The 115,343-nt window shown below is 61.9% G+C and carries 106 protein-coding genes, 3 tRNA genes and 1 riboswitch (2 of these 110 running past the window's edge); of the genes, 61 read left to right on the top strand and 48 right to left on the bottom strand.

What is annotated here, in order from left to right; translation table 11 throughout:
• Both EWV35_RS10865 and EWV35_RS10860 read left to right on the top strand, forming a co-directional pair.
• On the top strand, positions 1–870 hold the 3' portion of the coding sequence (locus tag EWV35_RS10865; protein WP_129661768.1) for a GntP family permease. Its footprint begins 531 nt before the window's first position; only the last 870 of its 1,401 coding nucleotides appear in the window; its start codon lies off the left edge, out of view; its stop codon occupies positions 868–870.
• A 178-nt stretch (positions 871–1,048) separates the two neighbouring features.
• Complete coding sequence (locus EWV35_RS10860) at positions 1,049–2,761, top strand: dihydroxyacetone kinase family protein (protein WP_129661766.1); 1,713 nt, start codon at positions 1,049–1,051, stop codon at positions 2,759–2,761.
• Positions 2,762–2,844: 83 nt separating this feature from the next.
• Here the strand turns inward: EWV35_RS10860 and EWV35_RS10855 are convergent, their stop codons facing one another.
• From EWV35_RS10855 to EWV35_RS10830, 6 genes are all read right to left on the bottom strand, one after another.
• The gene (locus tag EWV35_RS10855; protein ID WP_129661764.1) at positions 2,845–3,534 is read right to left on the bottom strand and encodes a GntR family transcriptional regulator; all 690 of its coding nucleotides are present in this window, start codon (positions 3,532–3,534) and stop codon (positions 2,845–2,847) included.
• Positions 3,535–3,680: 146 nt separating this feature from the next.
• The gene (locus EWV35_RS10850) at positions 3,681–5,021 is read right to left on the bottom strand and encodes an MFS transporter (protein WP_129661762.1); all 1,341 of its coding nucleotides are present in this window, start codon (positions 5,019–5,021) and stop codon (positions 3,681–3,683) included.
• Between the two features lie 60 nt (positions 5,022–5,081).
• Positions 5,082–6,074, bottom strand: coding sequence for a 3-hydroxyacyl-CoA dehydrogenase family protein (locus EWV35_RS10845; RefSeq protein WP_202976086.1), 993 nt, complete (start codon positions 6,072–6,074; stop codon positions 5,082–5,084).
• A gap of 111 nt (positions 6,075–6,185) precedes the next feature.
• Positions 6,186–7,565 carry an MFS transporter gene (locus tag EWV35_RS10840; RefSeq protein ID WP_202976085.1) on the bottom strand — a complete coding sequence of 460 codons (1,380 nt, stop codon included), beginning with the start codon at positions 7,563–7,565 and terminating at the stop codon, positions 6,186–6,188.
• A gap of 34 nt (positions 7,566–7,599) precedes the next feature.
• Positions 7,600–8,373, bottom strand: a complete 774-nt coding sequence (locus EWV35_RS10835) for an SDR family NAD(P)-dependent oxidoreductase (protein ID WP_129661760.1) — start codon at positions 8,371–8,373, stop codon at positions 7,600–7,602.
• Positions 8,374–8,443: 70 nt separating this feature from the next.
• Positions 8,444–9,364 carry a sugar phosphate isomerase/epimerase family protein gene (locus EWV35_RS10830; RefSeq protein WP_129661759.1) on the bottom strand — a complete coding sequence of 307 codons (921 nt, stop codon included), beginning with the start codon at positions 9,362–9,364 and terminating at the stop codon, positions 8,444–8,446.
• Between the two features lie 277 nt (positions 9,365–9,641).
• On the opposite strand from EWV35_RS10830, the gene EWV35_RS10825 reads away from it, so the two are divergent.
• Positions 9,642–10,112 (top strand): ribose-5-phosphate isomerase, encoded by a 471-nt coding sequence (locus EWV35_RS10825; protein WP_129661757.1) that lies wholly within the window; start codon positions 9,642–9,644, stop codon positions 10,110–10,112.
• Between the two features lie 4 nt (positions 10,113–10,116).
• On the top strand, positions 10,117–10,923 hold the full coding sequence (locus EWV35_RS10820) for a triose-phosphate isomerase (RefSeq protein ID WP_342210834.1): 807 nt from the start codon (positions 10,117–10,119) through the stop codon (positions 10,921–10,923).
• Here the strand turns inward: EWV35_RS10820 and EWV35_RS10815 are convergent.
• The 4 genes from EWV35_RS10815 to nhaA form a co-directional block, all read right to left on the bottom strand.
• Positions 10,920–11,624, bottom strand: a complete 705-nt coding sequence (locus EWV35_RS10815; RefSeq protein ID WP_129661756.1) for a hypothetical protein — start codon at positions 11,622–11,624, stop codon at positions 10,920–10,922. The genes EWV35_RS10820 and EWV35_RS10815 overlap by 4 nt on opposite strands.
• Entirely contained in the window at positions 11,621–15,046 is a 3,426-nt protein-coding gene (gene lysX, locus EWV35_RS10810) for a bifunctional lysylphosphatidylglycerol synthetase/lysine--tRNA ligase LysX (RefSeq protein WP_129661754.1), read from the bottom strand. The genes EWV35_RS10815 and lysX overlap by 4 nt, the downstream gene beginning before the upstream one ends.
• 19 nt (positions 15,047–15,065) lie before the next feature.
• Positions 15,066–16,241: an alpha/beta hydrolase gene (locus EWV35_RS10805; RefSeq protein ID WP_129661752.1), complete on the bottom strand. Its 1,176-nt coding sequence runs from the start codon at positions 16,239–16,241 to the stop codon at positions 15,066–15,068.
• 63 nt (positions 16,242–16,304) lie between these two features.
• Complete coding sequence (nhaA, locus tag EWV35_RS10800) at positions 16,305–17,603, bottom strand: Na+/H+ antiporter NhaA (protein ID WP_129661751.1); 1,299 nt, start codon at positions 17,601–17,603, stop codon at positions 16,305–16,307.
• Positions 17,604–17,890: 287 nt separating this feature from the next.
• On the opposite strand from nhaA, the gene EWV35_RS10795 reads away from it, so the two are divergent.
• A complete protein-coding gene (locus tag EWV35_RS10795) occupies positions 17,891–18,412 on the top strand; it encodes a MarR family winged helix-turn-helix transcriptional regulator (protein WP_238654417.1) in 522 nt (173 codons plus the stop codon).
• Between the two features lie 55 nt (positions 18,413–18,467).
• Here EWV35_RS10795 and EWV35_RS10790 read toward each other — a convergent pair whose 3' ends face one another.
• The gene (locus tag EWV35_RS10790) at positions 18,468–19,226 is read right to left on the bottom strand and encodes a GntR family transcriptional regulator (protein ID WP_129661749.1); all 759 of its coding nucleotides are present in this window, start codon (positions 19,224–19,226) and stop codon (positions 18,468–18,470) included.
• Positions 19,227–19,386: 160 nt separating this feature from the next.
• Between EWV35_RS10790 and EWV35_RS10785 the strand changes: the two genes are divergently transcribed.
• The 5 genes from EWV35_RS10785 (at position 19,387) to EWV35_RS10765 (ending at position 23,237) form a co-directional block, all read left to right on the top strand.
• Positions 19,387–20,457 (top strand): ABC transporter ATP-binding protein, encoded by a 1,071-nt coding sequence (locus EWV35_RS10785; protein WP_129661748.1) that lies wholly within the window; start codon positions 19,387–19,389, stop codon positions 20,455–20,457.
• A complete protein-coding gene (locus EWV35_RS10780; protein WP_129661746.1) occupies positions 20,454–21,140 on the top strand; it encodes an ABC transporter permease in 687 nt (228 codons plus the stop codon). Before EWV35_RS10785 ends, EWV35_RS10780 begins: the two co-directional genes overlap by 4 nt.
• Complete coding sequence (locus EWV35_RS10775) at positions 21,137–21,808, top strand: ABC transporter permease (RefSeq protein ID WP_129661745.1); 672 nt, start codon at positions 21,137–21,139, stop codon at positions 21,806–21,808. Before EWV35_RS10780 ends, EWV35_RS10775 begins: the two co-directional genes overlap by 4 nt.
• Positions 21,805–22,734: an ABC transporter substrate-binding protein gene (locus EWV35_RS10770; protein ID WP_238654414.1), complete on the top strand. Its 930-nt coding sequence runs from the start codon at positions 21,805–21,807 to the stop codon at positions 22,732–22,734. The genes EWV35_RS10775 and EWV35_RS10770 overlap by 4 nt, the downstream gene beginning before the upstream one ends.
• 62 nt (positions 22,735–22,796) lie before the next feature.
• Positions 22,797–23,237 (top strand): DoxX family protein, encoded by a 441-nt coding sequence (locus tag EWV35_RS10765; RefSeq protein WP_129661742.1) that lies wholly within the window; start codon positions 22,797–22,799, stop codon positions 23,235–23,237.
• Positions 23,238–23,240: 3 nt separating this feature from the next.
• Here the strand turns inward: EWV35_RS10765 and EWV35_RS10760 are convergent, their stop codons facing one another.
• Both EWV35_RS10760 and EWV35_RS10755 read right to left on the bottom strand, forming a co-directional pair.
• Complete coding sequence (locus EWV35_RS10760) at positions 23,241–24,110, bottom strand: LysR family transcriptional regulator (RefSeq protein ID WP_129661740.1); 870 nt, start codon at positions 24,108–24,110, stop codon at positions 23,241–23,243.
• A 45-nt stretch (positions 24,111–24,155) separates the two neighbouring features.
• Entirely contained in the window at positions 24,156–24,716 is a 561-nt protein-coding gene (locus tag EWV35_RS10755; RefSeq protein WP_129661738.1) for a pyridoxine/pyridoxamine 5'-phosphate oxidase, read from the bottom strand.
• A gap of 948 nt (positions 24,717–25,664) precedes the next feature.
• Positions 25,665–25,757: riboswitch (TPP riboswitch) on the top strand.
• Here EWV35_RS10755 and thiM point away from each other — a divergent pair.
• The 4 genes from thiM (at position 25,748) to EWV35_RS10735 (ending at position 28,906) form a co-directional block, all read left to right on the top strand.
• Positions 25,748–26,587, top strand: a complete 840-nt coding sequence (gene thiM, locus EWV35_RS10750) for a hydroxyethylthiazole kinase (protein ID WP_129661736.1) — start codon at positions 25,748–25,750, stop codon at positions 26,585–26,587. Its footprint overlaps the riboswitch before it by 10 nt.
• A gap of 32 nt (positions 26,588–26,619) precedes the next feature.
• Positions 26,620–27,270: a thiamine phosphate synthase gene (gene thiE, locus EWV35_RS10745; RefSeq protein WP_165168525.1), complete on the top strand. Its 651-nt coding sequence runs from the start codon at positions 26,620–26,622 to the stop codon at positions 27,268–27,270.
• On the top strand, positions 27,270–28,187 hold the full coding sequence (gene thiD / locus EWV35_RS10740; RefSeq protein ID WP_129661925.1) for a bifunctional hydroxymethylpyrimidine kinase/phosphomethylpyrimidine kinase: 918 nt from the start codon (positions 27,270–27,272) through the stop codon (positions 28,185–28,187). Before thiE ends, thiD begins: the two co-directional genes overlap by 1 nt.
• 14 nt (positions 28,188–28,201) lie before the next feature.
• Positions 28,202–28,906, top strand: a complete 705-nt coding sequence (locus EWV35_RS10735; protein WP_129661722.1) for a TenA family protein — start codon at positions 28,202–28,204, stop codon at positions 28,904–28,906.
• Positions 28,907–28,963: 57 nt separating this feature from the next.
• On the opposite strand, the gene EWV35_RS10730 is transcribed toward EWV35_RS10735, so the two are convergent.
• Together EWV35_RS10730 and EWV35_RS10725 are read right to left on the bottom strand one after the other, a co-directional pair.
• On the bottom strand, positions 28,964–29,425 hold the full coding sequence (locus EWV35_RS10730) for a universal stress protein (protein ID WP_129661720.1): 462 nt from the start codon (positions 29,423–29,425) through the stop codon (positions 28,964–28,966).
• A gap of 33 nt (positions 29,426–29,458) precedes the next feature.
• Positions 29,459–30,946, bottom strand: coding sequence for a CitMHS family transporter (locus tag EWV35_RS10725; protein WP_129661718.1), 1,488 nt, complete (start codon positions 30,944–30,946; stop codon positions 29,459–29,461).
• A 298-nt stretch (positions 30,947–31,244) separates the two neighbouring features.
• Between EWV35_RS10725 and EWV35_RS10720 the strand changes: the two genes are divergently transcribed.
• A complete protein-coding gene (locus EWV35_RS10720; RefSeq protein ID WP_238654412.1) occupies positions 31,245–31,997 on the top strand; it encodes a FadR/GntR family transcriptional regulator in 753 nt (250 codons plus the stop codon).
• 89 nt (positions 31,998–32,086) lie between these two features.
• On the top strand, positions 32,087–33,016 hold the full coding sequence (locus EWV35_RS10715; protein WP_238654409.1) for a DUF4862 family protein: 930 nt from the start codon (positions 32,087–32,089) through the stop codon (positions 33,014–33,016).
• A gap of 248 nt (positions 33,017–33,264) precedes the next feature.
• On the opposite strand, the gene EWV35_RS10710 is transcribed toward EWV35_RS10715, so the two are convergent.
• From EWV35_RS10710 to EWV35_RS10700, 3 genes are read right to left on the bottom strand one after another with little or no spacing between them, the layout of a single operon-like run.
• Positions 33,265–33,930 carry a DUF6320 domain-containing protein gene (locus EWV35_RS10710; protein WP_129661716.1) on the bottom strand — a complete coding sequence of 222 codons (666 nt, stop codon included), beginning with the start codon at positions 33,928–33,930 and terminating at the stop codon, positions 33,265–33,267.
• Positions 33,927–35,381, bottom strand: a complete 1,455-nt coding sequence (locus EWV35_RS10705) for an alcohol acetyltransferase (protein ID WP_129661714.1) — start codon at positions 35,379–35,381, stop codon at positions 33,927–33,929. The genes EWV35_RS10710 and EWV35_RS10705 overlap by 4 nt, the downstream gene beginning before the upstream one ends.
• On the bottom strand, positions 35,378–36,343 hold the full coding sequence (locus tag EWV35_RS10700; RefSeq protein ID WP_129661712.1) for an alpha/beta hydrolase: 966 nt from the start codon (positions 36,341–36,343) through the stop codon (positions 35,378–35,380). Before EWV35_RS10700 ends, EWV35_RS10705 begins: the two co-directional genes overlap by 4 nt.
• Before the next feature lie 315 nt (positions 36,344–36,658).
• Here EWV35_RS10700 and EWV35_RS10695 point away from each other — a divergent pair, with 315 nt between their 5' ends.
• Entirely contained in the window at positions 36,659–38,329 is a 1,671-nt protein-coding gene (locus EWV35_RS10695; protein ID WP_129661710.1) for an ATP-binding protein, read from the top strand.
• On the top strand, positions 38,326–38,982 hold the full coding sequence (locus tag EWV35_RS10690) for a response regulator (RefSeq protein WP_129661708.1): 657 nt from the start codon (positions 38,326–38,328) through the stop codon (positions 38,980–38,982). Before EWV35_RS10695 ends, EWV35_RS10690 begins: the two co-directional genes overlap by 4 nt.
• A gap of 253 nt (positions 38,983–39,235) precedes the next feature.
• Here EWV35_RS10690 and EWV35_RS10685 read toward each other — a convergent pair whose 3' ends face one another.
• The 5 genes from EWV35_RS10685 to EWV35_RS10665 form a co-directional block, all read right to left on the bottom strand.
• Positions 39,236–40,051, bottom strand: a complete 816-nt coding sequence (locus EWV35_RS10685) for an IclR family transcriptional regulator (RefSeq protein ID WP_165168523.1) — start codon at positions 40,049–40,051, stop codon at positions 39,236–39,238.
• 108 nt (positions 40,052–40,159) lie between these two features.
• Positions 40,160–40,693, bottom strand: coding sequence for a YbhB/YbcL family Raf kinase inhibitor-like protein (locus EWV35_RS10680; protein ID WP_129661704.1), 534 nt, complete (start codon positions 40,691–40,693; stop codon positions 40,160–40,162).
• 35 nt (positions 40,694–40,728) lie between these two features.
• Positions 40,729–42,291, bottom strand: coding sequence for a GMC family oxidoreductase (locus EWV35_RS10675; RefSeq protein WP_129661702.1), 1,563 nt, complete (start codon positions 42,289–42,291; stop codon positions 40,729–40,731).
• Positions 42,288–42,875, bottom strand: a complete 588-nt coding sequence (locus tag EWV35_RS10670) for a hypothetical protein (protein ID WP_193554105.1) — start codon at positions 42,873–42,875, stop codon at positions 42,288–42,290. The genes EWV35_RS10675 and EWV35_RS10670 overlap by 4 nt, the downstream gene beginning before the upstream one ends.
• Before the next feature lie 30 nt (positions 42,876–42,905).
• The gene (locus EWV35_RS10665) at positions 42,906–43,934 is read right to left on the bottom strand and encodes an NAD(P)-dependent alcohol dehydrogenase (protein WP_129661700.1); all 1,029 of its coding nucleotides are present in this window, start codon (positions 43,932–43,934) and stop codon (positions 42,906–42,908) included.
• A gap of 549 nt (positions 43,935–44,483) precedes the next feature.
• Here EWV35_RS10665 and EWV35_RS10660 point away from each other — a divergent pair.
• The 3 genes from EWV35_RS10660 (at position 44,484) to EWV35_RS10650 (ending at position 47,278) form a co-directional block, all read left to right on the top strand.
• Positions 44,484–45,116, top strand: a complete 633-nt coding sequence (locus EWV35_RS10660; protein WP_129360271.1) for a superoxide dismutase — start codon at positions 44,484–44,486, stop codon at positions 45,114–45,116.
• A 166-nt stretch (positions 45,117–45,282) separates the two neighbouring features.
• On the top strand, positions 45,283–46,644 hold the full coding sequence (locus tag EWV35_RS10655; protein WP_129661698.1) for an NAD-dependent succinate-semialdehyde dehydrogenase: 1,362 nt from the start codon (positions 45,283–45,285) through the stop codon (positions 46,642–46,644).
• Between the two features lie 151 nt (positions 46,645–46,795).
• A complete protein-coding gene (locus EWV35_RS10650; protein WP_129661696.1) occupies positions 46,796–47,278 on the top strand; it encodes a pyridoxamine 5'-phosphate oxidase family protein in 483 nt (160 codons plus the stop codon).
• Between the two features lie 116 nt (positions 47,279–47,394).
• Here EWV35_RS10650 and EWV35_RS10645 read toward each other — a convergent pair whose 3' ends face one another.
• The 3 genes from EWV35_RS10645 to EWV35_RS10635 all read right to left on the bottom strand — a co-directional run bounded on the left by EWV35_RS10645 (position 47,395) and on the right by EWV35_RS10635 (position 49,578).
• Positions 47,395–48,240: an SDR family oxidoreductase gene (locus EWV35_RS10645; protein ID WP_129661694.1), complete on the bottom strand. Its 846-nt coding sequence runs from the start codon at positions 48,238–48,240 to the stop codon at positions 47,395–47,397.
• Positions 48,241–48,445: 205 nt separating this feature from the next.
• Entirely contained in the window at positions 48,446–49,162 is a 717-nt protein-coding gene (locus tag EWV35_RS10640) for an NUDIX hydrolase (protein WP_238654450.1), read from the bottom strand.
• A 92-nt stretch (positions 49,163–49,254) separates the two neighbouring features.
• Entirely contained in the window at positions 49,255–49,578 is a 324-nt protein-coding gene (locus EWV35_RS10635; protein WP_129661919.1) for a putative quinol monooxygenase, read from the bottom strand.
• A gap of 73 nt (positions 49,579–49,651) precedes the next feature.
• Here EWV35_RS10635 and EWV35_RS10630 point away from each other — a divergent pair, with 73 nt between their 5' ends.
• Together EWV35_RS10630 and EWV35_RS10625 are read left to right on the top strand one after the other, a co-directional pair.
• Positions 49,652–50,131: an SRPBCC family protein gene (locus tag EWV35_RS10630; protein WP_129661690.1), complete on the top strand. Its 480-nt coding sequence runs from the start codon at positions 49,652–49,654 to the stop codon at positions 50,129–50,131.
• 66 nt (positions 50,132–50,197) lie between these two features.
• Positions 50,198–51,148, top strand: coding sequence for a phosphoglycerate dehydrogenase (locus tag EWV35_RS10625; protein WP_129661688.1), 951 nt, complete (start codon positions 50,198–50,200; stop codon positions 51,146–51,148).
• Between the two features lie 104 nt (positions 51,149–51,252).
• Here the strand turns inward: EWV35_RS10625 and EWV35_RS10620 are convergent, their stop codons facing one another.
• The gene (locus EWV35_RS10620; RefSeq protein WP_202976084.1) at positions 51,253–52,464 is read right to left on the bottom strand and encodes an MFS transporter; all 1,212 of its coding nucleotides are present in this window, start codon (positions 52,462–52,464) and stop codon (positions 51,253–51,255) included.
• A 62-nt stretch (positions 52,465–52,526) separates the two neighbouring features.
• Positions 52,527–53,207, bottom strand: a complete 681-nt coding sequence (locus EWV35_RS10615) for a GntR family transcriptional regulator (protein ID WP_129661684.1) — start codon at positions 53,205–53,207, stop codon at positions 52,527–52,529.
• A 504-nt stretch (positions 53,208–53,711) separates the two neighbouring features.
• Between EWV35_RS10615 and EWV35_RS10610 the strand changes: the two genes are divergently transcribed.
• Together EWV35_RS10610 and crcB are read left to right on the top strand one after the other, a co-directional pair.
• Positions 53,712–54,206, top strand: a complete 495-nt coding sequence (locus EWV35_RS10610; RefSeq protein ID WP_238654407.1) for a fluoride efflux transporter FluC — start codon at positions 53,712–53,714, stop codon at positions 54,204–54,206.
• Complete coding sequence (gene crcB / locus EWV35_RS10605; protein WP_129661682.1) at positions 54,203–54,583, top strand: fluoride efflux transporter CrcB; 381 nt, start codon at positions 54,203–54,205, stop codon at positions 54,581–54,583. Before EWV35_RS10610 ends, crcB begins: the two co-directional genes overlap by 4 nt.
• Here crcB and EWV35_RS10600 read toward each other — a convergent pair.
• The 4 genes from EWV35_RS10600 to EWV35_RS10585 form a co-directional block, all read right to left on the bottom strand.
• The gene (locus EWV35_RS10600) at positions 54,580–55,500 is read right to left on the bottom strand and encodes an AEC family transporter (RefSeq protein ID WP_129661680.1); all 921 of its coding nucleotides are present in this window, start codon (positions 55,498–55,500) and stop codon (positions 54,580–54,582) included. The two genes, crcB and EWV35_RS10600, sit on opposite strands and share 4 nt — an antisense overlap.
• A 92-nt stretch (positions 55,501–55,592) precedes the next feature.
• The gene (locus EWV35_RS10595; protein ID WP_129661678.1) at positions 55,593–56,180 is read right to left on the bottom strand and encodes a phosphatase PAP2 family protein; all 588 of its coding nucleotides are present in this window, start codon (positions 56,178–56,180) and stop codon (positions 55,593–55,595) included.
• Between the two features lie 140 nt (positions 56,181–56,320).
• A complete protein-coding gene (locus tag EWV35_RS10590) occupies positions 56,321–57,964 on the bottom strand; it encodes a thiamine pyrophosphate-binding protein (RefSeq protein WP_129661676.1) in 1,644 nt (547 codons plus the stop codon).
• Between the two features lie 157 nt (positions 57,965–58,121).
• A complete protein-coding gene (locus EWV35_RS10585) occupies positions 58,122–59,555 on the bottom strand; it encodes a sodium:solute symporter (protein ID WP_238654448.1) in 1,434 nt (477 codons plus the stop codon).
• Positions 59,556–59,672: 117 nt separating this feature from the next.
• Between EWV35_RS10585 and EWV35_RS10580 the strand changes: the two genes are divergently transcribed.
• The gene (locus EWV35_RS10580; protein ID WP_129661674.1) at positions 59,673–60,239 is read left to right on the top strand and encodes a helix-turn-helix domain-containing protein; all 567 of its coding nucleotides are present in this window, start codon (positions 59,673–59,675) and stop codon (positions 60,237–60,239) included.
• 200 nt (positions 60,240–60,439) lie between these two features.
• On the opposite strand, the gene EWV35_RS10575 is transcribed toward EWV35_RS10580, so the two are convergent.
• Together EWV35_RS10575 and EWV35_RS10570 are read right to left on the bottom strand one after the other, a co-directional pair.
• Entirely contained in the window at positions 60,440–61,186 is a 747-nt protein-coding gene (locus EWV35_RS10575) for a S1 family peptidase (protein WP_129661672.1), read from the bottom strand.
• Between the two features lie 160 nt (positions 61,187–61,346).
• Positions 61,347–62,177 carry a glycerophosphodiester phosphodiesterase family protein gene (locus EWV35_RS10570; RefSeq protein WP_165168521.1) on the bottom strand — a complete coding sequence of 277 codons (831 nt, stop codon included), beginning with the start codon at positions 62,175–62,177 and terminating at the stop codon, positions 61,347–61,349.
• An 84-nt stretch (positions 62,178–62,261) separates the two neighbouring features.
• Between EWV35_RS10570 and EWV35_RS10565 the strand changes: the two genes are divergently transcribed.
• The 3 genes from EWV35_RS10565 to EWV35_RS10555 all read left to right on the top strand — a co-directional run bounded on the left by EWV35_RS10565 (position 62,262) and on the right by EWV35_RS10555 (position 65,605).
• Positions 62,262–63,017 (top strand): fructosamine kinase family protein, encoded by a 756-nt coding sequence (locus EWV35_RS10565; RefSeq protein ID WP_129661668.1) that lies wholly within the window; start codon positions 62,262–62,264, stop codon positions 63,015–63,017.
• Positions 63,018–63,125: 108 nt separating this feature from the next.
• The gene (gene speB / locus EWV35_RS10560; RefSeq protein ID WP_394342447.1) at positions 63,126–64,199 is read left to right on the top strand and encodes an agmatinase; all 1,074 of its coding nucleotides are present in this window, start codon (positions 63,126–63,128) and stop codon (positions 64,197–64,199) included.
• Between the two features lie 134 nt (positions 64,200–64,333).
• Positions 64,334–65,605 (top strand): aminotransferase-like domain-containing protein, encoded by a 1,272-nt coding sequence (locus EWV35_RS10555; protein WP_238654405.1) that lies wholly within the window; start codon positions 64,334–64,336, stop codon positions 65,603–65,605.
• Between the two features lie 62 nt (positions 65,606–65,667).
• Here the strand turns inward: EWV35_RS10555 and EWV35_RS10550 are convergent, their stop codons facing one another.
• From EWV35_RS10550 to EWV35_RS10540, 3 genes are all read right to left on the bottom strand, one after another.
• Positions 65,668–66,540 (bottom strand): sulfurtransferase, encoded by an 873-nt coding sequence (locus tag EWV35_RS10550; RefSeq protein WP_129661666.1) that lies wholly within the window; start codon positions 66,538–66,540, stop codon positions 65,668–65,670.
• Between the two features lie 73 nt (positions 66,541–66,613).
• On the bottom strand, positions 66,614–67,222 hold the full coding sequence (locus tag EWV35_RS10545) for a transglycosylase SLT domain-containing protein (RefSeq protein ID WP_129661664.1): 609 nt from the start codon (positions 67,220–67,222) through the stop codon (positions 66,614–66,616).
• An 86-nt stretch (positions 67,223–67,308) separates the two neighbouring features.
• Positions 67,309–68,904, bottom strand: coding sequence for a succinic semialdehyde dehydrogenase (locus EWV35_RS10540; RefSeq protein ID WP_129661662.1), 1,596 nt, complete (start codon positions 68,902–68,904; stop codon positions 67,309–67,311).
• Between the two features lie 66 nt (positions 68,905–68,970).
• On the opposite strand from EWV35_RS10540, the gene EWV35_RS10535 reads away from it, so the two are divergent.
• The 4 genes from EWV35_RS10535 (at position 68,971) to EWV35_RS10520 (ending at position 73,657) form a co-directional block, all read left to right on the top strand.
• Entirely contained in the window at positions 68,971–70,182 is a 1,212-nt protein-coding gene (locus EWV35_RS10535) for an alanine racemase (RefSeq protein WP_129661660.1), read from the top strand.
• Positions 70,170–71,510, top strand: coding sequence for a D-arabinono-1,4-lactone oxidase (locus EWV35_RS10530; RefSeq protein ID WP_238654403.1), 1,341 nt, complete (start codon positions 70,170–70,172; stop codon positions 71,508–71,510). Before EWV35_RS10535 ends, EWV35_RS10530 begins: the two co-directional genes overlap by 13 nt.
• A gap of 237 nt (positions 71,511–71,747) precedes the next feature.
• Entirely contained in the window at positions 71,748–72,236 is a 489-nt protein-coding gene (locus EWV35_RS10525; protein ID WP_129661658.1) for a hypothetical protein, read from the top strand.
• Between the two features lie 131 nt (positions 72,237–72,367).
• Positions 72,368–73,657 (top strand): glycosyltransferase family 87 protein, encoded by a 1,290-nt coding sequence (locus tag EWV35_RS10520; protein ID WP_129661656.1) that lies wholly within the window; start codon positions 72,368–72,370, stop codon positions 73,655–73,657.
• 128 nt (positions 73,658–73,785) lie between these two features.
• Here the strand turns inward: EWV35_RS10520 and EWV35_RS10515 are convergent, their stop codons facing one another.
• The 3 genes from EWV35_RS10515 to EWV35_RS10505 are packed head-to-tail and all read right to left on the bottom strand — an operon-like array spanning position 73,786 to position 77,500.
• Positions 73,786–74,547 carry a LamB/YcsF family protein gene (locus EWV35_RS10515; RefSeq protein WP_129661654.1) on the bottom strand — a complete coding sequence of 254 codons (762 nt, stop codon included), beginning with the start codon at positions 74,545–74,547 and terminating at the stop codon, positions 73,786–73,788.
• Positions 74,544–75,518, bottom strand: coding sequence for a ribokinase (locus EWV35_RS10510; protein WP_165168519.1), 975 nt, complete (start codon positions 75,516–75,518; stop codon positions 74,544–74,546). The genes EWV35_RS10515 and EWV35_RS10510 overlap by 4 nt, the downstream gene beginning before the upstream one ends.
• A complete protein-coding gene (locus tag EWV35_RS10505) occupies positions 75,482–77,500 on the bottom strand; it encodes a M13 family metallopeptidase (RefSeq protein ID WP_129661650.1) in 2,019 nt (672 codons plus the stop codon). Before EWV35_RS10505 ends, EWV35_RS10510 begins: the two co-directional genes overlap by 37 nt.
• A gap of 164 nt (positions 77,501–77,664) precedes the next feature.
• On the opposite strand from EWV35_RS10505, the gene EWV35_RS10500 reads away from it, so the two are divergent.
• The 11 genes from EWV35_RS10500 to EWV35_RS10450 all read left to right on the top strand — a co-directional run bounded on the left by EWV35_RS10500 (position 77,665) and on the right by EWV35_RS10450 (position 86,369).
• Entirely contained in the window at positions 77,665–79,071 is a 1,407-nt protein-coding gene (locus tag EWV35_RS10500) for an FAD-dependent oxidoreductase (protein ID WP_129661648.1), read from the top strand.
• A gap of 104 nt (positions 79,072–79,175) precedes the next feature.
• Positions 79,176–80,201, top strand: coding sequence for a universal stress protein (locus tag EWV35_RS10495; protein WP_129661646.1), 1,026 nt, complete (start codon positions 79,176–79,178; stop codon positions 80,199–80,201).
• Between the two features lie 177 nt (positions 80,202–80,378).
• A tRNA-Glu gene (locus tag EWV35_RS10490) sits at positions 80,379–80,451 on the top strand.
• Between the two features lie 69 nt (positions 80,452–80,520).
• Positions 80,521–80,594 (top strand) — tRNA-Asp (locus EWV35_RS10485).
• 73 nt (positions 80,595–80,667) lie between these two features.
• A tRNA-Phe gene (locus EWV35_RS10480) sits at positions 80,668–80,740 on the top strand.
• Between the two features lie 576 nt (positions 80,741–81,316).
• Entirely contained in the window at positions 81,317–81,898 is a 582-nt protein-coding gene (locus EWV35_RS10475) for a GNAT family N-acetyltransferase (RefSeq protein WP_129661644.1), read from the top strand.
• Between the two features lie 140 nt (positions 81,899–82,038).
• Positions 82,039–82,626 carry a helix-turn-helix domain-containing protein gene (locus tag EWV35_RS10470; RefSeq protein ID WP_129661642.1) on the top strand — a complete coding sequence of 196 codons (588 nt, stop codon included), beginning with the start codon at positions 82,039–82,041 and terminating at the stop codon, positions 82,624–82,626.
• The gene (locus EWV35_RS10465) at positions 82,626–83,849 is read left to right on the top strand and encodes an MFS transporter (RefSeq protein WP_129661640.1); all 1,224 of its coding nucleotides are present in this window, start codon (positions 82,626–82,628) and stop codon (positions 83,847–83,849) included. Before EWV35_RS10470 ends, EWV35_RS10465 begins: the two co-directional genes overlap by 1 nt.
• 253 nt (positions 83,850–84,102) lie before the next feature.
• Positions 84,103–84,984: a helix-turn-helix domain-containing protein gene (locus tag EWV35_RS10460; protein WP_129661638.1), complete on the top strand. Its 882-nt coding sequence runs from the start codon at positions 84,103–84,105 to the stop codon at positions 84,982–84,984.
• A gap of 95 nt (positions 84,985–85,079) precedes the next feature.
• Positions 85,080–85,508, top strand: coding sequence for a cupin domain-containing protein (locus tag EWV35_RS10455; protein ID WP_129661636.1), 429 nt, complete (start codon positions 85,080–85,082; stop codon positions 85,506–85,508).
• A gap of 3 nt (positions 85,509–85,511) precedes the next feature.
• Complete coding sequence (locus EWV35_RS10450) at positions 85,512–86,369, top strand: aldo/keto reductase (protein WP_129661634.1); 858 nt, start codon at positions 85,512–85,514, stop codon at positions 86,367–86,369.
• A 57-nt stretch (positions 86,370–86,426) separates the two neighbouring features.
• On the opposite strand, the gene EWV35_RS10445 is transcribed toward EWV35_RS10450, so the two are convergent.
• Complete coding sequence (locus EWV35_RS10445) at positions 86,427–87,194, bottom strand: class I SAM-dependent methyltransferase (protein WP_238654401.1); 768 nt, start codon at positions 87,192–87,194, stop codon at positions 86,427–86,429.
• A gap of 393 nt (positions 87,195–87,587) precedes the next feature.
• On the opposite strand from EWV35_RS10445, the gene EWV35_RS10440 reads away from it, so the two are divergent.
• Positions 87,588–88,217: a hypothetical protein gene (locus tag EWV35_RS10440; RefSeq protein ID WP_129661630.1), complete on the top strand. Its 630-nt coding sequence runs from the start codon at positions 87,588–87,590 to the stop codon at positions 88,215–88,217.
• Between the two features lie 114 nt (positions 88,218–88,331).
• Here EWV35_RS10440 and EWV35_RS10435 read toward each other — a convergent pair whose 3' ends face one another.
• The gene (locus EWV35_RS10435) at positions 88,332–89,138 is read right to left on the bottom strand and encodes an exodeoxyribonuclease III (protein WP_129661628.1); all 807 of its coding nucleotides are present in this window, start codon (positions 89,136–89,138) and stop codon (positions 88,332–88,334) included.
• A 347-nt stretch (positions 89,139–89,485) separates the two neighbouring features.
• Between EWV35_RS10435 and EWV35_RS10430 the strand changes: the two genes are divergently transcribed.
• The 5 genes from EWV35_RS10430 (at position 89,486) to EWV35_RS10410 (ending at position 94,914) form a co-directional block, all read left to right on the top strand.
• Positions 89,486–90,430: an SDR family oxidoreductase gene (locus EWV35_RS10430; RefSeq protein WP_129661626.1), complete on the top strand. Its 945-nt coding sequence runs from the start codon at positions 89,486–89,488 to the stop codon at positions 90,428–90,430.
• A gap of 124 nt (positions 90,431–90,554) precedes the next feature.
• Positions 90,555–92,066: a CoA-acylating methylmalonate-semialdehyde dehydrogenase gene (locus EWV35_RS10425; protein ID WP_129661624.1), complete on the top strand. Its 1,512-nt coding sequence runs from the start codon at positions 90,555–90,557 to the stop codon at positions 92,064–92,066.
• A gap of 45 nt (positions 92,067–92,111) precedes the next feature.
• On the top strand, positions 92,112–93,194 hold the full coding sequence (locus tag EWV35_RS10420; RefSeq protein ID WP_129661622.1) for an enoyl-CoA hydratase/isomerase family protein: 1,083 nt from the start codon (positions 92,112–92,114) through the stop codon (positions 93,192–93,194).
• 11 nt (positions 93,195–93,205) lie between these two features.
• A complete protein-coding gene (mmsB, locus tag EWV35_RS10415; protein ID WP_129661620.1) occupies positions 93,206–94,102 on the top strand; it encodes a 3-hydroxyisobutyrate dehydrogenase in 897 nt (298 codons plus the stop codon).
• Entirely contained in the window at positions 94,099–94,914 is an 816-nt protein-coding gene (locus EWV35_RS10410) for an enoyl-CoA hydratase (RefSeq protein ID WP_129661618.1), read from the top strand. Before mmsB ends, EWV35_RS10410 begins: the two co-directional genes overlap by 4 nt.
• A 140-nt stretch (positions 94,915–95,054) precedes the next feature.
• On the opposite strand, the gene EWV35_RS10405 is transcribed toward EWV35_RS10410, so the two are convergent.
• The 5 genes from EWV35_RS10405 to nadE all read right to left on the bottom strand — a co-directional run bounded on the left by EWV35_RS10405 (position 95,055) and on the right by nadE (position 101,391).
• Positions 95,055–96,089 (bottom strand): Gfo/Idh/MocA family protein, encoded by a 1,035-nt coding sequence (locus tag EWV35_RS10405; RefSeq protein WP_129661616.1) that lies wholly within the window; start codon positions 96,087–96,089, stop codon positions 95,055–95,057.
• Positions 96,090–96,184: 95 nt separating this feature from the next.
• Positions 96,185–97,666 carry a PepSY-associated TM helix domain-containing protein gene (locus EWV35_RS10400; protein ID WP_129661614.1) on the bottom strand — a complete coding sequence of 494 codons (1,482 nt, stop codon included), beginning with the start codon at positions 97,664–97,666 and terminating at the stop codon, positions 96,185–96,187.
• Positions 97,667–97,742: 76 nt separating this feature from the next.
• Positions 97,743–98,444: a hypothetical protein gene (locus EWV35_RS10395; protein ID WP_129661612.1), complete on the bottom strand. Its 702-nt coding sequence runs from the start codon at positions 98,442–98,444 to the stop codon at positions 97,743–97,745.
• A gap of 101 nt (positions 98,445–98,545) precedes the next feature.
• Positions 98,546–100,321 carry an AMP-binding protein gene (locus EWV35_RS10390; protein ID WP_129661610.1) on the bottom strand — a complete coding sequence of 592 codons (1,776 nt, stop codon included), beginning with the start codon at positions 100,319–100,321 and terminating at the stop codon, positions 98,546–98,548.
• 248 nt (positions 100,322–100,569) lie between these two features.
• Positions 100,570–101,391, bottom strand: coding sequence for an ammonia-dependent NAD(+) synthetase (gene nadE / locus EWV35_RS10385; protein WP_129661608.1), 822 nt, complete (start codon positions 101,389–101,391; stop codon positions 100,570–100,572).
• 151 nt (positions 101,392–101,542) lie between these two features.
• Here nadE and EWV35_RS10380 point away from each other — a divergent pair, with 151 nt between their 5' ends.
• The 5 genes from EWV35_RS10380 (at position 101,543) to EWV35_RS10360 (ending at position 107,705) form a co-directional block, all read left to right on the top strand.
• Positions 101,543–102,748, top strand: coding sequence for an acyl-CoA dehydrogenase family protein (locus EWV35_RS10380; RefSeq protein WP_129661606.1), 1,206 nt, complete (start codon positions 101,543–101,545; stop codon positions 102,746–102,748).
• Positions 102,749–102,807: 59 nt separating this feature from the next.
• Positions 102,808–103,572, top strand: a complete 765-nt coding sequence (locus EWV35_RS10375) for an SDR family NAD(P)-dependent oxidoreductase (RefSeq protein WP_129661604.1) — start codon at positions 102,808–102,810, stop codon at positions 103,570–103,572.
• 43 nt (positions 103,573–103,615) lie between these two features.
• Positions 103,616–104,770 carry an acetyl-CoA C-acetyltransferase gene (locus tag EWV35_RS10370; protein WP_129661602.1) on the top strand — a complete coding sequence of 385 codons (1,155 nt, stop codon included), beginning with the start codon at positions 103,616–103,618 and terminating at the stop codon, positions 104,768–104,770.
• Position 104,771: 1 nt separating this feature from the next.
• Positions 104,772–106,355, top strand: coding sequence for a fatty acyl-CoA synthetase (locus EWV35_RS10365; RefSeq protein ID WP_238654399.1), 1,584 nt, complete (start codon positions 104,772–104,774; stop codon positions 106,353–106,355).
• Positions 106,356–106,508: 153 nt separating this feature from the next.
• Positions 106,509–107,705 (top strand): acyl-CoA dehydrogenase family protein, encoded by a 1,197-nt coding sequence (locus EWV35_RS10360; protein WP_238654397.1) that lies wholly within the window; start codon positions 106,509–106,511, stop codon positions 107,703–107,705.
• A gap of 73 nt (positions 107,706–107,778) precedes the next feature.
• Here the strand turns inward: EWV35_RS10360 and EWV35_RS10355 are convergent, their stop codons facing one another.
• Positions 107,779–109,338: an FMN-binding glutamate synthase family protein gene (locus tag EWV35_RS10355; protein ID WP_129661600.1), complete on the bottom strand. Its 1,560-nt coding sequence runs from the start codon at positions 109,336–109,338 to the stop codon at positions 107,779–107,781.
• 83 nt (positions 109,339–109,421) lie between these two features.
• On the opposite strand from EWV35_RS10355, the gene EWV35_RS10350 reads away from it, so the two are divergent.
• From EWV35_RS10350 to fbaA, 6 genes are all read left to right on the top strand, one after another.
• The gene (locus EWV35_RS10350; RefSeq protein WP_165168517.1) at positions 109,422–110,969 is read left to right on the top strand and encodes an anthranilate synthase component I family protein; all 1,548 of its coding nucleotides are present in this window, start codon (positions 109,422–109,424) and stop codon (positions 110,967–110,969) included.
• Between the two features lie 45 nt (positions 110,970–111,014).
• Positions 111,015–111,599: an orotate phosphoribosyltransferase gene (gene pyrE / locus EWV35_RS10345; protein ID WP_129661596.1), complete on the top strand. Its 585-nt coding sequence runs from the start codon at positions 111,015–111,017 to the stop codon at positions 111,597–111,599.
• Positions 111,600–111,655: 56 nt separating this feature from the next.
• On the top strand, positions 111,656–112,315 hold the full coding sequence (locus EWV35_RS10340) for a TrmH family RNA methyltransferase (protein WP_129661594.1): 660 nt from the start codon (positions 111,656–111,658) through the stop codon (positions 112,313–112,315).
• Positions 112,316–112,555: 240 nt separating this feature from the next.
• Complete coding sequence (locus tag EWV35_RS10335; protein WP_129661592.1) at positions 112,556–113,533, top strand: hypothetical protein; 978 nt, start codon at positions 112,556–112,558, stop codon at positions 113,531–113,533.
• Positions 113,534–113,620: 87 nt separating this feature from the next.
• Positions 113,621–114,646, top strand: a complete 1,026-nt coding sequence (locus EWV35_RS10330) for a hypothetical protein (protein WP_129661590.1) — start codon at positions 113,621–113,623, stop codon at positions 114,644–114,646.
• Between the two features lie 264 nt (positions 114,647–114,910).
• Positions 114,911–115,343, top strand: partial view of a class II fructose-bisphosphate aldolase gene (gene fbaA / locus EWV35_RS10325; protein ID WP_129661588.1) — the start only. The gene runs 593 nt beyond the window's last position; only the first 433 of its 1,026 coding nucleotides appear in the window; the start codon lies at positions 114,911–114,913; the stop codon falls past the right edge of the window.

Genomic DNA, 115,343 nt, shown 5'->3' with positions numbered 1-115,343 from the left:
TCGTTCTTTCATGCGGATTTGGGAATACTTCTGCTCGTTGGTCTCGTCGTTGCGATCCCGACCTGGTATTTGTCCGCATATCTTTTCGGGAAGTTCGTCGGGAAACGCGTGGATCTACCCGTGCCTCAGACTATGGGAGTCGCGGAAAACCGGGACGTCGACGATCCGCCGCACTGGATGGCCGTCGTCGGAATACTTTTGCTTCCGATGATTCTGATCTTCGCCAATACGGGTCTTTCGGCGTTGGCCGACGCCGGAGCGCTCGGTCGAGGAGTCTCAGACCAGCCCTGGTACGAATTCGTGGTCATGCTGGGAGAAACGCCCGTCGCTCTCCTGGTGACGCTCATGGTTGCATTGGTCGTTTTCGGGTGGAGGAAAGGTTTGCGGAAGAAGCAGGCCCAGGACCTCCTGGAAGGGGCCCTGCCCAAGGTGTGTTCGGTCATCCTGATCACCGGCGCTGGCGGGATGTTCGGCGGTGTCCTGCAAGCCAGCGGGATCGGCGACGCCCTGGCCTCGTCCCTGTCCGGGCTCGGTATCCCCCTGATCCTGGCCGGGTTCATCATTTCGGCGACACTACGAGTTGTCCAAGGGTCCGCGACGGTTGCCCTGACGACCACTGCCGGGCTGATCTCCTCGGGTGTTGCGGCAGCCGGGTACAACGAATTCCAACTGGCCGCAATGGTCGTGGCCGTCGCGGCGGGATCCGTGGTTCTGTCCCATTTCAACGATTCCGGTTTCTGGCTCGTCGGGAATCTGCTCGACATGGACGAAATCACCACGCTCAAGGTCTGGACCGTGATGGAGACGTTGATCGGAGTCGTCGGTTTTGTATTGGCCCTGGGGGTCTTCGGATTGGGAAGCCTGGGGTGACGGTACGTTCCTGATCGTGGCCGCTCGTTGACTGACGTCTTTTCTATATGGAGAAAGTCACTGTGCGGGACGGGTATTTCATAAATCGTATTTCCTATAGGATTTATCCGAAGTGGGATCCAGCCCACATTAGACGATGTTTCAGGGACCCGAACCGACTACCGATGGAGGGCCGTCGATGACCTATCTCTTCGATCAACCGAGCGATTTCGCTGCCGATGCTCTGGCAGGTCTGACAGCTTCACATCCGAACCTGACCCAGGTCCACGGGGGTGTGGTGCGAACGAGCGCCACACCCGCGGGACAACCGGCGCTGGTGGTCGGCGGAGGGTCGGGTCACTATCCGGCATTTGCAGGGTTGGTAGGGCCGGGCATGGCGCATGGCGCTCCGTGCGGCAATGTATTCGCCTCTCCCTCAGCCAGCCAGGTCTATTCCGTCGCCCGGAATTCAGAAAACGGCGGGGGCGTCATCCTCGGGTTCGGAAACTATGCCGGGGACGTACTGCATTTTGGTCTGGCCGCCGAGAAGCTGCGTGCCGCGGGCATCGACGTGCGAATCGCGAAAGTCAGCGATGACATCGCATCCAACGACCGAGAAAACCATCAAGATCGCAGGGGAATAGCCGGTGACCTCCCGGTCTTCAAAATGGTGGGCTCCGCAATAGAGCAAGGCGCTGATCTGGACGAGGCCGATCGCATTGCGAACAAGGCCAATGGCGCCACCCGTTCCTTGGGCCTCGCCTTCGACGGCTGCACACTCCCCGGCGCGAATGAACCGTTGTTCCATGTGGATCACGGGAGAATGGCCGTTGGCCTCGGTATCCACGGCGAGCCCGGCGTGCGCGACGAGATGTTGGGCACCGCCTCCGAGGTCGCAGGCCTTCTGGTCGACGGTGTTATGTCCGAGGAACCGCCCCGGACCGAGGGCGGGTACAACGGCCGGGTCGCCGTGGTCCTCAATAGCCTCGGCAGAGTGAAGTACGAAGAGTTGTTCGTTGTTTACAACCACATCGCACGGCGACTCGAAGCGCGCGGTCTCGCCCCTGTTCACCCGGAGGTGGGTGAGTTCGTCACGAGTCTGGACATGGCGGGCCTCTCGCTGACGATCGTGTTCTTGGACGATGAGCTCGAAAAGCATTGGACCGCTCCTGCGGACACCCCGGCGTTCCATCGTGGCGCGATGCCTGCTGTCGAAAGGCCCACGCGCGAGGGAGCGTGGGAACCGGGGGTCGACCCGATCCCTGAGTCGAGCGAAGCCTCCCGGGACAGCGCACAGCGGATCGTCGAAATCATTGACCTCTTCGAAAGCGTTTGTGTACGCGAAGAAGCGGAGCTGGGTCGCATTGATGCCGTGGCCGGCGACGGCGATCACGGTCAGGGAATGATGTTCGGCTCCACAGGGGCGGCCTCCGCGGCTCGACAGGCTCTTTCGAAAGGCGCCGGTGCGCGCACTGTCTTGGTCCATGCAGGGGAAGCGTGGTCGGAGGCTGCGGGAGGAACCTCCGGCGCTCTCTGGGGTGCTGCACTGGTGTCGGCCGGAAGCGCAGTCAGCGACCAGGAGGGGGTGGATCAGGACCGGATTGTGGCCGCTCTCGAGGCGGGCGTCGGAACTATTGGCCGGTTGGGAGGTGCCCGGGAAGGCGACAAGACGATGATGGATGCGGCGCTGCCGTTCCGTAGAACCCTCGCCGAGACGTTCACAGGTGCGAATGCGGCGTCGGCGATCACCGCCGCGGCCACCGCAGCCAGGAGCGCCGCCGAGTCGACCGCAGTGATCACGGCAAGAAAAGGCCGTTCGCGTGTGCTGGGAGACAAATCGCGAGGCACCGTGGATCCCGGTGCCTGGTCCTTCGCCATCCTCGTAACTGAGCTGGGCAAGCATCTCGCCTGAGGCACGGCCGCGCAGATAGGCCCGAGTCACGAGTGCTCCGAGCGCGTCCATCGCCGAGTAACGCTACCCCTGCGGAGCCCGGGTCAGCTATCGGCCGAGGAGGCCTGCCCTCCTGAACGCCTCCGGACTCCTTCCAGATGACGACGCAGCGCGCGTTGGCCTCCGTCGTGGTTGTGCTCCTCGATCCGGGCGAGGATCTCAGCGTGCTCGGTGAGGGCCTCGGCGGAGTCGATCCGCTCAGGGCCTTCCGACCAGGTTTGACGCATGCGGTGACCATGGGCGTTCAGGACCCCGCGCATCGAGGTCAAATAGTGGTTGCCTGCGTGCCGAAAAAAGGCTTCGTGGAAGGCGTTGTCCGCCTCGAAATAGGCGTGGATGAGAGCATAATCTGGTTTGGGTTCCGCGGCGATCCGGTCTGCGATCGAAGTATGGGCGGCAAAGGCTTCATGCAGATCCTTGAGGAGCGCTTCCCAGTCACCGAAGGCGCGGGTAAACGCCGCAAGTTCCACCACCAAACGGGCGTCAATGAGCTCATCAATCTGTTCGGAGGTCAGCGGGGGCGCCACAACGAATCCCTTGAGGGGTTGGTATTTGATCAGCTCGGATCGTTCGAGAGCCGCAAGTGCCTCGCGCACCGGAGTTGGAGACACCTCGAGGTCCCTGGCGAGCCCGTCGATGCTCAGCCGCGATCCTGGGCGCCAGTTCCCCTGCATGAGTCGGTTCTGGATTTCCTCCTGCACATCCGCTCGCAGCGCCTGGCGCTTGCTGGTCATAGTGTCTCCTGTCCGGTTGAGTTGGCCGCCCTCCAGATACTAGAGGATGCGAAGGACGGTCCTCGCCGGTGATCCCGCAAGTCCGTGATGGCAGTTGACCATTCGACGCGATAAGCGGTCCGCGTGAGGCGGCTTCGGGGCGTTTCTCACCCTGCGTCAGCCCCAGCGGAACCCGAGGATGTGTCTGCGGGTGGTACCTGCACCGGGTTCTTGCCGGCCCAGGCTCGCATTCCGACTGTGGAGCCGATGGCACCCAGAATAAGGACGATGCCCAGGAAATACATTCCGTTCGCAGCCTGCCCGGTTGCATCCGAAACGGTTCCGACCACGTAAGGTCCCACGAATCCGCCGATGTTCCCGAAGGAATTGACGAAGGCGATACCGACCGCCGCGGTGGCCCCCGCCAAGTATCGGGTCGGGAGCGCCCAGAATATTCCGGCAACGGAATACAGGAAGAAGGCCGCCACCGACATTGCGGCCAGCTGCATCATGCCCGAGGGCGCGATAGCGGACAAGAGGATCCCGATAGCGCTTCCCAAGTAGGTGAGGATGAGCGGAACCCAGTTTTCCCGCAGCCTCGAGGCAAGACGTGAGGTAACAAAAATGCCGATCACTCCGAATACGTACGGGATCGCCGTGAGCCACCCCGTGTTCGTATCCGAACCGCTGAACGCGCTGACCACGGTGGGCATCCAGAAACTCAGCCCATAGATGCCCACGGTCGATGGAAAGAAAAGCAAGGCGAAGACCCAAACATATCTCGACCCCAACGCTTTCAGAGGATTGGCGTGAGACTGCTGTCCGAAGTGCACGCGGTCGCGCTCCAGCTGGTCCTCAAGCCAATCGGCCTCGTGAGCGGTCAACCAAGGGGCTTTGTGCGGGGTGTCGCGCAACCATTTCAAGGTCGGAATTGACGCGATCATGGCAGCGACCCCCGAGAAGATGAACAACCAGTGCCAGCCACGCAGTCCCAGCCAATCCAGGCCGAGGATCGTGCCAGCGATCGGGCTCATGACCAGAAAGGCGATCGGCGCCGCAAGCACGAAAGTTCCCGTGGCCTTGGTGCGGTGGCGCTGGGGGAACCAAAAGGTCAGGTAATACAAGACTCCCGGATAGAAACCGGCCTCGGCAACGCCGAGAAGAAAACGGAGAAGATAGAACGTCCCGGTCGAGGTTGTCAGTGCCGTCAGAGCAGTGATTAGGCCCCAGGTGAACAGAATCCGCGCGAACCAGATGCGCGGCCCCACCTTGGGCAGCAAGTAGTTCGAAGGCACCTCGAAGAGGAAGTAGGCCAGGAAGAACAGACCAGCCCCCAGGCCGAAGGCGGCGTCGCTCAGCCCGATGTCCGTCGACATCTGGAGCTTCGCGTAGCCGATGACCGAGCGGTCGATGTAGGCGATAATATACAGCACCATCACAAACGGAACGATCCGCCATGTGATCTTCTTGATCAGGGCATGTTCGTCAACCGTGGCGACCGGTTTCATGATGACTCCTCAAAGGTGAAAAGGTGGCGTGAGGGCTCCACGGGGCCTGTTGCTTCGGCTTCAGTCCTGGTCTCGTTTCGTGCCGCGAGGCGCTGGTCCGATCTCCCTCAAGACGTCGCGCATACGGGCGTAGGCCTTGTTGCGGTATGCGATGAGTGCAGCTTGGGCCTCGTCGTCATAGTCCTCGATGAGACCCCTGCCGTTCTTCAGTCCCTTGCGGTTGGCGGCTACGGCGTCCTTGAGTAGCTGCGGGGTCGCCAAGCGCTCTCCGTAGGACTCCTCGAAGGTTGCGAAGCTGTTGGCGTACACATCGAGGCCAGCCTGGTCGGCGATAGCGAACGGGCCGAAGAAGCCCAGGCGGAATCCGAAGGTCGTCCGCACAATCGTGTCAACGTCCTCCACACTCGCCACGCCTTCTTCCACCACCGACGTAGCTTCTTTCAACAGTGCGTACTGCAACCGGTTCAGCACCATGCCTGGGGTGTCCGCAACCTGGGCGCCTTCGCAATCAGCGCGTTCCAGGAGGTCCTTGATGGCATCGACCGCCCTCTGATCGGTGGCTTCGCCGGCCACCAATTCGACGCCGGGGATGAAGGGCATCGGGTTGGAGAAGTGGACAGTCAGGAATCGCTCCGGGTGAGCGACCGCGGGGGCAAGTACCCGTACAGGGATCGTCGAGGTATTGGTGCCGATGATCGCATCGGGTCGGGCAGTCGCCGAGATGCGGGTCAGAACCTCCTGCTTGACGTCGGGCAATTCAAAGACGGCCTCCTCGACGAAATCCGCCTCGGCGACTGCCTCCTCGATGGATTTTCCGGCCGAAAGGTGCGCTGCCACCGAGTCGGCGCTACCGGCGGGTACCAGCCCCTGTTTCTCGGAAGCTCGAGACTCATCGAGTATGCGGGCCAGGGCTGCATCGGCCGCTTCGACACTGATGTCAGCGATCTGGACGGGCAGGCCAGCCATAGCCAGGACTTGGGCGATACCGCCACCCATGTAGCCGGCGCCGACGACAGTAACGGTGCGTATGGTCGAAAAGGGGGTCATGGACATGAGTAGTGCCTTTCATTGTTTCGAGAGATAGGGGTGCTGTGCGGAAATCTGGGAGAGGCGGATGCGCACCGGTCGAGGGGCCCTCGTTCGGTCCGAGCCGTCCACGCGGGGTTAACTATTCGGACGGTATTCGGGCACGGGATGCCTGGCTAGGTCGCGGTGCTCGAACAACACGGTCCCGGCGACCAATACGGCTCCCAGGAAAGGAGCTATCGCGAGCATCACGAGTCCGGATGCCTCGTTTCCGAAGGAAATGACGACCCACGAGCGCAGATTCGGGGCGATGAATCCGCCCAAGTTTCCCAAGCCGTTGATCATTCCGACGCCGGCCGCCAGGGCGGCGCCCGAGAGATACCCGGTGGGAATGTTCCAGAAGATTGGTTGGGCAGATACGAACCCGATGGCGGCGAGACACAGAGCGATCATTGTCAGAAGAGGATCGCTGAGGAACGCGCTGGCCACGAGCCCAATACCGGACAGGACCAGCATGCCCGTGGCCGTCCGGCGGTAAGCAGCTTGCTTGTCGGAGTAGCGCCCGATGAAGGCGGCAGCGATGAGTGCGGCAAGCCATGGGATCGCAACTAGGAGACCGACCATGAAGCCGATCTGCTGCCCGGTAATGTGCGAAACCTGACGTGGCAGAAAGAACGTCAGCCCGTAGACGGCGATTTGGATCGTCAGATAGATCAGCGAAAAATACAGCACGCGACCATTCAGCAGCGCCTTCCACCACGGCATCTTCACGACCTGCTCTTTGCCCTCCGCCTCGGAAGCTAGGACGTTCTCCAAGCCCGTGCGTTCCGTTTCGGAGAGCCAACGGGCACGGGCCGGACGATCGGGGAGGCAGAGAAATGCGACCGCCCCGACAACCACCGCGAGCAATCCTTCGAGCAGGAACATCCACTGGAAACCGCGGAGGCCCAGCACCCCCTCGAGTTCTAACAAGGCTCCCGATAATGGAGAACCGACGACGTTGGCAATCGGCAGTCCCAGATAGAACAGTGCGGTGGCCTGTCCTCGCTTACGCCGAGGGAACCAGCAGGTCAGATAGAAGATCACCCCGGGGAAGAACCCGGCTTCGGCGACCCCGAGCAGGAGCCGAAGAACGTAGAACATCACCGGGCCGCTGGTGAACATGAAAAGCGAGGCGACGATGCCCCACGTCACCATGATCCGAGTCATCCACCATCGTGCCCCGACTTTGTACATGATGAGGTTCGAAGGGACTTCGAATACGGCGTAACCGATGAAGAACAACCCGGCACCGAGGGCATAAGCGGCGGCGGAGATGCCAGCGTGGGCCTCAAGGCCCTCCTCGGCAAAACCAATATTCGAGCGATCGATGAAAGCGACCACGAACATGAGCATCAGGAAGGGAAGCAGACGCAAGCTGGCCTTGCGAGTTGCCGATTCGACTTCCGGAGTGAGGGACTGGTGCTCGGTAACGGTTTTAGACGGTGGTTCGTTACCCGGGAATGACGTCATTGTCATGGGTTCGTTCTCCTTGATAGCGAGCAGGGGAGGATCAGACCATGTGCTTTCCGCCGTCGACGAAGATGGCATCGCCGTTGACGAAGCTGGAGTCCTCGCTGACCAGGAATTTGATCAGGCCCGCGACCTCTTGGGGTCGCCCCACCCGTTCCAGAGGGATGTCTGCAGACATTCCTCTCTTGCGCTCATTTGTGAGGGTTCCTCCCATGATGTCGGTGTCGATGGGGCCGGGCACGATGGAGTTGCAGGTGATCCCGTGTTTCCCGAGTTCGCGTGCGCCTCCGCGTGTGAGTCCCAGGACCGCAGCTTTGGCCGCCGCGTACCCGGTTTTTGAGAAGGTGCCGCCGCCGTCGTAGGCCGTGATGGAGGAGGTGTTGACGATTCGGCCACCGGTATCGGCCTCGATCATGCGGCTGGCTGCGGCCTGCATCATGAACAACGTGCCTTTGGCGTTGACGTCCATGATGCGTGTGAAGCTGTCCCCGTCCAGCTCGAAGAATTCTTGGGGTCCGGGGATCCCAGCGAGGTTCACTTCCGCCAGCACGGGCGGAAGCTCCGCATCGATCTTGGCAAAAGCGCGATCGACCGAGCCTTTGTCTGCAATGTCGACGTCGATGCCGATAACTGTGCGGCCCGATTCCTCTGAGAGGTCGGCGGCGAATTCACGGACCGCTGCGGAGTCAATATCGAGGGCCGCGACGTGCCATCCTTCCGAGGCGAGGATTCGGGCGACGTGTCGACCGATGCCACGTGGGGCTCCCGCGCCTGTGACGACCGCGGTGCGCTCTTGGGCGAATGCGACGGACATGAATGCTCCTTTGCATGGGGTGTTTTGGTATGGAGCGACGGGAACCGCTCGGGGAGGTGTCCGAAAGGATCTAGTTGAGGGCCGATGCCAGGACTTGACGGATGTACTGGATGTTTTCCGCGATCACACCCAGGGAGTCGGATCCATAATGCTCGCAGCAGAACGGACCGGTATAGCCGAATTCCAGGGCCCGGCGGATGACCTGGCGATAATTGATGTAGCCGTACTTGAGAGGCATCGGCGCGGAGGTGTATGCCCCCGTCTGGGGGTCGAAATCGCGCGTGTAGTTCTTGATGTGCCAGAAGTTCGAGCGCGGCAGAACTGTCTCGTACATCTCGTTCGGGTGGGGCATCGGGCGATGGAGGCGAACCAGGTTGCCGATGTCCGGGTTCAGTCCCACCGCGTCGTGGGCGACGTCGTCCAGAAAGGCCACTGCCGTCTCGGGGGTTCCAATGTACGTGTCCTCGTACATTTCAAGGCTCACCTCGAGGTCGAGAGCCCTTGCATGGTCCCCTAACTCGCGAATGCGTTCAATGGCCAGGTCGCGGAGAGCCGGGTCGTCGTGGTGACCGTCTTCGAGCCAGAACCAGATGGCTTCCGCCTGCTGACGCGTGAGGGCTTGCATGAATCCGACGTTGACCACACTCGCGCCGAGGGACGGTGCGAGGTCGAGCAGACGATGCGCCTCGGCGAGAAACTGTTCGCCGTTTTCGCGGTCCACGACTGAGCTGCGAGTCATCGAGATCGAAGGGATCGTGAGTCCCTCGTCGTCGAGTGCGCGGCGGAACTCCGCGACGCGGTTTTCGCTCAAGCGGCCGAGAGGGACCCACGCGTCCGTGGGATCGATCTGTGAGATGCCGAGGTCGCGCGCTTGACGCATCTGAGCGGCCCAAACGCTCGCAGGGGCGTCTTTGATATGTCCCCCGTCAGGGGCTCCGGCCCCGAACGACAACATGTTGGCGGCGATCGGCCAGGTCTCAGCAGTGAACATTCACGGTCTCCTTCGCTTTGAGTATTCCTATAGGATTTACGTGCAACGTGATCTGTGTCAACCTTTGAGGGAAAACTCGTTGTTCCACAAAAACCCAGTTTGGCTACGTAAAATCACCTCAGCATCGTGCGGTTGCGGGTAACCTTCGCCAGCAACCCTTCCTTGAACCGGGCATGTTCCTATAGGATTATTGGCAAGGTTTATATAAGCTGGCGTCTCGTAGGGTGACGGGCACCTGCCCCGGTGTGCGAGCCCAGGCACTATCGAAGGAGCCGGAATGGCCTGGAAAATCATCGTCGGCGGAGACAGCGCCGGTTACGGATACAAGCGGGAGCTCAAGAATCTTCTGGAAGCGGACGAGCGCGTAGAGTCCGTCACTGACGAGGGTGTCGAAAGCCGTGAGGACGGCACCTACTATCCCAACGTCGCGATTGCCGCCGCAGAGAAGGTCTCGGCCGGGGAAGCGGACCGAGCCTTGCTCATTTGCGGGACAGGTCTGGGAGTCGCCATAGCCGCGAACAAGGTTTCTGGGATTCGTGCGGTGACTGCGCACGACCTCTATTCGGTGCAACGGTCGGTGCTTTCGAATAACGCGCAAGTACTCTGCATGGGCGAACGAGTGGTGGGCCTGGAGCTTGCCAAAGAACTTGTGAAAGTTTGGCTCGATCTCGAATTTGACCCAGACTCGTCGTCGGCCGCCAAGGTGGACGCGATCTGCGCCTATGACGGTTCACTCGAGCAAGCCTGAACATATGAATGGCATGAGCGCCGGTGTCTCGTCCGTGGAACCACTGTGGGTCGGGACCAGCTGGAAGATGAACAAGACCCTAGGCCAGTCCCGGGAGTGGACCACCGCGCTCTCGGAGAACCTGTCGAGCAATATTCTCGACGGTGTACAGCCGTTCGTAGTCCCTTCCTTCACAGCTATCAGCGCGGTCGTCCAGCTCCTCGGTGAGCGCTCGCCTGTTCTCGTGGGAGCGCAAAACGCCCATTGGGAGGACTCGGGGGCGTGGACCGGTGAAGTGTCGGTCCTGCAGGTAAAGGACGCTGGCGCGCGTATAGTTGAGATCGGCCATTCCGAGCGCCGCGAACATTTCCACGAAACGACCGCGATTACCTGCCTGAAGGTTGCCGCAACGATACGGCACGGACTCACCCCGCTGTTGTGCATAGGAGAGCCTGCCGATATCAGGGAGGCGGGAGAATCCTCCGCCTACATCCTCGGGCAAGCGAGAGGTGCGCTTGACGGCCTGAATGAGGAACAGCTGAAAGACGTCGTCATCGCTTATGAACCGATGTGGGCCATCGGAGACAACGGCCGTTCGCCCACAACCGAGGAACTCGTCGGACCGTTTGATGCATTGGGCGCGGAATACTCGGGTCGCGTGAAAGCCTTGCTCTACGGCGGTTCTGTCAACCTGAACAATGCCGAACATCTGCTGAAGGTCGATCACGTCGGAGGGCTGTTCGTAGGCCGTACGGCGTGGGATATCGACGGTTACCTCCAACTGCTCGATATTGCTGCCGCGCACATGCGCTCCCGAGCTCAAGGTGCTTAGCCGATCAAGAAATGCCCCAGAACGAAGAAGCGGGCGGAATCGATCAAGAGCAACAGGCTCGCGGATGCGATTCCGATGGGAACCGCGATCCGAACCCACCTGCGCAATGAGCCCCACGCGCGCCCGATGACGCCGGAGACCCGTCGATGTTTGTTGAACAAAACGGCGACGCACAGCATGAACAGCGGAACCTGAGAAATGATCGCCCACATGATGAAGGCCGGGACCACCGCCCACAGCGGTTGGTGGGATGACAGCCCGATGGTGATGACGAAGGGCATGTCCGCGGTCACGAGGGCGACGAATCCCACAGCGACGAGCATCAGCCCGGCCCTACTGCGTGCCTTCTCCTCTTGAGGGGGGTCCGAGCGATGTGCCCACCGGTAACCCGCGAAGCACAGGCCCAGAACCGCGACGGCTAGTTCGATGCCGGCCGCCCACCCCCCTGCGCGCAACAGGCTATGCCACGGGACCCCCGCTAATCGTTCTCCGAGCAGTCGGGACAAACCGATGCCCCAGGCCGCGGTCCCGCCGATGAGGAGCAGCCCGAACCACAGGACATCGCGCCGAACGGTCCGGACGGCCTGAGTCGTCCCGCTAGCACGTGCGGCCATGAAGACGGCGGCGATCAAGGCCGGCGCCGGATCGAATCCCCCGATTCCCAGACCGGCTGCGGCCGCTGTGAACTGGAACGGGTTCATTCGACCGAAGCGGAGTCGGGCCCGCTGACACTCCGAGGAGCCGATTTGAGGCGGGGCGTCGCTCCTGGACGGACAAACGGGAATGCCAGCACTCCACGGATCGGTGCGCCGGTGAGCATCATGATGAGCCGGTCGATGCCGATCCCCAGCCCACCCGTGGGCGGCAAACCGGTTTCGAGCGCGTCGAGGAAATCCTCATCGATCTGCATGGCTTCCATGTCGCCCGCGGCCGCCTTGAGAGACTGCTCGGTCAACCGACGCCGTTGTTCGATCGCATCGGCCATCTCGGAGTATGCGGTTCCCATTTCGGTACCGTTGATCACGAGATCCCACCGTTCGGCCAAACGCGGATCCGCTCTGTGCGGCCCCGCGAGCGGCGACGTCTCCACGGGGAAGTCTTTGTAGAACGTCGGCCTGGAGGTCTTGGCCTCCACGAGCTCGCCGTAAAGTTCCTCGATGACGGCTCCGGGGCCCATGTCGTCCCTCACGTGAATCTCGTGTTCACGAGCCAGACCCATCAGGATTTCGAAGTCGGTGTCCAAAGTAATGGGTCGACCGACCGCTTCCGAGACGGCGTCGCAGACGCTGACAACGGGCCAAGGTCCGGAGACATCCGTCAGCACGGTGCTTTGACGAGGATCCTTGGGATCGTCGCCGAGTCGAAGCGGCAAGGACTCCTTCCCGAAGACTTCCCGAGCGGCGTCCTTGAGGATCCGTTCGGTCAACTGGCGCATGACGTTGTAGTCGGCGTACGGCTGATAGGCCTCGAGGACCGTGAATTCGGGGTTGTGCGTGGAATCCGCGCCTTCGTTGCGGAAATCCCGCCCCAACTCGTAGACGGGTCCCATGTCGCCGACGACAAGTCGCTTGAGATACAGCTCGGGAGCGATGCGCAGCGTCAGGTCCACGCCGTAAGCGTTGATGAAGGTTGTGAAGGGGCGCGCGCTGGCCCCGCCGTGGATCGTGTTGAGCATCGGCGTTTCGACCTCGAGGAATCCCTTCTCGTCAAGGGTTCGACGGATCGCGCGGATCGTGGCAGATCGGATCCGTAAACGATTCGACTCCTCGGGATTGATGATGAGGTCCATTGACCGACGTCGCAGACGAGCCTCGGGATCAGTGAAGGAATGGAACGGGATCGGGTGCAAACACTTGGAAATGACCTCCCAGGTTTCCACGATCAGCGACGGTGTGCCGTTGCGCGAGGCACCCATGCGCCCGCGGAGCAGCACGTAGTCTCCCGAGTCGATCCAACGCACTCGTTTCCGCATGTCGGGACCGCACACGGACTCGTCGAGCACCGCCTGGACCACGGTGCCGTGTTCGTAGAGGTCCAGGAAAGTGACTTTCCCGTGGCGCCTCTTCGACCGAACCCGGCCGTTGACGGACAGGGCAGCCGATGGTGTGGTTCCAGCGGTGTGAGTGCCGCCGGCCTGAAGGGAGGGTTCCTGCACGCCCGCATTCGTGAGAAGAGAAGCGAACTCTTTGACGGTGATGCCTTCCCCCGTTCCTTTGGGATATGGCTCGTAACCGGCCTCACGCATCTGCTCGAGGTGTTTGATGCGGTGCCTCGTTTGATCGGACCATTTCGGCGTGAGATCTTCCGCGCCGACGCGCCGGCGCTCGATCTCTGTCAGGCGCTCCAGCTCATTCCGGCCGAGACTTCCTTCCCGCGCGGGCTTGCCGCCCAGCCACGCCGGCAAGAAGCCCTCCGCGATGCCGCAGGCCACGCCAACATTGGGGATGGATACATACGAATCGACGCAGATGTACCGCGGGACCCAAGTGGGCCCGAACTTCTGGTTGAACTTATAGAGCCGTTCGAGTTGCAGGAATCGGTCGAGTACTCCCAGAACTGAAGAACCGAAACGGGTCAACGGATTGGCTCCGAGTTCTTCCGCTCGTGCGAAGGTCTCACGGAACATCGCAAAGTTCAGCGAAACCCTGGCGATGCCCATCGATTCGGCTTCTTCCATCATCTTGACGATCATGAATTCGGTTGTACCGTTGGGCGCATCGGGGGAGCGTCGCATGACATCCAAGGACAAGCCATTGGACCCCCACGGAACGAAGGACAAAAGCCCGACCGGTTGGCCTTCTGGCGTTTCGGCAACCATGAACATCGTCCGGGAATCCGCCGGGTCCCCCAAACGATTGAGCGCCATCGAGAAACCGCGTTCGACCTTGCCGTGACGCCACTCGTCCGCCAGGGCAACCAACTGCTCCAACTGGTCCTGGGTGAACTCGCTCTGCCTCTTGATCCTGTAGGAGAGCCGTTCCTTCTCGAGGCGTTGGACACTGTGGCGGACCTCGGTCAGGGAGGTGTTGTTCAGGGAGAACCGGTCCGGATAGAGAATTGCCTCGTCGCCCATTCCCAGCACAGACAGGCCGGCCCGGGTGTACGCGCGTGCCCCGTCTCGGCTGGCGCTGATCACGGCGGGAATCCAACCGTATTCGCGGGCCTCGGACTTCCACTTGAGAATCGCACCCTCCCAGGAAGCCCTCTCGCCCACGGGATCGCCCGAAGCCAGGGAGACGGATCCGAAGACCCGGTACGTCACGGCCGCACGACCGTCGGAGGAGAAGACTGTGGACTTCTCTCGGCGACTCGCGAAATAGGACAACGAGTCCTGATGACCGTACTCGTGGAGCAATTCGCGCAAATGGAGTTCGCGTTCGCCGGTCCACGAGTGCACGGGGCGGGCCGACCGCAGGAAGACCCAGATCGCTACGATCGCGCTCAGCCCGTAGATTGTCGAGACGGCCTGGACATGCCAACGATGCACGTTGGGCAGATGCGACATGATGGCCGGTGACGTCACTCCGGTCGCGCGAAGGAGAAATGCTCCGAGATCACCCCACGAATGGAACGAAAGGAATGCCCAAGCAGTCAGGACCGCGAGCAGGAAACCGGCCACGAGGACGAGCAACGCGGCTCCGTACGAAGCCCCGCGAATGCGGGCAGGGAACTCCCGACGAGCCCGGAACAGCAGGATCAGGAAAACGACCCCGACGCCGCCGCCGACGTAGTCCCAGACCGGATGCAGCAACGGATTGTTCGCAACGATTTGCGGCGGGATGTCGGAGGTCGGGAACGTGAGTGCGGTCACAACTCCCAGGGCAACGCCCGCGAGCTGGAAGAACATCGCGGCCCAGAGCCCAGCTCGTTTGCGCCGCAGAAGAGCCCAGAAGGTGACAGCGGCGACCACCAGGGTGATCAGGCTGCGCTCGACCGGGATGTTCAGGATCCCGAAGACGAATTCGACGAATCCGTGTCGAGACGGCCGAGTGATGAGCAGGGCGACATTCACGAGCGTCGCGAGAGCATAGGCCCACGTCGTGAACGCCGCGATTCGCCGCCCCGGCTGAGATCCTGGGAGGTACTGGGTGGCTTTTCGGCTAGCTCTGGTCTGGGTCTTCATGGATGGTCTCCCCTTGGCTTCAGGTCAGTGGGGCGAAAAACGGGCTGGTATGTCCGAGCCAATTCAGGCCTTTGGTCATACCCGGCACCCAGACCTCTTGGCGGTGCCCGCCGGATTTGATGGAATCCAAGGTCAGGGACGTGGGTCCGCCAACTTTGCCTTTGAAATCGTTCACCGAAGGCCAGGAGAGCGTGTCGTCTTGGCTCGAGAAATAGTAGAGATTGGTGTCGGGGCGCTTCTCCGAGGCCAATTTCTGTAGGTCGTACCGAGGGTCGTCCTGAGAATTCCACTGTTGGTTGGCCGAATAGAGCGGTTCGAAGTACCCGGCCTGGATCATTCCCGAGGAGAAGAGATCCGGATGCCGCATGCTCAGCATCGCCGAACACCAGCCGCCAGCGCTGTAACCCGTCAAAGCCCAAGCGCGGGGGTCGTCCGAAACTCGGAAATTCTGCTTGACCCACGGAACTACGTCCTGCGTGATGAAGGTTTCAACCCTGGGCGTGGTACCGCCGGACTGGGACTTCGTGCCATCCACGCATTCGCTGTCGTAGTCGCCGGGATAAACCGCTGGAACCACGAAGATGGATTCGCGAATTTTGCCACGGCTCACGGCGTCTTCGATCATGTGTCCGTAGTCGATGGATTTCGAATAGGTCTCGGGTGAGCCCGGGAAACCGTTGAAGCCCATGATCACCGGGTAGAAGCGCTCCGGATTCTCAAAATACGAGGCGGGCAACCACGCCATGACGTCGTAGCTCTGTCCGCTCACCTGACCCGGCAATTTTACGGAAAAATACGTGCTGTCCGATGAGCCGCTTTTGATCTTGCGTTGGAAGGCGGGGTTGGCGGCGGGGTCTTTCTGCTTGTCCGAGGCTTGTCCGGAAATGGGCAACGCGTGAACCGTTTTTGCCGCTTTTTGCCCGAAAGTCTGCCTGGGGCTCGCTGCGGCCGTGTCCGTTCCGTTGAAGACGTCGTCCCACGAGGTGTACCAATTGTTCTCTTTGTTGAGCCAGGCGGTGGCTGTGGTCAGAACCAGGGCAGAAACCACGACGAATGCTACGGCCTGCGCCACGTATTTGCCGGGGCCGGGAGCCGAAAGCCTCGGCAGCAGGAGCACACCCAGCACGAAAACGATGATGGTCACTGCGAGGATTCCGAACAAGAACCCCCACTCGGTGACATCGAAAAAACCCATACTTGCCTTCCAACAAGGGATGTTCCACACGGATGCGGTTTGGACAGTCTACTGAGGCTCTGCTCAGGATAGCGGCAGGTACAGGTCGGACTCACCCGGTTGTCCACAGGAATTCCCAGGGGCCCACCGTGGCTGGCGCGCATAGTGTCTGCTCCTGACGGCCAGGAACGAACCCCCGGAGACCGCTGCGAGTACGGATGCCGAAAGAACGGCAACCTTCGCGGCGTCGCCCAGCGGAGTGTCTCCGCCGAAACTCAGCTCTGCGATCAGCAAGGAAACCGTGAACCCGATCCCGGCCACGAGCGAGACGCCGAAAACGTCTGGCCAGCGGATGCTGGGATCCACATTGACTCGGCGAAAACGGGTGACCAGCCACGTCGCTCCCGTGACTCCGAGGCACTTGCCGGCCAGGAGACCGACGACGATCCCCACGGCGGCCGGGCTGCTGATGGATTCGGAGAATCCGCGGAAACCTCCGATGGCCACGCCGGCCGAGAAGAACGCGAATGCCGGTACGCACAGGCCGGCGGACAAGGGCCTGATGCGGTGCTCCATGACCTCCGCGAGACCTCCGGGGGCGGAGTCCGGAGTTCTGGAACCGCGTTTGACGGGGACGCAGAAGCCCAGGAGTACGCCAGCGATGGTTGCGTGGATACCCGAACCAAGGAAAAACGCCCATGTCAGAGCGCCCAGCGGTAAGAGCAGGAGCCACGCGGAGCCCGGCTTGAGATGGATCAGCCTCTCGCCCCGGTAGGCGATGAACGCATATGCGGCCAGGGGAATTAAGGCAAGCGCGAGGTACAGGTAATTGAGATCCGAGGTGTAAAAAACCGCGATGATCGTGATCGCAATGAGATCGTCGACCACGGCCAATGTCAGGAGAAAAGTTCGGAGAGCCCCCGGGAGGTGCCGGCCCACCACGGCGAGCACCGCGACCGCGAAGGCGATGTCCGTAGCCGTGGGGACAGCCCAACCGCTCAATGCTTCGCCGCCGGAGCTGATCGCGACGGCCGCAAAGATCAGGGCCGGAAGCGCGACTCCGCCCACCGCAGCGGCCATGGGAACTATGGACTTGCTCGGGTCGCGCAGCTCGCCCACGGCGAATTCCTTCTTGAGCTCCAAGCCCACGATGAAGAAGAACACCGCCAGCAATCCGTCGGCGGCCCAGTGGCCGATCGACATATCGAGATCGAGAGAACCGATGCTGAATCCGAGGTGGTGGTCGCGAACCGAAAAATACCAAGAAGAGGCACCGCTGTTGGCCAGAACCATGGCCAGGAGTGTCGCGACGAGGAGAAGCGCCCCGCCGGTGGACTCTTGATGCAGAGTCGCGGCGAAGCGGTGAGGGGCACGGTGTGACATGAGAGGTCTCCGGTGATGGGAAGGATCGGAAAATCTTTGTTTCGAATTTTGAAGCCGCGTTCCACGCTGGCTTGCCGACCAGACTTCCCGGCACACCTGAAATCCCCAGTATAGGCGAGACCGCTGACGGGTTCTGCGTTCCGCGTCACGAGGCGTGCACAAGTCCGCCCATGTCAGAAGGTGATGCCGGGCATTTCGAAGACCGAGGATCGGCAATCGATTGGGGCATAATGGCATGACCTGCTGATGGTGCAGGAGCAGAGATACGTCAAGTGGAAGGTTGTCCGGTGTCCCACGCGCCCCAAGCCCAGCGCGAGCCGCAGTGGCTGACGCAAGAAGAGCGTGAAGCCTGGTTGTGCCTCTCGGCGATCATGTTTCAGCTGCCCGGACAGCTGGAAAACCAGCTGCAGCGAGATTCCAACCTTGGATTCGTCGAATACATGGTCTTGGCCATGCTCTCCGAGGCCCCTGACCAGCATCTGACGATGACGGAGCTGTCCTCGCAGACAAATACTCGGCTCGCCCGACTTTCACGGGTCGTGAAACGGTTGGAGGAGGATGCTTACGTTACGAGGACAACCTCGGAGGTCGACCGGCGCGTCAGCATCTGCCATCTTCGCCCGGCCGGGCACGAAGCCGTCATCGAGGCGGCCCCGGGCCACGTGGCGCAAGTGCGTGCCGCCGTGTTCAACCGTCTGACCAAACGCCAGGTCACTCAGCTCGCCGGAATCGGCGAGGCATTGTTGGGTGGAAAACCGTCGTCGATCGTCGCGGCTCAATTGGCGCAAGGAGCCCGTCCCCGTGGATGAACGTCGGTAATGGCAGGTCCTGGCGCCGAGCCGATCGCGGTTCCGCGGTCTAGGCTCACCGTTGCGGCGATGCTCCGGTCGCGGTGAAGAAGATGTGAGCATCGGAGGACACGAAGATCGACTCCCCGTACAAAAAGGGGCCCCCGTCCGCCGAATACGCCGTGATCTGCAGCGACAGGCGTGGTTGACGATCCGAAATGCTTAACGTGCGGGCTTCGTCCCGCGAGGGAACCAGAAGGGAAACGCTCAAGTCCTGCTGGGCGATGCTCACCCCGTGTTCCCGTTCCAGATAACCGTAGAGCGACTGCTCCCGAAAATCTTCGTCTTCGATCCCCGGGAATTGTCCCGGAACGAACCACGTGCGCGACAACTGATGGACATTCCCATCAACGTATCGGCGTCGTGACATGTGGAAGACCTCGGAATGCGGGTCGACGCGCAGGGCTTTCGAAACGGCCATATTGGCCTGGACCGGCCCGAATTCCAGAACGTCGGAATGGACCCGATGCCCGAACCCGGTCAGTTGACCGAAAAATCCGGTGAAACGACTGTCGAAATGTTCGCCCTGGTCGACGTGGTTTTCCGAGGTCGTCGGCTCGGGGCGGTTGACCTTGGTGCCGTGCCCGCGGTGCCGGGTCACGAGGCCGTCGCGGGCGATTTCCTCGATCGCCCGTCGCATCGTAATTCGCGAGACTGAGTACTCTTGGCACATTTCGGTCTCGGTGGGCAGAAGAGCGCCGTCGTCGAGGCCGGCGATTCGGGCGCGCAATTGCCGTTCTACTGCGCGGTACTTCGGCATTGAAGCGGTGGACACGCGACCTCCTGCAGAGCTCCGGGTGGTTCCTGATGGTTCGTAAAGTATCTTTTTCGAGTCCTGAACCTAAAGTATGACGCAACTTCCTCGCATGGCAGGCCGCGATCCGCGACGGGTCTGACGTACCATCGATACAGCAGTCTTACTCAAAGGAACCTCCATGCCACTAGGAAAAACGGACGCGATTGAGTTCATCGGAGTCTCCAAGGAGTATGGCTCCACCGCCGCTGTGGACGAACTGAACCTGGCGATTCCGGATGGACTCATCACGGTTTTCGTCGGCCCCTCCGGATGCGGGAAGACGACGTCGTTGCGCATGATCAACCGAATGGTCGAGCCGACCCACGGACAAATACTGATCCAGGGGAAAGACAACCGGGAACAATCGGCCTATGAGCTGCGCCGTTCCATGGGGTACGTGATGCAACAGTCCGGCCTGATGCCGCACCGTACCGTGGCGGACAATATCTCGACCGTTCCCCGGCTGAATGGCGCCTCGAAGAGCGAGTGTCGCGCTCGGGCCCTCGACCTGATGGACACCGTCGGCCTGGATCGAGGGTTGGCCAAGCGGTACCCCGCCCAACTGTCCGGCGGCCAGGCTCAACGAGTGGGGGTTGCCCGCGCACTGGCCGCCGATTCCCCGATCCTCCTGATGGATGAGCCGTTTTCGGCCGTGGATCCGGTGGTTCGTGCCGATCTCCAGCGTGAGCTCATCAGGCTCCACGAGACGCTCGAGCGAACCATCGTCTTCGTGACTCACGACATCGACGAAGCCGTGACGCTGGGGCAGAGGGTCGCCGTCTTCGGGGAAGGCGGTCGAGTCGCCCAGTTCGGCAGCCCGGAAGAGATTCTGCGCGAACCGGCGGATGATTTCGTGGCGTCTTTCGTCGGTCACGACCGTGGCACGCGCCGGCTCACGTTCGCTTCCGGTGGGGAAGTCCCCATCCACCCGTTGGACTCAGAAACTCGGCCCTGGGGCGATTGGGACCTTGCGCTCGACGACGCCGGCCGTCCAGCGGGCTGGCTCATCGACGGACGCAATATCATCGGGGGAAGCCTCTTCCCCCGGGGCGGAAATCTGCGCGATGCGTTGGACTCGGTGCTTTCTTCCCCTTCAGGGTGGGGAGTCGCTGTGGACGAAGACGGAAAAGCCCTCGGTCTGCTGGCCTCCGACGACGTCATGGACGCGGCGGCGAGAGAGCGGCGCAGCCGTTACGGGGTAGGCCTATGAGCTGGCTCTTCCACAATCTCTCCTACGTGGGCGAGCTGACCGGGTTGCATCTGCTCCAGTCGGTTCTTCCGGTCATCATTGGGACCATCATCTCGATCCCGATCGCACGTTTTGCCGCTGTTCGTCGTGCCCGGGGCGCGGAAGGTTCCGGGCGGGCCGCCAGAGCCCGCGCGGGCAAAGCACGACGCGGCGTCGTGGTGAATGCGGCGGCATTGCTGTACACGATTCCTTCGTTGGCGCTCTTCGTGCTGTTGCCCCTGATCCTCGGCACCGCGATCACCTCCCTGACCAACGTGATCATCGCGCTGAGCCTGTACGTCATCGCGATGATGGTCCGTTCATGTGTGGACGCATTCGAGTCCGTCGACGGCGCCGTGCTCGACGCGGCCACGGCGGTAGGTTATCGATCAGCACGTCGCTTCTGGACGGTCGAGCTTCCGCTGTCGATTCCGGTGATGGCCGCCGGACTCCGTGTGGCCTTGGTATCCAACATTTCGATGGTTTCGGTCGGTGCCGTGATCGGGATCCAGTCGCTCGGTACGCTCTTCACGGATGGTCTCCGGCGCGACTTCACCACGGAAATCGTGGTGGGCATTGTGTTAATCGCGATTATCGCCATCGTGCTCGACCGCCTGGTTGCCTTGGCCGCGTCGGCCGCTACTCGTTGGCAGGTGAGGTCATGAACGTTGTCCAAGAGACGTGGAATTGGTTCACGGATCCGCAGTCATGGGGCGGTTCCGGCGGCATTTGGGTGCGGCTCGGCGAGCATCTCGAGTACACGGGACTCGTGCTCGGAATAGCAGTGGTCGTCGCGATCCCGGTGGGACTTTGGCTAGGGCACACGCGGCGGGGTGGAAACGTGGTGATCGGCTTGACCGGCGCGTTGCGCTCCCTGCCGACGCTGGGCCTGCTGACCCTGTTCGCCCTGTGGATCGGCATTGGCCTGACCGCGCCGGTTCTGGCGCTGGTGATTCTGGCCGTTGCCCCGCTGCTTGCCAACGCATACGCCGGGATCGCCGCGGTCGACCCGGCCGTCGTCGATGCCGCACGGGCCCAAGGAATGAAGGAATGGCAGATTCTGACGCAAGTGGAGATTCCCAATGCCGTGCCGATCCTCTTCGGCGGAATCCGTAATGCGACCCTTCAGATCGTCGCCACCGTCACGGTCATGGCCTATATCGATTTGGGCGGGTTGGGTCGTTTCCTGATCGACGGGCTGGCCGTCCGAGACTATTCCCGCATGGTTGCGTCGATGCTGCTCGCCGCTGTTCTGGCCCTCGTGCTGGATGGCATTTTGGCCTTGGTGCAGCGCGCGCTCACCTCACCCGGTCTGGTCAAGGAGGAATCGTGAATCGTACATCGGTGAACGCCTCGCGGCGCCAGGCGCTCGGCCTGGTTGCGGCCGCGTCAGTTCTGGGGCTGACCGGGTGCGGGCTGTCCGGGGAGAACGCGCTCGGCCCGTCCAAGGGCAAAGGCACCGTGGTCGTCGGTTCCGCGGATTTCGTGGAATCCCAGATCATCGCGGAAATCTACACTGCCGCGCTCAATAATGCCGGGCACAAGGCGGAAAGTCAGCCTGCGATCGGGGCCCGTGAAGCATATATCGGCGCAGTGCAACAGGGGAGCGTGAGCGTGGTCCCTGATTACTCGGGAAACCTTTTGCAGTATTTCGACGAGAAGGCGACCGCGAGTACTGCCGAGGACATCATGCAGGCCCTGCGGGCCGCGGTTCCGGAGGGGTTGCAGGTTTTGGACCCGTCTCCGGCAGAAGACAAGGATGCTCTCGTGGTGACCCAAGAAGTCGCACGGAAGTACAACCTGAAATCGCTGGAAGACTTGGGCAAAGTTTGTTCGAGCCTCAAATTGGCGGGACCGCCCGAGTTCCAAGAGCGGGCGTATGGGCTGCCGGGGCTGAAGGCCAAATACGGGTGCGTGCCGGCCAAGTTCTCTCCTATCAACGACTCCGGCGGCCCCTTGACCGTCAAAGCCCTGACCGATGACCAGGTGCAGGTTGCGGACATCTTCACGACGACGCCCGCGATCGAGAAGAACGACTTCGTGGTGCTTCAGGACCCCAAGAACAATTTCCTGGCGCAGCAGGCCATTCCGCTGGTCCGAAAAGATCAGGTTCCGGAAGCGGCCCAGGCGGTGCTCAACAAGGTCTCCAAGACGTTGACCACTGAGGACCTGATCCACCTCAACGACAGGGTCAGTGGAGACGAAAAAGCCTCAACCGTTCAGGCTGCCAAGGACTGGGTTTCGGAGAAGGGCCTCTGACGGAGTGCCCATCGTCACGGAAGACCCCCACCAAACTACTTTACCTGTAAAGTGAAAAAACTATGAGTTACCCACAGAATCCGACCTTGTCCGCGCCTCTGGGCCTCCTGCTTCTGCGTGTTGGCCTGGGCATAGTCTTCTTGATGCACGGTCTGCAAAAGTTCAACGAGTGGACCCTCGACGGAACCGCCGCGAACTTCCAGCAAATGGGAATTCCATCCCCTGAGCTCTCCGCTGCGGTGGCCGCCTATGCCGAGTTGATCGGCGGTATCGCCTTGATCGTCGGTGTGCTCTCTCGGCTTGCTGGGCTGGTTCTGGCTATCGATATGTTCGGGGCGATCTATTTCGTTCACGGTTCCCAGGGGTTTTTCGCCGCGGACGGCGGATACGAATCCGTTCTGGTGCTGGCCCTCGCTTCGCTCGCTGTTTTTCTCCTGGGTCCCGGTCGATTCGCGATCGCTGGCGCACTCGAGGGACGTCGTGGTTGGGGAGCTTTCGCCTAGAGCCTAGGCCCGATCCTCTGGGCGGCGGGGGAGAGTCGAGAGCGCGGCTTTCTTGAACTCCTGGATCGCGCGGGAGCTCGAGCCCATGCGCCACGCCAGGCAGAGGGGCACGGGTGGGGCTTCGTCGAGTGGGACGAATGCAACCCTCGAGTGCCCGTACGACGCCGCAGCCGAGGCCGGTGTTGCGCCCACACCCTTGCCTGCTGCGACCAGGGTGATCCATTCGTCGTAATTGGCGCATTCGATGATTGAAGCAGGCCTATGCCCGGGCTCCCAGAGGGCCGGCCGCGTATTGCCGCTCAGCGTATTGACCACCACGGGATGTCGGCCGAGTTCTTTCCAGGGGATCGATGTTCGCCGGGCCAATGGGCTCCCAGTGCTGACAGCGGCGACACGCGGTTCTCGGAAGAGTTCCAATGTTTCGATTTCTGTCCCCGTGAGGCTCTGCCGCGTGAGAGCAACGTCCACGGCGTGGTTCAGCAATGAGGAGCGTACGTCATCATGCCTGGTCAGATGCGTGCTGATGCCGCTGGAACGCTCGAAGGCTGCCAAGGTCCGGGAAATCCACGGGTCGGGGAGGGCCCATGGGAAACCAATGCGAAGCTCCTCCGACTCATGAACCTCGGCGATGGCGTCCTCGATATCCCGGAGGATGACCCTGACTCGTTCGAATAACCTTTGCCCCTGAGGAGTCAGGTCTACGGAACGGGAAGACCGGTCCAGCAGAGTAACCCCGCCGAGGCGAGCCTCCAACTGTTGGATGGTTCGGCTCAAGGCCGGTTGGGTGATGTGCAGGCTGCGGGCGGCGGCCGTGAACGACTTCTTCCGGCCGACCGCCTCGAACGCACGGAGATGCCGCAATTCCAGGTCCATGACTACTCAGAATAGACCGCAGGAACCCGGGCCGTTGGCCCGAATCTAGCCCGCTGGCGTCGTGACCCGGTGATTTTCCCACCCGGAACCATCCCGGGTGTATTCCACGCGGGAGTGATTCCGGTCCTCGCGAGCCTGCATGAATTCGTACTCCGTGGGAGCGAGGGAATAGAGCCGCCAGTCCGGATTGGGCTCGCCGGTATAGCTGGGTCGTTGCTCCCAATCGCGCTGGGACTCCTCGTCGCTCAGGGCAACGACGTTGCCCGTGACCCTGACCTGCCGGCCCGACTCGCGCCAGAAGAAGATCATTGATGCGCGGGGGTTCTGATCGATGTGTTGCCCCTTGCGCGAGGTCTGATGCGTTGAGAACTGGAATCCTCGATCGTCGATGTCTTTGACGATGAGCGTGCGTCCGACTGGGGTGTCTCCGTTCTTGATGGTCGTGAACGTCATCGCGTGTGGTTGACGGTTTCCCGCCCCGATCGCCTCGTTGAACCACTCCAGGAAAAGGTCCATCGGATCTTCGGGAACCCGTTCCGGGTCGAGGACTGGGAGGTCCTGAGGGAAAGAAGGCAGGCTGCGTAGATGGTCGCTCAATGTGCTCATGCCTCGATCGTAGGTGCTGCAACGGGTCTCGGGGCAGGGACATGTGCGAAGGGAATGCGGCTATGCGCGAAGGGCCTGGACCGAACTGTCTTCGGGGCGCGAACGGGGGCAAAAAGCTCTCTCGATTCGGGGCGATTCCACACAGGCGGTGGAGAAAGTTATCCACAGGTGTGCACAACGATGTGTACAACTCGAACATCTGTCCTAAAAGTACGTTGGGGAGAATAAAACACGACGCTTCTCCCTAGGTCCCGGGATCGAATATCGCAGAAAAGGCTGCTCGAACTACAGAAGTGTAAGTTGTCCACGGCTGGGGACATGTGTGTGGATAAAGTGTTGACGGCCAGTGTGCGGTCGGGGTGGGTTCCGCATGTTCATGCGGATCGGGCGAGGAGGGAGGAGCGAGCCGCCAGACATTCCGGGGGCCTATGATGCCGCGGAACGCAAGGAGAAATCGCGTTACAACGCTCTCACCCCGGACCGAATGCGAGGTTTCCCCGGACCATGATCGCGTCAACAACGTCATGCGGAAGTTGTCCACAGATATCCATAACCTTCCACAGGGAAGTGACCTCAGCGGCCGATTTCTCCACCTGCTGTGTGAAAAGTTATCCACAGGTGGGGATAAAAATCTGTGTTTGAGGTTCGTGAGGCGTCTGTGGGCGACGCCAGGGGCCCAGATTGCGGCGTGGCTATGGAAAAATACCCGCACGTACACACTGCAATGACAAGGTTTGCGCCGTGGGACGCGTCCGCGAACCCACCGGTTGGGAATCGACGTGGGTTTCGTGGAGTCACATTTGTGTAAGTTCTCCACACTGTGGATAGTTCTTGTGGATAAACCCTCCGGGCCGTGGGAAAACGTGCTGGCGGCGTTGCGTGACCTTTCAGGGACGGTTTTCATCCGCGGGACACGAGCTAAAGTGATGGGAGGCGCAATGGCGCGCCGACAGTGACAAGGGGTGCCCCGTTCGGCTGAGATAAGACCCTTTGAACCTGATCTAGCCAGCACTAGCGAAGGGATCGTCACCATGACTGATTCACCGGAAAATCACCGCGCCTCCCGCGGCATCGTCGGCCCGGCCGAGGCCGTTCGAGGGTCATCGCCCCTGGCCCATTGCTTGACCAACGCGGTTGTCAAAGAAATCACGGCCAACGTTCTGCTCGCCGTCGGGGCTTCGCCCGCAATGGTCGAACACCCCGAGGAAGCGCGCATCTTCGCTGGGATGGCCGACGGGGTGCTCGTGAACGTCGGGACGGTCTCGGAAGATCAGATCGCGGCAATTCGGGCCGCAGTCGAAACCGCGGGATCTGCGGGTGTGCCCTGGGTTCTGGATCCGGTGGCGGTCGGCGGCCTTCCCCTGCGCACCGAATTCGCCCGGGATCTCGTTGCCCAGCGTCCGACTGCGATTCGCGGCAACGCCAGCGAAATCGTCGCCCTGGCCGGACAGGGAGGTGGCGGCCGCGGGGTCGAGTCGACCGATGCCGTGGAAATTGCCCTCGATGCCGCGCGCTCCCTCGCAGACACCACCGGCGGCGTCGTCGCGATTTCCGGGGAGCGCGATGTGATCGTCTCCGCGAACCGGACCACGTGGCTGACCAGCGGTCACGAATTCATGCCGCTGGTCATCGGGACGGGGTGCTCGCTCGGGGCCACGGTCGCGGCGTATCTCGGAGCCGCCCGTGCGGCTGGTTTGGCCGACCATGACGCTGTTTTGGCGGCCCATGCCCATGCGGGCGCCGCAGGCTCCTTGGCAGGTCGAATCGCCGACGGTCCCGGGTCCTTCCACGTGCGGTGGATCGATTCGCTCTACGAGCTCTCCCCGGCCGGGATTGGCCGCCTTGTCGAGGTTCACGAGGAAGCCCAGTGATACCTCCCGCGACTGATTTCTCACTGTATTTTGTGACGGATACGAAGCTGTGTGGTGGTCTCGACCGCGTACCGCACGTCGTGTACGAGGCCGTGATGGGCGGCGTCGGTGTAGTGCAGGTCCGCGACAAAGAGCTATCGGATGGTCGCTTCGCCGATCTGGCGCGCGCTTGCGACCATCAGATGCGTCGGGCCGAGCAGGACTCGGGCAGGTCCGCCCAGCTGTTCGTCAACGATCGACTGAGTGTGGCCGCAGATCTGGGGCTCAACGTCCACGTCGGACAATCCGACGCCGCCGCGGCTGATGCGCGTGCGGCGCTCGGCCCCGACCTCATGGTTGGGCTGTCGGTTTCGACGCCGGATGAGGTCCGTGCCGCGGTGGCTGAACGTCACGCGGACCTTCTGGGCATCGGCCCGGCCTGGACCACTCCCACCAAAACCGACGCCGCCCCGGCCCTGGGGCCCGATGGGGTATCCGAATGCGCGGAGATAGCCCGGACGGGAGGGCTCGTGAGCGTAGCCATAGGAGGAATCAATCCCTCAACTGCCACTGAATTGGCAGGCGCGCCCATTGACGGCCTGTGCGTCGTCTCCGCAATCTCTGCCGCCCAAGATCCCAGAAAGGCGGCGGCCGAATTGCTGAGCCTCGCCACCATGACACTCAACAGAGGACGTGATTCGTGATGCGCCCGCCCGTCGCCATGACCATTGCCGGTTCGGACCCTTCGGGTGGGGCCGGAATCCAGGCCGACCTCAAGACCTTCAGTGCCCTCGGGGCTTATGGGTGCGCTTGTATGACGTCGTTGACCAGCCAAAACACGGTTGGGGTCCGAGGGGTACACAACGTTCCGGAAGACTTCGTGGTCTCTCAGATCGAGGCGGTCATCGATGACGTGCCGGTGGATTCCACCAAGATCGGGATGCTCGGAACCGGGGAAGTGGTTCGTTCGCTCGCAGGCCTCATGAGCGAGCGGCGTGACAGCTTCGGGACCGTGATTCTCGACCCGGTCATGGTGGCCACGAGCGGAGACACCCTCCTGAGCCAGGACGCCGACGCAGCGATCCGCGCCGAGCTTTTGCCTCTCGCGGACCTCATCACCCCGAACCTCCCGGAAAGTGCTCGGTTGTTGGGACATCCCGACCGTGTTGCCGACTCGCTCGAGGACATGCGGTCCCAGGCCGCAGAGCTTCTCGAGTTGGGGCCCCGTGCAGTCCTCCTCAAGGGAGGGCACCTACGAGACGGGGAAGCCGTGGATGTTCTCGCGATATCTCCGAGGCAGTCTCCCGGTGACGGCGTGCCGGGAGCTCCGGCGGGCGAACCGACCGTTATCGAATTGACTGCGCCCCGCGTGGAAACACGGAACACTCACGGAACCGGGTGCACCCTCTCCTCGGCGATCGCGGCTTTTTCCGCGCGGTGGGCCGTGCACCAGGCCGATCCGGGGGACCGAACGATCGACGATGCTGCTCTGACGGCTGCGAGCAGAGATGGCAAGAACTTCTTGACCCGGGCACTAGTGGACGGCGCGTGCTGGGAACTCTCACGGTTGCCGGAGCAAGGTCATGGCCCCGTCAACCACTTGGCCCAGATCCTCCGATGAAGGAAAGCGATCCGATGAATCAATCAGCGACGAATCATGACGTGTGGGCCACGGGAGAATTCACGAGGCAACTGTGGGAAGATGCTTCCGGGATTTTGGGGCGAGTGAATGACCTGGAGTTCCTGCGTCAACTGGGCGAGGGCACTCTGGCCCCGGAGATCTTCGTGGAATACATCTGCCAGGACGCATTCTACCTGAGCAACTATTCGCGGGCCCTGGCCGTGTTGGCCTCGAAGGCGCCGACCGCGGAAGCTGCCGGGTTCTGGGCAGGCTGCGCCAACACCGCGGTCGCCGAGGAGAAAGTGCTGCATTCCCAACTCATGAACGATCCTCTCCTCGCCGGTTGCCCTCGAGCGGAATCACCCTCGCCGACCACGCGCGGGTACATGTACACGTTGCTCGCAGCTTGTGCTTACGAACCCTACGAGGTTGGCGCCGCCGCCGTGTTGCCATGCTTCTGGATCTACGCGGACGTGGGGCGGCGACTGTCGGATCATTCGGCCGCGGTGAAGGATCATCCCTATGGCCGGTGGGTAGAGGAATACGGCGATCCTGCTTTTGCGGAGGCCACCCAAAAGGCCATCGGCCTGGTGGAGGAGGCAGCGGCCTCGGGCACCGACGCCGTCCGGAAACGCATGCGAGAGGTTTTCCTGGACGCCTCCCGCTTCGAGGAAATGTTCTGGGAATCGGCCTATCGCGGGGAGAAGTGGAGTCTGTGACGCCCACCGCGTGCCAAACGGTCTTTCAATTCTCCCCGGGCCAGGCCCTGCGCTACTCTATTTGACCGTCAGCACAGGACACTCCGCCTCAAGGATCACCCGTTGGGCGCTCGAGCCGAGAAATAGTTTCATGACTGGGGACCGGCGTCGAGTTGCCAGGACAATCAGCTTGGCATGGTGCTCTACGGCCAGATCGAGGAGCTGATCCGCGACGTCGTCCCCCGGGCGCTGAATTTCGAACTCCAGCCCTGCTTCGATGATCTGCAGGGACACTTCCTTGACGACTTCGATGCGGCTCGCAGAGGGGCTTGTGGTGCTGTCCGTGGCGTACACGACCACGCGAAGCGCCGCCTTTTCGCGGTCGGCCGCGGCGATCGCTTCCCGCAAGACCCTCGGGCTCGCATCCGTGCGGTACCCCACGACGACGGTGCGTGGGGCGCGGTCGATCCCGTCCGAGGACGAGACTCTCAGCGAGGGCTCCGGCATCGAGCGGGAAGGTTTCGAATAGAAATCCGTCATGATGTGCTCCTTCTGGGGTGGACCGAGTATCGACTAGGCGCTGCCGATCGCGACGACGCCGACCAGCACGCCCACGGCCAGCATGACCAGCGAGACGACCAGCGCTCGCCACAGCACTTTCTTGTGGTGGTCGCCGAGTTCCACCCCGGAGAGCGAAACAAGCAGCAGGATGGCCGGAACGAGGGGTGACTGGAGGTGAACCGGTTGTCCGGTGATCGAGGCACGGGCCATATCGGTGGCAGGGATTCCGTAGTGAGACGCGGTTTCGGTGAGAACCGGAAGGATTCCGAAGTAGAAAGCGTCATTGCTCATGAAGAACGTCATGGGAATCGACAGGATGCCGGTGATGACGGCCAGGTACGGGCCCATCGAGGAGGGAATGACGTCTACGAGCCATGCCGCCATGCCGTCGACCATGCCGGTACCGCTCATCACGCCGGTCAGGACACCGGCGGCCATGACCATGGCCACGACCGAAATGATCGAGGTCGCATGGGATGCGAGTTCTTTCTGTTGTTCCTTGACGCCACGGAAGTTGACCAACAGGGCCACCACGGTACCGATCATGAACAGATAGGGCAGGGGGAGAACGTCCATGATGAGTAGGACCATGATCGCAACCGTCAGAACCAGGTTGAACCAGAACAGACGCGGGCGGAGGGTCGAACGGTTCGGGTCCAAGGCGGTGTCGGTCAGCGTCGAGGCGGCCTGTCCTTCGCCGTCGAATTGGTTGATCACCAGGGCCTGGGTTGCAGGCCCTCCCGAAGAGGTCTGGGTGGCCGAACCTTCTCCGTCTCCGGGCGCCGAGTGGGAGCCGATCGGGCCCGAACCATGACGCGCTGCGGAAGAGTCGGATCCTGTGGTCTCGACGTCGTGCGTTGCGCCTTCGACCCAAGCCACGCCCTTCTTCTGAAGGCGACGGCGCTCCGAGCGGCCCAGCAGGAATGAGAAGGCGAAAGCTACGATGAGGCCGACGACGAGCGAGGGCACCATGGGTGCAAAGATCGCGTTCGCATCCAAGTGCAGGGCCGAGGCGGCGCGAGCCGTCGGCCCGCCCCACGGAACGATGTTCAACGTTCCATTGATCAGTCCCGCGGTACAGGTCAGAATCACCGGAGACATCTGGAGGCGCTGATAAATCGGCAGCATCGCGGCCGTGACCACGATGAACGTCGTCGAGCCGTCACCGTCCAATGACACCGCCCCGGTCAGTACGGCGGTGCCCAGCACCACCTTGACCGGATCGTGGCCGCAGAAGCGCAAGATGAATTCGACGAGTTTGTCGAATAGCCCGACGTCGATCATGATGCCGAAGTAGATGATCGCGAAGAGCAGCAGCGCGGCCGTCGAGGACATGGACTCAATGGCATCCATGACCATGTCGCCGATGCCCAGCCCAGCCCCGGCGAAGAGTCCGAAGATGGTCGGGATGAGAATGAGTGCCAGAACTGGCGAAAGTTTCTTGGTCATGATGAGGGCCATGAAGACCAGAATCATGACGAATCCGAGAAGGACGATCACGGGCTTCTCCTTCGAAGTGTGTTGTGATGCGGAATACACCTTAGGGAAACCTGGGAAGGTGGTGCGCGCTTGTGCTCACTGATCGCTTTCTGCTCATTGAGCACCTTGTGCGCATTGTGCTCACACACGCACCGCGTGAGATGTTTGTTCCCCTGCGGTGACCGACCGAAAAGCTCGATGTCGGTCGGTGCCCAGCCTGAAATCGTTGAAGTCACCGGCACGTCGGATAGTCCAGCGCGCATTGTCTGACGTCTGATGTTGGGTAAAGTGGAAGGCGAACCCGAAACTCGAGGAGGCCATGATGTCGACGGCTCCACCACGGAGATTTACGACGCTCATCTCCGAGGCGTCGCTTGCTCCAGGCGACGCACGGAAGGCAACGGCAGCGGACCGGATCAAGGACTTCATCCTGGCCGAAGGTCTTCAGCCAGGGGATCTTCTGCCCACAGAAAATGAGTTGTGCGAGTACCTCGGGGTCTCTCGCTCCAGCGTGCGGGAGGCCATTCGCACGCTGTCGACTCTGGACATCGTCGTCATCAGACGCGGCCATGGCACCTACGTCGGGGAGATGTCTCTGGATGCTCTCGTGGAGACCCTCGTTTTCCGCGGTGTACTGAGTCCGGGAGACGACCTGCGTGCCCTGAGGGACGTCGTGGAGGTTCGACAAGCCCTCGACCGTGGTTTGGCCGAGCAGATTGTGGCCAGCCTGGCCGGCACATCCAATCCGGAGCTGCATTCCCTGGTCGATGAGATGGTGGCGTTGGCGGCCAAAGGGCGAGCTTTTCCGCAACATGATCGAGCGTTCCATACAGGCCTATTGGAACGGCTTGAAAACCCACTTGTCGGGCAGCTGGTGACGGCCTTCTGGGACGTGCACACATCGGTGGTCCCCAAGCTGGGTCTGTCTGTGGCGGCGGATCTGGAGCAAACGGCTCGGGCGCATGGGTTGATGCTCGAAGCCGCCCAGGACGGTGACGTCGAGGCCTTCCGTGCCGCGATCGTCTCCCATTATGATCCGATCGAGCGTGCACTCGACGCCAAGGCGGCATGATGGGGGAACAATGCGCCAATCGCACTCCAGATGCATCTCCGACCCGTCAAAAAGGCGCCACACAGCCATCTTCTGAGCCTCAGGTGGATGTGCGGACGTCTCGGCCTGCCGTTCTTGTCGGTGCCTATGCTTGCCTTCCTGCTTCGCCGCGAGACCAGGAGACGTTCTACGCAGACCTTGCCGGTCGGAAACTCGCCGATGGCCTGGAGATACCTTTCCGCGACGAGCTCGTTGACGATCCACAGTGGCTCGCCGATCAAATGCGCGGTCGCTTCACGCAGTCGGTTCTGACTTTGATTCCCGGCACCATGATCAACGTGGGCGCCTACGCCAAGTTTGGGCTCGCGTCGCCGGATCCGGACGGCCGTCGGGCCGCACTGGATCATTTCCGGCGCGCTCGTTGTGCCGCGGAAGAACTGAATCAACTCACGGGTGAACAATCCGTTGATGCCCTCCATATTCACACTGCTCCCTCGAAGCTATCCGCCCCGGAAATGTTCGCTCGTTCGCTCGAGGAGGTCCTCTCGAGCTCGCCTGCCGATGGCTCGTGGTCCACAAGAGTCATTGTGGAGCATTGTGACGCATACAGCCCCGGGATCGCGGGGGAGAAACGTTTCCTGTCCCTGGAAGAGGAAATGTCCCTCGCCCTGGAGGCGGGAGTCGGCATGACGATCAATTGGGGTCGTTCGGTCATCGAGGCGCACGACCCTGACCGGGCGCTCAGCCAGATCCGGGCTCTCGTCGAGGCCGGGCTGCTCGAGGGAATCATGTTTTCGGGTGCCGGCCCGTCGGCGAATCAGTACGGTGATGCGTGGGCTGACGCGCACCTGCCGCTGGCCGAGGACGAGCCCACGTCCCTTCTGGACTCCGGCGAAGTAAGACGCTGTCTCCTAGCGGCAGGAAGTCACCTCAGCTATGCAGGAGCCAAGATTCAGGCCCCCGGTGACGCGACCGTCGAGAAGCGACTCGACATGGTGGGTCGCATCACCCGGATCGTGCGCGAGGAGAAATGCCGCTAGGCCTCGCCCGGGTACCCCATGGGTCCGAGTGAGCCCGTTGAGAAGCGTGTGCATATTTTGCGCATGTCAGTCCGAGGCGGAGGCGGGTGTTTCGGTGCCCCGTAACGCGGGGTGCCGCGGGGACGGGGGCGGCGCAGCATCCCAGGTCCTCTCGGCGTCGCCGGCGTCAGCGGCACGGGGCGGCGATGTATTTCTGGACTTTCACGTCATGGTGATCCGACCCGACCCACTCGTCGTTGGGTCAAGGTCTAAAGGTGCAATCGTCTGACGAGTTCGCGGCGCACCTCAGCGCCCCTGGCAAGTTGCAACACCACCAGAGTGATGACGCTGAGAGCGCCGCAAATAGCTGACGCCAGTGGGTTCGTCACCCAGCCGAAAGCGAGGAACCCAATGGGTGCCAGGCCCAGAAGTACCGTCAAACCGCTGTAGAGGATGTGCTCCGCCACCTCGAGGTGCATTACCCAGACCGTGATGAGCAAGGCAACAATGGAAGAAGCGCAGACGATCGGCACCGCGTACGTCAGTGACCATGCGCGCCAGCCGGTGAGGTAGTCCCAGTACACGCAGACCAGGCCGATCAGGACAACGAGGTAGACGGTGCCCTTGGCGACGTTGCGTCGTTTGCGTATTGCCATGAGCACCACAAGCCACATAGCGGTCACCCCCAACCAGGAAGAGCGCAGAACTCCGAAGCCCTCGGGCCCCCGGCCCAGCAGGAGCTGGGCGGCCAAGGACGCCGCGATGACCGCGATTGAGGTCAGGAACAACACCTTCAGCACCCGTCGCCGTGAGAAGGTGAGCGGCACCGTCGGCATCGGACTCGGAACCGTCTCGCCCGCGACAGGGGTTCCGCACAAGGGGCACAGGGTCCACGTGCCCTCGATATCGACGGCGCACTCGGTGCAGCGTCTCATGATTCTCCTTCGGCGATTTCCGCCTCGGTCACGCGTTCCGCGGCGACCGTCACATCGATATCGTTGGCGGTGAGCATCCGGGCGAATTCCTTGACGTGGTCGGTCTCCGTGAACGGTGAAGTGAAGCTGATGGTGAGCAACCCGGCGTGGGACGTCGCGCAGAACTGAGGGCGGACCGCGGAGACCTGGAACAACATCCGACCCACATGTGATTCGGCCGGCTCGGGCAGGCTCATGCGCCCCAAATTCGAGACCGCGACGCTCAGGCTGCGGTTGCTTCCCCTGTTGATCAGCCCCAGGAACACGTCTTTGAGCGGGCGCGGTATGATCCTCAACCCGGGCATCCGCTCGGCCCGGATGAACCATCTCAGTTTCTTCTCCAGCGCTTCCTTGGTGGCCTGGGGGAGGAATTGGCTCTCAAGTTGTTTGCAGATTGAGCCGAGATCGTCGTCGCCTTCACCGTAGGTATGTTCCACACGGACGGTCGCAAAGAAATTTCGCGCTGACGTCGAGGGAAAGAATTGGCGCAGATTCACCGGTACTGACGCCGCTAGAGTTCGGTTCTTGCCCAGACCGTCCGAGGACAGACGAATGGACTCGAAGAACAACGCAGTCAGATACATCGTGATCGAGACGCCCTCGGCGCGCGCAAGGTCGAGCACCTCCGCCGCGGACATGGTGAGCTCGACGGCGCGCGTGCGGTTGTCAGGGGTACGGGTTCCCTTGACTCGGTGCACTTTCTTCGAGGGGCGGCGTGGCCGGCCGCCCGCCCGATGAGCACCTGATGGCTGGGCATTGTCATCGATGGCGAGCGCAGGCGGCACGGCGGCACGACTGAAAGTGGATCCAGAAGCGGGTGACTTGCGCCGGCGGAGGAAGTAGTGCTCGAAACTGTCGGTGGGCAGGCCACCTGCCGGTTCGGCCGAATCGTCAGACGCGCCATCGTCGACCTGGAAACCGGAATCGCTCCGACCGGGCTCGGCTCGTGATGCGTTGGCTTCGAGGGCGCCCTCGATCGGAGGACCCTGGTTGGGGTACCGCCGCCGGATGTACGCGTTCACCAAGTCGGAGAGGAACCATGACGCGCCGGTGCCGTCGGACAGGGCGTGGAATACTTCGAGGATGATCCGTCGGTGATGGTAGACCACACGGAACAGCAGAGTGCGCCGACCCGCCTGGTAGATGGGGGCGCAAATGTGTTGTTTGTCCTCGGCGACGACCGGGCGCAGGTCGCTGTCCTGCAGGTAGTACCAGAACAGACCGCTCTGCAGCACCGCATGGTAAAGCCGGTACCGGTCGTAGGTTTCGTCCAGGGCCTCCTGCAATAGTTGCGGGTCCACGTCGTGGTCCACCTCGGCGCTCAAGCGGAACACTTTGGGGTCGGAAGCGCTTCGGGCGGCGAGGAAAATGTTGGAGGCGTTGTCGAGCCGTACCCAGTCCCGGTGGGTCACGCGGGCTCCTGCGGATCGGGCTGTTCCTCGGCGACGGGAGCGTTGCTGAGGAATTCGTTGATCACCTCGTAGGCTTCTTGGACCGACCGGGAGAACCGGGGCAGCGAGATGAAACCGTGCAACGCCCCGCCCACCCGGTGTATTCGCACTGCGTTCCCGGCGTCGGCCAGGGCCCGGCCGTATGCCTCACCCTCATCGCGCAACAAATCCAGCTCCGCCGTGATCACCAGGGTTGTCGGTTGCTTGGAGAGGTCCGTCGCCATCAGCGGAGCGACAAGCGCGCCGCGACGCCGGTCCCGGTCAGGGACGTAGAGGTCGAAGTAGTCCTCGACCTCGGTGTTGGTGAGCCGGTAGTCCCCGCCGTGATAGCGCACCGAGGCGAACGGGGAGGTCTCCGGATCGTGGGCCCAGTGGGTCACCGGGTAGATCAGGATCTGTCGACTCGGGCCGCGATGACCGCGTTCTCGCAGCAGGGATGAGATGACGGCAGCAAAGTTTCCCCCGGCGGAGTCACCCACCAAGACGATCTGACTGGCATCCGCGGCGCCCACTCGTTCCGGCTCCTCGAGGAGCAGCCGGGCGACGTCGTAGCAGTCCTCCAGTCCCGCCGGGAACGGGTACTCGGGGGCGAGCCTGTAGTCGACGGAGGCCACGGTACAGCAGGTGAGGTCCGCCATCCTGCTGCACGTCGGAGTGTACGTCTCGCTGTCCCCGGTGACCCAGCCGCCTCCGTGGAAGAAGACGAGGACATCGTCGCGCCGCTGTTCTTTCGGCCGGAAAATCCGGACCTGGGCATGGAGTCTCTTGTCATCGGGCATGGGCTGCCAGCGTGGGGTTCGAGACGGTGGCATCAGCAGCGAGGCCAGCCGACGTTGCAGCCGCCGGACCTTCTCATAGTCCTCACGGACGTTGAGCCGGGGCGCGGCGAATAAGCGCAGTACAGCCCGAGTCAGCCGGTTCACGGGTGGACAACGGTTCCGGGAGCGGATGGTTCCATGGACCCAGCCTAGCCTCAATCCATCGAAGCGGGTGGGGCGGGAACCTGGAAGGATATCGGTCGCACTTGCGGTTTTCGGGCAGCGGAGACCGCTTGGAACCAAAGTCCCGCGCGTTTCACTGGAAGTTGTCTTCTGCGCAGCTGACACCTCCACGAACCAGTGACAACACGGTCCCCGCCCGATGCGGCGCTACGGAGGAGCCGATTCCGGACATGATCCCTTTCTCTCGCTGGTTCCCGCCCTCAGCGCCCCTTGGGATCGATCATCTAAGCTGGGCGCATGCCGCGACCTTCCGATTCCTTCTCGCGCCGCGTGCTGACGAGCCAACTGGCCGTCATCATCGTGGTGCTGACGCTCGCGGCCGCAACATTCGCGTGGCTGGGGGCCCGCACGGTCACCGACACCACCGAGACGCAAGCCCTTTCCATAGCGCGGACCTTGGCCGCGGAATCGCAGGTCAGGAGCGGGGCTACCCGTGCGTCTGCCCAGAAGGGCGCCGATCCGGACGCCCTCCGATCAAGCAACGTGCAGGCACTCGCGATGGATATTCGGTCCCGCAACAATGTTGATTTCGTGGTGGTGACGGACAACCGTGGACTACGACTCGCGCACCCGGACGCATCGCTGCTGGGCAAGAAAGTCTCCACATCGCCCGACGTCGCATTATCCGGCAAGGAAGAAACCACCCACGATGAAGGCACCTTGGGAGAGACCGTCCGGGCAAAGGTTCCGATCTATTCCGCGACCGATGACGGCACCGTGGTCGGGGAGGTCTCCGTCGGAGTACGTACCTCCGCCGTCGGGGCGGAAGTACGTCGAAAGCTGTGGGTCATCGGGGCGCTCGCAGCGGTGGCGTTGGTCGTCGGCATCGTGGCTTCGCTGGCGCTGGGGCGGCGTCTCAAGCGCCAGACTTTGGGGATCGGACCCGAAGAACTGGCCGAAATGGCGCGTCACCAGGAGGCAGTTCTACGCGGGCTGGACGACGGTGTCCTCGGATTCTCCCCGGACGGGCGGCTGACCTTGAGCAATGAAACCGCCCGGGACCTGCTGGGATATTCGGAATACCCGACCGATGAGGTGCGCATACCCGAAGAGATCCGGGAGATGGTCGGAGAAGTCCTGGGTGAACACGATTCCGGGAGCTCCGAGTTGCGGCGGCGTATCTCGGTCGGAGACCGAATCCTCCTTGCGACGGCGGTTCAGGTGCGACGCGGGGACATCTCGGTCGGCGGCGTCGTGACCCTGCGTGACGAGACCCAGATCCTGACGATGTCTCGTCAACTCGAATCCGTCACCACCATGGCCGATGCTTTGCGGGCGCAAAGACATGAGTTCGCGAATCGGCTTCACACGGTTATGGGACTCGTGACCACGGGCGCGCACCACGAGGCGGAGAGCTATCTGGCCGAGATCCTGCGGACCGGCCCGATCGGGGCCCCCGTGAAGGGGATCGAACATGTCGACGACCCGTATCTTCGAGCTCTTGCGGAGGCCAAGAGCACCACGAGCTCCGAAGTCGGCGTGGAGCTGCGCATCTCGGAGGATTCCTTGGTCCTTGGCCGGGTCCGGGAACCGGAAGATGTCACGCTGATCTTGGGCAACCTCATTGACAACGCGGTTCGTGCGGCGGTCCAAGGGGAAAGGCCCTCCAAAGCGGTCGAGCTTCAGCTGCTGAGCGACGGCGAGGCACTTCACGCTGTCGTCACGGACACGGGCGCCGGGATCGATTCTCCGGAAGAAGGCGAGCGCGCATTCCAGGAAGGTGTCACCGGCGGCGGGACCTCGGTCGATGACGCCCACGGCCTGGGCATTGGTCTGGCTTTGTGTCGCCGGGTGGCCAGGCGACAAGGCGGGCGCGTGTGGTTGGTCGAAGGGAAGGATCCGCGAATGGGCGGTGCGAGTTTCGGTTTGGAACTGCCGCGTGTCTTGGAAGAGAAGATGGAGTCATGACGAATGTTTTGGTGGTCGACGACGACCTTTACGTCGGCCAATTGCACTGTGAATACGTCAACCAGACAGCGGGGTTCGAGGCCCTTGACCCCGTCCGTGACACGCGGGCGGCGCGCGAGGTCCTGGGATGCGGCGAGGTCGACCTTCTCTTGGCCGATTACGTGCTTCCGGACGGAAACGGGGTGGAACTCTTGCGGGGATTCGAGGTCGATGCCGCGATCCTCTCGGCAGTTTCGGACGCCTCGGTGGTCCGCTCGGCCTTGCGGGCCGGCGCCTTGACCTACATCTTCAAGCCGTTCGACGCCGCGCATCTCCAAGGTTTCCTCCGCCGGTATTCCCGGTATCGTCGATTGCTGGATCGGGACCGTTTGGACCAGTCGAGTTTGGACCGTGCCCTTCGCTCGTTGACCGAGAGCGGAGGGTCGAGCGCCAACGCACCCGTGCCGGGGTCCTCGACGTCGGGAAGGGTCTTGGATGTTTTGCGGGCTGCCCGCGGGCTCATGTCGGCAGCCGAGGTTGCTGAAGCGGTGGGAATTTCCCGCGCCACCGCGCAGCGCCACCTGGTTAAACTCGCCGAATCCCGATCCGTGACAGTGACCCTCCACTACGGCTCGACCGGCCGCCCTGAGCATCTGTACGGCCCGGAACGATAGCGGTCTGGCGGGCGGAACCGCTCACGGCCGAGACGGACGAAAAGTCCGCAGTCTGAATGAACGGGCGCTGAAGAGTTCCAAAATCACTGAAACGTAAATGCTGGGACTCATTTATTGCCAACTATCGCTCGTCGGCGACCTCGACTTTGAACCCGGCCAAATTCTCGAGCCAGCCCGCATTGACTCCTTCTTTGGGACGCGAGGGAGACAGAAACCAGTCTATGCTCACCTCGAAAAGGTACCGGCACCTGAACTACGCGATGGGTGCTTGCGTCGTGCGGTAGTAACGGCTGATTCGGTTCGCGGTGTCCCGAAGGCGCCGTTCAAGTTCTCTTTCTCGGACAGGATCCGTGTCCTGGGAGGGGGTGCTGATGGCTACGGAGCCCACGACCATGCCTGCACCATTGCGAACACCGATCGCCGCGCAGGTCATGCCAGGGATGAATTCTTCCTTCTCCCAGGCGATGCCCCGATTCGCGACTTCGGCAAGATGCTCTTCCAGTTTGCCCCGATCCGTGATGGTCGTTGGAGTCAGGTCCGAGGTTCCGTGGGCCTCGAGGTACTGATCGAGCTGGGCCTTCGACATTCCGGACAGCATGATCTTGCCGAAGGCCGTTGCGTGGGCCGCTTCGTGAAATCCGAATCGAAGGGGTCGAAGTCGTGGGTACCGGGGACTGTCCACGACGTAAGCGAGCACCACGCCGGATCCTCGGTATATGGCGAAATACGCCGCAGCTTTGGCGTAGTCGTGCAGGATCTGGATCTCCGAGCGGACCATCGTTGGGACGCCGACTTGGCGGTGCAACGAGGCTCCGAGCCGATCGAGCTTGAATCCCAATTCGAACCGATGCTCCGAACGCAGATGAGTGAGATAGTCGGCCTGCACGAGCGCTTGTATCAGCCGATAAACGGTCGGGAGGGGATATTCGAGCGCGTCCGAAATTTCTCGAGCCGTCGCGCCACCGCGTTCGGAGATGAGCTCGAGGATAGCGAGAGTTCGCTCAATGGTCTGAACGCTCGAATCACGAGGCGATGACGGCTTCGCGGAGGTCCTTTTCTCGACGGTCACGTTCACTCCTCTTCCGTACATTTCAGTCACTGCGAATAAGACATGGGTCGGAAGCCCGACGCCCGCCCGCCCCTCTTCTGGACAGGGCGGGCGGTTCGGTCGGCGGCCCTATTCGGCCTCGAACGTACCGGTCAGCACGCCCCGGGCAATGGTGTGCCCGGACATGTTGAACCCGAGGAACGCCGGCGTGGCATCGGATCCGATGTCGAGGGTCTCGACGTCGAGGGCATGAACCGCGATGTAGTACGTATGGGAACCATGACCTGCTGGCGGCGCTGCACCGAGGTAGCGGGAGAGGCTCGCGTCATTGCGCAGTTGGATGGCTCCGTCGGGCAGGCCCTGACCCTCGTCTCCGCCGGCGCCACTCGGCACCGACGTCGTCGAGGCGGGAACATCGGTGACGGCCCAGTGCCAGAAACCGCTACCGGTTGGGGCCGCGGGATCGTACACGGTGATGGCGAAGCTCTTCGTCTCGGAGGGGAAACCGCTCCAGGACAGCTGTGGGCTGATATCTTTTCCGCCAGCGCCGAAAATTCCGCTGACTTGGGCGGCGGGCAAGGTTCCGCCATCGGAGAAGTCGGTGCTCGTTACCTCGAACGAGGCAACTTCTGCGATCTGATCGTACGGGGATGTATTGGTCATGGTCTCTCCTCATATATTGGTGAAGTTCTGGTGTCTTAGACGCCGTCGGTTTTCAGCTGGTTGACGATGTACTCGGCCTGGCGGATAGCCAGCGCGACGATGGTCAGCGTCGGATTCGCCGCGGCCCCGGTGGTGAAGACCGAACCGTCGCTGATGAACAGATTGGGGATGTCGTGAGCGCGTCCCCACTGGTCGACCACGCCGTCTTCGGGACGAGCGCTCATCCGCGAGGTCCCGAGGTTGTGCGTTGACGGGTAAGGCGGCGCACGGTGGGAACCGAGGGCACCGACGGCGTCGTAGAGCTTTTCGGCTTGCTGATACCCGTGGTCCCGCATCGCGACGTCGTTCGCGTGATCGTCGAAATGAACGTTCGGGACAGGCAGACCGTTTTTGTCGGTGACCGCCGAATTCAGCGTGATCCGGTTCGATTCCTGCGGCATGTCTTCGCCGATGACCCACAGACCGGCCGTATTGAGATAGGAATCCATGATTTCGGCGAAGTCCGCGCCCCAGGCACCCGGATCGGCGAAACTGGCCAAGAACGCGGGGCCGAGCGAGATCGTCTCGAGGTAGTAGCCTCCAACGAATCCACGGTCAGGGTTATGAATGGATTCGTCGGCGATGACGCCCGCCATCGTCTCGCCCCTGTACATGCGCACCGGCTTGTCGAACCGTGAGTACACGGAGCCGGTCGTGTGCCGCATGTAGTTGCGCCCGACCTGGCCCGACGAATTCGCGAGCCCATCAGGGAACATGGGCGTTGCCGACATCAGGAGCAACCGCGGGGTCTCGATGGAATTGCCTGCGACTGCCACGAGCTTCGCAGCCTGCCGGTGCAGGTTCCCCTCTTCGTCGAGGTAGAGCACGGAATCGGCTCGTCCTGAGGCATCGTGGGTGATCTGGACGACCTGACAGTCGGAGCGCAGGTCCAACAGGCCAGAGTCCTCGGCCCGCGGGATTTCACGAACCAGGGTCGACCACTTCGATTTGTTCTTGTCGCCTTGGAAATTGAAACCGTCCTGGATGGATGCGGGCCGGCCGTCGTATTCCTCGGCGTTGGTTGCGTAGGGACCGGTCGCGTAATGCTTGTAACCGATACGCTCAGCACCGTTCGCGAAAACCTTGTAGTTGTTGTTCGCGGGCAATGGCTTGCGCCCGTGGGTGTGAGTCGATCCCATCGCGATCTCGGCACGGTCGTAATACGGGTCCAGGTCCTCCTTGGTGATCGGCCAATCGAGAAGGTTCGCTCCCTCCACGCGGCCGTATGTGCTCCGGGCCTTGAACTCGTGCTCTTTGAAGCGCGGAGTCGCACCCGACCAGTGCGTGGTGGTACCGCCCACTGCTTTCACGATCCAGGTGGGAAGGTTCGGGAAATCGGTCGTTATGCGCCATGATCCGCTTGTTGTCCGTGGATCGAGCCACGCCATCTGGTTGAAAGCTTCCCACTCGTTGTTCACATAGTCTTCATTGCGCAAATACGGTCCGGCCTCGAGCATGACGACGGGTATGCCTTGTTTGGTCAGCTCGTAGGCGAGGGTGCCCCCGCCCGCACCTGAGCCCACGATGACGACGGCTTCTTCATTCCGGTCGATGTTCACTTCGAAACCTTTCTCATCACGGTTTCCTGGGACCCTGGCTGGTTGCTGGTATCGGTTTGTTGGCCGCCAGTCGGTGATTTGCCGGTGGCCGCGAGCACCGCATTCGGTGCGATGTCCGGCAGGGGCTCTCCGTCGTAGGTTTCGATCCGGGGCTCGGGCAGCCAGTCGAGATCGTTGAAACCGCGGTTGATGTAACCGCCTTTGTCGAAGCTCGGCCCCTCATAACCGAGCACTTCCCAGACCTCGGGGTCGTCGTAGAGGTTGAGCACGGTCGTGCGCCGGATGAACCCGAAGAACGCCGTCGCTTCGATGCGGCGCAGCACGCTCGTCGCGGCGTCGTCGTCGAGATTCCTGAAATCTCCGCCCGCCAACTGGCTCAGTGTGAGAAGCCCTTGGGTCAGGGCGACACGGAACCAGGTCGATTCCTTGGCCTCGACGAGGATCTTGGCTGCGGTCCGCTCGTACGGACCATCCGGAAACGTCGGATGGGGAAAAGCCACACGGAGCACTCGGATGAGCACGTCATGGGCGTCGTCCGTCAGTTCCATCTCATTGAGTTGTGGGTATTTTGCTGGGAACGTCATTGTTCAGCTCCTATTGGTCGTCTCTTCAGTTCAAGGCACGAGGATTCCGCGTCCGACCAGTCGGCCGGCGTCGAGGTCATGGAAGGCATCCAGGGCGGCATCGAGGGGGTAGACGGAGGTGTGGAGTTCGACCCTCCCTTGGGCCGTGAGCGTCATCAGCTCGACCAGGTCGTTGTACGTGCCGACCAGGTTGCCGATCACGTTGATTTCCCGGCTGATGATCTCGATCGTCGGCAGCTTCACTTGACCGCCGTACCCGATGACGTAGTGCGACCCGCGATTGCGCATGAGCCGGGGCGCCAATAGCTCAACTCCCTGCTCGCCGACGAAATCGAAGACGATGTGAGCGCCACCGCCGGTGATGTCGAGGACTTCCGATGCGACGGCTTCGTCGTCGCCGGCGCGGACCGTGTGATGCGCTCCGAGCTGCTTCGCGAGCTGAAGAGCTTCTTCGTTCCGGTCCACCACGGTGATCTCGGCGCTCGTGATGGCTGCAAGGGTCTGGATACCGATGTGGCCCAGCCCGCCCGCGCCGATGACGACGGCGTGGGTTCCCGGGAACAGTACGTCCGCCGCCTTCCGAACCGCGTGATAGGCAGTCAGCCCGGCATCAGCCAGGGCAGCCACGTCCTTGGGATCCAACCCGTTGTCGAGTTTGACGACTGCCCTGGCGTTGGTGAGCAGTTGCTCGGCCATTCCTCCGTCCACGCTGACACCGGGAAAAGTCGAATTCTCGCAATGTGAGTCCTGGCCGAGTCGGCAGGGCGGGCACAAACCGCAACTGGTCAAGGGGTGCATGATCACGGTGTCACCCGGGCTGACGTTGTTCACCGCGCTGCCCACCTCACGGACTCGCCCCGCGTTTTCGTGGCCGAGAATGTAGGGAAGCCGAGGGTGCTGGAGCGGCTCCCATTGGCCTTCGACAATGTGCAGATCGGTCCTGCAGAGGCCCGCAGCCCCGACGTCGACGATGACGCCCCACGGGTCGGTGATGGCCGGTTCGTCGACCTCTTCGAGCACAGGATCCTTCCCGTATTGGTGGAGACGGATAGCCTTCACGATGACTCCTCTATTGAGTGTAACTTTATGTGGTCTGGAACACAGTTTCTCCTTGTCGCTTGCGCACTGAGAAGTTCGGTTATCGCAGAGTGAGAAATGGGTTGACCGCCTTGTCGACGGCGATGGCCGAGCCATGATTGAGGACGTCGCACCGGGTGGGGTTGTGGTTGTATGCATGCATCCGGCGAACCACAGGCACGCCGGAAGTAACGACGAGCCACGAAAATTCTTCGTCCACTGGCGCCTCTGACCTCCCATCCGGTGTCCGTTTGCGCGGCGACCGTGGGACGTGCCGTTCCAGGAGTTGATTGCTTCGCTGATCGTCCCGGTCGTGTGCGCGCTTTACCTCGACTCCGCGGGCCGGCTGATGGGGCGCCGAGAACAGGCGTCCTCGGCAACCCTCGCGCGGCGTGCAACGTCGACCCGGCCTCGTCGTGTTCAGCCGATCTTCGCTGGCGGCGGAAGATGTGACGTTTCCCTAGAGGGCAACCATCGCGGGTGTTAAAGTCGACAGTGGATCTATTAGCTGGATCACTGAAAGGATTGGTTATGGCTGACCAGTACGTACTTCCGGATCTTCCGTACGACTACGCGGCTCTCGAGCCCAATATTTCGGCTCGCATCATGGAGCTGCACCACGACAAGCACCACGCGACCTACGTCAAGGGCGCGAATACTGCTCTGGAAAAGCTGGAAGAGGCCCGTTCGAGCAACGACCTCACCTACGTGAACCAGCTCGAGAAGGATCTCGCCTTCAACTTGGGCGGGCACACCAACCACTCGATTTTCTGGAACAACCTGTCTCCGGACGGAGGCGACAAGCCTACCGGTGAACTCGCCGCAGCAATCGACGACTTCTTCGGTTCCTTCGATGCATTCAAGGCGCAGTTCACCGCAACCGCGACCGGCATCCAGGGCTCCGGTTGGGCCGTTCTTGCTTGGGACGCCATTGGCGAGCGTCTGAACCTGTTCCAGCTCTACGATCAGCAGGCTGGCAACATTCCGTTGGCTCAGACCCCGATTCTGCAGCTGGATATGTGGGAGCACGCCTTCTACCTCGATTACCAGAACGTCAAGCCGGACTACGTCAAGGCTTTCTGGAACATCGCTAACTGGGCCGACGCCCAGGAGCGTTTCGATCGCGCGCGTTCGCAGACCAAGGGACTCATCATTCCCCAGTAAGGAACGTGTGACCCTGGCTCAAAGCCTCGCACCCATTAGGGTGCGGGGCTTTTTGCATGAGAGACAGCGCCGGTTTTGCCTCATCTCTCATGATGGTCGTGCCTGGAAAGTCTTCTGCAAACCGGGAAGAGTCATGGACACAACCGTCGCAACGTCGAGGAGCTGTATGTACGCCATCATCAACCCCACCACTGGCGAAACCGTCCAGGAATTCGAGAACGCCACAAGCGATGACATCGAATTCGCCGTGGAGACCCTTCACAACGGGTACCGCGCCAACCGGCAAGCTACCCCGTCCGAGAGGTCGAGTGCTCTGCTCAAAGCGGCCGAGCTTTTCCGTGACCAGTCCGATGAGCTCGCGGGCGTCATCACCCGCGAGATGGGGAAACGGCACCAAGACGCCCGTGATGAGATTGAAATAGTTTCCCAGATTTTCGAGTTCTATGGTTCCAAGGGGCCGGAGATGCTCGAAGAGGGCCGTATCGAGGACTCCACGCAGGATGACTACGTGCAGTACCGCCCGACCGGCGTCGTGCTCGGTGTGATGCCCTGGAACTACCCGATGTACCAGCTCGCTCGGTTGGCCGCGCCGAACCTGGTCCTGGGCAATACTGTTCTCATCAAGCCGGCTTCCTCGACTCCGGGGTCGGCATTGGCCTTTGCCGATGTTCTGGCCGAGGCGGGTCTCGGACCGGATGTCTACCAGTCGCTGTTGATCGCGTCGAAGGACATCGAAGCTGTCATCCGCGATCGTCGGATCGTCGGAGTTTCCTTGACGGGCAGTGAAGCCGCAGGTGCCTCGGTCGCTTCGATCGCCGGCGAAGAATTGAAGAAGGTCGTGCTCGAACTTGGTGGTTCGGATCCGTTGATCGTCCTCGACGAAGAAAATATAGAGGAGATCGCGGCGCTCGCCGTGGAAACTCGACTCGAAAATATGGGGCAGGCCTGCAATTCCCCCAAGCGCTTCATCGTGATGGAAGAGGCATATGCCCCGTTCGTGGCGGCCGTCAAAAGGATTCTCGAAAAGAGCTACACACCGGGTGACCCGCAAAGCCTTTCGACGACGCTCGGGCCCCTTTCTTCGGAAAGCGCGGTCGACTCTATTGCGCAGCAGGTCGATCGGGCCGTATCCCAGGGAGCCACCCTGGTCACCGGCGGTAAGCGACTGGATCGTGCCGGTTTCTACTACGCGCCGACTCTGCTGACCGGCATCACCCCGGATATGGACGCCTACTATGAGGAGCTGTTCGGTCCCGTCGTCGTCGTGTATTCGGTCAACAGCGACGAAGACGCGATTGAAATGGCCAACGACTCTCCATTCGGGCTCGGAGGCGCCGTATTCGGAGGCGACCCCGAGCGCGCCGAAGCAGTGGGAGAAGGCCTTGAGGTCGGGATGGTATCCGTGAACATGCCTGGTGGTAGTGCGGCGGAACTTCCGTTCGGAGGGGTCAAGCGATCAGGCAACGGACGGGAGCTCGGCCGCCTGGGGATTGTGGAATTCGCGAATCAGCGGTTGTTCCGTCGGTAAACGCGGCGCGGGGGCCGAACTCAAGGCAGGGGAGGCGGAAGGGGTTCCACTGTGAGCAAAAGGATTGGACGGCTCTGGCCAGACGGGGTCGGGACGGACGATGATAGGGGCAGAGCCAACGCGCCGCATTTCACGATTGAAAGGAACCGCAATGTCTGACCTAACTCAGGAAAAGATCGTCGAGATCATGCGCAGCGAGCGTTTCGTCATGCTGACCTCCGTCTCCAAGGATGACGGCAAACTCCACTCCCACCCGATGACTCCGCAGGAAGTCACCGACGATGCCGAGGCCTGGTTCTTCATCGGCCTCCACGGCGACTTGGCCGACGACCTCATGAAGACCTCCGAGGTAAACCTCGCCTTCGCCGAGGTCGGATCCTGGCTTTCGGTTTCCGGGCACGTCGAGTTCGAGAACGCCAACAAGGAAAAGATCGACCAGCTTTGGAATGACGGTGCCGCTGCTTGGTTCGAGGGCGGCAAGGAAGACCCGAACTTGGGTCTGATGCGCTTCGTGGGCGAATCCGCTCAGTTCTGGGGACAGCCCGGCGGCAAGGTCGCCTCTCTGGCTCAGATCGTGAAGTCGAAGTTCACCGGTGACCGACCCGCGGGCGGAAGCGATACCGTCGAGCTCTAAGGGGCGCCGGCGGCCCTGTGGCCCGCTTCTCCGATCGCCACAACGGCCCCGATTGACACTGGTCAATCGGGGCCGTTGTTGACGGCCCGCAGTCCGGAGACCGGAGTTGCCAGTCCTTAGCTGAATTGGATACCGCCATCCACCAGCATCGTCTGCCCGGTTATGTAGTCAGAGTCCTCTCCAGCGAGGTATGAGACGAGGCGGGCGATGTCGTCGGGAACGGAAACGCGGCCCAACTGGATCGATTGGGCGTTTTCGGCCAGGGCTTCACCTCGCTGCTGACCGTGTTTGGCCGCGAGTTTCTCATCGATCAAGTCCCACATGGCCGTCCCGACGATGCCCGGACCATACGCATTGACCGTGATTCCGTGTTCGGCCCACTCCATTGCTGCGGCTTGAGTGAGACCACGAACAGCCCATTTGGTCAGCGAATACGGTCCCAAGTACGCAAACGGTCGGAAAGCCACGATCGAGGCTGCGCCGATGATCTTGCCTCCGTGTCCCTGGTCCACCATCTGGCGCGCGGCCTGGCGGTACGAGTTGAAAACCCCTTTGATATTGACGTCCAGAATTTTTTGGAAGTCCGCGGCGTCGTATTCCAGCAGTTCCTGCACCTGGGCGATCCCGGCGTTCGCGACGAAGACATCCAGATGCCCTCCCGCCTTGACCGCGGTGGAAACGAGATTCGCGACCGAGTCTTCGTCGGAAACATCGACGGTCGTGCCCGTCGCGGTGCCGCCGGCCGAGTTGATCGACTCGACCGTCGAATCGATGCCCTCCTGCATGGAAGGCAGGTCGGCCACGACGACGTGCAGTCCGTCCCGCCCCAGCCTCTGGGCTATGCTCTCCCCGATTCCTCGCGCAGATCCCGTAACGATGGCGACTCGCTGTCCTTCGGGCGCATGGCGGTGAGCGGCCTCGACGGTTGAGAGATCCCCTGACGCGGTGTCCTGTGTGCTCATGACTTCTCCTCATTGAGTATCGATATGAGACCTATGGTGTGGGTCACATTCGAAGTCAATCAGGAAGGGTGTTCGAGGCGGAATACGCCTTATCGAGGAGTGGGAATCGGCTTTTCGGCTTCGGCGGAGAAAGGGGCGCCGTCACCCATCCATGCGCTGCGCGTCCGCGGGCTACGGGCCACAGCGTGAAACTCGGAGGGCACCCTCAAGGATTCTCATCCTGACGCATCGCGGCGTCGTACGCGGCCGCGCGGTACATGCCGAGGGGCCCCTGATCCGCAAAAGCCTGAGTGTGGTCGTAGCGGAACAGGCGCGGCGGTCGGTGCCTGGTCCCTTCGACCCGTTTGCCCGTGTCGATGATGGATTTCGACGCCGCAATCTGGCGTCTGAAATTCGCCGGATCCAGCGGGCGCCGCAGGATGGCTTCATATACCTCGCGCAACTCGGCCAAAGTGAATTCCTCGCCGAGGAACGAGTGGGCGATCCGTGAGTACTCGACCTTATTCTTCAGCCGGTACAAGGCGTAATCAACGATCTCGTTGTGATCGAAAGCCAAGCGGGGCAGGTCGTCGGCTCGCATCCACTGAATATTCTCGTGGACCCGGGAGTGGGCAACCTCGTTGGTGGGGATCGACGCCCAGTACACAACCGAAACCACGCGCTCGCTGGGCGGCTCGACGTCGTCGTAGTCCTCCTCCGGGCCGGGCAGCCGATGGACGCGCCCGAAGGCGTACAGCTGTTCGAGGTAGCCGGGCACCAAACCGGTCGCTCTCTTGAGAGTCGACGCCGCCGACATCTCCAGTGACAGGTCCGGGGACAGCGGACCACCGGGAAGAGCGAATCTGCCTTTGAAAGGCTCCCGCAGACGCCGGACCAGCGGTAACCACAACGAGTGGGGTTCGTCTTTCGCCTCGCGTCGCATCGCGAGAATCACGGTCGAGACGGCGAGCTGGACCGAGCCGTGCGCATATCCGGCGTCTTGCGGAAGGTCATCTGTCTGCGAACGGGCGTCGTTCACTGGTCGATCTGCAATTCGCCCATGCGGTCCCACCCATCTCCTTCGACCTGGCGGGAAAGAATCTTCGGCGTCTCCACGAGGTGAGGGCGCATGGACTCCAAACCTTTCTTGAAGTGGTCGCTGTTGACGTGATCCGAAGCGGCATCGTCGTCGAACGCTTCGAGCAGCACGTACTCGTTCGGATTCTCGACGCTTCGGGACCACTCGAACCACTTGTTGCCGGGCTCGGCCCGAGTCGCCTCGGTGAATTCGCGTGTGATGTCAGTGAATGAGTCTGCGGATTCCGGCTTGACCTGGAATTTGACGATGATGGAAATCAACGGGGCACCTCCACGGTAAGTGTTGCTTGCACTACCCATGGTGACACACCCCGGTGATGCGAGAATGGGCTGCATGAGCAATTCCCTCGTGCGTTTCCTGGACAGCCCTGCAGAAGTCATCGCGGCAGAGACCGTTCTGACCGAGACGTCTCCCGAATCCGTCTATGCGCTCGTTTCGGATCCATTCCGTCACTGTGAGCTCGATGGATCAGGAACGGTTCAGCGGCAGGTTTCGGGGCCGGAGCGTCCCGGCACGGGGGACCGCGTCACCCAGTTCATGCGCCTGTACGGAATTCCGTATCGCATTAGCCTGACGGTGACCCGCGCCGAGCCCAACCGGGCCTTCGCCTGGAGGATGCCGACCGGCCACACCTGGACCTGGGAAATGGAACCCATCGCCGAGGGCACACTGGTTCGGGAAACCTTCGATGCAAGTCCCGCGAGGTTCCTGGGTGTACCTCTGGCAGGGATATTCAGGCTGAACGGCTCCTTCGCGCGCAACCGGCGAGGTATCGCTACCTCGCTCGCCCGCCTCCATCGGACGTTGGGTTAAGCTCCATGTGAGAACCGTGGCCCGTGTCTCGTAAGCTGGGAGCACCGTACCGCCGAAGGAGAAACCGTGAAGATTCTGCTGCCCACCTCGGTCGAGATCGACCAGGGCAAATTGCCTTTGGGGGAGGACGACGACGTCGCCGTCTACGATCCCACATCGCCCATTCCGGAAGAACACGTCGACGCCGAGGTCATGGTGGTCTGGTCCAATACGGACGACCAACTCGCCGATTCCGCGCGACGCATGACGAATCTCCGTTTGATTCAGGCGCTCCTGGCGGGTCCGGAGAAGGTCAAGAAAGCAGGCTTCCCGGAGGATGTGGTGATCTGCTCCGGCATCGGGCTGCATGACAAGACGGTATCCGAGCACGCGTTGGCCTTGACCCTCGCGCTGGTGAGGTCCTTGCCCACGCTCGGCGAGCATCATCGGGATCATCACTGGGCCTCGGAGTTGGGTGGCCCGCAGCCGCTCCACCCCGAAGGTCCCATCACGACACTTCTCGGCGCTCAGGTCACGATCTGGGGCTTCGGGTCGATCGGTTCGACCCTGGCCCCTTTGTACTCGGCCCTGGGCGCCAAAGTCTCGGGCATTGCGCGTTCGACCGGTCAGCGCGAGGGTTACAACGTCGTCGCGACGGAAGAGAAGGACGAACTCCTGGCCCGGACGGATGTGCTCGTGATGATCCTCCCGAATGCGGAAGCAACCAATCACGCTCTCGACGCCGCGGTTCTGCGGACGCTGCCGGACAGCGCATTCGTGATCAACGTCGGCCGTGGCTCAACGGTCGACGAAGACGCGCTCATCGGCGCTCTGCGTGACGGACAGATTGCCGGAGCGGCCATTGACGTGGCGTCACAAGAGCCGCTCGGTTCGGACAGCCCACTGTGGGACGCCCCGAACCTCATGATCACCCCTCACTCGGCGGGCGGCCGACCGGTTGATCCCGAGGATCTCATCGGTCATAACCTCGAGGCCTTGCGTGGTGCCGGGGAGTATCGCAATGCGATGAACGCGTAGCTCGTCTCGTACGCACATCGCCGCGTGCACCCGAACGATTCGTGAGTCGTCGGGTACACGCGGCGATGTGCGTCCCGGGCCGTGGGATCGTCGTCGGAGCGGCATCAAGCAGTATGGGGAAGATGCTTGCGATAGAACGTCGCCACCAGGGCCAGACACAGCAGCGCGATTGCGCCGCCGCCGACGAACATGACCTGGTAGGTGATCCAGGAATTGAGAATTGCCAATGCGGCCGGGACGAAGAATCCGAGGTAGGTCAGCGAGTAATAGACCGCGGTGAGTCCGGCGAGATCCTTGGGGCCCGCGATGCGCTGGACCTCTTGAAGACCGGAGACCAGTAGCAGTCCGTACGAGCTGCCGAGCAGGGCCGCTGCCAACGTCGCGAGCCAAGGGCTGACGGTGTGCGAGGCCCAGGCGGCGCACACCATCGCCGGAACCGTGACCCCGAGGGCTATGACGATGGCCCGAGCCGACCCGACGTCGTCGAATCGCTTGCCGAGTTGCTGCAATGCGAGGCCGCACCCCAAACCGATCATGCACAGAAGGCCCGAGAAGCCGATGTCGAACCCCTGGGTCCGTGTCCCCAACACGCTGGGCAGGACCGCGTACGCGCTGCCCGCACATCCGAAGACCCAAGGCGCCATGGGAACCACAACCCACAGGAACCGACGGTGCTTCGCGGTGGGTATGCGCAGATCATCGATGAGCCGGGCCGGTTCGAGCTGCCGGCTGTGGGTTTCAGGGGCGCGCATCACGGCAACGAGGCCGGCTACGGCCACTGCCATGTGCACGATATACGGCAGCTCGGCCGGCATGGGGCCGAACTGTGCGAGGGCCGCGGCCACAGCGGCTCCCAAACCGAACCCTGCCGTCAGGGACATCGAGGCTCGGCGTGCGCCGGCCGCATGGTCCGCTGCGGAATCATAGGGCGCAACCGACAGCTCCTTGATCCACGACCCGCCGACCACCATGCCCAAGCCCAGCCCGAGTCCAGAGAAGATCCGTCCGATGAAAAGGACCGTCGGGGAGGCAGAACCAACCGCCAACAGGATCGAGGCGATCAGGGCGAACGCGGGAGCCGGGATCATGAGCGGGCGTCGCCCGTACCGGTCCGAAAGCGGCCCACCAATGAGAAGGGCAGGGATGATGCCGAGAACATACGCCCCGAGAAGGACATCAACTGCACCCGTGGTCAGGCCGTCGAGGTCCTTGTACATCACGAGCAGAGGAGTGAACTGATTTCCTCCCCACGCGACGGCGAAGAGAGATACTGCGGCGAGTAACCACGGTGGGACGAGGCGCTTCTGAGGAAGCAAGAGGTTCCTTTCGGGATGAATCCGAACGTCGGACGGCGCGCGGGAAGTGATGGTGGTGGAATTCAGGACAAGAAGCGCTCGTGGATCTCATGGAGATGGGCTCCGAGGCGTTGCCGGAAAAGGGCGGACTCACCCTGGGCAATGAGTTCGACGAGCTCGCGATGGTGAGCCAGAACGGCTTCGGCCTGCTCATTCGACTTCCAGATCGCCCGGGTGGACATGCGGCGCTGGCGGTCCTTGAGGTTCTCGAAAAAGTCGATGAAAAGGCTGTTGCCTGCCCGAGCCACGATGCACTGATGGAAGTCCGCGTCGATTTTTGCGAAGTCCTCGTCGTTGTGGGCCGCCAGGGCCTCGCTCTGGTAGCCGATGAGTTCGCTCAATTCGGCCGCAACTTCCCCACCGCGGTCTGAAGCTGCTATGGACTCGACCGCATGGGACTCGACCACGATCCTTGCCTCGATCACGTCCCGTACTTCGTTCGGTCCTGCCTGACGGATGAGCGCACCACGTTTGGGGTACAACGTCATCCAACCCTCGGCTTGGAGGCGCACAAAGCCTTCCCGCACCGGTGTGCGGCTGACCTTTAGGTCTGTTGCGATCTCTCCTTCGCTGATGAGGGCCCCTCCCTCCAGGCGATGGTCGAGAATGCGGGCCTTGACCTCTTGATACACGAGATCGCTGGCGGGTGTGGCCGACGCCGGACTTGCCTTTTCGGGGCGGCGTTGCGAGGCATTCTGTGCCAAATTCGGTTCCTTCGGTTACCATGCCGGATCAACATGAGTGCAACATAGATACAAGTTGTACGGTAGACGTGTCTGGCGGCTCGCGCAAGGGGAAAGCTCCTGCATTGACATGTCATGGGGACCGGAATATTTTGAAAACCACTGGACGGACAGGTTCCGTCACGGCGGTGGGGCTCGCCGTTGCCCAACCTCGCTGTCCTTCGAATCGGGTGCACTCGGACTCGAAGGCGCGACAACAGTCCCTACCTGAGTCCATTCGGCATGTCTGCCGATGACATGCCGCAGCTGAAAGGTAGGTGCCCCATGAATTCTCGAACGACCCCACCGACAAACGGGCCGATGCCAAAACAGCCGGTGGTGAGACGCGATGAGTCTGCACAGCTGCGTGATCGGCGTCGGCATCGATCCGGGGCAGCTCGATCCGATCGTGGATAGAGGACAGGATTCTTCGACCGTGCAGAGAGAAAGCATGGTCCGTCACGAACAACGTCGAGGTGCATCAACGTGTCACAGAGTAACCATGTCATCGCCAGCGGGCCCGGGAAAGAATCCCGGCCGGTGCACCTCCAGCCTGTCTTCCTGAGCCTCGCGTTCCTGGGAGGAGCCATCGGGACGAGCCTCCGGTATGCGCTGACACTGATCTTTCCGGGGTCCGGAAGCGCCCTCGGAACCATCCTCGCGATCAACGTCGTCGGAGCGTTGTTCCTCGGATATGTGTTGGAGGCCCTTGCTCGTCGAGGAGATGACGGCGGGAGGCGGCGCATCGCGCGGGTCCTGATAGGAACCGGAATCCTCGGGGGCTTCACGACGTACAGCACGTTGGCCACGAACGTGACGGGGCTCCTCGGTTCCGGTCACATTTGGGCCGGAATCGGCTACGCCGTGCTCAGTGTGGTCGCCGGCGTCATCGCATCCGGAGCCGGGATCCTTATGGCGGCCCGGACCGTCGGGCCAGCCGCCGCGGCAGCGGAGCTTGACGAGGAGGAGACCCCGGCGTGATCGACTGGTTGTTCCTGGGCGTGGCGCTCGCGGGCGGAGCGGGCGCGGCAGTCCGGATGTTTCTCGACGGAGTGCTCAAATCGGTGTTCGGCAACACCATGCCGTGGGCGACGAACCTCATCAACCTCTCGGGCTCGCTTCTGCTCGGATTCCTTGCGGGATTGCTCATGGCCCACGGGATCTCCTCGGAAGTCCAGACCACGGTCGGCGCCGGATTCATGGGCGGTTATACGACGTTCTCCACCGCGAGCGTCGAAACCTTTCGGCTTATCCAGGAACGCCGCTGGGGTGCGGCACTGCTCAACGCCTTCGGCATGGTGCTCCTGGCGACCGGCGCGGCGGCCGCGGGTCTGATGATCGGAACGCTCTGTGGCTAGGCCATGATCGCGGCGATCACGAACAACGCCGGTACAGCCGCAATCGTCGAAAGCAGAACGATGTCCCTCGCCAGAGAGATGTTCTGGTTGTATCGGGACGAGAAGCTGAAGAGGTTCTGAGCCGTCGGCAATCCGGCAAGGGCCGTTGCCGCGAACAGATCGTGAGGGGCCAAATGGAAAACATACTGTCCCAGAAGGAAAGCCGCGATCGGCATGGCCACGACTTTGAGGCCGACCGCAAGCAGGGTTTCGGTCTTCTGCCCCTCGACCGCGAGCGGGCGGTTTCCGCGCAAGGACATTCCGAAGGCCACCAGAATCAGCGGGATTCCCGCGCCGCCAATGAGGCCCAAGGGTTCGTGGATCACATTGGGCACGCGAACCCCCAGCGCATTCACGAGGACCCCGAGGACCGATCCGATAATGATGGGATTGCGAAACGGCTGGCTCAAAATGTCCCGGGCGGAAACCCTGCCTTTCGCGACGACGTCGAAAATTGCTAAACAAACCGGAGTCGCGAGAACGAGCTGAAAGAGCAGAATCGGGGCCACCTGTGTGGGGTCACCGAAAATGTACGTCGCAACGGGGAGGCCCATATTGTTGGAATTCAGAAGGGCTGAACCCACTGCCCCGACCGTTACTCGACCGACTCCCCGTTTGAGGAATACCCCGGCGATCAGCGTGTAGACCGCGGCCATTGCAACGAAGCTCAGGGCGGCCACCGGAAGCCGGGCGGAGAAGATGACGTGCAGGTCAGCGGTCGCCAGGGTCGTGAACATGAGGGCGGGCAGGGCCACGAAGAACGCGAACCGGTTGAGGGTCCACCCGGCGTTCTTGCCCAGGATGCCCATCCGTTCGACGAGGTACCCAATGCCGACAACGACCCCAATGATGGCGAAGCCTTCGAGCACTCCGAACATGTGGCCCTTTCTCACACTTCCGTTCTAGCGGTTTCAGCTTCCCCGCAGGTCAGCCACCCGCGCAAATGGTGACCATCATGAGAAACGGAGAGTCAGTGGGAAGAAACAAACCAGAGATGGCACGCTCCGAGAATGAGGCCGATGACGGAGCCCACGAGGATCTCCGGAACGGTGTGTTTTCTGAGGTACCACCGGGACCAGCAGACCGTGGCATGAACGACCAGAGACAGGATGATCCACCACGGCCCCAGAAGACCGGGGAGAACCATGCCGAAGACAGCGCTCATGCCAGCATGTGCGCTGGCTTTGAGCCGAAAATTCACGAGCGCGATGATCAGGACGGCCAGCAGCATCACCACGATGATGCTCTTGGTTGCCGCCGCAGCAGGGGCAACCAGAAGAATTGTGGTGCCCGCGGCGATCGAGATCAGGGACAGGCCGTAGAAGACGTATCGCTGTTTCCGGTGGTAAATGAACCGATCGCTGACCTGGCCCGTGTGCGCCATATACAGGGAAAGCCCCCACGGGATCACGACGACGGCAACGACACCCACGACAGCCTGCCATGCCCATCCCGGGCCGGCGCTTGCGGGAACAGCGATGAGCAACGCTGCCGCGAGGATGAACGGGGAGAAGATCTCCGTGCCGGCGAACGCGGCGGATCGTTGAAGACTATGCACGGATCCACTTTATGCAGAAACAGACGGTCTCCCGGGATATACGGCCGCCGGGCACGGCGCTGCGTGAACAGACGGTACCAATCCATGTCTGCTACACACGGCGCCGTCCGAAGCCCGGACGGCCGAACCTCAATTCGGTATTACAGGCCCCGGCCGATGGTGAGGTGGATCAGGGACGGACCCTTGGTCTTCATCGCTTCCTGGACCTTCTGGGCCAAGGTTTCCATGGTGGCCGAGAATCCCGTGGCGCCAAAGCCTTCCGCGAGCTTGACCCAGTCGGGTTGCTTGAGGTCCACCGCGATGGGTGCAATGTTCCGGTCCTCTTCGTTGGCGCGGATTTCTCCGTAGCCCCCGTTGTCCACGCAGATAATCGGCAAGTCCAGTTCTTGCTCGACTGCGGTCATGACTTCCTGGATGGCGAACATGAGTGCGCCGTCGCCGAGAAGGCAGATCACCGGACGGTCCGGGGCGGCTACCTTGGCTCCGATGGACGCGGGGAGCCCGTAGCCGAGGGTCGCATAGGTGCCCATGTACAACAGCGAGTTGGGTTTGGGTGCGCGGTAGAACGTCGTCGTGCCCATGTAGGTGACCTGAGAGGAATCGCCGCCAACGATGGCGTTGTCCGGCAGCACGCTCATGATGATCTCGTTGATCTTGGCGAGCTCCGGGGCAATCGACCGGCCTTCCTCGTCGAGCTTTTCGAAGACCGCGGTCAAGTCCGGCGCCGGGCGCGAGCCAGGTTCCACGCCTTCAGCCTTGAGCGCGGAGACCAGCTGAGGGACCACGGCCACCGAGTTGCCCGGGAGCTCGAGATCCGGGGTGATGTTGGTCAGCATCTGCTGGCGCTCGATGTCCACGCGGATGATCGGGCCGTTCGGGCGGATGTCGCCACCCCAGAGTTCGGCCTCGCCGATTTTAGAACCGATGATCAGCATCGCGTCAGCCTTGCGGCAGAATTCGTGGGCGGTGCTCAGGCGCAGGTCCGCGCCGAGGGACAATCGGTGTCGCTCAGGGATCGCGCCCTTGCCGTTGGTCGAGGTGATCACCGGCGCCTCAAGCAGTTCGGCCAGCTCCAGAACCGCTTCGTGCGCTGCGACCGAACCACCACCGGCAACGATGATCGGTTTCTCCGCTGAGGCCAGCATGTTCGCGGCGCGGGCGATGTCGTGCGGCTGAGCCGGCTGGAAGGAGCCGAGGGGGCGGGCCTGGAGCTCTTCCTCGGTGAAACCCCCGGTCTCCTCGAGAACGTCCAGGGGAACCTCGATGTGGATCGGGCGCGGACGGGAATGCTTAAAGGAGACGAACGCGTTGTGGATCATCTCTACCGCCTCGGAGGCCGAGCTGACGCGGCGGGACAGCCCGATGATCGAGTCCACGGCTCCGGTGGGGTTCTTGGTCTCGTGCAGGGACCCGATGTCGCGGAATTCGGTGCCGCGAGGCCGGCCGGGGGACAGGATGATCATCGGGCGGGATTCGGCATACGCCGTGGCCGCGCCGGAGAGAGAATTGAGCAGTCCCGGACCCGACGTCGTGATGACCACGCCGGGAAGGCCCTTGGTCAGCGACCATCCGTCGGCACCGTATGAGGCGCCCTGCTCGTGACGGGTGGTCACGGGCTTGATGCCGAGTTCATCGAGGTGTCGGTAGAACTCAAGGTTGTGGGTGCCAGGGATGCCGAAGACGGTGTCGATACCGTAATTCCGCAAAGTAGCCAGAATGGCATAACCCGCGTTGTGACGCTGTTCGGTCTGAACGGGGTTTTCCCGTGCGGCCTGATCGCTCATGATGCTCCTCCTCTTCGCCGCGGCGCTGCAGCGGATGGGGTTGTGGGTTCTCTACAAAAGTATCCTGACGCGCAACCAGAATATACATATATGAAACTTTTTGGGGACCCGGCAACCCGCTCACCAGAAAACCGGGTCCATTCGGAAATCGGGCCTGCTACCTGCGGGATCCTTCGAGCCGAGCCTGCCACTCACCAAGTGTCGCCGAATTGGTGCGCGGCGTCGAGAGCGAAACCGCGACGTAGACGACCAGGGACAGAGCCAGGCCGACGTAAATGGGCTCGTTCGCGGCGACACCGAAGAACGCCATGGATACCAGAACACTGATCGCACCCACCAGCATCGAACTGGCGGCTCCAGGCCCTGTCCCGCGTTTCCAGAAGAGGCCGCCGAGGATCGCAACCAAGAGTCCGCCGACGAGGATGTCGTATGCGATGGTCAACGCTGTGACCACGCTGGGCACGATCATCGCGATGACGGTCACGAACACTCCAATGACCAGCACATACAGCCTGTCGAGCTTCATGCTTGCATCCGAGTCGTCGGGATTCTCGAGTCCGGAACCACCCGATTCCTCGTGCACCCGAGGCTTGGGTAGCGCGAATGCGCGGGACAACAACGGCACGACGTCGACCCTCGCAACCGTGGCCGAAGCGATCAGGGCTCCCGAGGCCGTGGACATCATTGCGGCGACGCCGGCAGCAAGCACCACGCCACCCAGGCCGGCGGGGAGATAGTCCTGCGCGAGAGCCGCGAAGGCGTCATCGGAGACCTCGAGATCCGGAAGAACCACGGCGGCGGCCATGCCGATGATCGCACCCGCGATGCCGTACAAAAGCGTGTAGACGCCCGCAGCGAATCCGCCCCACCGTGCGACACGAGGGGTGCGGGACGTGAAGACGCGCTGCCAAATATCCTGCCCGACCAGCAGACCCAAGGTGTAGACGACGAACATCGTGATGATGGACTGCGCACCCATGGCTCCAGGGTCGAAGAACTCCGAATCGAGGCGCGCGTGCAGACCGGACCAACCGCCGGCCGAGTGGAGAGAGAACGGGAGGAGCAGGAAGAACATGCCCACCGTCATGATCAGGAACTGCATCAGATCGGTCAGGGTGATGGACCACATGCCGCCCAGGATCGAATACCCGATGACAACCACGGACCCGATCACGATGCCCCAGGGCCGGTCCATATTGAACAGGACCTTGAAGATCGACGCGTAGGCGGAGGTCGAGGTCACGGCCAGCATCACGGTGTACCCGAGCATGACCACGGACGACGCTTTGACCGCACGGCCGCCGTAACGAAGGCCGAGCATCTGGGACACCGTGTACACGCCCAGCCTCTGAAGGCGTCCGGCAAAAGCCAGGGAAAGCACCATGACGCCGACCGCGATGGCGGCAACCATCCACATCCCGGAAATGCCGTAGGTGTATCCGAGTCCGACGCCGCCGATCGTTGCGGCTCCGCCTAGGACGACCGCGGACATCGTCCCGGTGAAGAAGAGATATCCCAGCCGACGTCCGGCCACGCGATAGTCTTCCGTGCTCCTAGCGCGGCGTTTGCCGTACCAGCCGATAAGAACCATCGCGGCCAAGTACAGAAGAATGATGAGGAGGTTCAAGAACGGTTCCAATCCTGATGTGATGCGCAATTCATGGTCTCTATCGATACCATGCATAGAGGCCAATGAAAGGATTGAGCGATGAAGGCGTTGCCCGTTCAGCAACTGGAGAGGTCGCCTGAACTGGGGTCACGGCTTCGCAATCACCGATTGCGACAGCATATGACGATTGAGCAGCTGGCAACAGCAACGGACCTGACCAAAGGGTTCATCAGTCGTGTCGAGAGAGACCAGACCTCGCCCTCCGTCGCGTCGCTCGTCAAATTGTGCAGGGCGCTCCGCGTGAATGTCGGTGATCTCTTCGCGGAACCCGATACCCAGGTGATTCGTCTGGAGGAGGCGCCCGAGGTGGACCTCGGCGGGGCGGGAATCCACGAGCGACTCGTGTCAGGCCCGAACCTCGAGAAGGTCCAAGTCATCCGGGCGAGTATCGAACCCGGAGGAACCGGCGAGGAAGCCCTCTACACCGTGGAATGCGAGACGGAGGTTCTGCACGTCATCTCGGGTGAATTCGTGCTGAGGACCAGCGTCGGGGAGCTTGAGCTGGGCCCAGGAGATTCTGTGACCCTGAGCGGTCGCGAGCCTCATTCATGGCGAAGTACCGGTGGCGGGCCCGCGGAGGTCCTCTGGGTTTTGGTGAATAAGTAGAGACTCTCAGCGTATTTCATATTTCGACGGGCGCTGATCATCGCTTCCGGTTCGGGAAGAAGTACCGAGCTTTCCTCAAGATATCGAAATTCTTCTGTGTCCTGAGAATCCTCGGTGTGCCCAAAAGTATTCGCGCGACGACAACGCCCGGAGGTGAAGGGGTTGCCGCCGCGCGAAGCGGTGGCCGTAGAATGCCTGGATCAGACGCCGGTCTGCTGGCTGATCCAATCGCGGTGATCGGTCAGGTTGGCGTAATTGCTGCCGGCCTGGGTATCTGCGCCAGGATCCGCGGAGTCGCCGGTCGAGCACACGCCGACGATCTGGCCGTTGATGACCAGCGGGCCACCCGAGTCGCCGTGGTTGGAGGCTCCGCTCGAACCGCGGACGTGTACTGCCTTGCCGCCGAATGCATCGGTCGACGAACCCAAGACGTCCACGCTCGCGGTGTACAACCAGTCGGCTCGCCCCTGATTGGCCCGGAGGCCGTACCCGAAGATATTGCCTTGGTCGCCCGACTTGGGGCTGTAGCCGCTTCCCAGCTGGGCGTATGAGCTGACCTGGTGCGGGCTTTGGAGATGAATCAAGCCAACGTCACCGTAAGGCGAATTGACTACTCGGTCAGAACCGTAGGCCTTGCCGGGATTGGCCGTGTCGTTCGAGTAGTAGGCCTTCATGTTCTGCGAATCCTCGGTGCAGTGGCGCGCGGTCAGAATCCATTCGCTGTTGATGGCTTCGCCTGTGCAACCGAAGGTCCCCGACTCTCCTGCGGTGTTGAAGGAGAGCTGGACGATATTGGGGCTGTTGGTGGCCTGACCACCGACGATGTAATTGGTCGAATCCGCCTGCGTTGCCGCCAACGCTGGGGTGCCGGAAACGCCCAAAGCGATTGAGGCGCCGAGGATTCCGAGTGCTGAAGCTGCTCTCTTAAGGTGCTGAGGCTTTTTCATTGACTAACTCCATAGAGCCACGGACCAAACTATTTTTGGCCCTGGTGAGCCTAATGTAATGCACGTCTCAGTATGTGGTCAACAAAGGATGGAAAATGAATTGGCCATATGTTTACAGCGAAAACTATAAATGTTAATTTATGTAAATTTTATTTAATAATCACGGATGGGTTTTTGCGCTTCCGGACTGATGGGTTTCGGGTCGGGTTGCAGGCGTGTGCCGCAACGCCGCGGGCGCGTCGTTCGGAGTGAGCCCTTTGGGGCCGTCCGTACATATTCCGTCGACGCCCCAGCCGGCGAGTTCGGCTGCGCGGCCAGGATTGTTGACGGTCCATGTGTTGATTTCGAGCCCTTCGGAATGTATCCATTCGACGATACGCTCGTTGAGTTCGCGATGGTGCGGGTGAACGTACGTCGCACCGGTGGAATGGGCGATCTCTCGCCATCCTGAATGCCGGCTCGTCAGGGTGAAACGGCTCCGCTCGAAGAGGCAGGCCAGGCGAAGGCGGGGTACCGCGAGGTGGAGCGTCGCGAGCAGGGGGTGATTGAACGAGGAAACGATGACGCGCGGTTTGTCGCCACGAGGTTCGACGCGCTCCAGCTCCCGGGTTACCGCATGAATGTAGGTGCCGATCCGTTCAGGGTTGGGGTCGGTGAGCTTGAGCTCCAGATTCACGTTCAGGCCGGTGCTGTTCATGAGATCCACCAAGTCTCTGAGGGTAGGAACGCGAGTGTCCGCGAAGCTCTGCGAGAACCAGCGACCTACGTCGATCTCTGCCAGGTCTTCAATCTGCGATGCGCTCACACGGGCAGCAACCTTACCGGTGCGTTTGAAAGACGAATCGTGGATGAGCACGATCGTCCCGTCGGCCAGCATGTCGGCATCGGTCTCAATCCACTGGAAACCGGCGTCCGCGGCCGCCCGGAACGCGGCCACAGTGTTTTCGGGGGCCTTTGCGGAGTGCCCGCGATGGGCGATCAAGAAACTCACGAATCCATAGTGGCAGAGAAAAGTAGCGTGCCGGTTAACGTCGATCCCCTTTTGGGCTGACGGTGCGTTGGTGGATCATGAGGTATGGAGTTTTTCACCAAGCACACGATCGGCAGACCTGCTGACTGGGAAAAATCTGGCCTCGAATGGCTTTCCGATGCGGAAAGCGACGGCGGTGCGCGCATTTGCCGCGTCCTCGGTGTGGCTGAGGACGGCCTCCGGCTAGAACTGATCCGGGAATCCTCTCCGTCCACGGCGGCCGCGCGGGCATTCGGTCAGGGTCTGGCCATGATGCACAACGCCGGTGCCTCGGCATGGGGAGCGGGTCCTCCAGGGTGGGAGGGTGACGGATACCAAGGCCCTGCGAGCCAGCAACTGGCCTTGCCCCTCGGTGAATTCGAATCATGGGGAGCAATGTTTGCCCAGTTGAGGATTGCGCCCCTGGTTCGGGAGGCCAAAGGCTTCTCGAGCGAGGATCGACGACTGTTCGGTCAGCTGTGTGAGCGGTTGCGTGACGGAGTCTTCGACGACGGTGATGTGCCTTCCCGGCTGCACGGGGACCTGTGGGCGGGCAATGTGCTCTGGACCGGTGGCGAAGCCGTGCTGATCGATCCGACGGCGTACGGCGGGCACCGCGAGGACGACCTGGCCGCGCTGGCGATGTTCGGTGCCCCGCATCTGCGCGACATTCTCGAAGGCTATGAAGAGGCCCATCCGCTGGAGGCGGGGTGGCAGGAGCGCGTGGACTTGCATCAGCTTCATTTGATACTGCTCCACGCGGCGTTGTTCGGCGGTGGGTACGTCAAGCAGGCCATTCAGGCGGCTCGTCGCTACGTCTAGTTGGATCGTCCAGCGGGAGGGGCGCGGCCGAGTGCGCCCCAGTGCACTAAAGCAACTTTTGTTGCACAATGAGAAACAAGCCCAGTACGACTTTCCGGGAGGACACACGTGAGCAGCAAGAACGATCCCAAGATTAAGCCGAGTTTCTCGGCGCACCCCGAGCGCATCATCGAAACCGATGCGAACGGTCACGAGTACGTGGGTCCCGTCAACGCAGCCCAGGTCCCGCGCTGGGCCGGTAACGGAACCTTCGCCCGGTTGCCCCGATTGGACGAGGTGAACAAGGCTGACGTCGTCGTCGCCGGCATGCCGTGGGACACCGGGGTCTCGTACCGCCCGGGTGCGCGTTTCGGCTCGAATCACGTTCGCGAGTCCTCCCGTCTTTTGCGTCCCTTCAACCCTGCGCAGAACTTTTCCCCGTTCAAGAACACCCAGGTCGCCGACGCGGGAGACATCATCGGAAATCCCTTCAACATCGAGGAAGCCCTTGAGGCGATGGACGCGGGTGCCCACGAGCTGACCAAAGACGGCACCAAGCTCGTCACGATCGGCGGCGACCACACCATTGCGCTGCCCAACCTGAGGAACATGCACCGACAGCATGGGCCGGTAGCTCTGCTGCACTTTGACGCGCATTTGGATACGTGGGATACCTACTTCGGCGCCGAATACACCCACGGAACCCCATTCCGCCGTGCTTTCGAGGAAAATCTCATCGATACGGATGCGCTCTGCCATGTAGGTACCCGGGGTCCGCTGTACGGAACGGAGGATCTCGACGACGACGCCCGCTTCGGTTTCGGCATCGTCTCATCCGCCGATATCTACCGCCTTGGCGTGGACAGGGTCGTCGAACAGCTCCGGAAGCGCGTGGGCGACCGCCCGTTGTATATTTCCCTGGACATCGACGTGCTGGACCCGGCTCATGCCCCGGGAACCGGGACCCCGGAGGCCGGTGGCGCGACGAGCCGCGAGATCCTCGAGATCGTCCGTGGCCTGCGCGGACTGGACGTGGTCGGCGCCGAGGTCGTGGAAGTGGCCCCTGCCTATGATCACGCGGAACTGACAGGTATAGCGGCAGCACATATTGTGTACGAATTCATCAGCCTCATGGCCCTGGGCAAGAATGCGCCGGCAGACGGCCCCGCATACGGCGAGGCCAAGAACACGTACGGCGCCTAGGCAGGAGCCGCACCCGGCACGGACGCCGGGTCGGCCTTTCGCGGGCCCCGGTCGTGACCCTCAGCGGTGGCGTCCGCACGTGACGGCCCCACAGACCAGGTCCTCGACCTCCACTCGAATCAAAGGAGACTTAAGTGGTCAGCATTCAGGAACTCATGTCCGGAGCAACCGGTGCGGACGCGCGCCTCATGCAAGGTTTTGCCACGAGAGCCGCGGGCTTCCGCCCCTCGCCTGTACGTGACGTCTTCGAGGTATCGATGCGTCCGGGCATCATCTCTTTGGCCGGCGGCAACCCGGACCTCGAGCTCCTTCCACTGGACCGTTTGGGCGAGATGGCTTCCAAGATCATCTCCGAGGAGGGCCTCGAGGTCCTGCAGTACGGCTCGGGCGCTGGTTTGGAAGAACTCGCAGAACTCGTGTGCGAGTTCATGGGGTCGGAAGGATCTCACCCCAAGCTGGACGAGATCCAGATGACGGCGGGCTCGCAGATGGGGCTCGACCTCGTGACCAAGCTGTTCACGGATCCGGGCGACGTGATTCTGGCCGAAGGACCCACCTATACCGGCGCCCTCGGGGTATTCGAAGGTTACGAGGTCGAGGTCCAGCATGTCGAGATGGACGATCAGGGTCTGGACCCGGCAGAGGTCGAGGAGAAAATCACACGCCTCAAGTCCGAGGGCAAAAAGGTCAAATTCCTCTACACGATCCCCAATTACCAGAATCCCACCGGCGTGACGCTCGCTGACGAGCGCCGTGCAGAACTTGTCCGTGTGTGCCGCGAGAACGACGTCCTGGTGGTTGAGGACAATCCCTATGGTCAGCTCGGGTTCGGCGGGGAGCGTCATCGGTCCCTGCATTCGTACGACCCCGAAGCCGTTATCTACCTCGGTAGCTTCTCGAAGGTTTTCTCACCGGGGGTGCGCGTCGGTTGGATGGTTGCGCCGCCGCGGGTCCGCAAGTTCTTGCAGATCGCGGGCGAGGCCGTAACCATTTGTCCCTCGGTCCTCTCCCAACGACTGGTGCTCGGGTTCATGAGCGAAGGAATGTGGGAGCCTCACACCCGCAGGACCTCCAAGCTGTACAAGGAACGGTGTGAATCCGTTCTGGAGGCGTGCGAGAAGTTCATGCCCGAGGGCACGCAGTGGACGACTCCGGAAGGCGGATTCTTCACCTGGTTGACCCTGCCCGAGGGCGGGGCGGGGAATGCGGAGCTGGCACTTCCCCGGGCCATCGATGCGGGCGTGGTGTTCGTTCCGGGCACCGCGTTCTACGACGACGCCGCCGCTCACCGCGCAGGCGATCCGCCTGCCGAGCCTTCCGGCGCACGCAATGTGCGTCTCGCCTTCTCGTCGGTTGCTCCGGAACGTCTCGCGGAAGGCGTCCAGCGCCTGGCGGGCGTCCTCTAAGGCCCAGCTGCTTCGGTGGCACAAAGAACTCCCCACTTCGCGGACCGAAGTGGGGAGTTCTCCTATGAGCCGCAAGCGTCGTCTGGCTCGGGGTGGAGAGCCGAATACTGGGACCAGGATCCCGGGTAGAGGCGCCCGTGGAGACCCGCGATTTCCAGAGCCACCAGGTTATGACATGCCGTCACGCCGGACCCGCAGTACACGATGGGCTCGGTATCGCTGTCCACGCCCGCCTCTCCGAAGCGTTTCCGCAGATCGACGGTCGTCAAAAAGCGTCCGTCCGCTCCGATGTTCTCCGCGTGGAAGACATTGAGCGCGCCGGGAATGTGGCCCGCCCATGGATCCATCGGCTCGACCTCGCCCCGGTACCGTTCTGGGGCACGCGAGTCCAAAAGGGGGAGCCCGTCGGATTCAGCAGTTTCGGCGTCGTGCATCGTCGCGATCCATTCCGGGTTCACAGGCGTGCGTCGGAAGCTTCCCGTGGGTGCCGGCACGACGTCGCCTGCCCCGGGTTCGAGGGCGTCCGCGCCGTGCCGACGGGTCCAGGCCTGGATCCCGCCGTCGAGAAGGGCCGCGGTGTGCCCCGTAGCGCGCAACAACCACACGAGCCGGGACGCGGAGCCTCCCGAGGCATCGTCGTAGGCGATGACGACGGTGTCCTCGGCGATGCCCGCGGCCTCCATGCCGGACGCGAAAGTCTCGGGATCCGGGAGCGGATGTCGGCCGGATTCGGCCGCCGCCGGCGCCGCGAGGACCGTGTCAAGATCGACGAAGGCGGCCTGGGGCAGATGGCCCGAGGCAAAGGCGGCAGAGCCTGAGCGCCCATCCAAGTACCAGCGCACATCGGCCACGCGGACCTCCAGATCGGAGCCGAGGAGCAGCTGGTCGGCATCCTCCACGGATATGACCCAAGGAATATGTGAAGACGTAGGCATAGTGCCAATCTAGTCCAGGAAACTCACCTCGGGGAATGCTCCGGATCGCGCCTCGAATTCTGAACCCTGCGGACTAGTCGCAGGTCTTCGAGTATTTGCCTTCGGAAAGCTTCATGATCTTGTGGACGTAATTCTTGGTTTCGGAGATGTCGGGTACGCCGTGCGCCTTCTTCATGGCGTTGGGGCCGGCGTTGTAGCCAGCTAAAGCGAATCGTGCGACGTCTTCTTCGGAATTGGCGTATTCGTCGGCCTGCTTGTGGAGATACTTCATGTACCGGCCTTGGGCTGCGATCGCGTCCTTTTCATTCATGGGGTCCCCGTCTCCCCAGACGTCCCAGGTGTCCTGAGTGAATTGCGCGATTCCCTTGGCGCCGGCTTTCGAATGAGCGTCAGGGTTCCACCCCGATTCGGCCTCGATCTGAGCCGCGAGAATCTTGACGGGAAATCCCGATTCCTCCGAGGCCTGCTGCATGTCTTCCGACAGATGATCCGGTATGGCCGATGAATTCAGAATCGTGCACTCCGACTTTCCGTAGTCGCTCAGGACCAGACCGGCCGAACCCACCACGAGCAGTAGTAGGGCGGTCAGGACCTGCCAGTTGCGCACGAGCGCCCGCGAGATCTTGTTGCCCTGACCGTGGTCGGGTCTTCCGGCGGGAGAACGCTTTTTCGAATTAGCCATCGGGCCAAGCTTACAGAGTGCGTCTGGCCTTCTCGCTCCGGGATGTCAGAGATCACGAAGGAACGCGATGGTGCTGTTTTCGGCAGCTACTTCAGTCGAAGTCTCTTCATCGCCCCGAGGGCCTGGCTCATGACCTTTTGGAATCTCTCGCCGTCCAATGGACCGAAGGGAGCAATGGGCATGAGCGATTGGTGGGCAACGGTGCGAGTCCGGGTGAATTCGACAATTCCTTCCGGCCCGTGTCGATGGCCCAGGCCGGATGCCTTCAGGCCGCCGGACGGCGCCGCAATCGATCCCCACGCGGCGGAGAAGGCTTCGTTGACGTTGACCATTCCGGCTTCGATATCGGAGGCGACCGCCAGTCCATGGGATTTGTCGCCCGAGTACACGCTCGCGTTGAGGCCGTAGGGGGTCTCATTGGCACGGGCAATCGCTTCGTCCTCGGAGCCGACGCTGTAGACCGCGACGACCGGACCAAAGGTTTCTTCATGCGTGAGTCGGGCCGAGGATGGTACATCGGTGAGAATCGTCGGTTCGAAGAAGCAACGACCGAGGTCCGGGCGTGCCGAGCCTCCTGCGAGAATTTTCGCGCCGACCTGTGTGGCCTGGTCCACGGCGCGTTGCACCCTGGTGAGGTGCTCCTCGGAGATCAGGCTGCCGACGTCGTGGTGGTGGTCGAATGAGAAGCCCAGTCGCAGGGCTCCAGTGGCGTTCCGGAAGCGTATGCAGAATTCGTTGTAGAGCTCGTCCATGACATAAATGCGCTCGATCGACAGGCACAACTGGCCCGTCGAGGAAAAGCACCCTCGCACGGACCCGTCCACCGCTGCATCGAGGGAAGCGTCCGAACAGATGATCATGGGATTCTTGCCGCCGAGCTCGAGTGCGGTCGGTTTGAGCATTGCGCCCGTTTTCTGGGCGATACCGCGACCGGCGGTGGTGGATCCGGTGAAAGACACCGCGTCCACCCTGTCCAGGAGGGCATCACCGATCTGCTCTACGGGACCCGGGACAAGCTGCCATGCCTCGGCCGGGAGGCCGGCCGAGATTGCGAGCCGGCGCATCAGGATGGCCGAGAGTACGGTCTTGGAATCGGGTTTGTGGACCACCGCATTGCCTGCGGCCAATGCCGAGAGCAGGTCCGTTCCTCCCAAGGAGACCGGATAATTCCATGGGGTGATGAACCCGACCACCCCCAGGGGGAGGCGTTGGACGGTAGTGCTCGTCATCCCGGGTAGGGCACCACGGCGGTGTTCGTGACGCAGGGCTTTCGGGGCCGTGCGTCCCACGAAACGACACACGTTGTATGCGTCCATGACCTCGTCGAACGCATGGATCCGAGACTTTCCGGTTTCGGCCTGGATCGTGTCCAGAATGAGTTCTTCGTGGCGCCGGATTTCACCGTGCAAGCGGAGCAGGACGGCAGCGCGCTCGGACGCGGGCCGTTCGGCCCATCCCGGTTGCGCGGCCCGAGCCCTCTCGGCGGCACGGAACACATCCTCAGCTTTCGCGCCGTGACAAGAGAACAGCGTCTCTCCGAGCGCTGGTGCTGTGATCTGGAGGCGGGATCCGGTTCCAGCGACGTCGTCGCTCAGGTTCTCCGTGAGGAACTCGGCGAGTCGCGGGGGCAAGTCCACGGTATCGGGCCGTGCGGAGGAGGGATCGGCACTGACTGTACTCATGAGTCCAGTTTGGCAGATTTTGACGTATGGTGTGAGGCAAAGCACCTCGTCATGCAAGGATTTTCTATGGTTTCCCTCTCCATCCGGCAGGCTCTCCACGGCATGGACGGACCGGTGGGGGCGATCGATCGAGATGCTTTGGACACCAACATTGCGGCCTTGCGCAAGAGGGCTGCGGGACTTCCTATCCGTGTCGCCTCTAAATCTCTGCGTGTGCCTGGGGCAATGTCCTACGTCCTGGCCCAACCCGGATTTCACGGCATCATGGCGTTCTCCCTGGATGAGGCCCTCTGGCTGGTCGAGGAGGGATTCGGCGACATACTCGTCGCATATCCCACGACCAACCGGTCTGCTTTGCGGCGGCTGGGTGAGAGCCGAACCGGGAGGGAAAACATCACGCTCACGGTCGACTCCGCGGAACACCTCGATTACATCGAGCACCGTCTCCGTCAAGGCGAGGCGGAGTCCTCCGCATCGCCCCTCCCGCCCGTTCGGGTCTGTCTCGACGTCGACGCGTCGTTGCGGATTTGGGAGAAAGTTCTGGCCGACCGTTTGCATCTGGGTGCCCGCAGGTCACCGGTCCGTACGCCGGAACAGGCGATCGACGTCGTCCGGCAGATAGCCCATCGGTCTCGATTCGCCTTGGTGGGTGTCCTGTCATATGAGGGCCAAATCGCTGGGCGAGGGAATGCGGGGAAGGGCGTTGGTGCCATTCTCACGCGCCGCATGCAGGGAACCTCGGCGGCCGAACTCAAGGAACGCAGGGCTCAGGTCCTCGCCGCGATCAGAGAAGAACAGGAGCTGGAATTCGTCAACGGAGGCGGCACAGGATCGCTCGAGAGCAGCTCGCGCGAGGGAACCCTGACGGAGGTCGCCGCGGGCTCGGGACTGCTCTCGCCCGGCTTGTTCGACGGTTACCAACAATTCCATCATCGCCCCGCGGCTTTCATCGCAACGCCGGTCGTGCGGCGTCCGGCGCCGGGCTGGGTCACGGTCTTCGAAGGCGGATGGATTGCGTCCGGCCCGAGCGGAACCGACCGTCTTCCCACAATCGATTGGCCTCCAGAACTGAAATATTCGCTGGCCGAAGGACCAGGAGAAGTCCAGACGCCGCTTCGCGGACCGGGCGCCGAGACTCTGGCGCTGGGAGATCTGGTGTATTTCCGGCATGCCAAAGCCGGTGAACTTGCCGAGCACCTGGCAGAGTACTTGGTCGTCGCGGATGGTCGGGTTGTCGACACTTGGGTCACTTACCGAGGAAAGGGGTGGAATTTCTGATGCACACGGTGAGCAATTGGTCGGGCATCGAATCCGCGCAACCGCAGCACTTGTGGAAGCCACGGACACGGGAACAGGCGATCGGTGTCGTACGCCAGGCCGCAGACAACGGGGAAAGGATCCGAGTGGTCGGAGCCGCCCACTCCTTCACACCTATCGCCCTCGGCGACGACCACCTCGTGAATCTGGATGAGATGAGCGGGCTCGTCCGGGTCGATCTGCCCCGGCGTCGCGCCAGATTCCTCGCCGGAACACGCCTGCGGGACGTCCCCCGGCTACTTGAACCATACGGTTTGGCCCTGGCCAATCAGGGAGACGTCAATCCCCAGTCGATTGCGGGAGCGATCTCGACGGGAACTCACGGTACCGGTCTGGGCTTCACCGGTTTCGGCGGGACCGTGACCGGGCTGAGCCTCGTGACGCCGGACGGCTCGGTCATGAACCTGTCCGCATCGGATAATCCCGAAATTTTCGATCTGGCGCGGATATCGGTCGGGGTGCTGGGCATGATCCTGGAAGTCGAGTTGGAATGCGTGGAGGCCTTCGACCTCGTGGCACAGGAAACCGGGGAACATCTCGAGGATTTGTTGGCCAGCTTGGAGGACCGTGCACGGTCTCATGATCACCTCGAATTCTTTTGGTTCCCTCATACCGACAAGGCGGTCGCCAAAACGAACACCCGTGTTCCCCGAGGCGCTGCGGCACCCCCAGGACTCGCGCACATCGGGCCGCGAACCCGTTGGCTGCAGATGCTTAGCGAAGAAATCGTGGACAACGGAGCGCTCAGCCTGATGTGCGAGGTCGGCTCCGTTTTCCCCTCGGCTGTTCCGGCTATGGCCCATGCGGCGGCGTGGGCGACGTCGAACCGCTCATATCGTGCCCCGGCCCACGAGGTCTTCGTCTCGCCGCGGAGGGTTCGGTTCAACGAGACGGAATACGCGGTCCCGTTGGAAGAAGGTCCCGGGGCCATCCGGGAAGTCAAGCGATTCATCGAGCGCAACGACCTGAAGGTTTCGTTTCCGGTCGAAGGCCGTGTGGCCGCGGCCGACGACGTGCCGCTCTCGACCGCATTCAGCCGTGAAACGATGTACATCGCCGTGCACCAGTACTTCAAAGAGGACCCGAGGCCGTATTTGGGCGGGGTCGAAAAGATCATGCGCGCTCATGGCGGCAGGCCCCACTGGGGAAAGAGGCACTCGCTGGGTTGCGAGGAGCTTTCGCGGTTGTACCCGCGCTTCGAGGACTTCCGGCGACTGCGCGAAAGGTTGGACCCGGACGCCGTTTTCGGAAATGCGCACACCGACAAACTCTTTGGCGTGACCAGGTAAAACACCCACGCTGGCTCGAGGGGCCTTTCGGTGTTGCCAGAACCCCCGTCCGGATTCTCTGCCGAGCCGCATAACGGCTGGTGAGACGTAGGAATGAAGGCATGACAGCCGTAATCGTCGCGACCGTTGTCGCCGCCCTGCTGATCGAGCTCGCCTGCGCCCTGATTGCTGGCACTGTGTTCGTGATCGCGGGACTCACATACTTCATCACGGCGTGAGGCCGGTAGACTGGCGGCCATGAAATCTCTGCCTGCTTCCCTGGCTCTGGCCGCCGCCGCGATCATTCAAGCGATGGGTCTCTACAAGTGGCATCCGGATTCCATGGCGGTGGCCGGACAGGTTTTCTTCCCGGTTCTCTTTGGTCTCATGTCCATCTACCTGGCGTGGCGCAACAAGGGCTCGGAGCGTTTCTTCCTGGCGCACACGATCGTCATGGTCCTGGGTATTTTGGCCCTTGTGGCCACACTCATCGGTGTTGTGGGAACCGTGTTCGCGCTGTACCCCTCGTACATCGTGTATTACGTGTGCCTGCTGGTGATCGTGATCGAAACGGCTTTGCGGATCGCGGCGATGCCGAAAAAGAAGAAAGCCGAGCCGGACAGCGAGGACGGCGAGGTGCGTAAGCCCAAACGCCGCCGCAAGGTCGCGGGCGCCGGTCCGACCAATTTGGTGGCCAAGCCCAAGAACCAGTCCTCGGCGGAGGATTCGGAAAAACCGCAGGGCTAGTATCGGGGCCGAGTGCGGGACGACGGCAGATGCACGATGTGGTTTGCCCTGGTCCCACCGGCCCGGCATGCCGATTCTGTTCTCCGTGCACAACCGCAGCTTCGGGGCTGATCGCTAGGTAAACTGAACCAATGACTTCCTCTTCCGTTGAGCGCAGCGCGCCCTCCAAACCCTGGCAGGCGGTCGCCTGGATCGTCGTTGTCGTCGTACTCGGCGGGCAGATTCTCTACGCACTGACACAAGGTGGCTTGGACTTTACGGTCTACCGTGCCGGTGCCGCGACGATCTTCGGCAACGACGGAATCAACAAGGACCTCTACGAGCTCCACCTCGTGCCGCTCACGGAAACCTCGTTCCTGCCATTCACGTATCCTCCGTTCGCGGCCTTGTTGTTCCTGCCATTTGCGTTCCTGCCGGTCAAAGTCGGAACCGCGATTATGGTCCTGTTCTCGATCGCCGTCGCATGGTGGTTCGCCGCGATCATTTACGATTACGTCAACCACCGCGGGTACAAGATTCCGTTGCAGGACAAGCTGGGGCGCACGACGACGATCGCGCTTCTGGCCGCGCTCATCTGCCTTTCCGGGCCGTGGCGGCGTGGGCTCGGGCTCGTGCAGATCAACCCTCTGATTATGCTTTTGATTCTCGCGGATCTGCTGCGCCCGGCCACCAAGGTTCCGCGAGGCCTGCTGATCGGTATCGCCGCGGGCATCAAGCTGACGCCTCTGGCTTTCGGCCTGGTCCTCCTGATGCGCAAGGACATCAAGGGGCTGGTAACCATGGCCGCGTCGTTTGCCGGAACCATCCTGGTCGGCGTGATTTTCCTGCCCTATCAGGCTGCGGAATTCTGGTTCCACGCCATTTCAGATCCGTCCAGGGTCGGGAATATCAACTACCTGGACAACATCTCGATCCAGGGATGGCTGATGCACATCGGCCTGACGGGCTCATTGCTGAAAATCGTGATGTACGTGCTGATCATTGCGCTCATTGTGGGCGTGGCGGCCGTGATTCCCTCGTTGGACAAACGAGGGATGAAACTGTCGATCGTCTCACTCAACGCCTTCGTGATGCTCTCGATCTCCCCCATTTCTTGGTCACATCACAACACGTGGTTCCCGCTGATCATTGCCGCGATCTGCGTGGACGCTCTCCCGTGGCTCTTCTCGCGTCGTGGAACGGAGCGCACCGTTGCCCTGGTTCTCGCCTGGGCCGCCGGAATCGGCCTTTACATCTCGCCGATGTGGATCGGAATCGCGTTGTACGGGTCCTCGCAGTACTTGGACGACATCACCACGATTCCGCTGGTCGTCTCCGCGATACCCATCATGTGCCTCTTCGTGTTCTCTGCGATGTGGATTATCGAGGCCTGGCGCCACCGAAATGTTGACGATTCCAGGGTCAGGCCCGAGCTCGCCTGAGAGTCGTGTGATGGGGGGGGGGGGGGGGGGGGGGGGGGCGATGACTTTTCGCCTTGGACGCCAAAAGCGCACCGGTTGCCGAACAACTCCGGTGCGCGTTTGGCGTTGAAGTGCATGCTTGCACCTAGTTATGCTGCGGCGAAACTTTCTACCACGATTCCGGCCTCGTCGAGGCTTCGACGGATAGTTCTCGCGATCTCCACAGCTCCCGGTGTATCCCCGTGCACGCACACGCTCTGGGCATCGACCCTGATCTCCGAACCGTCGACCGCAGTGACCAGTCCGTTCTTGACCATGCGCACGACGCGGGAAGCGATCTCGTCGGCGTCGTGGAGGACCGCGCCTTGTTCCCGACGGGACACGAGGGAACCGTCCGAGTTGTAGCCGCGGTCTGCGAAGACCTCTGGAACCGCGCGCAATCCGGCTGTTTCCGCGGCCGTTGCGATCTCGGAATGCGGCAGAACCAAGATCGGCAGATCGGTGCTGACCGATGCAATACCTTCCGCGACAGCGCGGGCTTGGGCCTCATCGCGGGCTATGTGGTTGTAGAGCGCCCCATGGGGTTTGACGTAAGCAACTCGGGTGCCGGAGGCCGCCGCGATGGCCTGGAGCGCGCCGATCTGGTAGATCACCGAGTTCACCAGCTCATCGTGGCCCATGTCCATGACTCTTCGGCCGAATCCCTGCAGGTCGGGGTAGGAAACGTGAGCCCCCACAGCGGCACCGGATTCCGCGGCAGCACGGCACGTCGTCCGTGCGACGTCGGGGTCTCCGGCGTGGAATCCGCACGCGACGTTGAGTGAGGAGACGATCCGCGCCATCGCGGCGTCGTCGCCCATGATCCAGGAACCGAAGGACTCGCCCGAGTCCGAATTGAGATCAACTTTCATTGTTCCTCCAAAGAGAATTCTGAATAGGACGACGACGCCCCGGCCTTCTCGACGACCTTTGCGGCCTCGCGGGAGGCGATGGTTGCGCACGTCGCCAGAGTTTCCAGCGACAGGGTTCCTGCGCTGGCGTCGGAACACACCCGATGTGCCAAGGCCGCTGCGAAGACCCCGGCATAAGCGTCTCCGGCACCGGTCGTATCCACGACGTCTTCTGTGGGGAAGGCCTGGATACGAGTGGGCCGAGGATCCTCGCGGGTGGCCACGACTGAGCCCTGCTCGCCCAATGTCACGACCGCATTCGGCGCGAGTTCGGTCAACCGTTGGGCGATCGACTCGACAGTCGGCGAGCCCGATTCGCTCAACACTGCGGCAGCTTCAGACTCATTGACCATCAGCACGTCGGTTGCGGCGAGGCACTCGGCGGAGACTTTCACGGCAGGAGCGAGGTTCAGGACCAGGCGAGCTTCGAGGGGCGCGACCGCTCGCGCCAACTCCTCGAGGGCTTCGATCGGAATTTCCCCCTGAGCCATGACGACCGCGGCATCGTCGAAACTGCACTCGCGCCCTTGCTGAATCAGCTCGGGGGAGACCGACCGGTTCGCCGCCGGGACGATCGAGATCATGTTCTCCCCGAGCGCGTCCACGGTGATGTGCGCCGAGCCCGAGTCCCCAGGTGCCTCGACGACCCGCTCGGTCCGGACCCCTCGGCCGCGGAGGGCCGAGACGAGCTGTTTGCCGACTTCGTCGGTTCCGACGCACCCGAGGAAAGAGGTTGGGACTCCGGTCAGTGCGGAAGCAACCGCTTGATTAGCGCCTTTGCCGCCCAGACCGTACGTCACGGAATGGCCTACGACCGTTTCTCCGGGGGCCGGAAACTTCTCAACGGTCACGGTGACGTCGCGGCTCACCGACCCGACGACGAACACCTCCGGCTTCACCAGATCCTCACCCTTTCCTCGGGGTCGAGCCACATCTCGTCCTCGGGCCGGACGCCGAAGGCCTCGTGGAATTCGTCAACATTGCGAACCGTGCCATTGCACCGGAATTCCGAGGGCGAATGCGGGTCGATCGACAGAAGCATCTTGGCTGTCTGGGGGCGTGCCTTGGACCGCCAAATCTGAGCGAAGGCCAGAATCAGGCGCTGAACAGCGCTGACGCCGTCCACCTCGGGCGCGTTCTCGAGGGTGGTGCCTTGTTTCTCGAGCGCCTTGCGGTACGCCTTAATCGCAATCGTCAGCCCACCCAGGTCGCCGATGTTCTCTCCCAGGGTCAGCTCGCCGTTGACGCGATCCTCGGCCGGGTCCAATCCCTCCGGGGTGTAGTGCGCATACTGGCTGACCAACGAATTCGTGCGTTTCTCGAATTCTTCGAGATCCTTCTCGGTCCACCAGTCGTTGAGGTTGCCGTCACCGTCGTACTTGGCGCCCTGATCGTCGAAGCCATGCCCGATCTCATGCCCGATGACGGCCCCGATACCGCCGTAATTCGCCGCGTCGTCGGCACCCATCGAGAAGAACGGCGGTTGCAGGATCGCGGCGGGGAACACGATTTCGTTCATGACCGGATTGAAATACGCGTTCACGGTCTGGGGGGTCATGTGCCACTCATGGCGGTTGATGGGCTGCCCCAGCTTACCGAGTTCGTAGTCGTGCTCGAAGCGATTGCCCGAGCGGACGTTCTCCACGAGGTTTTGGCCGATCTGCAATGAGGAGTAGTCACGCCATTCGTCCGGGTACCCGATCTTCGGGGTGAATTTGGAGAGCTTCTCCAACGCTCGTTCACGGGTGGCCGGCGTCATCCAGTCCAACGAGGAAATGGAATCGCGGTAGGCCTCGATCAGGTTCCCGACGAGTTCCTGCATCCGCTGCTTGTGCTCGGGAGGGAAGTGGCGGGTGACGTACTCCTTGCCGACTTCCTCGCCCAGAAGGGATTCCACGAGCCCGACTCCGCGCTTCCAGCGATCGCGCATTTCCTCTGTTCCCATGAGGCGTTTGGAGTAGAACTCGAAGTTCTCCTGCACCACCTCGTCGTGAAGGAATGGGGCGCGCGAGTGAATGATGTGCCATGCCGTCCAGAGTCTCCAGCGGGACATCGGCTCCGTCTTCCACATGGTTGCGAAGGACTTGAGGAAGGAAGGCTGCGCGACGACGACGCGTGCGAAACTCTCCTCCGAACCGCCGAGGGCTTCGATCCACCGTTCCCAAGGGAAGCCCTGGAACTCATCCTTGAGCCCAGCCGGGGTGTAAGGATTGTAGGTTTTGTGCGCATCGCGGCACATGACCTTGTCCCAGTGATGGGAGGCGAGCTGCGTTTCCAGATCGAAGACTTGCCGGGCCGCCGAATCGGGGGTCTCTCCGAGGCGTTCGGCCGCACCAGTGATCTCGAACATCCGGGAAATGTGCTCGCGGTATGCCTCGCGGATCTCGGCGTACTTGGCCTCGCGGTAGTATTCCTCGTCCGGAAGGCCGAGACCGGACTGTGCCACATAGGGGACGTATTCCGTCGCGTTCTTGGCGTCGTTGTTGATGTACAGGCCGACCGGGCTGCCGACGCCGCTGGCATCGAGGGCGGCGAGCACGATGACCAGGCCGTCCTTGTCCTGAACCGCATCCAGGAGGGAGAAATCCTTGTCCAGGGGCTGATTGCCGGCGTCGTTGATCGCATCCACGTCCATGAAGGAGTTGTACAACGCACCGACTTTGGACTCCGGATCGGCCTCGCCGGCCGAGACGATGATGTCTCGGATCTGTTCTTCGGAGCGGTCGCGCAGTGCATAGAATGCGCCGTCGATTCCCCGGTCAGCGGGAATTCGGTGCTGGTCGATCCACGTTCCGTTCGCGTAACGATAGAGGTCATTGCGTGGATCCACCGAAGTGTTCATGCCTGAGGCGTCGAGGCCATGATCCTCCGAACGGGGTGATCCTTCGGGCTGTGCAGATGAGCTTGGAGTCATGACTCAACTCTACCGACATGCCTATGACGTCCGCTGAAGAATTACTAAGGGCACCCTGACTCGTATGACGTCATCTCGTTAGACTGATAGCTAGTGCCTCAGTGCTGCCCCTCCTCACCAGGGCCCGGAACCGAGTCCGGGATCAGTAACGAAAGGAAGTCTCTGTGTCTGAAAACTCCGCCCGTCCGCTGCGCGTCGCCGTGATCGGATCGGGTCCCGCGGGCGTGTACGCCTCGGACCTGCTGACCAAGTCCGATGCCGTCGCCGACGGCGAGGTGGACGTCAGCATCGATATCTTCGATCGCTACCCCGCGCCGTTCGGTCTGATTCGCTATGGCGTTGCTCCCGACCATCCCCGCATCAAGGGCATCATCACCTCGCTGCACAAGATCATGGAGAACCCCAAGCTGCGATTCTTCGGGAATGTGGAGTACGGAACGGACATCACTCTTTCCGAGCTTCGCAAACATTACGACGCCGTGATCTTCGCGACGGGAGCCTACTTCGACGCGTCGCTGCATATTCCCGGAGTCGAACTGGACGGCTCCTACGGCGCAGCCGAATTCGTGGCCTGGTACGACGGCCACCCCGACGTCTCCCGCGAATGGCCCCTCGAGGCCAAGGAGATCGCGGTTCTGGGCAACGGCAACGTCGCACTCGACGTCGCCCGTGTGCTGTCCAAACACGCCGAAGACCTGCTGGTCACCGAGATCCCGGACAACGTCTACGAGGGCCTCAAGAAGTCGCCGGTCACCGACGTCCACATTTTCGGTCGCCGCGGACCGGCTCAGATGAAGTTCACGCCGCTCGAATTGCGCGAGCTGGCCAAATCCCGCGATGTCGACATCGTGCTCCACGACGAGGATTTCCAGTTCGACGAGGCCTCCGAAGCGGCTATCGAGTCGAATAACCAGATCAAGGCCTTGATCAAGACTCTGAACAAATGGCGCGAGGAGCAGAAAGAGAATCCGGGAACCGCTTCCCGCCGACTCCACCTGCATTTCATGCAGTCCCCGGCCGAGATTGTGGGGGATGAGAACGGCAAGGTCCGCGCAATTCGTATGGAACGCAACGAACTCGACGGCGCGGGCGGAATCCGTCCGACAGGTGAAACCGAGGAATATCCGGTTCAGGCGGTGTACCGCGCAATCGGTTACCACGGTTCGGAGTTGCCCGAGGTCGGCTACGACGGCCTGCGGGGTGTCATTCCCAATGAGGAAGGGCGCGTCCTCGACGAATCCGAGACGCCCATCCCGGGGCTCTACGCGACCGGGTGGATCAAGCGCGGTCCGGTGGGCCTGATCGGCTCGACCAAGTCGGATGCGTTGGAGACCATCACCCACCTGCTCGAGGACCGAGAATTCACGGCGACCGAGGCCGATGCCGAGAAGGTTCCCGAATTCCTCGAATCGAAGGGCATCAAGTACACGACGTGGGAAGGGTGGCATGCCCTGGACGAGCACGAACAGTCCTTGGGTCAAGCCGTGACCGACGCCGCGGGCAACCCGCGCAAGCGCGTCAAGGTTGTTCCGCGCGAAGACATGGTCGAGATTTCCCGAAAAGGCCAGTAGCGGGTCTCATGTGATGCCCCGGAAGTGAATTTTCGGGGCGCACAAGGGCATATACGTGATTTACGTCCTAGAATGGGTACAGGAACTACCCAAGGAGGGACGCCATGTCAGAGACCAATGGCTTGCATTCCAACAGTACGTTCGGGGCCCGCGCGGTGGCGGAGGGCGCCGGAAGCCAGAATCTGGGAGATATCCACGGCGAGGTCATCGTCGGAATCGATGGTTCCGATCAAAGTTACGGGGCCCTGACCTGGGCAGTTTCCGAAGCCAAGAGGCGGAAGGTTCCGGTTCGCCTGGTTACAGCCTATTCCTTGCCGGTCTTTACCGGCACGGGGTTCGACTCGGGATATTCCGTCATCGACGACAAAGCGTTGGAAGACGGCGTAACCCAAATTCTCGACGAGGCCCATCGCCGCGTCGAGCACGATGACGTCGATTTGCGGGCCACGGTGGAGACCGGCGATGCTTCGGGTATCTTGCTGGAACTGTCCAAGCGTGCAGAACTGATTGTCGTCGGGTCCCGGTCGGCCAAGGGGTTCCTCGGCCGGCTGCTCGGTACCGTCTCGACGGCGTTGCCGGCCAAATCTCACTGCCCCGTCGTGGTCGTTCCGTTGAATTGGGCAAAGAGGCACGCGGAGGATGCGACGATCCTTCAGCCGAGCCACGGCGTCGCCGTCGGCTCGGACGGTTCGGATCAGGCTCGTATCGCGATTCTGAAGGCTGCCGAACAGGCCGAGCGCATGGGTGTGGGTCTCAAGCTCGTCAACGCGCTCGCGCCGTTCACCGGTGCGGTGAACTGGGTTCCTGCTGCCGTTGACTTCGAGGCCATGTACCGCGAGGTCGAGGAACTGCAAAACCAGGCCAAGGATTGGATCAGCGGCTTCTTCCCGAAACTCGACGTCACCGCGGAACTCATCGACGGTTCCCCAGTGCGCGTGCTGATCGAAGCCGGTGAGGAAGCCGACATGATCGTGGTCGGCACTCGGGGACGTGGCGGGTTGACCGGAATGATCCTGGGCTCGACGTCGCAAGGCGTGTTGCACAGCTCGGACAATCCCGTGATGATCGTCCCGGAGCTCAAGGACGAGCGCATCGACTCCGCTCCGGAACCGGGCGTGGTCTGGGGCTGAATTGTTCTGTGTCGCATGAGGCCGGCGTAGCCGGTTGTGGAAGCAGAGGCGTTCACGGCCGGTTCTCCGCCTTATTTGTGATTCGCGACTCTTTCCGGATTCTCGATTTGTGCTTTGGCTCCAAACGCGATTATGCTTATGGAGGTCCAAGCGAGGAATACTCCCGAGCTGGCCTAAGCCCCCATCGTCTAGCGGCCTAGGACACCGCCCTTTCACGGCGGCGGCACGGGTTCGAATCCCGTTGGGGGTACTGCAAGTCTCTGATTTGCACACCTTAGTTTATTCCAATAAGATTTTCTCTCGTTGGAAAAAACAACTAGGCCCTGTAGCGCAGTTGGTTAGCGCGCCGCCCTGTCACGGCGGAGGTCGCGGGTTCAAGTCCCGTCAGGGTCGCTCTGGCGGCGTATTTATTCTGATGAATGTCAGATAGAGACGCCGTCGTGGCATATCTGCACTAGATGTGCCTGGCTCTGTAGCTCAGTTGGTAGAGCGTACGACTGAAAATCGTAAGGTCACCGGATCGACGCCGGTCGGAGCCACGAAATCCGCCTCGTAGGCTTCTATGCGGGGCGGATTTCTTTTTTTAAGGCTCGAATCCCGGCATGAAGCGTGGGCTTTCACATGATGTCCCGACCGGTGCAGTACTCCAATCAATGTCGAGCGTTATCCATTCCCGGGGCTTTCTCGTTCCGATGGCCGGTTGCCCAGTCGTTGAAGAATCGGCAGGGACCGTCAAGCAGGTCGGCAACCCGATCTGAGAGAACAGTAGTCTCTTCGGTCCTCTGGATCGGACCTGCTCGAAGCGGCACCGTTCCGCGGGGCGTTGCTGAAGATTCCGGTGGTCAGGGCACTCAGAGAGTGGGCGGTCCTAGCGGGGCCGAAATCGCTTACCCAGCCCCGACTGGCAGTTCCGATCGATGTTTCTCCACCTGATGGTGGATCGCCTGGGCCACGGCCCTGATGCGCGCGGTGGTCCGCTGTGATTGGAGCTGGGCGAGGGCAACAGCCAGCGATGGGACACCATCTTCGATCTCGACCGTCACCACCCGACCGCCATCGTAGGTTCGCTGATGTCTGGTCGCTGGTGCAGTTAGGGGTGGGTATGCTCTGCAAGCATGGAACCGTTGCGCTTGCCCCTGCGTACCAGCAGGCTCATACTTCGCTTGCACCAGGAATCCGACGCCGCCTGGATGCATCGGGTTTACTCGAGCGCAGAAGTTTGCCGATTCTTGCCCTACGGTCCCTTCTCGGCAGAGGAGGCTGTGCACAAGAACCGCCAACGCATGAATCGTACCGGCCTGGATGGCGGGGAAGGCTCGCTCGGTCTCGTGCTCGAATACCAGGGGGAGCCTTTCGGGTCGATATCACTGTGGCTGACCGACCGCCGATACCGTGCCGCCGAGATCGGGTGGGTCATCGATCCGGACTACAGCGGGAAAGGACTGGCAACCGAAGCCGTCACCGAGGTGCTGGATACAGCTCTTGGTCACTACATGCTTCATCGGCTCGAAGCGCGGGTCGATCCCAGAAATACGGTCTCAGCCAAACTGGCTCGGCGTGTAGGAATGGTCCACGAGGGTCATCTGCGAGAAGACTTTTGGAACAAGGGTGAATGGACCGACACGCTCGTTTTCGGCCTCCTTGCAACCGATTCTCGCCCTTCAGCCGGGGGGATGGGCTCGGCGGCGGTTTCGTAAGCGATGGCCGTGCTGAGGTCAAACACGATCGTGCTTTGGGGCATCTGCAGTTTCCGTGCCTTGCGCGTATGAAGGTGGCCGAAAATGTACAATTAGATTTGTACAATTATATTTTCCGATTGCCTGGTTGAGGGACGTTCATGGATTCACAGCAGAGCAGGGAAACTCCAGTGCTATCCGATGCCGAGACTCTTCGTCGTGTTGTCTCACCGGAACGCATCCGAGTTTACGAGTTGCTTCTCAGGGAAGGACCTAGCCGTGTCAGTGCCATCGCAGCCAGCCTCGGAATGGCCGTTGGCTCCGCCAGTCATCATCTCCGTGTGTTGAATGAAGAAGGTTTTGTTCACTTGAACGAATCGCTGGCCGCGGATCGGCGGTCCCGGTTCTGGGAAGCTATTCCTGGTGGCATCCGGTGGCGAGCTCCGGAGACAGATGCGCCTGAGCATCTTCTCTCGGCGATCAGTCAGGCCAGGAGCGTTCTTAACGGTAGGCGCAAGGAGTTACAAGGTGCCTGGGATGAGGCCACAGATTCCTGGCCCCAGGCATGGAGAGATGCCGCCACCGACGTCGATTCCATTCTCCGCCTCAGTCCTGACCAAGCCACACAGCTCCAGCAGGAACTGATCGCGGTTATCGACAGATGGCGCACGACTGATGCCCCACGAGATGGTCACGACGTCATGGTGGTTCTTCAGCTGACTCCTGTCCCGCAACAAGACCCCGACTGATGGTCGCCCCAACCGAGCAAAGCCCCTCCCTATGGACCATGCGGGCCGGTTTCAATACCTACGTTCTTACTCGGACCGCATCCCTCTGGGCGACAACCATGGCGCCGGTCATCGTCGCGTTCGGTGTGCTCTCGACCGGTGCTGGTGCTCACGGGCTGGCAGTCGTCACCATGGCGAGGACCGTCGCATTCATCGCTGCACTGCCAGCAGCAGGAGTACTTGCCGATCGGGTGGACCCCCGTTTGATTCTGTTGGTCTCCCACGCTGTCGCCGCGGCGTCACAGATCGTAGCGGGGATCGCCTTGTGGAACGAGGCGGCGCCCTTGGGTTTGCTCGTGAGCCTGGAGGCGATTAATGGCGCAGCCAATGCGGCCACCCTTCCTGTCTTCAGCGCTCTACTTCCCCGCCTGATCGGTAGTGACTTGCTCGTTCGAGCCAATTCGGCCATCGCTATGGTCAGAAGTGTTGCCACCGTGGCTGGTCCCATTGCAGGGAGCGGGATTATGGCCATCGCGCATCCGGCCTACGGTTTCTGGATCAACTCGGCGCTTTTTGCTGTCGGGGCCGGTGCGGCACTCTTGCTCCCGAAGTTTAACGGTGACCAGGAGATGGCGAGCCAATCGACGGTTGTCCAAGACGTCGGTCGAGGATGGCACGAATTCATTTCCCGGCCCTGGGTCTGGTCGGTGGTGGCGGCATTCACGGCGGTCAACGCCGTCGCCGCCGGTGTCCAAGGTGTGATCGGGCCAGCCATTGCAGTCAGCACCCCCGCGATCGGGACATTCGGGTGGGGCGTTCTCATCGGGGCAATGGGCACCGGTATGCTCGTCGCAGGAGCCGTGCTCTACCGGGCGAAGATTTCCCGACCGCTTGTTATCGGGCTCCTCGGGGCGGCCAGTATTGCAGCCATCCCTTTCGCTTTGATCCTGGACCTGCATTTTCTGGCCCTGACACCTTTGTTCGCCATAGGTGGGATCGGTGTTGAAATCTTCACCATCTGTTGGATGTCGGCGCTGCAAACGAAAATCCCACCTGAGCAACTGGGCAGGATTTCGACTTTCGACGCGCTCGGATCCTACGCCGCCATCCCGATCGGAACCGCAGCGGCAGGCTTGCTCACAGGCCAGAACACGAACGTCGTTCTCACCATCGCGGGCTTCATGGTGCTCATCAGCTCCTTGCTTCCCTTGACCCTGAAAAACGTCCGAAACCTGGAATCTTAGACCCATAGAACCTGCAGGCACCGTATACGGGACTACGGGTGAGCGAGCTCTGGCCGACAGGCCAATTCTGTCACCGCCGCCCGCGGACGCCGCGAAACCGAGCAGCGCGAGCCCGCCCAGGAAGGGCTCTTGGGCGAAGGGCAAGACGATGTTCCCGATCGCCTCGCCGGAGCGCAGCCGCTCGGTGGCCTGCCGAATCCAGGGATGTTTTTCTCCCTCCCACCCCAGGCAGGGATGGTGGAAGGATGTGGGCATGGCTGGTGATACGAAGATGAACGAGCTCGGCACGTTCCTCAAGACGAGACGCGGTGAGCTCACGCCCCGCGATACCGGGCTCCCCGAGGGCTCCGGTGCTCGACGTGTGGCCGGCCTGCGCCGTGAGGAAGTGGCGCAGCTTGCCTCGATCAGCCTCGACTATTACACCCGAATCGAGCAGGGACGCATCAAGGTCTCCGCTCCCGTGCTGAACACCCTCGCCGAGGTGATGCAGATGGACGCCGACCAGCGGCGGTACCTATTCAGTCTCGCGGAGAAACCCTCCACCCTTGCCCCGCGCAGGACCGTGCAGAAGGTCCAACCGCAGTTGCGGCGTCTGCTCGGTGATCTCATGGCGACGCCGGCGATCGTGATGGGCAGGCGTATGGACATTCTCGCGTGGAACGACCTGGCTGCCGTGATGATGGTCGACTTCGGGAAGGTCCCGCAGAAGCACCGCAACTACGTACGCATCTTGTTCACAGATCCGGTGATGCGCGCTCTTTACGCCGATTGGGAAAGTGTCGCCCAGACGGCGGTCGCGCAGCTGCGCATGGAGGCCGCGAAATACCCCGACGACCCGCGATTGAGCTCATTGGTCGGAGAGCTGTCCGTGCAGGATTCCCAGTTCAGCCAGTGGTGGGCCGGTCGCACGGTCAAGAGCCTCACCATCGGCACCAAGACGCTCAACCATCCGGCGGTCGGCGAACTGGTGCTCGACTGGGACACTCTCGTCGAAGCGCACGATGCCGAGCAGCAGCTCGTCGTCTGGACGGCCCCGCCGGAGAGCCCCACTCACGAGGCCCTGCGCTTTTTGGCCTCCTGGGCCGCCGGAGACAAGACGGAGCAAGAGGAAGGCCACACCGCCGGCCCGGGCTGAAGCCCACACGGCTTATGCCTGCAGACCGGGGAGGCCGCGGAAAGCGGCAGCATCTGGCCCCGCTGCATCACCGACCACGAAACGAAGGAATCAGCATGAACAACAACGAATTCGACCAGATCTTCCCGCTCGGGGAGAAGAACGATGCCCTCGCGCAGTACTTCGTCGGACAGAGTTACCTCGCCCCGCTGACCGGCGGGAGCGTTCCCGTCAACAACGTCTCTTTCGAACCGGGCTGCCGCAACAACTGGCACATCCACCATGGCACCGCCGGCGGGGGCGACCAGATCCTGCTCTGCACCGCCGGCCGCGGCTGGTACCAGGCCGAGGACGAGGACCCTGTCAGCTTGGAGCCGGGAACGGTAATTCGTGTCCCGGCCGGTACGAAGCACTGGCACGGGGCGAAAGCCGACTCGTGGTTTTCCCACCTCGTTTTCATCACCCCGGGTGAGAACGTGAGCAATGAGTGGCTCGAACCGGTCACCGATCAGGTGTACGACGAACTGCCGAAGACAAGGAAGTAAAGCATGAGCATCCTGAAGGAAACCAATACTCTGTCCAACGGAGTCGAGATCCCGAAGCTGGGTCTGGGCACCTGGTTCATCGACGACGATCAGGCGGCACGGGCCGTGTGTGATGCCGTCGGGATCGGGTACCGCAACATCGATACCGCGCAGGCTTACGGCAATGAACGAGGGGTTGGCGCCGGCGTACGCGACTGCGGCGTGAGCCGAGAGGACCTGTTCGTGTCCACAAAGCTGGCCGCGGAGATCAAGGACTACGACGAGGCGGTCGCCGCGATCGACGAGTCGCTGCGGAAGCTCGGCATCGGGTACATCGATCTCATGCTGATCCATGCTCCTCAACCGTGGGAGAACTTCCGTGGTGGCGACTACGCAGACGGCAACCGACAGGCCTGGAAGGCCCTGGAGGAGGCGCACCAGGTGGGCAAGATTCGCTCCATCGGGGTGTCAAACTTTCTGCAGGAGGACCTCAACAATATCCTCGACAACGGCACGGTTGCACCGCACGTCAACCAGATCCTCGTCCACGCTGGCAACACCCCGTCCGAGCTCATCGCCTACTGCGAAAGCAAGGACATCCTCGTCGAAGCATACTCACCCATCGCACACGGCGAGATTCTGAAGAACAAGGAAGTCGCCGCGATCGCCGAGAAGTACGGGGTTTCGGTTCCACAGCTGTGCATCCGCTACACGCTCCAGCTCGGCGCCGTATCGTTGCCCAAGACTGCGAACCCCGACCATATGCGCTCCAACGCGCGGGTCGACTTCGCGATCAGCGAGGAAGACATGGGCACGTTGCGGACCATGGACGAGAAGAACTACGGAGAGAACGCCGTCTTCCCCGTCTACAGCGGCAAGTGACAGAACAAAGAACCACGGCCTAAAAAAGTAACCAGGGGCCGATTTGGGCCCTGGAGTTCACTCGACCGTGGCGAGAACTTCGCCGTGCACCATGCAGAACCAGGCATCCGGATGGTTGCCCCAGCTCTCCCAAGCTTGGGCGATACCTTCGATATCGTGAGAGGTCATTCCTCTTTCGGTTGCATGGGCGGCAAAACGTGAGTTGCGAACCCGGTCTGCCTGGCTGGTGCCCCACCATGCCGTGGATTCCGCAGTTCCGTACGTCCACGTCGACGAGGTCACCGCAAAGGGTGCCAGCCCGGCTGCATTCGCCCACGCACGAAGGTTCCGGCCAGCGTCCGGCTCCGCGCCGTGCGAGCGGGCGTCCGCGGTATAGACCGACAGCCAGCGGTCCATCCCCGGGAATCTCGGATGCCAGGTCATGGCGTGGTAGTCAGCGTCCCGGACCGCGATGAGACCTCCCGGTTTGCAATAACGGGCCATGTCGCATAACGCTTCCACCGGGTCTGAAAGATGTTGGAGCACCTGATGAGCGTGCACGATGTCGAAGCTCGCCGGCTCCATGTCGAGCGCGAAGAGATCTCCTTCCACGAAACGGACGTTTTCCCGGCCAGCCGAATTCGCGTTGCTCTGTGCCAGTGCAATGGCCTCTGGGGAAAAGTCCACGCCGACCACTGCGCCTGAGTCTCCCGCTCGCTCCGCGAGTCCCAGCGTGATCGTGCCGGGCCCGCACCCGATGTCCAGGATCTTGTCTCCCTCGGATACTCGACTCAGAAAGTATGCACAACTGTTTTCCGCCGTGCGCGTCGAATGGGAATTCAGCACGCTTGGATGGTGTCCGTGGCTGTAACACGATACTGGGTTCTCCGAGGCTTCAGGCATACCAGCACCCTACCGTCGAGAACCCAATAAACCAGGGTGCGCCGACTGCTCCGAAAGCAATGATGCGAGTAAAGGCAAGTTCGTAACCATTAGCCCCGAGGGGTAACGCGGGTTCTCCCGGTGAGAGTGCGGGGCAAAAGTTGTGCACTGAAACCTAGAGAGAAATTCCATTGACAGATAGCCCTGCTAACTGTTAAGTGTAAACCGAGACTTTAAAAACTATCGAGTAAACGCGGGACCTTCATAATTCGCAAAATTCGATAAAAATATTGCGAGACAATTGTTCCTCTGTTTGTTTATACTCAAGTGTTAGCCAAGACACATAAGGAGAGTCCAATGAAAGCTCGTGTTCTGACGTTGACTGCAGCAGTCTTCGCTCTGGCTCTGGCCGGATGCGGCCAGGACGATAATGGTGGTTCCGATGCTTCGGGTTCTGCATCGGCTTCCTCGTCAAGTTCCTCTTCAAGCTCGGGAGGCAGCTCAAGTTCGGCCTCGTCGGATTCGTCGTCGGGCAGCTCGGACGGGGCGTCATCTGGCGAGGGAGCTAACGGCTCCGCGGGCGCCAACGGCGACGACAAGGCGAACGGTAGCTCCGACGCGAACGGTGGCCAGGGTGCCAATGGAGCGGAAGGCGCCGATGGAGCCAATGGTGGACAGAATGGCGAGGGCGCCAGCGGCGGCCAGGGTGCCAATGATGCCGCGGGGTCGGCGGGGGAGGCCGGTAACGACGCGGCTGCCGGTGGCGACCAGGCGGGAGCGAACGGTGCTGGCGATGCCGCGGCGACGGCTCAGTTGGAGGACTACTGGAACACTGGTGGCCAGTGCACCATCGATTGGACATCTTCCGAACCCTACGATGTCTCGACCGACCAGCTGGTGAAGTCCTACTGTGCCTCCAACGGGCTCGGCGAACTCGCCGACGGGTACGACCCGATGGCCGGTATTCAGTACCCCGTTGGGCAGTAAGTTCGGGCGCTGAGGATACGGAATTCGCGAAGGACCCCTTCGCCGCACGCGGTGAAGGGATCCTTTGCGTTAACCGTGGAACGCGGCCAGCCCCCGGCCGGTCTCATGGTTGAATCACTTCACGTCCACGATCACGGGCAGGTGGTCGGAGGCGCCTTTGCCTTTGCGCTCCTCACGGTCGTAGCTTGCGCCCGTTACGCGGTCCGCCAGGGCGGGGGAGTAGAGCTGGAAGTCGATTCGCATGCCCTCGTTCTTCGGAAAACGCAACGAGGTGTAGTCCCAGTAGGTGTAGTCTTTCTCCCCTTGCGTATAAGGACGAGCGACGTCAACCAACCCGGCGTCGTCTAGAAAAGAGTGGAATGCCGCCCTTTCGGGCTCGGTCACGTGCGTCATCCCATTCTTGCGGAAGAATTCGATGTCCCAGACGTCGTCGTCCTGGGGCGCGACGTTCCAATCTCCCACAAGTGCCAGCTGGGCCTCCGGGTCATCCGCGAGCCACTTCTGGGTGTTCTTGCGGAGCACCCTGAGCCAATCCAGCTTGTAGGCCATGTGTGGGTCGTCGATTCCGCGGCCGTTGGGGACGTAGAGACTCCAGACGCGAACGCCGCCACAGGTGGCCCCGATTGCTCGAGCCTCCTGGATCTCTTCCTTGCCGGGTTTGCCGAATACGGGTTGGCCGGGGAAGGTGCGTTCGACGTCGTCGAGGCCCACGCGGGAGGCGATCGCGACGCCGTTCCACTGGTTCAGGCCGAAGTGGGCGACGTCGTAACCCAGGCGCTCGAACACGCTGAAAGGAAAGTTCTCGTCCTTGGCCTTCGTTTCCTGAATCGCCAGGACATCGACGTCAGAGCGGTCCAACCATTCCTCGACTCGGTCGGCGCGGGCACGGATGGAGTTCACATTCCAGGTCGCAATTCTCATGCTCTCCAGGCTACCGGGTTGGCACCGGGAGCCAGGAGGGCCCCGGGTCCGCACGACGTCGGCGGCACCCGTGAGGTGGCAATTCTGTGCTCCCGCGGCCCCACTTCTGCCCGGTGTGTGCACAACACTGCTGCCTCGCTACCTCGACCCTCGGTCACGGAGGGAAACCGGCAGGAACGGGATAATATCCGAGGAAAATCGCCGTGACGGATTGTTGAAAGCCATGGAAGCACAGCGCGCGGCGGGGTTTGGGGGCGCAGGCTCTGCCAGGCTAGCGTGATGACGAGCACAGTTTTGGCCGGAAGAATCCGATATCCGGCTCTTCGACCCTTGTGGAAGGCGACACCATGTCCGAGCACCCCGGTAGTACCAACCCCTCTCCTGAAGCGCCACAATCTCCTTTCCGGCCAGACGTTCTGTCCGGTCAGAGCATCCTCGTCACGGGCGGCGGAAGCGGTTTGGGTAAGGGCGTGGCTCGCCACTTCGCAGTACACGGCGCCACGGTCCACATCTGGGGTCGTCGGGAGAACGTCCTCCGCGAGACCGCGCATGAGATCGAAGAGTCCGCTCGGGTTGCGGGCGGAGCGGTGCATTACCAAGTCGTCGATGTGCGCGATTCGGAAGCCGTCGATGCCGCCCTCGGCCGTATCTGGGAGCAGCACGGTCCGCTGACCGGCGCCATGAACAACGCCGCGGGCAACTTCATTGCACAGACCAAGGACCTGAGCCCCCGCGGTTTTCAAGCCATCACCGACACGGTCATGAAGGGCTCGTACAACGTGACTCACTCCGTCGGGCGCCGGTGGATTGAGCAGGGCCTTCCCGGCAATATCCTGTCCACTTTGGTCAGCTGGGTCTATACGGGTTCCGCCTATGTGGTTCCCTCGGCCATGGCGAAGTCGGCTGTCCACGCGATGACCATGTCCTTGGCCGTTGAATGGGCCAAATACGGTATTCGACTCAACGCCATTGCCCCCGGCCCCATCCCGACAGAATTCACCTCGGTCGTTCTGAGCTCCAACAAGGACGGTCAAGGTGCGATGACTGACCTAGAGTCCGTGCCCGCCCGTCGAGCCGGCACCGTCGAAGAAATGGGCAACCTCGGGATCTTTCTGTTGTCAGGGGCATGCGACTACATCACCGGCCAAACCATCACGATGGACGGGGGTCAGATGCTCGCCGGGCCGTCGACCTTCTCCGCGCTCACGGATCTCGACGACTCCGACTGGGCCGAGATTGCCGAGAAGGGCAAGAAAGCCGCGGCCGAGTCGAAGAAACATCGAAGCGCTTGAACCACGCCGATGTTACGAGCTGAGCCGCAGACGCGCTGGCAATAGCTGAGCCGGGTCGATAGCCTGTGATTCGGAACACAAACCGAACATGGGGATCAGGCCCTGTGGGAAGGAGCCCTCGGCAATGGCGCAGGAGCGGGTCAAGGAACTAACGCACTACATCGGCGGTCAAGACGTTTCGGGAAAATCCGGACGTTTCGGGGACGTATTCGATCCCAGCACGGGGCAAGTCACGGCCAAGGTTCCGCTCGCATCAACGGATGAGGTCGACGCCGCCGTTCGGAGCGCCAAGGAAGCACAGCGGGGCTGGGCAGCAACCAACCCGCAGCGGCGGGCTCGCATCCTGGGGCGGTTCGTCAACCTCGCGAACGAACATGCCGACGAGATCGCTGAGGCGCTCTCGCGAGAGCACGGCAAGACCGTTCCGGATTCGCATGGAGATCTGCAGCGCGGACTCGACGTCGTCGAATTCGCGATGGGCGCTCCGCACCTGCTCAAGGGCGAATTCAGCGATTCGGTGGGGACCGGAATCGACGTGTACTCGATGCGGCAGCCGCTCGGCGTCGTCGCCGGGATTACCCCGTTCAACTTCCCCGCGATGATCCCCCTGTGGAAATGCGGCCCGGCGATCGCGGCCGGAAACGCCTTCATCCTCAAGCCGTCCGAACGCGACCCCTCTGTTCCCCTGCTTCTCGCGCGGTTGTGGAAGGAGGCGGGCCTCCCGGACGGAATCTTCAACGTGGTCAACGGCGACAAGGAATCAGTGGACGCCTTGCTCGACCACCCGGATATTAAGGCGGTCGGATTCGTGGGCTCGACTCCCATCGCTCAAAGCATCTACGAACACGCCGCCAGAGCAGGAAAGCGCGCCCAATGCTTCGGAGGCGCCAAGAACCACATGATCATCATGCCGGATGCGGATCTGGACCAGGTCGCCGACGCCTTGATCGGTGCCGCTTTCGGCTCGGCCGGAGAGCGGTGCATGGCGGTTTCCGTTGCCGTTCCCGTGGGGGAAGAAACCGCAGATGCGCTGATCGAGAAGCTCAAGGAGCGCGCAGCCGACCTCAGAATCGGTCCCTCCCTCGAGGAATCCTCGGACTTCGGACCCCTGGTCTCAGCTGCGGCGAAGGAGCGAGTCGAGAACGCGATCGCCGAGGGTGTCGAACAAGGTGCCGATTTGATCCTCGACGGACGCAGTGCACGCGTCGAAGGGCATGACGGCGGATTCTTCGTCGGCCCCACGATCTTCGACCGCGTAACTCCGGATATGAACATCTACCGTGAAGAGGTCTTCGGTCCCGTCCTTTCGGTTCTTCGGGCCGCGGATTTCGAGGAAGCCTTGGAGCTTCCGACCAAGCACGAGTACGGCAACGGAGTAGCAATCTTCACTCGCGATGGCGATACGGCCCGCGAATTCTCACGTCGGGTTGAGGTCGGGATGATCGGCGTCAACGTCCCGATTCCCGTTCCGATCGCGTACTACACCTTCGGCGGGTGGAAGGCCTCCGGTTTCGGTGATCTGAATCAGCATGGACCCGATGCCTTCCGCTTCTACACCAAGACCAAGACGGTAACCCAGCGCTGGCCTTCCGGCATCAAGGAAGGCGCCAGCTTCGTCATGCCGACCGGCAACTGATCGACCTCGCACATCCCGTTGACACCCATAACAGGAGGAACATCCATGGCGGATAAGCAGCAGGAGCCCAGCGTTCTGACCGAGATCCGGGGGCACCTCGGGGTCATCACCCTCAATCGCCCGCGCGCGGTCAATGCATTGAACGTTGAGATGATCCAGCTGATCAACAAAGCGTTGGACGACTTCGAACACGACGCCAACGTCAAGTCGGTCGCCGTCGTCGGGGCGGGCGACCGAGGTCTGTGCTCAGGCGGGGATGTCGTGGCCCTGTACAAGGCCGCCACCGGCGGAGATCGGAGCCAGGGAACCGACTTCTTCCGCCACGAGTACGACTTCGATTACCGTATTTCGCGTTATCCCAAGCCGTATGTTGCCATCATGAACGGACTGGTTCTCGGAGGCGGCATCGGGTTGTCCGTGCCGGGATCGCATCGGATCGTCACCGAGTCCACGCGGACAGGTATGCCGGAGACCGGAATCGGTTTCTCCCCCGACGTCGGGGGTCTCAACTACCTCTCCAAGGCACCGGGGCAGGCCGGTCGGCACATGGCGCTGACCGGGTTGCATATCGACGGGGCGGACGCTGTTCATGCGGGACTCGCCGATTTCTACGTTCCGGACGCGGCGATCGAGGACTTGCTCCGGAGCCTCGAGAGCGTGGAGAATCCTGGCGCCGTCGCCACCACAATCCAGGATTTCGTGGTCGAACCTTCCCGTTCCGAACTCGAGGAAGCCGCCTCGTGGATCGACGAGGACTACGCGGCGGACAGCGTCGAGGAAATCCTCCAGAACCTCGAGGCGCGTGTCGAGAAGGAACCGGACAACGTGCTGGCAAGCAAGGCACTCAAGGCTCTGCGTCGCAACAGCCCCACGGGTATGAAGACCGCCCTCGAAGGATTGCACCGGGCGAAGGACCAGAGCCTTGCGGAAACTCTGGTTCAAGACTTCCGCACCAGCGGAAACGCGCTGTTGGCCCACGATATGGCCGAGGGCATCCGCGCGCAGGTGATCGACAAAGATCGCAACCCCCTGTGGCAACCGCAGACACTCGAAGAAGTGAGCCGGGAAACGGTTCTCGGATTCTTCGAACCCGTACCCGGGTACGAAGACCTGCAGTTGCCCGAGTAAGGAGAAATGGCATGAAGATTGCATTCCTGGGCCTAGGCAACATGGGCGGTCATATGGCGCGGAACCTCAAGGAGGCCGACCACGACGTCGTGGCCTTCGACCTCGCCGAGTCCGCACGCCAGGCATCCGAGAAAGACGGACTCAACATCGCTTCTTCCGGCGAAGAAGCCGTGGCGGACGCAGAGGTCGTCATCACGATGTTTCCGGCCGGCAAGCACGTTATTGCCGCTTATCAAGGCCAGAACAACGACGGCCTTCTGGCCGCGGCCCCGCCGAACAGCCTGTTCATCGACTGCTCGACCATCAGTGTGGACGAAGCACGGGAAGCCGCGGAGTTGGTTCACCAGGCCGGACATCGAGCCGTTGACGCGCCGGTTTCCGGCGGAACAGCCGGAGCCGAGGCAGGCACCCTGACCTTCATGGTCGGCGGTCCGCAGGAGAATTTCGACGCCGCCCACCCGCTGTTCGACGCGATGGGACGCAAAGTCGTGCACTGTGGGAACAACGGGGCTGGCCAGGCCGCGAAGTGCTGCAACAACATGTTGCTCGCGATCACGACCATCGGCGCATGCGAGGCCTTTACCCTGGGCGAGAAGTTGGGCCTGACGGACCAGGCGCTCTTCGATGTCATGTCCACCTCAGCCGCCCAGTGCTGGTCCGTCACGACCAACTGTCCGGTCCCCGGCCCCGTTCCGGAGAACCCGGCCAGCAACGGCTACAAACCCGGTTTCGCGACCGCTCTGATGGCCAAGGACTTAGGGCTCGCGCTCGCGGCCCTGGAATCCACTCAGACCGACGCATCCTTCGGCAGGGCAGCGCACAAGGCCTATTCGGAGTTCTTGGACAGCGGCCACGGCGATCTCGACTTTTCCGCGATCATCCAAACGATGAGGGAGAATCAAGCATGAGCGAAAAGACTACAGCGGCAGACGAAAAGGGATCATCGCAGGAGACGGCCGTCATCCGGACCGAGACCCGAGGCGGTGTCGGCATCATCCGGCTCAACCGTCCCAAGGCTCTCAACGCGTTGAACTACGAGACCATGGTGGCCGTGGTCGACGCCGCACAGGCCTGGGAGCGTGACGAGGATATTTCCGTGATCGTTCTGACCGGATCGGAAAAGGCCTTTGCCGCGGGTGCGGACATCAAGGAAATGTCATCCAAAAGCTACATGGAGATGTACGCGAGCGACTGGTTTGCCCAGTGGCAACGACTCACGCAGGTTCGACTGCCGATCGTTGCCGCGGTCAATGGATATGCTCTGGGCGGTGGTTGCGAGCTGGCGATGATGTGCGACATCATCATTGCCGGCGAGGGCGCCAAATTCGGCCAACCGGAAATCAACCTCGGGGTGATCCCCGGAATGGGCGGTTCCCAACGATTGACCCACGCCGTCGGCAAGGCCAAAGCCATGGACATGATTCTGACGGCCCGGAACATGGGCGCGGAAGAGGCCGAACGCGCGGGATTGGTCTCCCGCGTCGTCGCGGACGACGACGTCGTGGACACGGCACTCGAGATCGCGGACACGATTGCGAAGAAGTCCCGGCCCGTCGCGATGATCGCCAAGGAGTCGGTCGGAATGGCCTTCGAAACCCCCTTGGCCCAGGGCCTGACCTTCGAACGCCGAGTATTTCACTCGCTCTTCGCGACCGAGGACCAGAAGGAAGGAATGTCTGCTTTCTCGGAGCGCCGCGACGCACAATTCGAGAACAGGTAGCCTCACAAAAACGGCGCGGGACCGTTGGACTCACTCGTCGACTATTCGACCGAACGAGTCGCGCTCCCGCGCCGCTTCCGTGTGACTAGGCAACCGGCGGGCACGAAGGCGTGTGCCGTCCTGGCCGGTTGCCTGGGCAGTCAGGCCTCGTCGTGATCAGGGTAGACGACGTCGATCTGCCCGCGGATCTCGTCGATCATTTCCATTTGTGCGATGGTGTCCTCCCACGGCATGATGGGCGACTCGAGAGAACCCTCCTGGATTCGCCGTGTGGCCTCGCGCATCTCGTAGGAATAGCCTCTGCCGACGAGAGGCCAGGACTCCTCGCGGGTTTCACCCTGGGAATTCGTGACGGTGAAGGACCTCGCTTGATGCATGGGTGAACCGATGGTGATGAAGCCTTCGTGGCCTGAAATAATTGCTTGGCGGGGTCCCTGGGACACCAAGGATATGGTCATCTGGGCCGCAGCCTTCTCGAATGTGCCCGTGATCTGGGTCAGGGCATCGACATTTCCTCGTTTGATGGTCTGTGCGGTGAATCCGGTCGGTTTTCCGAGGGCGAGCCACGGCCAATGCAAAACGTAACAGCCCATGTCGAGGAGACCGCCTCCGCCGGCGTCCTCACGCCACAACCGGTGCGTGATTTCGGCGGGTCCCCGAAAGCCCAGGTCGGCTTGCACCCACCTGGGCATACCGATTTCGCCGGATTCCAGGATCTCGGCCACACGTGCCCGGAGCGGATGGAAACGTGTCCACAGCCCCTCCATGACGAACAAACCCTTCTCCCCGGCCAGGTCCAGGATCTCTCGGGCCTGGCGGGAATTCATCGTGAAGGATTTCTCGCACACGATGTTCTTGCCCGCCGCGAGCGCCGCCAGCATATTTTCGTAGTGCTGTCCGTGCGGCGTCCCAATGTAGAGAACCTCCACCTCGGGGTCGGCGAGCATTTTCTCGTATCCGGTGCGCCCGGCGTCGTCCCCGTAGGCCCTCTCGACACCGAATTCCTGGGCGAATTGATCCGCATTCGCCTGAGTGCGGGAGGAAACTCCGACGAGGCGGGCATCGGCGAGGGCCCCGATGTCGGGGGTGACTTTCCGGGCAATCGAGCCCGTTGCAACGATCCCCCATCCGAGGGTCCGGCCGGTCGATTCCAAGGGGTTCTGTGTCTCTGCCATGCATCCATACTAGGCAAGCGGCGAAGACCGCACGCAGACGGCCCGAAGCATACCCTCGCGAGTCGGCCTCGGGCCGTCTTTCAGAGACGCCCTTGTCAGACGGTGCCTCTGACACGCGAGCTTCTCCACGCCAAGGCGCCGTCAACCACGACGAAGGCCACGAGCGGGAGCCCCAGCAGGGGAAGGAACCAGCCGATCACCAAGGCGGGGAGGCCCACGGCGGGCCACGCCCACCAAGGCGCGCTCCGCAATCCCGATTTCGGAGTCTTCATTCGGGACAACGTCGGACGGCGTTTGAACCACATCCAATAACCGGTCACCACCATCGCGGCGATCCCGATCGCGACAACGAAGAGCACCAGCTGATTGAGCAAACCGAACCAGAGGCCCATGTGGATGTCGATTCCCCACCGGGCCAGCTTGGCCGGCAGCGAGTAGTCGTTTTTGAACGACACCGAATCCACCCGTTCGTACGTCATCGGGTCGATCGTCACGCTGTCCACGTGAGTGGGGTAGTGGCGGTCGATCTCCTGCACCGTCCACGCTTTGTCCATGGACGCCGCCGGCACGATCTCGACCTGGTCCGATCCGATACCCAGACGCCGCGACGCGCGCATGATCGCGTCGTAGCCCGAGTCCAGGGGCATGGACATGGAGGACGAATCATCGGAGTCGGCCGTATGTCCTGCGTGACCGGCATGTTCGCCGGCAGCTGCTTCCTCCCCTGTCAATGACGTCCTCGCTTGGGGGGTGGACCAGTCAAGTGCGGCACGAAGGCGAGTGACGTTCTCGCCCCCATAGGTGGACCACGTAATTCCGGTGGCAGAGAGGAACAGCATCGCGACCAGAAGGCCCAAACCTGCCGAATAGTGCCACCCCAGCAGACGCTTCCGCCCCTGGGCTCCGGGCGTCGGCAACATGGCTTCTCGAATAGCTCGACGTCGGGAAAGCCCTGCACGCAGCCGTCCGGTCAGCTGAGGCATCCACAGGATCAGACCTCCGAGGGCAATAACCCACATCCACGATGCCGCGAACTCGGCATAGAGACGCCCGGGTTCGCCCAGATGGAGGCTACGGTGGAGCTGATCGATCCATGTGCGGAGCGGCAGTGAGCCGGAGGAACCGTAAACGGTCAGGTCTCCGCGAATTTCACCGTCGGCGGGGCTGACGAACACTGCCCTATGGTCGGAAGGAGAAGAACCTTCCGGCGGCGCGAACATGACACGGGTTGTCATCCCCGGCTGCGGGGCAGGTCGCACAGACGTCAGGGGAGGCGCCTCGTGCGCTGCGCTGTCTCGATCAACATGTTCTATGGCCCGTTGCACCTGGTCATCGAGGGACAGGTTCTGGGCCTCGGTGCTCGTGTACAGCTCGTGGGCGTAGACGACTTTCTCGAGTTGTGGAGCCATGGCGTACAACGCTCCGGAGAGCGCCGCGACCAGAATGAACGGTCCGACGATCAGACCGGTGAAGAAGTGCAGCCTCAGGACCATGGCCCGGAACCAGCCGCGGCGGTGTCGAGGGGGAGGCGTGGTGGTAGGGCCCGTTTCAGGGCGCGATGTATCGATGGTTGTCATTTTTCTGTTCCTCACATCGGTGCGCGCTTCAGTGCGCTATAGAATTGCGCCGGCCCAGGGTGGGCCGACGCCTGTTTCAGCTGAATGCGAGGTGGAGGGGCGGGCCTCGGACCGGATCCAAGGCTCGTGGTTTCCTCTGGGGAGGGGCCTGGGATGTGTCCGGGAAACAGGCAGAGGCGGGCTTGCAGCAGAAGGGAACAACCCCTATCAGCCGAGCGACCCATGGCAGGATCAGGACCGCGAGGGCCCACAGGGTGGCATCGATCGCACCCACGACGGCGGCTGCGAGCACCGTTCCGATCACGTGGGCCAGGAGCATCGGCATGGAACCGTGCCCCATGGCCATGGAGTCAGTGTTTCCGGAAGGCACATGTCCCGAATGCATCATTCCGGCGTGTGCTATCCCGGCGGCCTGGTGCATGTTCGTGCCGCCGACGTGCGCGGAGCTGGCCCCGACGGGTGCTCCGCCGAGGATCGAAGTATGGTCCCCGGTGGAGAGCGAGCCGATCATGAGTAGCCCGTGAACCGCGAGCTGGCCCAGCCCGAGCAGGGGCAAGCAGGCCAGGAAACCCAGCGTGAAGCGTGTGAGGGCGAAAACCGCGCCGATTAAGGGCAGGGAGAGTGCAAGCGCGAGCCCGGAGCGGGGGATATGACCACCGCCCAGCACGTGGGAGACGGAACCGAGCCAAAGACTGACTCCGACGATGAGCAGGGTGCGTGCGAGACGCCACCCAGTGGATCGACAATCCACGAGTCTCACGGTCTTTGTTGCGGTCACGTCACCAGGTTATACGCCACTGACGCCCGCGAGGTGGCACTTCTGAGCGATGACAGGGCGACGTTCGAAGCCACTGTGCCGCCTCGCGGTAGAAGGGCGGGTCAGGAGTTCTTCAGGCCGGGGAAGTCGGTCTCGCTGAATTCGTGGCCATAACCCTGAGTCGTCGTGCGTTGACCACGCGATGAGTCAGTCAACTCGCCTTCGGGACCGTGGAATGCGCGCTCGCGGGCACGGAGTTCGACGCGTCGAATCTTCCCGGAAACGGTCTTGGGAAGGTCGAAGAATTCCAAGCGTCGGATGCGCGCGTACGGAGCCAAATTGGCGCGGCAATGCGCCAGGATCGATTCGGCCAGTTCCGCGGTTGGTTCGTGGCCCGAATTCAGGACGACGTACGCCTTCGGCACGGCCAGACGCAAAGGATCGGGCGAAGGGACCACGGCGGCCTCGGCGACGGCACGATGTTCGATCACCACCGACTCCAACTCGAATGGCGAAAGCTTGTAGTCGCTTGCTTTGAATACATCGTCCGCGCGCCCGACGTACGTGAAGTTGCCGCCCTCGTCCCTGCTCATGATGTCGCCCGTGTGGTACACGCCGTTCCGAAAGACCTCGTCGTTCTTGGCGGGATCGCCCTTGTACCCGACCATGAGTCCGACCGGGCGCGGTTGCGTGACGATGCAGACCTCGCCCTCACCGGTGCCTTCGACGACTTCATCCGAGACAGGGTCCACCAGAACGATGTCGAATCCCGGAAGGGGGCGTCCCACGGTACCGACCACGAGCTCCTGCCCCGGCGTGTTCGCGATCTGGACTGTCGTCTCGGTCTGACCGAATCCGTCCCGGATGTCGACCCCCCACGCCTCGCGGACGCGGTTGATGACCTTGGGGTTGAGCGGCTCGCCAGCGGCCACGACCTTGCGCGGCGGCGTCTTCAAGGTGGAAAGGTCCGCCTGGATGAACATCCGCCAGACGGTCGGCGGAGCACAGAAACTCGTAATGCCCTCCGCGTCCATGGTCTGCATGAGAGCCGCGGCATCGAAGCGCGAGTAGTTGTAGATGAAAACCGTGGCCTCGGCGATCCAGGGGGTGAAGATGTTGGACCAGGCGTGTTTGGCCCACCCGGGGGATGCAACGTTGAGGTGGACGTCGCCGGGCTCGAGCCCAATCCAGTACATCGTGGACAAGTGCCCCACGGGATAGGACGTGTGGGTGTGCTCAACCAGTTTGGCGCGCGAGGTGGTTCCTGACGTGAAGTAGAGAAGCAGGGTCTCATCGGCTGGGGTCGGTGCGTCCGGTGTGAACTCGGTCGGAGCCTCATGGCTCTCCTGATAGGCGTAATGGCTCCGCCCGGGCACCGCGTTCTCGCTCTTGCCGCCCGTCTCAATCACTGAGAAGTCGCCCGGGACCTCGGAGAATTTGGCTACGTTCCCGGAATTCGTGAGGATCCAGGAGACGGATCCGCGAGCGACCCTTTCCTCGAGATCCTTGGGGCCGAGCATCGTCGTCGTCGGGAGGAGTACTACGCCCATTTTGATGCCCGCGAGCATGCTTTCCCACAGCTCGACCTGGTTGTCGAGCATGAGGATCATATGGTCGCCCCGCCGCACACCGATCTTGCTCATCCAATTGGCCACCTGGCTCGACCGGTCGGACATCTCTCTATACGTCAGTCGTTGGGAAGAGCCGTCTTGCTCGACGACGACGAGCGCGTTCTGCTCCGCGCGTTCCGGAGTCGCTGCAACCGCGTCGAACCAGTCCAGGGCAAAGTTGAAGTGCTCGAATCGGGGCCACTGGAACTCTTTTCGGGCTTCGCGATAATCCTCGCGCAATTCGACAAGACGGTCTCTGGCCTGGCGGAACTGATCGGTGACGGTCATAGGGCCTCCCTCTGATTCGGCTATCGCCCCACGTCACTGTGAGGCAACTCACGTTGTTACACAGTAGCCCAGGGGCGGGCCCGGCAAAAGCTCGAACACCTTATAAGTCCCGCTACCGTTTTCAGCCGGATGTGCAGGAGCCGCTGACCACAGCCCACACCCCGAATGCAGCGTTCGCGGTTGGGGCTGCGGCCGGAGGCGTTCCGCTCCAGCAAGGTGGGGCCTCCTGTCCCCAGACGCCCAGTGTCCTACTTCCACCAGGGGTCGAGGATCGTGGCCGGCGTCGTGCGCTTGTGTCGGGTGCGGAGGAAGCGGGATTCCAGGGTCTCGGCCTGATCGTCGTCGATCTCTTGTCCTTCCAAGAAGTCGTCGATGACGTCGTACGTGATTCCGAGTTCGTCCTCATCGTGGCGTCCGGGAGTCGAATCCAGGAGATCTGCCGTAGGTGCCTTGGACCAGAGTCGCTCGTCGGCGCCGAGGTACTGCAGCAATTGGCGATTCTGGCGTTTGTTGAGCCCGTAGAGCGGGAGGATGTCCGCGCCGCCATCGCCGAATTTGGTGAAGAATCCGGTGATCGACTCGGCCGCATGGTCGGTTCCGACCACGAGCAGATTCCGCTCACCAGCCAGGGCGTACTGGGCGATCATGCGCATACGTGCCTTGACATTGCCCTTGTTGAAATCGGAAATTTCACGGCCGGTGGTCCGGCGGAATTCTTGTTCGATTCCGCTCGTTCCCGGCTCGACGTCGAAGGTCCAGTTGGTTCGGGGGCGGATGAATTTCAGGGCGAGCTGGGCATCTTCTTCGTCAGCCTGGGTGCGGTACGGCAACCGGACCGCGACGAAGTCGGCGTCGATTCCTTCCTCCGCCAGTTTGTCCACGGCAAGCTGGCAGAGCCTGCCGGCCAGCGACGAGTCGATGCCCCCGCTGATGCCGAGGACGAAGCCGTTCGTGCGGGATCCCTTGAGATATTCGCACAGGAAATCGACGCGAAGTCTGACCTCCTCGGCGGGTTCGATCCGGGGCCTGACGCCCATTTCTTCAATGATCTGAGCCTGTAATTCGCGCATGCGCCCATGATAGACGCCCGAGATTTCCGCAATATTGCGGATGGTTCCTCGCCGGCTGGGACATTCAAGTCCAGGTCCGGTATGGTCACGAATAACTGTGATTCACGCCATATTTTGCGGGCGTCATGGTCTCCCACAAGGAAGGGCAAACATGTCAGATCTACCTGGAACCGCTTCCGCGGATGGGCACTTTACCGAGCTTCCCCATCCCGACGGCGACCTTCTGGACGTGCGTACGTTGCTCAACGAAGTCGAACGTGCGTCATTCGACAACATTCGAAAGTACTTGCAGGAAACGATCCGGCCTCAGAGCATCGACTACTGGAACCGTGAAGACTTCGCCTTCGATCTGCTCCCTGGACTCGCCGAGCTGGGGCTCGGAGAGCTCGAGCTATCGGACACCACTTGGCTATACAGGGGGCTCGTTTATGCGGAGATGGCCCGGGCCGATGTCTCGCTCTCAGCTCTCGTCGGTATTCACAATGAATTGATCGTCGGAATGATCAACCAGTTGGGGTCCGACGAACAACGCGAGAAGTGGCTGCCGAAATTGCGCCGCTTCGAAGCCATCGGTGCATTCGCACTGACCGAACCCGAACATGGCTCGGACATTGCCGGCGGAATACAGACCACGGCCACACGCGTCGGCGACGAATGGGTCATTCGCGGCAGCAAGCGCTGGATCGGGGCGGGAACGATCGCCGACTTCGCACTGGTCTGGGCCCGTGACACGGCCGACCATCAGTTCAAGGCGTTTTTGGTCGAGACGGATCGGCCGGGATACACCGCGAAGAAAATCGCCAACAAGATCGGCCTGCGCATCATGCAGAACGCCGATATTGAGCTGGAGGACGTCCACGTACCCGCCGAGAATCACCTGCCCCTTACCGTGGATTTCGCGAGCGTCAACGAGATGCTCAGGAATTCCCGGGTGTGGGTCGGATGGCAAAGCTACGGATTGCAGATGGCCGCCTTCGACGTTGCCCGTTCCTACGCGCTGAACCGTGAGCAATTCGGCCGACCGCTCGCCAAATTCCAGCTTATCCAGCAGTCGCTCTCTGAGATTGCCGGCAATGCTCACGCGACTCTCGGGCTCATGATTCAGGTGGCTCGTGAGCAACAGGCAGGCGCTCTGCAGATGATGCACGCAGCCTTGGGCAAATCCACGGGCACGCGTCTGACCCGCGAATCGGTGGCCAAAACCCGCGCGCTTCTGGGCGGCAACGGTGTAACCAGCGATTTCGAGGCCGGAAAGATCTTCTGCGATGCGGAGATCCTTTACACCTATGAGGGAACCTACGAAATCAACTCGCTCATTGTGGGTCGCGCGATCACGGGCGTCTCCGCATTCGTGTAAGCGAGTCCCAAGATCGGCGGCCGGAATCCGCGGCCGCATCCACCATTCAAGGAGGAGAAATGGACGTCAAAGGAATTTCTGCGATTGTCACCGGCGGTGCGTCCGGGCTTGGCCACGAGACAGCACGGGCGCTGGTCAACAAGGGTGCACATGTCTATGTTTTCGATCTGGGCCAATCCATCGAGAAAGCCGAAAGGCTCGATGGCCTCACCTACGTTGAGGTCGACGTGACGGACCCGGATTCGGTGAGGGCCGGCGTTGAACAAGCCGTGAACGGTGGTACCGGGCCGCTGCGCGTCGCCGTCAACTGCGCAGGGATCGGAAATGCGGGTCGCGTGCTCGGTAAGAACGGGGTTCACGACTTCAAGGCATACACGGCCGTGATCACGGTCAATCTCATCGGCACCTTCCAGGTCTTGGCCCTCGCGGCCGAGGCCATCGCGAAGACCGAGCCCGTGGACGAGGACGGTCAGCGCGGCGTCATCATCAACACCGCGTCGGTGGCCGCTTACGAGGGGCAGATCGGCCAAGCGGCCTACGCCTCCTCGAAGGGCGGAGTCGTCGGACTGACCCTCCCCGCGGCCAGAGATCTGGCCAGCAAGGGTATCCGCGTGAACACGATTGCCCCCGGAATCGTCGATACGCCCATGATGGCCGGAATCGACCCGGATTTCCGGGCATCCCTGGAGCAGTCGGTGCCGTTCCCGCACCGCTTGGCGAAGCCAGCCGAGTACGCCGAACTGGCCTTGGACATCATCGGTCACGACTACCTCAACGGCCAGGTGACCCGGATGGACGGCGCAATCCGCATGTCACCCAGGTAAATCCCGGACCCCCGATATCGAATCTCCATCACGAGGAGGACATATGCCTGAGGCTTACATTGTCGATGCGATCCGTACTCCTGTTGGGCGCCGAAAAGGCGGGCTCGCCTCGATCCACCCAGTGGATCTCGCGGCCGTTCCCATCCGCGCGGCCTTGGACCGCACGGGGGTCGATTCGGAAGAGTTCGATGAAATCGTTCTCGGCTGCATCGACCAGGTCGGCCCTCAGGCGTTCGACATCGCCCGCACTTCGTGGCTCGCTGCCGGTGGGTCGGAGGCCGTACCGGGTACGACGATCGACCGGCAATGCGGTTCAGGCCAACAAGCCGTTCACTACGCCGCTCAGGCAGTGATGTCCGGTACGAGTGACCTGGTTCTTGCCGGAGGGATCCAATCGATGAGTTCGATTCCGCTCGGCTGGGCGAATACCGCAACACATCAACTCGGTTTTCCGAATCCTTTTGCGGGTTCCGAGGAGTGGGGCAAGCGTTACGGAGACCAGGAGATATCTCAATTTCGCGGCGTCGAGCTCATGGCCGAGAGATGGGGGTTCACACGCGACGATGTGGAAACCTTTGCCGCCGAATCCCACCGGCGCGCCATCGCGGCGTGGGAATCCGGGGTCTTCGACGAAGAGATCGTTCCGGTGGGCAAAGTCATTCGTGACGAAGGCCCTCGCGAGCCGAATCGGGCCAAGATGAACGAACTTGACCCCATCGTTCCTGGAGGCATCCACACGGCTGCCTCCGCCTCGCAGGTCTCCGATGGTGCCGCCGCTCTGGTCATCGCTTCGGCCGATGCCGTCGAGAAATTCGGGCTGACCCCACGGGCGAGGATTCATCATCTGTCGGCCCGTGGGGATGATCCCGTACAAATGCTGACCGCGCCGATTCGCGCGACAAGACGCGCACTCGAACGGTCAGGCATGACCCTCGAGGACATGGATGCGATCGAGATCAACGAGGCTTTCGCCGGGGTCGTCCTGGCTTGGGAACGAGAGCTTGAGCCGGATATGGCCAAGGTCAATCGGCGGGGAGGAGCCATCGCTTTGGGCCACCCCATTGGAGCCACGGGCGCCCGTCTCATGACGACGCTGCTTCACACGTTGGAGCAGACCGGCGGACGATTCGGTCTGCAGACTATGTGCGAAGGCGGAGGGCAGGCCAACGTGACCATCATCGAGCGATGGGGTGAATGATATGAAGGCAATGCCGGAAGTCAGTACGTCTGAGCAGGTCCGTGCCGCGCGAGAAGAGAGTATCGACGCCGCTCTCGCCCGAAGCGCCGCCCGGTCGGATCTGCACATCGCCCTGAAATTCGAAGGCCGCGAATGGTCCTACCGGGACTTCGACGCCGCGGTCACGGCAGCGGCCCGGATATTGCGGTCTCAAGGATTCGATGAAGGGGCACGGATCGCGTTCTACGGCAAGAATTCAGACGCGTTCCTGATCGGCTTCTTCGCCACATTGCGGGCAGGGTACGTGCACGTACCCGTGAACTTCGCCCTCACGGGCAACGAGCTCGCACATATCCTGAAGGACAGCGGGGCCTCGGCAGTATTCACGGATCCCGGGCTCCGGGAGACGGCGGAGAAAGTTCTGGGCGACGTCCCGGCCGAGTCCGTCCAACCGCTCTTTGGGAAGCCCGGTGGGTTGCTGGAACGGGTCATGGAAGACTTCCCGAACGAATTCGGCACAAACGGCACGCCTCCCGAACCCTTGGGCACTCCTGTCCAATCCGGTGGCGACGTCGCTCAATTGCTGTACACCTCCGGAACCACATCCAAACCTAAGGGCGCCGTTCACAGCCACAACAGTCTGAGGGCCCAATACGAGTCCTGCATCACGATCCTTTCCCTCGGTCCCCAGGACGCGCCCCTCATCGCGATGCCTCTCTACCATTCGGCCGCGCTCCACGTTTTCGCGGTTCCGTACCTGCTGATGGGTGCGACCGTGCGCCTTCTGGAGAAACCGGATATTCCGGAGATCCTCGAACGCGTCGAGAAAGAGAAAATCGGATCGCTCTTCTTGGCACCCACGGTATGGGTTCCCCTCGCAAACCACCCTGATTTGGACCGGCGCGACTTGTCGAGCTTGCGCAAAGCGCAGTACGGAGCATCGATCATGCCGGTCGCGGTGTTGGAGAAATTGCGCTCGCGGTACCCGGGGATCGGGTTCTACAACTGCTTCGGACAATCCGAATTGGGGCCACTCACCTGCGTCCTCAAACCCGAAGAGCACGATCAGCGCCCGGCGTCGTGCGGAAGGCCCGTCCATAACGTCAAGGTGCGGATCATGACCCTCGACGGTCTACGTGCCCGAATCGGCGAACCGGGCGAAATTCAGTATCGGGGGCCCCAGGTCTGCATGGGTTACTGGAACATGCCCGAAGCCACGGACGAAGCCTTCGAGGGTGGTTGGTTCCATTCGGGCGACCAAGTGGTCATGGACGACGCCGGGTACATCGAGGTCGTGGATCGAATCAAGGACGTCATCAACACCGGCGGGATATTGGTTGCGTCCCGAGAAATTGAGGACGTGATCTACCGGTATGAAGGCGTCGCCGAAGTGGCGGTGGTGGGAGTTCCCGATGAGCGTTGGATCGAGGCCGTCACCGCTTTCATCGTCCCGCGGGAGGGGGCATCGTTGGACCAAGCCGAGGTGATCGCGCACGCCAAGGAGCATCTCGCGCCCTTCAAAGTACCCAAACGCATTGAGTTCGTCGACGAGCTGCCCCGTAATCAATCGGGAAAGATCCTCAAGAGAGACCTGCGTTCCGTCTAGTGGCGCTGGGGTCGGAGTCCAGTGCGCCGCTGGGGAGCCGATAGACTGTGAGCCGAGTTACTGACCTGACGCCTGTGGCCCTTCACCGACGAAGAGGCCCGACGGCGTCGAGCCACACGGGACAGAGAATCCAACAACCCTGAAGGAGGGACCGTGAACGCGGTAAACCCTGAGATTTCCTACGACCTGACCGAGCCCGTCGACACGGATTATCTGGACGTGTTTGCAGCGACCGACGAAGACCGCAAAGCATGGAATGCGGCCCGGCAATACGGGCGGGAAATTCTGCCGCTGGTGAATGGATACTGGGACCGTGCGGAATACCCTCTGGACCTGGTACGTCGAATCGGGGAGCTCGACCTCATGACCGATGGGCTGGATGTACCTGGCCACCGCAAGCTCTCGCCGTTGGCGGCCGGTCTGGTGACGATGGAACTGTCCCGATGGGACGGTTCCATGGCCACGGCCGTTGCTGTCCAAGGCGGGTTGGCTCTGCGTTCGATTGCCTTGTTCGGCTCCGAGGCCCAGAAGAAAAAATACCTTGACCCGCTGGCGGACGCGAGTTTGCTGGGATCCTTCGCTCTGACCGAACCGGACCACGGATCGGATTCGGTCTCCTTGGAAACCCGGGCCGTGAAGGACGGCGACGAATACGTCATCACCGGTGAAAAGAAATGGATCGGCAACGGTGCCTCGGGCGGCATCACGGTGGTTTGGGCGCGGGACGAGGAGAACAACGTACGCGGTTTCATCGTGGACCAGGAGTCCGAGGGCTACAACGCCGAGGTGATCGAGGGCAAAGGCACGCTGCGAGCCATCCACCAGGCCCGCATCAGCCTCAACGACGTGAGAGTTCCCGCAGAGAACCTCCTTCCCGGGGTTAAGAACTTCAAGGACGTTTCCGTGGTCCTCGTACAAACCCGTGTCGGCGTTGCCTGGTCCGCATTGGGCCACGCGATCAGCGCATACGAGACCGCCCTGCACTACAGCCAGCAGCGCATCCAATTCGGAAAGCCGCTCGCGAAGTTCCAGATGATTCAGGAACGCTTGGTCGAGATGCTCTCCGAGATCACGGATATGCAGCTCATGGCTGCGCGGATCGCCAAGCTACAGGAAGCAGGGACCCTGAGGGACCAACAAGCAAGCTTGTTCAAAGTCCACAACACCACGAAAGCGCGGAAGGTCCTCGCGACCGCACGCGACATGCTGGGCGGCAACGGCGTGCTCCTGGAAAACCATGTGATCCGCCACATGTTCGACATCGAGGGTGTTCACACGTACGAGGGAACCGAGAACATTCAGCGGCTCATCGTCGGTCGCGACATCACGGGACAGTCTGCCTTCGCATAAACGGACGCCGCGAGAAGGGCCCGGTCGTGCCTGAAACCCGGCCGTTCTCGCCGACTCGGCAAGGCTGGACGGATCAGTTAGCCCGAGTGTGGTGGTGCCTCGCGACCATGAAGCTATCCGGGTCCGCGCGGTTCCACTTCTCCATCCAGTCTTCGGGGGCGGTTCCGTCAAGGAGGGAATTTGTCTCCAGCCAGGTGTACATCCGCTTGTAGGACGAGGAACTCGTGGAATCGATGCGGTGCATGATGTGTTCTGGTCCGAGATCGCGGAAGGTGTGAAGTCCCATCGAGGCGATGATTCGCATGGCTGAATTCATGGTGCCGATATGGAAATTCTTGACGCGTTCGCCTTTGTCTCCGACGTCGATTCCCCGTGAGAGCCGAGGATCCTGCGTCGCGACCCCGGAGGGGCACCTGTTGGTGTTGCACTTCTGCGCCTGGATGCACCCGGTGGCCATCATCATGCCTCGGGCGCTGTTGGTGAAGTCTGCGCCCAGGGCCATGCGCCGGACGATGTCGGCACCACCGACGACCTTCCCGGAAGCTCCCAACGCGACCTTCTCCCGCAGCCCCACACCGACGAGGGCGTTGTTGACGCTGATCAGGCCTTCGGTCAGCGGCATCCCGACGGCGTCTTCAAACTCGACGGGGGCCGCACCCGTCCCGCCTTCCGAACCGTCGACCGTGATCCAGTCGGGGGTTATCCGAGTTTCCAGCATCGCCTTGCACAAAGCGAGGATCTCGATCCGTGACCCCGCGCAGAATTTAATGCCCACGGGCTTGCCGTTAGCCGCCTTGCGCACGCGAGCGACGAACTCCAAAAGTTCTCGCGGAGTATCGAATTCAGGGTGAGCGGCAGGGCTGACGCACGTTTGTCCCTCGGGAACCCCGCGTGCGTCCGCGATCTCACGGGTGACCTTGTCACCGGGAAGGACACCGCCTAGGCCGGGCTTGGCCCCCTGACTCAGCTTGATCAGGATCCCCTTGATTTCCGCCTTGGCCGCCTTCTGGGCGAAGACTTCGTCGTCGAACCGGCCGTCCTTGGTGCGGCAGCCGAAATATCCGGAACCGAATTCCCAGATGACGTCACCCCCGTATTTGAGGTGGTATTCGGTGAGCCCGCCTTCCCCTGTTTCTTGGGAGAACCCGCCGAGAGCCGCACCCTTGTTCATGGCCATGACCGCATTCGCGGACAATGCGCCGAAGCTCATGGAAGAAATATTGAACAGAGAAATATCATAAGGCTGGGTGCAGTCCGGTCCTCCGAGGCGCTGGCGTGGTTCTTCTTTCATGGGATCGACTGGGGCCATGGTGTGGAGGATGAAATCGTGGCCGGGCCGCAGCACCTTGCGCTCGGTGCCGAAGGCTTGTTCGCCTCCCAACCCCTTGGAGCGCTCGTAGATCATGGTCCGGGTGTCACGGTCGAAGGGGCGGCCGTCGTAGTTGTTCTCGATGAAATACTGCTGAATCTCCGGCCGGATGAATTCCATGAAATAGCGGGCGTGTCCCAGGACGGGGAAATTCCGCAGGATGGTGTGCTTTTTCTGGAGTACGTCATGCGCGGCGACCCCGAGCAACCCGGCGGCCCCTGAGAGACCTACGGACGCGGCTATGCGTTTAGTTGAAAAGGCCATCATCACTCCCTTTGCAATGCAATGTGTGCGACCACCAGCCTAGACCCGAAAAGGGGAGAAGTCGGCGTGGAAGAATGTATCTCATGCTCTCGCACAGGTTTCCTTGCGGTGTGGATGCCCACGGCCGGATGCTCTGGGCATCGCAATCCGCGCTCACCGAGGTGGATGTCAGCCTCGCAGACCTCTTCCATCGGCTTCTTGATTGCCTTGGCCATGAGAACGGTGCCGAAATCCGCTATGCGGCATGGCTCGATTCGGCCTCTGCACGGCAGCCCGGAGGGGCGCCGTCCCGTTGGAGCGTCTTGGCGTTCCCGAGCGAGGTTCTCCGATACGAGCAGGCGGGCTCACGATGCCCCCGGGTGCACCACCTGGGCCCCGACGCCCGTAGCGGAGAGCGCGTGAACGGGACGATTCTCGATGTCCTGGAAGAACGACTCGCATGCTCGGCGTCGTCTGGTGCATTCGAAGCGGTTCCGTCCCGGAACGCGGATTCGCGCATCCCGGGTTTTGCCCTATCTTTGGTCGGCGCGTGGTTCGGTTACTTCGGGTACGAGGTGAAAGCCGACCTCGATTCCCCGAACGAGCAACCGGCAGAAGCCCCCGATGCAGTGTGGATGAAGGCCAGCAGACTTGTCCTTGTTGATCACGATACTGAGGAGGTCTGGGTCCTCGGCGACTCGGTGTGGATGGACCTCGTCTCGAGGGTCGAGGAATCCCTCCCGTCGATAACGGCGACACAGGATTCGGCGATCCGGAAACCTGAGTTTGCCTTCCCGGAGCGCGAGGAATACATCTGTGCCGTCCGAGAAGCCCTGGGCGAGATCCGCGATGGGAATTCCTATGAAGTGTGTCTGACCGCGGAAACCGGGGGAATCGTCGAAGCGCCGTTCGGGCTCGATGAAGCACTTGCTCTGTACCGACGGCAGCGTCAAGCGAACCCGGCCCCATATGCCGCCTTTCTGTGGTGCGACGACGTCGCGGTGTTGTCCTCGAGCCCCGAGCGGTTCCTGTCCGTCGCCAATGACGGGTGGTGCGAAACCAAGCCGATCAAAGGCACGGCACCGCGCTGCGACGATGCCGAAAAGGACTCCCGCGCGGCGAGAGCTCTGGCAGCCGATCCGAAGACTCGCGCTGAGAACCTCATGATCGTGGATCTGCTGCGCAATGATTTCTCGCGCGTCTGTGATCCGGCGACGATCCAGGTTCCGGTCCTCATGGGTGTCGAAAGCTACGCGACCGTGCACCAGCTCGTGTCGACGATTCGAGGGCGACTGTTACCTGGGCGTTCCGCGCTCGACCTGGTGCGTTCCTGCTTCCCGGGAGGTTCCATGACCGGAGCACCGAAGCCGCGCACCATGAAGATCATCGAGCGCTTGGAGGGGCGTGCCCGTGGGGTCTATTCCGGGGCCTTGGGGTATCTCTGCCCAACCGGGGAAGCTGACCTGTCCATCGTGATCCGTACGGTCGTGCTTCGCGCGGAGACACATTCGACGTCGCGAATCAGCGTGAGTGCCGGTGGGGCCATCGTTGCCGATTCCGATCCGGAGGCGGAGTACGAGGAGATGCTGACCAAACTCAGGGCTCCGTTTCGGGAGGCGAGCTCGCCCCCGAAAAGCGTATCCACAGCGTGAGGCTCGATCGCCTCGAATCGGCGGCCCACCACGTAGAATGGCGGCATGACTTCCGATCTTTCCACTGCCCTGTCCATCGAGGCCGCCCGCGAGAGGCTCCGTGACCTCATCATCGAGCTCGCCGTGGTGCGCGGCAAGGTAACGTTGGCTTCCGGTCTTGAGGCCGATTACTACGTCGACTTGCGCCGAGTGACCCTTCACCATGAGGCGTCGCGTCTGGTGGGGCAGGTCATGCTGGATCTTCTGGATCGAAATAACATTGATTTCGACGCGGCGGGCGGTCTGACCATGGGTGCGGATCCCGTGGGACACGCGATCATGCGAACCGCAGGAGACCATGACCGACCCATCGATACGTTCGTGGTTCGCAAGGCCCAGAAGTCCTACGGTATGGGCCGTCAGGTCGAGGGCCCTGAGGTCAAGGGGAAGAACGTTGTGGTCCTCGAGGACACTTCGACCACGGGCGGCTCGGCGCTGACCGCCGTCGAGGCATTGCGGGAAGCCGGGGCGGAGGTCGTGGCAGTGGCCATCATCGTGGACCGCGCGACCGGCGCCAAAGAACGTATCGAGGAGAGCGCATCCGTCCCCTGCCTTTACGCCTTCTCCAAGTCGGAACTCGGCCTGGACTAGGAGTGGGATCGGATCACGCCGTCTCGCGGCCCGGAGAATGTGTAGCCTCGGAAGCAATGGGCACCGAGGTCCCCACGTCGGCGACGGACGGTGCAGCGGCCGAGCACGTTGTCGGGGTCGGCCCGTGGCAAGGGCAATGGCCGGAGGGAGACCACTGGGACCCCGAACTTCTCCGCGAGGGCGACCGTCGGAACGTCACCGACGAATACCGTTATTGGACCATGGATGCAATTATCGCGGACCTGGATTCCAAACGGCATTCTTTCCACGTGGCCATCGAAAATTGGCAACACGATCTCAATATCGGTTCCGTGGTTCGAACAGCAAACGCTTTTCTTGCCCGGGAAGTCCACATCATCGGACGGAAGCGGTGGAATCGACGCGGCGCAATGGTCACGGATCGATATCAGCATGTTCGGCACCATGTCACCGTCGAGTCGTTCATTGAATGGGCCCAATCCGAGGGGCTGACCGTCATCGGTATCGACAATTTCCCGGATTCTCGGAAGCTGGAGACCTATGATCTTCCGCGAGACTGCGTCCTGGTTTTCGGGCAGGAAGGGCCCGGGATCAGCCAGGAGATGAAAGACGCAGCGGTGGACACTTTGTCGATCGAGCAGTTCGGTTCGACGAGATCCATCAATGCTTCGGCGGCCGCGGCCATTGCAATGCATTCGTGGATTCGCCGTCACGTATTTGACCAACGCGTGATCTGATAACCAAGAAATCGGTAATTTCAATTCTTCTGAACTGTTTTCTGCCGGTTTTCAAGGGTTATTGAAACGTTATGCAGTTTATTGTCGATTGAGATCAAACGGTAACCCAATTCTCCCTTTCTCTTCATATGCTCAATGTGTGAGCAACGGTTCCCCGAAATCTTCTCAAGGATTCGACGGAACAGGGGCTCAGGTCAGGAATCTTTCCTGGCACGATTGACCTGAAGGAGCGGAAGAGTCATGAATTTCTCGCACCAGAAGCATATGCCTCCTCTCATCGCGGCTGCCGCAGCGGCTGCTCTGGGCTTCGGAACTCTCGTTGGGGTCTCCTCGCCTGCTCAGGCGGCCTGGCCGCCAGACGAAACACCGTGCGACTCGGGTCCCACGACGGGTGATCCGTCGCTGTCCGAGGACAGTCCATGGAAACAGGCCCATGGAACGGCGCCGATACCCTTTAGCGGACTTCCGGTTGCAGGAGGACCCACCGGGGCTGTAACCCAGACGGAGCCGGGCGGTGCCCAGCTCAAACTCGAAGCCTCGTTGCCCGATGCGGTGGGGCTGGGGCCGGCGCCCGATGGTGCCTACAGGGTGACGATCGGCAATGGCGTCTGCGGAACTGAACTCACCGCCCAATCGAGCGGCGGCATTCTGGATATCAGTCAAGGTGAGCAGTTTGTCGAATCGGCTCACGGTCAGCTCATGGTCCAGGTCAAGGGGCCCCTCAACCCTGACCCGGGGAGCAACGAGCAGCATCGCTTCCTGGACTCCCATGATCAACCGGCGGATCAACCGCATTTGGCCGAGGGCGGTGTCCTCTATGACTCGAACCACCTTGTGGTTCCGGCGGATACCGCGGGAGACAGCGTGCGCAACAAATCCACCGGCTTGCCTGTCCATGACGTCGGTACGGATGACATCCCGGTGACCACGGAGACTCCCATTCCCCACCCCAACATGGCCAACATTCGGGTCAACGCGACATACCGGGATGCCGAAACGGGTGAGGCGGTCGTGGTCCCGGACGTCGCATATCTGGGGAGGAACATTCATGGTGAGTTGAGCATCCAGCAAGGCCAGCTCAAGGATCTCCCCTCGGGTCGTTACCGCTTTTCCTTCACCGACGATGTCGGCAACTACCACCAGGTCTACGTGATGCTTGCTGATGCGAATCACCAGGAACGTCCCGGCGAATCACCGCTCTACGACGATCCCTCCTGAGACCACATCGTCGAACCCTGCGACCTGTTGCGCATCACGCCAGGTCGTGGGTGGCAATAACCCAGACACCTCGAAGGATGAGAAACCATGCAGAACTACATGAATCCTCTGACCGACTTGGTCCAGCCGACCTCCGCGACGGCGGCGGTCATGGCCTTGGGCATCGGTACTGCGTTGGGCGTGGGTGCGGTTGTTCCGGCATTCGCTGAGTCTCCCAACTTCCCTGAGCAGGCGCTATCGGCCGGGCCGGCGTCCGGCTCTCCGGGCGGAGTCGAATTTGCCGGGGCGACGGAGCAACCACCCACGGATAACGACGGCCCGTGGAAGGACGAACACGGCACGGCCCCGACCGGGTACACCCCGCGGCCGGGCACTGGCTCGACCATGACACTGGCCCAGCAGCAAGGTTTGGGGTCGACAGACTTCAAACTGTTCTCGCCACCCATGCCAGGGCAGACTCCCGAACCAGCTCCTGATGGTCTGTATCGGGCCAAGATCGGCGATGGGGTGCACGGCGAAGAACTGGTGGTCGACTCGCAAGGAGGCAGGGTCGACTTGAGCGGGAGCGCGATGCTCGACAACACGAGGGGTCAGCAGATGATTCAGTTCGAAGGCCCCCTCAACCCGGTCGGGCTGGAAGGTGGGGGACCACCTTTCCTGGGAAGTAACGGTCAGCCGAGCGATCAACCGCAGCTGGCCTACGGAGACCTGTATGGCGCGGAGACCACCCTTGCGATTCTTCGAGACCAAGAGTCCCTGACCAACGCCGGTCCCGCTCATCTGCATACGCAACCCATTGGGTTGGACTCCGTAACGTTCCTGCCCTCGAGCACCTACACCCTTCCGGATGGCGACCAGCCAAAGGTCGACGTGACATACCGTGACGGCGCAACTGGCAAGCCGGTCACCGTGCCCACCGAGGCTCATTTCCAGAAGGACGACAAAGGGCACCTCCAGCTGAAGGGCGGAGTTCTCGCGGCCCTGCCTTCCGGTCGATACACGTTCTCCTTCACGGACCGGGACGGAACCCCCATCCAGTTCTTCGCGATGTTCGGCGATCCGGATCGTCCGGTCAACGGTGCGGACGAAGCGCTCTATGCCGATCCGTTCTGACCCCGTTCCCCGGTGGCCCGTTGCCCGGGGGCTCGCGGGGTGACGCCGTGAGCCTGAACCCTCGGTGAGGGGTGGGTCGAGACTCGCGCATAGGGTGGGATTCTGTGGCTTAACTTGGGAAATTGTGGGGAATTCTCCCTTCTGGTTCAGGTGTGTCTTGTTAGACTGAAAGCAGGTTTGTGAGAGGTCCTGGGCGACCGGGGCCCTTCAGCTATCAGGGGTCGACACGGCGTCGGCCCGATCTTCCGTTACAAAGGAGTCAGCATGCCCATCGCAACCCCGGACGCTTATGCGGAAATGCTTGATAAGGCCAAGGCCAAAGGCTTTGCCTACCCCGCCATCAACGTGACCTCCTCCCAGACGCTCAACGCCGCGATCCGCGGCTTCGCGGAAGCCGGGTCCGACGGAATCATCCAGGTTTCCACCGGTGGCGCAGCGTACTGGTCGGGCTCCAGCAAGAAGGACATGGTGGCCGGTTCGCTCGCATTCGCTGCGTTCGCTCGCGAGGTTGCCAAGCAGTACGACGTCAACATCGCGTTGCACACCGATCACTGCCCCAAGGACAAGCTGGACGGCTTTGTCCTGCCCTTGCTCAAGGAATCCGAGGACGCGGTCGCACGTGGCGAGGACCCGATTTTCAACTCGCACATGTGGGACGGCTCGGCCATCGAGCTCGAGGAGAATCTGCGGATTGGCG

Source organism: Rothia uropygialis (genome assembly GCF_004137765.1).
Lineage (GTDB): Bacteria > Actinomycetota > Actinomycetes > Actinomycetales > Micrococcaceae > Rothia.
This window is presented reverse-complemented; position numbering and strand designations above follow the sequence as displayed.

Bases quoted from the DNA above. Each gene is read 5' to 3' on its own strand.
- EWV35_RS10860 (WP_129661766.1), top strand. From the start codon at position 1,049: ATGACCTATCTCTTCGATCAACCGAGCGATTTCGCTGCCGATGCTCTG.
- EWV35_RS10855 (WP_129661764.1), bottom strand. From the start codon at position 3,534: ATGACCAGCAAGCGCCAGGCGCTGCGAGCGGATGTGCAGGAGGAAATC.
- EWV35_RS10850 (WP_129661762.1), bottom strand. From the start codon at position 5,021: ATGAAACCGGTCGCCACGGTTGACGAACATGCCCTGATCAAGAAGATC.
- EWV35_RS10845 (WP_202976086.1), bottom strand. From the start codon at position 6,074: ATGTCCATGACCCCCTTTTCGACCATACGCACCGTTACTGTCGTCGGC.
- EWV35_RS10840 (WP_202976085.1), bottom strand. From the start codon at position 7,565: ATGACAATGACGTCATTCCCGGGTAACGAACCACCGTCTAAAACCGTT.
- EWV35_RS10835 (WP_129661760.1), bottom strand. From the start codon at position 8,373: ATGTCCGTCGCATTCGCCCAAGAGCGCACCGCGGTCGTCACAGGCGCG.
- EWV35_RS10830 (WP_129661759.1), bottom strand. From the start codon at position 9,364: ATGTTCACTGCTGAGACCTGGCCGATCGCCGCCAACATGTTGTCGTTC.
- EWV35_RS10825 (WP_129661757.1), top strand. From the start codon at position 9,642: ATGGCCTGGAAAATCATCGTCGGCGGAGACAGCGCCGGTTACGGATAC.
- EWV35_RS10820 (WP_342210834.1), top strand. From the start codon at position 10,117: ATGAATGGCATGAGCGCCGGTGTCTCGTCCGTGGAACCACTGTGGGTC.
- EWV35_RS10815 (WP_129661756.1), bottom strand. From the start codon at position 11,624: ATGAACCCGTTCCAGTTCACAGCGGCCGCAGCCGGTCTGGGAATCGGG.
- lysX (WP_129661754.1), bottom strand. From the start codon at position 15,046: ATGAAGACCCAGACCAGAGCTAGCCGAAAAGCCACCCAGTACCTCCCA.
- EWV35_RS10805 (WP_129661752.1), bottom strand. From the start codon at position 16,241: ATGGGTTTTTTCGATGTCACCGAGTGGGGGTTCTTGTTCGGAATCCTC.
- nhaA (WP_129661751.1), bottom strand. From the start codon at position 17,603: ATGTCACACCGTGCCCCTCACCGCTTCGCCGCGACTCTGCATCAAGAG.
- EWV35_RS10785 (WP_129661748.1), top strand. From the start codon at position 19,387: ATGCCACTAGGAAAAACGGACGCGATTGAGTTCATCGGAGTCTCCAAG.
- EWV35_RS10780 (WP_129661746.1), top strand. From the start codon at position 20,454: ATGAGCTGGCTCTTCCACAATCTCTCCTACGTGGGCGAGCTGACCGGG.
- EWV35_RS10775 (WP_129661745.1), top strand. From the start codon at position 21,137: ATGAACGTTGTCCAAGAGACGTGGAATTGGTTCACGGATCCGCAGTCA.
- EWV35_RS10765 (WP_129661742.1), top strand. From the start codon at position 22,797: ATGAGTTACCCACAGAATCCGACCTTGTCCGCGCCTCTGGGCCTCCTG.
- EWV35_RS10760 (WP_129661740.1), bottom strand. From the start codon at position 24,110: ATGGACCTGGAATTGCGGCATCTCCGTGCGTTCGAGGCGGTCGGCCGG.
- EWV35_RS10755 (WP_129661738.1), bottom strand. From the start codon at position 24,716: ATGAGCACATTGAGCGACCATCTACGCAGCCTGCCTTCTTTCCCTCAG.
- thiM (WP_129661736.1), top strand. From the start codon at position 25,748: ATGACTGATTCACCGGAAAATCACCGCGCCTCCCGCGGCATCGTCGGC.
- thiD (WP_129661925.1), top strand. From the start codon at position 27,270: ATGCGCCCGCCCGTCGCCATGACCATTGCCGGTTCGGACCCTTCGGGT.
- EWV35_RS10735 (WP_129661722.1), top strand. From the start codon at position 28,202: ATGAATCAATCAGCGACGAATCATGACGTGTGGGCCACGGGAGAATTC.
- EWV35_RS10730 (WP_129661720.1), bottom strand. From the start codon at position 29,425: ATGACGGATTTCTATTCGAAACCTTCCCGCTCGATGCCGGAGCCCTCG.
- EWV35_RS10720 (WP_238654412.1), top strand. From the start codon at position 31,245: ATGATGTCGACGGCTCCACCACGGAGATTTACGACGCTCATCTCCGAG.
- EWV35_RS10710 (WP_129661716.1), bottom strand. From the start codon at position 33,930: ATGAGACGCTGCACCGAGTGCGCCGTCGATATCGAGGGCACGTGGACC.
- EWV35_RS10695 (WP_129661710.1), top strand. From the start codon at position 36,659: ATGCCGCGACCTTCCGATTCCTTCTCGCGCCGCGTGCTGACGAGCCAA.
- EWV35_RS10690 (WP_129661708.1), top strand. From the start codon at position 38,326: ATGACGAATGTTTTGGTGGTCGACGACGACCTTTACGTCGGCCAATTG.
- EWV35_RS10680 (WP_129661704.1), bottom strand. From the start codon at position 40,693: ATGACCAATACATCCCCGTACGATCAGATCGCAGAAGTTGCCTCGTTC.
- EWV35_RS10670 (WP_193554105.1), bottom strand. From the start codon at position 42,875: ATGACGTTCCCAGCAAAATACCCACAACTCAATGAGATGGAACTGACG.
- EWV35_RS10660 (WP_129360271.1), top strand. From the start codon at position 44,484: ATGGCTGACCAGTACGTACTTCCGGATCTTCCGTACGACTACGCGGCT.
- EWV35_RS10655 (WP_129661698.1), top strand. From the start codon at position 45,283: ATGTACGCCATCATCAACCCCACCACTGGCGAAACCGTCCAGGAATTC.
- EWV35_RS10650 (WP_129661696.1), top strand. From the start codon at position 46,796: ATGTCTGACCTAACTCAGGAAAAGATCGTCGAGATCATGCGCAGCGAG.
- EWV35_RS10645 (WP_129661694.1), bottom strand. From the start codon at position 48,240: ATGAGCACACAGGACACCGCGTCAGGGGATCTCTCAACCGTCGAGGCC.
- EWV35_RS10640 (WP_238654450.1), bottom strand. From the start codon at position 49,162: ATGCGACGCGAGGCGAAAGACGAACCCCACTCGTTGTGGTTACCGCTG.
- EWV35_RS10630 (WP_129661690.1), top strand. From the start codon at position 49,652: ATGAGCAATTCCCTCGTGCGTTTCCTGGACAGCCCTGCAGAAGTCATC.
- EWV35_RS10600 (WP_129661680.1), bottom strand. From the start codon at position 55,500: ATGTTCGGAGTGCTCGAAGGCTTCGCCATCATTGGGGTCGTTGTCGGC.
- EWV35_RS10590 (WP_129661676.1), bottom strand. From the start codon at position 57,964: ATGAGCGATCAGGCCGCACGGGAAAACCCCGTTCAGACCGAACAGCGT.
- EWV35_RS10585 (WP_238654448.1), bottom strand. From the start codon at position 59,555: ATGGTTCTTATCGGCTGGTACGGCAAACGCCGCGCTAGGAGCACGGAA.
- EWV35_RS10580 (WP_129661674.1), top strand. From the start codon at position 59,673: ATGAAGGCGTTGCCCGTTCAGCAACTGGAGAGGTCGCCTGAACTGGGG.
- EWV35_RS10575 (WP_129661672.1), bottom strand. From the start codon at position 61,186: ATGAAAAAGCCTCAGCACCTTAAGAGAGCAGCTTCAGCACTCGGAATC.
- EWV35_RS10565 (WP_129661668.1), top strand. From the start codon at position 62,262: ATGGAGTTTTTCACCAAGCACACGATCGGCAGACCTGCTGACTGGGAA.
- EWV35_RS10550 (WP_129661666.1), bottom strand. From the start codon at position 66,540: ATGCCTACGTCTTCACATATTCCTTGGGTCATATCCGTGGAGGATGCC.
- EWV35_RS10545 (WP_129661664.1), bottom strand. From the start codon at position 67,222: ATGGCTAATTCGAAAAAGCGTTCTCCCGCCGGAAGACCCGACCACGGT.
- EWV35_RS10540 (WP_129661662.1), bottom strand. From the start codon at position 68,904: ATGAGTACAGTCAGTGCCGATCCCTCCTCCGCACGGCCCGATACCGTG.
- EWV35_RS10535 (WP_129661660.1), top strand. From the start codon at position 68,971: ATGGTTTCCCTCTCCATCCGGCAGGCTCTCCACGGCATGGACGGACCG.
- EWV35_RS10525 (WP_129661658.1), top strand. From the start codon at position 71,748: ATGAAATCTCTGCCTGCTTCCCTGGCTCTGGCCGCCGCCGCGATCATT.
- EWV35_RS10520 (WP_129661656.1), top strand. From the start codon at position 72,368: ATGACTTCCTCTTCCGTTGAGCGCAGCGCGCCCTCCAAACCCTGGCAG.
- EWV35_RS10515 (WP_129661654.1), bottom strand. From the start codon at position 74,547: ATGAAAGTTGATCTCAATTCGGACTCGGGCGAGTCCTTCGGTTCCTGG.
- EWV35_RS10505 (WP_129661650.1), bottom strand. From the start codon at position 77,500: ATGACTCCAAGCTCATCTGCACAGCCCGAAGGATCACCCCGTTCGGAG.
- EWV35_RS10495 (WP_129661646.1), top strand. From the start codon at position 79,176: ATGTCAGAGACCAATGGCTTGCATTCCAACAGTACGTTCGGGGCCCGC.
- EWV35_RS10475 (WP_129661644.1), top strand. From the start codon at position 81,317: ATGGAACCGTTGCGCTTGCCCCTGCGTACCAGCAGGCTCATACTTCGC.
- EWV35_RS10470 (WP_129661642.1), top strand. From the start codon at position 82,039: ATGGATTCACAGCAGAGCAGGGAAACTCCAGTGCTATCCGATGCCGAG.
- EWV35_RS10465 (WP_129661640.1), top strand. From the start codon at position 82,626: ATGGTCGCCCCAACCGAGCAAAGCCCCTCCCTATGGACCATGCGGGCC.
- EWV35_RS10460 (WP_129661638.1), top strand. From the start codon at position 84,103: ATGGCTGGTGATACGAAGATGAACGAGCTCGGCACGTTCCTCAAGACG.
- EWV35_RS10455 (WP_129661636.1), top strand. From the start codon at position 85,080: ATGAACAACAACGAATTCGACCAGATCTTCCCGCTCGGGGAGAAGAAC.
- EWV35_RS10450 (WP_129661634.1), top strand. From the start codon at position 85,512: ATGAGCATCCTGAAGGAAACCAATACTCTGTCCAACGGAGTCGAGATC.
- EWV35_RS10440 (WP_129661630.1), top strand. From the start codon at position 87,588: ATGAAAGCTCGTGTTCTGACGTTGACTGCAGCAGTCTTCGCTCTGGCT.
- EWV35_RS10435 (WP_129661628.1), bottom strand. From the start codon at position 89,138: ATGAGAATTGCGACCTGGAATGTGAACTCCATCCGTGCCCGCGCCGAC.
- EWV35_RS10430 (WP_129661626.1), top strand. From the start codon at position 89,486: ATGTCCGAGCACCCCGGTAGTACCAACCCCTCTCCTGAAGCGCCACAA.
- EWV35_RS10425 (WP_129661624.1), top strand. From the start codon at position 90,555: ATGGCGCAGGAGCGGGTCAAGGAACTAACGCACTACATCGGCGGTCAA.
- EWV35_RS10420 (WP_129661622.1), top strand. From the start codon at position 92,112: ATGGCGGATAAGCAGCAGGAGCCCAGCGTTCTGACCGAGATCCGGGGG.
- mmsB (WP_129661620.1), top strand. From the start codon at position 93,206: ATGAAGATTGCATTCCTGGGCCTAGGCAACATGGGCGGTCATATGGCG.
- EWV35_RS10410 (WP_129661618.1), top strand. From the start codon at position 94,099: ATGAGCGAAAAGACTACAGCGGCAGACGAAAAGGGATCATCGCAGGAG.
- EWV35_RS10405 (WP_129661616.1), bottom strand. From the start codon at position 96,089: ATGGCAGAGACACAGAACCCCTTGGAATCGACCGGCCGGACCCTCGGA.
- EWV35_RS10400 (WP_129661614.1), bottom strand. From the start codon at position 97,666: ATGACAACCATCGATACATCGCGCCCTGAAACGGGCCCTACCACCACG.
- EWV35_RS10390 (WP_129661610.1), bottom strand. From the start codon at position 100,321: ATGACCGTCACCGATCAGTTCCGCCAGGCCAGAGACCGTCTTGTCGAA.
- nadE (WP_129661608.1), bottom strand. From the start codon at position 101,391: ATGCGCGAATTACAGGCTCAGATCATTGAAGAAATGGGCGTCAGGCCC.
- EWV35_RS10380 (WP_129661606.1), top strand. From the start codon at position 101,543: ATGTCAGATCTACCTGGAACCGCTTCCGCGGATGGGCACTTTACCGAG.
- EWV35_RS10375 (WP_129661604.1), top strand. From the start codon at position 102,808: ATGGACGTCAAAGGAATTTCTGCGATTGTCACCGGCGGTGCGTCCGGG.
- EWV35_RS10370 (WP_129661602.1), top strand. From the start codon at position 103,616: ATGCCTGAGGCTTACATTGTCGATGCGATCCGTACTCCTGTTGGGCGC.
- EWV35_RS10365 (WP_238654399.1), top strand. From the start codon at position 104,772: ATGAAGGCAATGCCGGAAGTCAGTACGTCTGAGCAGGTCCGTGCCGCG.
- EWV35_RS10355 (WP_129661600.1), bottom strand. From the start codon at position 109,338: ATGGCCTTTTCAACTAAACGCATAGCCGCGTCCGTAGGTCTCTCAGGG.
- EWV35_RS10350 (WP_165168517.1), top strand. From the start codon at position 109,422: ATGCTCTCGCACAGGTTTCCTTGCGGTGTGGATGCCCACGGCCGGATG.
- pyrE (WP_129661596.1), top strand. From the start codon at position 111,015: ATGACTTCCGATCTTTCCACTGCCCTGTCCATCGAGGCCGCCCGCGAG.
- EWV35_RS10340 (WP_129661594.1), top strand. From the start codon at position 111,656: ATGGGCACCGAGGTCCCCACGTCGGCGACGGACGGTGCAGCGGCCGAG.
- EWV35_RS10335 (WP_129661592.1), top strand. From the start codon at position 112,556: ATGAATTTCTCGCACCAGAAGCATATGCCTCCTCTCATCGCGGCTGCC.
- EWV35_RS10330 (WP_129661590.1), top strand. From the start codon at position 113,621: ATGCAGAACTACATGAATCCTCTGACCGACTTGGTCCAGCCGACCTCC.